This is a genomic window from Saccharothrix xinjiangensis (genome assembly GCF_039527585.1).
Lineage (GTDB): Bacteria > Actinomycetota > Actinomycetes > Mycobacteriales > Pseudonocardiaceae > Actinosynnema > Actinosynnema xinjiangensis.
In genome coordinates, this window is record NZ_BAAAKE010000008.1 from 230,687 (window position 1) to 326,967 (window position 96,281).

Sequence of the window (96,281 nt, forward strand, 5' to 3'; positions counted from 1 at the left end):
GGTTCGCCGTGGCCGCGCCGTGGGAGCTGCGGGTGGGCAACCCGCTGGTCGACCTGCGCACCTCGGCCCGTCGCCCGGTGCTGCTGACCAACGTGGCGTCGCTGCTCGCGGGCTTCGCGATGTACGCCAACCTGCTGGTCAGCACTCAGGAGCTCCAGCTGCCCGAGGTGACCGGTGTCGGTTTCGGCCTGTCGCCGACCGCGGCCGGCCTCGCGATGCTCCCCGGCGGCCTGGTCATGGTCCTGCTGGCGCCGGTCTCGGCCGCGGTCACCCGCCGCTACGGCGCCCGGGTCACGCTGATGGCCGGTTCGCTGGTGATGGCGGTCGGCTACGGCATGCGCGCCCTGCTCACCGGGCAGCTGTGGCAGCTGGTCACCGGGACCACGGTCATCTCGGTCGGCACGGCCATCGCGTTCGCCGCCATGCCGATCCTGGTGATGCGCTTCGTGCCGATCACCGAGACCGCCGCCGCCAACGGCCTCAACACCCTGGTGCGCTCGATCGGCACGTCCTCCTCCAGCGCCGTGGTCGCCGCCGTCCTGACCGCGGGCGCGGTCACCACGGCCGGGGTGGTCGCGCCGACCGCCACCGCGTTCGCGCTGGTCTCCTGGATCGCGGCCGCGGCGGCGGTGCTGGCCGCCCTGCTGGCCACCGCCCTGCCCGGCCGCGAGGTGACCTCGGTCCCCTCCCCCGCCCGCGACGAGACCGAGGAGGTCGTGGCGCGCGGCGAGGTCGTCACGCCCGACGGCCACCCGGTGCGGTTGGCCGTGGTCACCGTGCTGACCGTGCGCGGCCGGCGGGTCGACTGGGCCCGCACCGACCACACCGGCACGTGGTCGGCGGCCCTGCCGGGTCCGGACCGCTACCTGGTGGTGTGCTCGGCGGACGGCTGGTCGCCCCGGTCCGAGGTGCTCGACCTGGGCGCGGGCCGGCCGCGGCGGATCGTGCTGTGCGACCGGCGGGAACTGGTCGGCGTGGTGCGCCACGGCGGTGCGGCGGTGGCCGACGCCCTGGTCACCCTCACCAGCCCGGCCGGCGAGACCGCCGAGCACGCGCGCACCGACCGGCAGGGCCGCTACGCGCTGCCGCTGCCGCCGCTGGGCGGCTACATCCTGACCGTGCTGCCGCCGGGTTCCGAGGTCGCCCACGCCACCGACGTCGTGGTCACCCCGCAGCGCCGCACCGTGGACCTCGACCTGCCCGTGGCCTGAGCCCGCCCCGGACGTCCGTCCACCTATGATCAACCGGGTGGTCACCATCGCCGATGTCGCGCGCGCGGCGGGCGTCTCGCCCAGCACCGTGTCCTACGTGCTGTCCGGCAAGCGCACGATCTCGGAGACGACGCGGCGCAAGGTGCACCGCAGCATCCGCAAGCTGGGCTACCGCCCCAACGCGGGCGCGCGGGCGCTGGCGAGCAGCCGCACCAACGTGATCGCGCTCGTCGCGCCCCTGCGCACGGACCTGAACGTGCCCGTGGTCATGCAGTTCGTCGGCGCCACCGCCGCCGCGGCCCGCGCCCACGACCACGACGTGCTGCTGCTGACCGCGGACGAGGGCGCGGAGGGGCTGGACCGCGTCGCGGCCTCGGCCCTGGCCGACGCGATCCTGGTGATGGACGTGGAGGCGACCGAGCCGCGGGTGCCGGTGCTGCGGTCGCTGGAGCGGCCCGCGGTGCTCATCGGGGTTCCCGACGACTGCGCGGGGCTGACCTGCGTGGACCTGGACTTCACCGCGGCCGGCGCGGCGTGCGTGACCCACCTGGCCGACCTCGGCCACCGGCACGTCGCCCTGATCGGCCCGTCCCCGGCCGTCTACCGGCGCGGTACGAGCTACGCGGGCCGGTTCCTGCGCGGTTTCGAGCGGGAGGCGGCGGACCGCGGCGTGCGGGCCGCCGCGCTGGCGTGCGTGCCCACCTACGACGGGCTGCGCGACTGCCTGGACGACCTGTTCGCCCGCCGGCCGGCGGTGACCGGGCTGGTGGTGCACAACGAGGCCGTGCTCGGGCCGCTGCTGTCGGAGCTGGCCCGGCACGACCGGCGGGTGCCGCTGGACGTCTCGGTGCTCGCCGTGTGCCCGCCGGACCTGGCCCGCTCCCACGAGGTGCCGCTGACCTCGGTGGACATCCCGGCGGCCGAGCTGGGCGAGTTGGCCGTCGAGCTGGCGATGCGCCAGCTCGACGGCCACGCCGAGCCCGAGGTGCGGTTGCTGCCGCCGCGGTTGGAGGTCCGGGGCAGCACCGGCCCGCCGGCGGCGACCCGGTAGGCCTGCCGGCGCGCCGTCACCAGGACGAACACCGCCAGAACCGCAGCCGAGAACGCCACGACCGGGGCGAGACGAAGCCACGGGGTCAGCAACCACACTCTGATCCGCTTGACTTTCGATAGGTTCCTAGCGATATTCGATAGGTGAACGCGAATCGTCCCCAGTGGGGCCTGCCGCTGGGCGGAGACCCCGTGAAGTACCTGCTCGCCTTCCTCGCCCTCGCGGTCGGAGTCGCCGCCGTGGTGCTCGGAGGGGCCGACGACTCGCCCGGCCTCCAGTTCATCGGGCTCGTGATCGTCCTGTGCGTGGTCGGGCACGGCGTGCGGACCGCGCGGCGCGGCGGGTAGCGCGCCTCAGCGGTCCGCACCGGTCCGGTGGTTGCCCAGGGTCACCAGGCGCACCGGTCCGGGACCGCCCCTCAGCTGTTCGGTGGCGATCACGGCGAAGGTGAGCGTGTTGTGCTCGGCCAGCACCCCCTCGGGGAGCACGAAATCGCGCTGGGGGCTCAGCCCGCCCAGGTACTGGCCCATGTTCCAGCCGTTGACGAAGATCAGCACCCGGTGGTCGCGCGGGGGCTCGCCCTCGAACCGCAGGCCCACCGACACGTCGTGCCCGCGCGGCAGGTCCAGCCGGAACTCGGTGCGGTACCAGGACACCCCGGGTTCCGCCACGGCCGGCGGCGCGGACCAGCCCCGGCCGCCACCGGGCAGGTGCCAGCCCTCGCGCTCGCCGAGCAGGCCGCCGGTGTTCATCGGGCCGCGTTCGCCGTCGTTCGGGCGCGAGCCGCGGACCTCCCACGAGATCGGCGCGCCCGAGCCCTGCACCACCACGCCGAACAGGCCGCGGGGCTGCTTGTGGCGGACGTCGTCGGCGGTCCAGTCGTCGTTGTGGCCCATGTTGCCCACCAGGACCGTCAGCGTCGCCTGCCGCCCGGCGGTGAGCAGCCCCTCCGGCACCGCGAAGTCGCCGCGCCCGGGATCGGGGTTCACCGGTTCCGCGTCGGACTCCGTGCCGCCGGCGGCGGAGCCGAGGTACCGGCCGTTGAGCCACACCAGGTACTGGCCGCGCCTGCCGGTGATCGCGTTGACCGAGACCACCCGCTCGGTCCCGGTGGCGGTGAACCGGCCCCGGTACCAGGTGTTGCCCTGGTGGAAGCCGTAGTCGTCGGAGTAGAGCACGGGCAGGGTCTTGGGCTTGATCGGGCTCGCGGTGGTCGTCCGGTCGGCCGTGACCCAGCCGGACCCGCCCGCGCCCGGCGGCTCGGCGCGGTGCCGCCAGTCGGTCAGCTCGGGCAGGCGCACGGGCTCGGGTCCGGGCAGCGAGCCCAGCAGCGACCCGCTGGCCGTGCGGCGCACGTGCACGGTCCGCCCGCCGACGCTGAGCCGGCCGACCGGGGCGAACACCTCCACCTCGTCCGCCCGGTCGGTGTCGGCGCGCAGCACCAGTCGGTCGCCGACCACCGCCGCGGACCGGGCCAGGGAGGTGCCGCGGACCAGCACCGGTCCCCGCCCGGTGTCCAGCCGCCAGAACCGCGCGGCGGTCTCGTCGGTGCCCAGCAGGAGCAGCAGCGGCGGCCGGCCGGCGCCGGAGACCAGCACGCGGGCCAGGCCGGAGTGGGTGTAGTCCAGCCTCAGGTCGCCGCCCGAGTAGGAGGCGCGCACCGCGCCGTCGAGCACCCGCACGGTCGGCTCCGAGGCGTAGCGCAGCACCGTGGAGCCCTGCTCGCCGTCCCGGCCGTAGAGCACGGCCACGTCGCGACCGGACACCTCGACGTGGGTGAGGATCTCGGAGTTCGACCACACCAGGCGCTGGCCGCCCAGGTCGTAGCCCGCCACCAGCACCTTGGCGTCCCGCCCGTTCACCCGCACGGGCACCCGGTAGCGGCCGTCCGGCGTCGACCAGTCCAGTTCGGTGGCCACGTCGGCGGTCGTGCGCCGGTCGGGGTGGCGGACCAGGACGAACTGCGTGCCGGTGTCCGGGTTGGACCGGGCCCGCGTGAACACCGCCGGGTCGGCGGGCACGGGCGCGGGCGCCGGGTCGGTCTTCGCCAGCGGCGCGACCGTGGTCGTGAAGTAGCCCTGGCGCTTGAACTCGTCGTACTTCGGCGTGAGCTGCCGGGACTCGGTGATCGCCGCGCCGTAGTCGTACGAGGTGTAGACGTCGTTGGGCTGCGGCAGCCAGCCCCAGGACGTGCCGCCGTAGGCCATGTAGTAGCCGAACATGGTCGCGCCGCTCTCGATCACGTTCGACTTGTAGAACACCTTCATGAAGTCCGGCCCGGTCAGGTCGCGGCACGCGTCGTACCCGGCGTCGTGCAGGTCGATCGCGCCGGCCTGGTACTCCGCGGCGTAGACCGGCCCGTCGTCGCGCAGCCTGCGGGTCACGCCCGCGCCCTGCCCCCACGCGTCGGGCGCGCGGCAGTCGAAGCCGACCGGGTAGTCGTCCACGCCCGGGATCTGCACCGCGCCCGGTCCGGAGGACCAGTTGGCCAGGTCGCCGTCGCAGCAGTTGTTGTGCACGATCGGCACGTCGATGCCGGCCGCCCTGGCCTGGTCCTGGAGGTCCTGCATGTAGGCGGTGTCGACGTTGACCGCGTACTCGTTCTCCACGTTGTAGGCGATCACCGGGCCGCCGCGGGTGACCTGGTGGCGGGCGATGATCGGGTTGAGGCGCCCCAGCCAGTCCCGGTAGGCGGCGGTGTAGTCGGGATCGCTGGAACGCGCCCGGCCGTCCAGGTCCTTCAGCCACGCCGGGAACCCGCCGCCGCTGGTCTCGGCGTTGATGTACGGCCCCGGCCGGGCCACCACGTACAGGCCCAGTTCGTCGGCGATCCTCAGCAGCCGGTCCACGTCCCGCACGCCGGTGAAGTCGTAGGAGCCCGGCGCGGGCGAGTGGTAGCCCCAGTGGAAGTACAGGGACACGCCGTTGAAGCCGGCGGCGCGGATCTTCTCCAGCACGTCCCGCCACAGCCGAGGGCTGGGCAGCCGGAAGTAGTGGAACTCCCCCGACCACAGCACGACCCGCTCGCCGTCCACGGACAGCGAGTGCCGGTCGTAGGTCACCTCGTGGCCGCCCGAGGCGGTCGCCGGCGAGGCAGCGGGCGAGAGCAGCGAGGCCAGCAGCACGACCACGACCCCCAGCGCCCTCATCGGATCCCCTCCACGGTCACCGCGCTGCCCCCGGCGTCGACCAGCACCCCGTCCGGGTGCGGGTGCGCCGTCCCGCCGCCGACGAGGTCCACCGACCGCGCGCCGACCAGCAGCAGCCGCCACCGCGCCGGCGCGCCCTCCACCTCGACCCACATCCGGTCGCCGCGCTTGACCACCCGGAAGGTCGCGCCGCCGACCACCGTCGTGTGCCTGCCGTCGGCCAGCCCGTAGGCCCGCAGCGTGACGCCCTCGGCGTAGTCGTAGTCGGGCCGGTCCTCGACGGCGCCCACCGGCAGCACGGTGTCCGGGCGCACCAGCAGCGGCACGGTCAGGAAGTCGCAGCGCTCCCGCACCCAGCGCGGACCCTCCACGACCTGCCCGGTGAGCAGGTGCGTCCACGTGCCCCCGGGCACGTAGTAGGACACGTCGCCGTCGTCGGAGAACACCGGCGCGACCAGCAGCGCGTCACCGAGCATGTACTGCCGCTCCAGGTGGGCGCAGCCGGGGTCGTCGGGGAACTCCAGGGCCATCGCCCGCATCACCGGCACGCCCTCGTTCGCGGCCTGCCGGGCGGCCCGGTCCAGGTACGGCATCAGGCTCAGCTTCAGCCTGGTGAACCGGCGCAGCACCTCGACGGCCTCCTCGTCGAACAGCCACGGCACCCGGTAGGAGCCGCTGCCGTGCAACCTGCTGTGCGAGGACAGCAGGCCGAACGCGGTCCACCGCTTGAACAGCGGCGCCGACGGGGTGCCCTCGAAGCCCCCGATGTCGTGGCTCCAGAACCCGAACCCGGACAGGCCGAGCGACAGGCCGCCGCGCAGGCTCTCCGCCATCGACTCGTAGGTCGCCTCGCAATCGCCGCCCCAGTGCACCGGGAACTGCTGCGAGCCGACCGTGGCCGAGCGGGCGAACACCACGGCCTCGTCGTCACCGCGCCGCTTGCGCAGCACCTCGAACACGGTCCGGTTGTAGAGGTAGGTGTAGTAGTTGTGCATCCGCTCCGGGTCGGAGCCGTCGTGGTAGACCACGTCGGTGGGGACGCGCTCGCCGAAGTCGGTCTTGAAGCAGTCCACCCCCTGGGCGAGCAGGGCGTCCAGCTTGGCCGCGTACCAGGCGCGGGCGGCGGGGTTGGTGAAGTCCACCAGCGCCATGCCGGGCTGCCACAGGTCCCACTGCCACACCCCGCCGTCGGGCCTGCGCAGCAGGTAGCCGCCCGCGACGCCCTCGGCGAACAGCGGCGAGCGCTGCGCGATGTAGGGGTTGATCCACAGCGAGACCTTCAGGCCCTTGTCGTGCAGCCGCTCCAGCATGCCGACCGGGTCGGGGAACGTGCGCGGGTCCCACTCGAAGTCGCACCAGTGGTACTCGCGCATCCAGAAGCAGTCGAAGTGGAACACGCTCAGCGGCAGGTCGCGCTCCGCCATGCCGTCGATGAACCCCGACACCGTCTCCTCGTCGTAGGAGGTGGTGAACGAGGTGGACAGCCACAGGCCGTAGGACCACGCGGGCGGCAGCGCGGGCCGGCCGGTGAGCGCCGTGTACTTGCGCAGGACGTCCTTCGGCGTGGGGCCGTAGATCAGGAAGTACTCCAGCGACTGCCCCTCGACGCTGAACTGGACCCGGGACACCGCCTCCGAGCCGACCTCGAACGACACCCGGCCCGGGTGGTTGACGAACACCCCGTACCCGGCGTTGGTGAGGAAGAACGGCACGTTCTTGTAGGCCTGCTCGCTGCTGGTGCCGCCGTCGGCGTTCCAGACGTCCACCGCCTGCCCGTTGCGCACCAGCGGCCCGAACCGCTCGCCGAGCCCGTAGACCACGTCGCCGACGCCCAGGACCAGCTGCTCGCGCACGTGGTGGCGGCCCTCGGCGGTCATGAGGCCGATGCCCTTGGCACGGCTGCTGGTCAGGGTGCGCCCGGCGGCGGTGAAGTCCACCCGCCACTCCTCGCCGCGCAGCACCCGCACCGACAGCGCGCCGGAGGTCAGCTCCACGCCGGCGTCGTCGTCGACGACCTTGGCCTCGTGCGCGGGGTCGGTCGCCACCTCGAACGCCGGTCCCCCGTCCGCGCCGCCCGCGAAGTGCGTGATGGACACGCCGACCACGTCCGGCGCGGGCGCGGTCAGGCCCACGGTGACCAGCGGTCCCTTGAGCGTGTCGCCGCGGTGCCGGACGGGCTGGGTGGGCGCGTGCACGACCACCTCGCCGTCGCCCGCGGTGACGTCGTGCACCTGGACCGGGTAGGCGCCCTCGACGCCCGGACGCAGCAGCCAGTACCCGTCGGTGAACTTCAATTGACCGCTCCTGCCGTGATGCCGCGGGTCAACGCGCGTTGGAAGAGGAGGAAGAACGCGATGGCCGGCACGACGCCCAGCAGCGCGGAGGCGCTGGTCGTGGTGGCGTCCATCATCCGCTGGCCCTGGAGCACGCCCAGCGCCACCGGCACGGTCTGGTTCTCGTTGGAGATCAGCAGCACCAGCGGCAGGAAGAACTCGTTCCAGGTCCAGATGAAGAAGAACACGAACAGCACCCCCAGCGTCGGCCTGCTGACCGGCACCACGACCCGCAGCAGGACCTGCCACTTGTTCGCGCCGTCGAGGCGCGCCGCCTCCAGCAGCTCGCGGGGGAACCCGCCCAGCGTCGAGGTGAGCAGGTAGGTGCCGAAGGACGCCTGGATCACGGTGAACACGACGACCACGGCCGTCTTGGTGTCGTAGAGCCCGATCTCGTTGGTCAGGAAGTACAGCGGGTAGACCAGGGCTTCCTGCGGCAGCGTGTTGGCGATCAGGAACACCACCAGGATCCACAGCCTGCCGCGCACCCGGCCGATGCCCAGCGCGTAGGCGTTGCACACCGACACGACGACCGCGAGCACCGCCACCGACCCGCTGATCACCACGCTGTTGAGCAGCTTCTCGCCGAAGTCGACGCGCTCCCAGAAGGCGATGACGCCGTCCAGGGAGACCTCGCCGGGCAGGCCGAGCGGACCGCCGGCGGCGTAGTCCTCGGGCGTCTTGACCGCGTTGAGCGCCACGAGCGCGAACGGCACGAGCATCACCGCGGCCAGCAGGACCACCGACCACAGCACCGCGTGCCGCCTCACCGGTCCTCGCCCCGCTGCTGCACGCGCAGGAACACCGCCGTGAGGACCAGCACGAGCACCGTCAGCACGGTGGCGATCGCCGCGCCGTAGCCGACCCTGGTCTTCTCGAAGAAGTTCTGGAACGAGTAGTACGACGGGACGTTGGTCGCGCCGCCGGGCCCTCCCCTGGTCAGCACGTAGATCGGGGCGAACACCTTGAGCGCGGCGATGGTGCAGGTCAGCAGCACGACGAAGATCTCGGGGCGCAGCTGCGGCACGGTGACGTGCCGGAACCGGCGCCACCAGGAGGCGCCGTCCAGCTCGGCCGCCTCGTGCAGCGACGGGTCGATCCGCCGCATCCCGGCCATGAACACCACCACGGGGTAGCCGACCTGGATCCACAGCAGCACGCCCATGACCGTCCACAGCGCCAGGTCCGGGTCGCCCAACCAGTTGCGCGCCAACGACTCCAGGCCGACCGCGCGCAGCACCTCGTTGAGCGCGCCGTCGCGCGGCGCCAGCACCCAGCTCCACACGATCCCGGCGACCGCGATGGGCAGCACCTGCGGCAGGTAGACGCACGCCCGCAGCACGCTCGCCGCACGCGGGCCGAAGTGCCTGGCGACGTGATCGAACAGGACCGCGGCGATGAGCAGCCCGGCCAGGGTCGGCAGGATCGCCATGGCCACGACCAGGCCGACGTTGTGCCGGAACGACGCCCAGAACACCCCGTCGGACAGCAGCCGCCGGTAGTTCTCGGCGCCGACCCACACCGGGTCGCCCGCGCCGGACCACTCGGTGAGGCTGATGCCGACGTTCATGCCGAACGGCACGAGGACCACCGCGAGCAGCAGCAGGGCCCCGGGCAGCAGGAACAGCAGGTAGGACCCGCGGTCGCGGACCGCGGCGGCAACCGGGCTCATCCGCCGACGCCCGCCAGGTTCTCCTCGTAGTAGTCGGCCAGCTCGGTGAGCACGTCGTGCGGCTGGACCTCGCCGGTGATGAGCTTCTGCACCGCGGTGACCTGCGCGTCGTAGAAGCCGGGCACCGGCCAGTCCGGGTAGAACGCCAACCGGTCGTCGGCGCTGAGCGCGCGGAAGCCCTCGTTGAGGGCGGCCACCCCGGGGTCGGCCGCCGGCGCGTCGCCGGGGGCGAGCGCGACGCCGCCGGAGTCGCGCAGCAGGTCCTGGACGGGCTGCGACAGGGTGATCTCGATGAAGTCGTAGGCCAGTTCCTTGTTCTTCGCGCCCGCCGGCACGACCCACAGGTTGCCGCCGGACCCGGCGGTCATGCCGGGCCACGGCGCGGTGGCCCACTCGAAGTCCTTGATCTGGGAGCGCAGCCGGCCGTACCACCAGCTTCCGCTGATCATGATCGGGTGCCTGCCCTGCGTGAACGACAGGCCCATGTCCTCGGCCTTGAGGCCCGCGGACTCCTCGTCGAGGTAGCCCTCGCGCAGCCACGCGGCGAAGGTCTCCACGGCGTGCGACCAGGTGCGGTCGTGGAAGTCCACCTTCCCGGTGTAGCGCTGGAACCGGTCGACCCAGTCGCGGTCGGCCCTGGTCAGCGCGAGCTGGTAGAGCAGCTGGGCGGCGGGGTACTCGGCGCCGCCGACGGCCAGCGGCGTGACCCCCTCGGCGGCGAACCGCGCCATCGCGGCGGTCAGCTCCTCCAGCGTGGTGGGCGCGGCCAGCCCACGCTGGTCGAACATGGTCTTGTTGTAGTAGACCACCACGTACTCGGCGTAGTTGGGGACGCCGTACCACTTGCCCGAGCCCATGACGCCGCGCTCGTCGTAGCGGGAGGTGACGTCGGCGCCGGTTCCCACCGCGCGGTCCCAGCCGCGTTCGGCGACCTCGTCGCTCAGGTCGGTCAGCAGGCCCTGCTTGGACAGCAGGCCGGTGGTGGCGTTGCCCTTGTTGTACTCCATGAGGTCGGGGGCGTCGGAGGAGTTGAGGACCATCGGCGCGGTCTTCTGGACCTGCTCGAAGCCCTTCTCCTCGAACTCGACCGTCACGCCGGGGTGGGACGCCTCGAACCGCTTGATCGCCTCGGCCCAGGCGATGCCCATCGCGCTGTCGGGCCCCTCGTAGTGCCACAGCGTCAGCGTGTCGGGGTCGCCGGCGTCGTCGGAGCCACCGCACCCCGCCGCCACCGTCAGGGCCGCCACCAGGACGACCAGGAGTTTTGCGCGCATGAGGTCCCCTCCGCCGCGGGGACGCCGCCGAGCCCCCTCGTCATCGAAGCGCTTCGACTTCGCACGGTAGGGGTCGCACGAGGGGAAAACAACAGGCCAGCCGGGTGAAAGCTTCGGCGGACGATGCTTCCCGGCTGCCGCACCGGTTCATGACCGGGTGCGGGATGATGGGGCGGTGGCAGGGATCGAGGTGACCGTCGGCCGCGCTGTCGCCCAGGCCGGCGAGAAGCTGTTCGGCATGGCCAGGACGCGCCGGCTGCACCAGGCGCTGCGCCGGGACGCGCGCACGCTGGCGCCGGTCGCGGTCGCGGACGACCTGGTGGCCGAGCTCAGCGGCGAGGAGGTCGCCGGGCTCGACGGCTACCTGCGGTCACCGGCGTTCGAGCAGACCGTGCTCCGCTACGTCGTCGGCTGCACGACGAAGCAGCCGGCCGACGAGCTGCCCGCGTCGATCCGCGAGGAACTCCGCCGGGGGCTGCGCCGGTGGGCCGGGTTGCGCCCGGACCTCCTGCTCACGGCCACCGACGTGGTGTTCGACGCCGTTGTCGTCGGCGCCGACTGGTGCGCGGAGCACCACGGCCGCACCGGGCTCGACGCCGCCTCGGCGGCCGCGACCGCGCACCGGACCGCCGCCGCGGCCGCCGACTCGCGCCTGTTGCACCTCGTGGGCGGGTTGACGAGGATCCACGAGTTCGCGGATCGGCTGCGGGCGCAGGTCGTGTCCGGGCACCGCCACATGCGCCTGCCGCACCTGGGGCAGAACCGCTCGGTCCCCTACGACCAGCTGTACGTGGCCCCGGTGCTCCGCCCGGAGCAGGAGAGCTCGAAAGCCCCGCTGCTCGACGAACTCGTGTTACCGGGGCGGCGGTCGGTGGTGCTGGGCGACCCCGGCGCGGGCAAGTCCACCCTGGTCGCCAAGCTGGCTCACGACATCGCCTCCGACCGGGTGCCCGGCGCCGAGGGGCGGGTGCCGTTCCTCGTGGTCCTGCGCAACTTCACCACCGCCTTCCGCCGGGGCGGCCGCGGCCTGGCGCACCACCTGGAGCAGGTCTGCGCCGATCCCTACAACCTGCCCGCACCACCCCACGCCGTCGAGTACCTGCTGCACGCCGGGCGGGCGGTGGTCCTGCTCGACGGCCTCGACGAACTGGTCAGCCCGGAGCTGCGGCGCAACGTCGTCCAGCTCGTGGACGGCTTCGCGAGCCGGTACCCGGAGGTGCCGGTCATCGTCACCGCGCGGCGGATCGGCTACACCGACGCGCCGCTGGACCGGCACATGTTCACCGTCGGCGTGGTGTCCCCCATGTCGGTCCACCAGGTCCAGGAGTACGCCCACCGGTGGTTCGCGCTGGACACGGCCACCGCGGCGGGCGAGCGCACTTCCACGGCGGCGTCGTTCCTCCGGGAGAGCGGGCAGGTCGCCGAGCTGCGGGCCAACCCGCTGCTGCTGACCCTGCTGTGCGCGATGTACTCCAGCGAGCACTACATCCCGAGCAACCTCGCCCAGGTCTACGAGCGCTGCGCGGTGATGCTGTTCGACCGGTGGGACTCGATGCGCGGCATCGCGGTGCCCATGCAGTTCCAGGGCAGGCTGCGCGGCGCCGTGCAGTACCTGGCCTGGAAGCTGTTCAGCGAGGAGTCGGGCAAGGCCCTGCCCCGGCACCGGATGGTCCGGCTGCTGGTCGAACGCCTGGTGGCGATGAAGTTCGACGAGGACGAGGCGGTCGACACCGCCGAGCGGTTCCTGGAGTTCTGCACCGGCAGGGCCTGGATCCTCACCGACGTCGGCGCCACGAGGACCGAGCCGCGCTACGGCTTCACGCACCGGACGTTCCTGGAGTACTTCGCCGCGGAGCACCTGGTGCGCAACAACCCGGGCGCGGAGCGCCTGTGGTCGGCGCTGCGGCCGCGCGTGCTGGCCGGCGAGTGGGACGTCGTGGCCCAGGTCGTGCTCCAGCTGTTCGACCGGAACGTCGACGGCGGCGTGGAGGAGGTGCTGCGGCTGGTGCTCGCCTCGGGCACGGCGAAGGAGGAGGAAGCCGCGTGGTTGCGCGGGTTCGCCTCCCGGGCCCTCGGCTACACCCAGCCGGCGTACGACGTGATCCACGACATCGCCGCGGTGGCCGTGCGCTCGGCCGTGGCCGGCAGCGTGGAGGACCGGTTCCACTGCTGGGTCGGTGACCGCACGTTCGAGGACATGCGCGCCCGCGACGACGCGCTGCACACCCTCATGCACCAGAGCGCCCCCGGCAACCTGGAGGCGTTGCGCCAGGGCGTCGCCGCGGCGCTGGACTCGGAGCTGCGCGACGGCAACGAATCGGCGTGGCTGCTGCTGTCCTGCCTCGAACGGCACCTCGTCGGCGCGGACCCGCGCCGCGTGCGCGCGTGGGCCGAGGTCCAGGCGCAGCTGTGCGACCGGCACCGGTCGGCGCTGGTCAGGTGGCGCAAGCGCAAGCCCTGGTGGGGCATCGCGGGCAACGCCGACCCGGCGTGGCTGGTGAGGAAGTTCGGTCCGCACGTCCTCTACCTCGCCGACGCCGTGCTCACCGGGTCGCTGCGCGCGTTCGCCGTCCGCCTGGGCGACCTGCACGCGGCGGGGAAGCCGATGGACCTCCCGGACCTGTGCGAGGCGCTGGTGGACGCGCCCCGGCCGTGGGTCGACCCGGCGCGCTGGCACGCGTCCCGCGAACGCGATTTCGCCACGGCCGCGTACCGGCACGGCCACGGCATCGCCGGCTCGTCGTACGGCACGCTGCCCGCCGACGTGCCGGCGCTGGTGTTCCTGCCGTACGCGGAGATGCGCGCCTCCGGCGTGCCGGACCTGCGCCTGCCCGCCCTGCCGGTGGTCGAGCGCCTGGCCGTGGCGCGGGCCGCCGGTGCGCCCCACTCCAAGCTCATGCACTTCATGGACGTCGGCGAGGTCCCGTGGCGGACCCGGGACTTCCTGATCTCCTGGACGCAGGGGAAGGTCAGCGTCCTGCCCGACCGCGCCCGGTGACGCGACCGTCGGGGCGGCGGGTCCGCCACCGGCTCCGGTGACGGACCCACCGCGCCGGGATCAGGCCGTGAGCAGGCTCAACCCGTAGGTGGACAGGATCTCGTTGATCGGCTGGAACCAGGTCCGGCCGCCCGACGAGCAGTTGCCGTAGCCGCCGGACGTGACGCCCTGCGCCTGGTCGCCGGTGATGAACGAGCCGCCCGAGTCGCCGCCCTCCGCGCACACGCTCGTGCCGGTCATCTGGTGCACGGCGCCCTGCGCGTAGTTGATCGTCTCGTTGCGGGACTGGACGACGCCGCAGTGCCAGCGCGTCGTGGAGCCCGAGCGGCACACCGACGTCCCCACCGGGGCCTCCCACGAGCCGCGCACCAGGGCGTCGCTGACCGTGCCCCAGCCGAGCACGACCGGCGCGTTCCACCAGCCGCCGCCCGTGCGCACCCAGGCGTAGTCGTTGCCGGGGAACGAGGAGCCCGCGAACTGGCCCTGCCACGACCGGTCCCAGCCGTAGACCTGGGCGCCCGTGCCGCCGCAGTGCCCGGCCGTGACGTACCCGCCGTGCACCGAGAACCCGATGGAGCACCGCACGTTGCCCGTGTAGTACGGGTCGCCGCCGACCGTGCCCGCCGCGAACGGCACCGGCCGCGTGACGCCCTCGGTGTTGACCCGGATCGGGCCCAGCGCGGCGGCCTCGGCCAGGAACCGGGCCACCTCGCGCGTCTGCGTCCCGGCCTCGACGTTGACCACCACCGCGCCGCTGCGCGGGTCCGGGTGCCAACTGGCCACCGCGGCCGGGGCCTTCCCGGCCTTCGACAGCGCGTCCACCCGGTCCTTCACCCGGTCCAGCTCGGCGGCCGTGCGCTCGACGACCTCGGCCTCGGCCCCGGTGGCGCGCACGCGCCGCGCGGCGGCCTCGTCCGTGACGCCGACGACCAGCACGCCCGCGTCCGCGTCGAACCAGCTGCCGCCGAACGCGTTCCCGGCGGCCCGCCGCGCGTCCGGGACCAGCCGGGTCGCGGTCGCCTCCCGGGCGATCCTGGCGCGGGCCTGCTGCTCGGTCAGGCCGAACGCCTCCCGCATCGAGGTCACCAGGCCCGGGGACAGCGGCTCGGCCTGCGCGGGCGTCGCGACCGCCAGGCCGCTCACCAGCAGGGCGGCCACCGCGCCCACCCTCGTCAACGTTGTCATGAGCACGCCATTCCTCCTCGTCCACAGGGGAGGGCGCGCGGCGAACAGGGATGAGCCACGCGCCCCGAACAGCTTTGAGAGCGCTCTCACCAAACTGGTTCAGACCATGCCAACCCGACGGCCCCCAGTCAATCCCCGCGGCGCGACCGGGCCGATACCGGGCACCGGGCCGGGCCGCGCGCTCCCGCCCGGACCACCGGGCGGGGACCGCGCACTCCCCCGTGGACGACCGGGCGGCTACGACACCCGGACCTCGGGCACGTCGGTGCCGCGCGCCTTCGCGAGGTGCCCGGCCTCCGCCCGCAACGCGCTCATCGAGGGCTTCCGGGCGCCCGGGAACATCGACACGACCACCGCGTCGTCGACCTGCTCCCACACGCCCGTGACCCGGCCGCCGACCACCACGACCGGCGCGATCCAGCCCGCCGCCCGGCTCACCCTCGCGCGGTGCTCGGGCGCGAGGACCCGCGGGTCGTTCGTGCCCGGCCCCAGCACGTACTGGTCGAAGGCGCCGAGCAGCCGCACCGACCTGCTCGGCTCCGCGGTGGCCAGCTCGTCGACGTGCTCGGACAGGGCGAAGGCCTCCTCCCCCTCGACGTCGACCTTGGTCAACCGGTCACCCATGTCGGCGAACCACCGGCGCAGCGGCGTCTTCCGGAGCGCGCCCCGCATCAGCCAGGCGTTGAACGCGTCCGGGGTCGCCGGGCCGTGGGCGCCGAGGTACGCCGCGATCGCGCGGGGCGCGGCCTCGTCCGGGTCGGGGACGCCCCGCCAGCCGGGCGCCAGGTCGCCCGGCCGGGCGAAGGTGACCTTGGCGCCCCGGCTCGGGCCGTGGCAGAGCGCGCCCTGCCACGCGAGGGGCTTGAGCAGCGCGCCCCAGCCGGACCGCAGCCGCGCCTCCAGCTTGGCCAGGCCCGCGTCCGCCGCGACGGCGGCGACCAGCTCGTCACGGGTGAGCACCCGGCCGTCGAGCGCCGACGACACCGCGTCCACGAGCGCCTCGACCTCGGCCGGGGTCGCGCCGAACTCGCGCTGCCAGGGCGGCGAGTGCCACGTGCGGGCGGACGCGGCGAGCGACAGGAAGTCGCCGGCCTCGTCGCCCTTGAGCAGGTGCAGGGTGCCGCGCATCGCCCAGGTCTTGAGCAGCACCCCGTCGGCGAGGCCGCCCTCGACGTCCTCGGGCCTCGGCTCCGCCTGGCGCAGCAGCGCGGTCAGCGCCGCCGACGACTTCACCTGGGCCTGCGCGCCGCACAGCCGGCTGACGACCTCCGCGCCGGGCGCGTCGGTCCGCGGTTCCAGGAACTGACGCCGCAGCCGCCAGGCACGGACCTGGTCCCAGGTGATCGTCACACGCCCTCCCCCTTCGTGCCGGCGGCCGTCAGCAGTCGCGCAGGAACCGGTCCAGCACGCGCACGCCGAACCGCAGCGCGTCCACCGGCACCCGCTCGTCCACCCCGTGGAACAGGGCGGAGAAGTCCAGGTCGGCGGGCAGCTTCAACGGCGCGAACCCGAAGTTGCGGATCCCCAGCTGCTGGAACGACTTGGCGTCCGTGCCGCCGGAGAGCATGTAGGGCAGCACCTTCGCGCCCGGGTCCTCGGCCGAGATCGACGCCACCATCGCGTCCACCAACGCCCCGTCGAACGTCGTCTCCACGGGCGGCAGCCCCAGCCACTCGCGCTCCACCTCGGGCCCGAGCAGCTCGGCCAGCTCCCGGTCGAACGCCTCCTCGCGGCCGGGCAGGATGCGGCAGTCCACCGTGGCCTCGGCCACCGACGGGATCACGTTCGCCTTGTACCCGGCGGACAGCATCGTCGGGTTGGCGGTGTCGCGCAGCGTGGCCCCGATCATCCGCGACAGGCCGCCCAGCTTGCCGATGGCGCCCTCGACGTCGTCCTCGGGGAACTCCAACCCGGTGATCTCCGACACGCCGGCCAGGAACTCCCGCACCGAGGGCGTGAGCACGACCGGGAACCGGTGCTGCCCGAGCTTGGTGACGGCGGCGGCCAGCTTCGCCACGGCGTTGTCGTGGTGGATCATCGACCCGTGGCCCGCGGTGCCCCGGACCCGCAGCTTGAGCCAGCGGATGCCCTTCTCCGCGGTCTCCACCAGGTAGGCCCGCACGTCGTCCTTCAACGTGATCGAGAACCCGCCGACCTCGCTGATGGCCTCCGTGACGCCCTCGAACAGCTCGGGCCGGTTGTCCACGAGCCACTTGGCGCCCCAGATACCGCCCGCCTCCTCGTCGGCGAGGAACGCGAACACGATGTCCCGGGGCGGCACGACGCCGTCGCGCTTGAACCGCCGCGCCACGGCCAGCGCCATCGCGCACATGTCCTTCATGTCGACCGCGCCGCGCCCCCACACGTACCCGTCCTCGACCGCGCCGGAGAACGGGTGCACGGACCACTCGGAGGCGTCCGCGGGCACCACGTCGAGGTGACCGTGCACCAGCAACGCCCCCCGACTCGGATCGGCGCCCTGGAGCCGCGCGATGACGTTGCCGCGCCCCTTGGCCCCCGACTCGACGTAGGTCGTCTCGTACCCGACCTCGGAGAGCTTCTCCGCCACCCACTCGGCGGCGGCCCGTTCACCCACCAGGGTGGCGGCGTCCCCGGTGTTGGTGGTGTCGATCCTGATCAGCTCGCTGGCCAGCGACACGACCTCGTCCTGCGCGAGCCGCAGCCCGTCTGCCTCGTTACTCACCAGGTCTTCCTACCACCACCAGCGGACCCATCCCGGCAACACCTCCACCCCACCGGAGTGACCCCGATTGAGGGATCCCAGCCCTCAACCCCCCAATCCCCTAACTCAGAGCAATCGAAACCCCCCAATGAGTAACATCAACAACGGGGTTAGCACCCGATGTGGTGAGGCAGCCCCCGAACCTAACGTTGGCCGAGCCAGCCGAAACCAACGCTCGGGAGCACACAGATGTACCCCGCCCACACCCTTCAGGACTTCGCCCTCGACCTGCTGAACAACGAGGCGAGCCGGACCGCTTTCCAGAGCGACCCCCAGGGCGTCCTCAACGCCGCCGGCCTGGGCGACCTGAGCCCCGTCGACGTCGAAGAGGTCCTGCCGCTGGTGCTGGACCAGGTCGCGTCCCCCGACCTCGGCCTCGGCGCCGACGCGATCGACGACCTGGGCCTGGGCGCCGACCTGGCGGACGGCCTCGACGCCGACGTGCTCACCACCGTGCAGGAGCTCGCCACCCAGGCCAACGTCACCGACCTGGTCAACGACAACATCAACGTCACCGACATCCTGACCGACGACCTCACCACCACCGTCGCCAACGTCGGCCACAACGCGGTCGACCTGCACGACATCGCCCAGACCGGCGACATCGGCAACATCACCTCGGGCATCGGCGAGGTGGGCGACATCACCACCGGCATCGGCGACCTGACCGGCGTCGAGGACGTGGCCAACATCGGCAAGGTCACCGACATCGCCAACGACCTGGGCGACGTCGACCTGGGCAACGTCCTCAGCGACAACGTCATCGACTTCTGACGCGGAACACCCTCCCGCGGACACCCTCCCGCGGACCTCGGCCCGGTCGACGCCCTCGTCGACCGGGCCGACTTCGTGGTGCGGTGCGGGTGGACGCGCGACGCGAGCACGTCCGAAGAAGGTGGCGTGCGCCGGCCGTGGCAAGGTGCCTTGAGGACTCGCGGAAACAGCCGGTGGGTTCCGGAGGGAGAGCCATGCGCCATGGTGCCGAACGCGTGCGAACGCGACCGCGGCGCCTGACGCGGATCCCGGATCCCCCGGAATTCCGGTCGACGGGGAAATGCCCGCACCGAACGCGCACCGCGCTTCCTCCGCCACCCGGTCGCCCACTTCCACCACTCCTCCGGACCACCGTGGGCGCACGTCGCTGTCGATCCCGCACAGGAGGGTCAAGCCCGTGGAACACCACGAGATCGTCGACATGGTCAACACCGATCCGGTGATACGAGCGCTCATGGCGGGACCGAACCCGATGCGGCTCGCCTATTTGGGGCTGGACGGTTTTCCCCGTTCGGTGCCGGTCAACCACGTCTGGAACGGGGAGGCGTTCGTCTTCGCCACCCCGAACCTGGCCTACAAGGTCAAGGCGATCGGCGCGAACCCGCGGGTGGCTTTCACCCTCGACGTCGGCGCCGGGCGCCCGGGGCGCGAGACGCGCGCCGAGGTGACGGAGCTGATCGGTCCGCCGCCGGAGGCCTTCGACTTCGCGCCGATCGCCGTGCACGGGCGCGGGGTCGCCACGGTCGAGATGACGCCGGGGGTGCCCCAGGAGCACCTCGACGCCTCCCGGCGCATGATCGGCGACGACGCGAAGTGGGAGGAGTGGGCGCGCGTCCGGCGCGCGGAGACCAGCGGCATGGCACTGGTCACGATCGTGCCGACCCACCTCGTGGTGGTCGACTTCGTCACGCGATTCCCACCGCCGTCCGAGGTCAACGTCGCCGCTTTCGGAGCCGACCGGATCGACGCGTCGACGGGACGGGTCGACTCCGCCTGAAGCGCGGTGGCCGGTCGAGCCGACCGCGACCACCCGCGTCGTCACCGGTCCGGGGTTCGAGCACCGGGCCGGTGACGACGCCGACCGACGTCCCCGGCCTCATCGGAGCCGGCCATCCCGACGACCTCACCGCCGGCGCGTGGGGGACGGCCAGGTGAGGGACAGCGGAGCAGGAGGCAGCGTGAGCACCACGGGCAAGGCGGTCCTGGTCACCGGGGCCAACCGCGGCATCGGCAAGGCGCTGGTCGAGGAGGCCCTGAAGCGGGGTGCGAAGCGGGTTTACGCGGGCACGCGCACACCTCTGGTCCACCCCGACGAGCGGGTCACGCCGGTGACCCTGGACGTGACCGACGCCCGGCACGTCCGGGCGGCCGTCGACCAGGTCGACTCCCTCGACGTGCTGATCAACAACGCCGGCGTCTTCGCGGTCGACGACCTGGGCGACCCGGTCCTGCTCGACCGGGTGCTCGCCGTCAACTTCCACGGCGTGCACAACGTGACCCGGGCGTTCCTCCCGAAGTTGATCGCGTCCGGGGGCGCCGTCGCCACGAACACGTCGGTGAACGCCATCGCCCCGTTCCCGCTCCTCGCGTCGTACGCGATCTCCAAGGCCGCCGCGCTGGCGCTGACCCAGTCCCTGCGGTCGATCCTGGCGTCCCGCGGGGTGAGCGTCCACGCGATCTTCTCCGGACCCGTGGACACGGACATGGGCGCGGAGTTCGACGCCGTGTTCACCCGTCGCGGGGGTGCGGGAACAGGCGCGGGTGTGAAATTCGACGTCGCCGAGAAAGCCTCTCCCGAATCGGTGGCGCACCACATCTTCGAGGGAATCGAGAAGGGCGTCGAGGACATCTTCCCGGACCCCGCCTCGCAGAACCTCGCGAACGACTGGCACAACGGTTCGACCAAGGCGCTCGAACGCCACCTCGCGGCGATGTACGCGGACTTCACCCGGTAACCACCGGTCTAACGGCGCATTGGCGCTTCGACACGGGGCAATTTCGGAGATCTGCGCTCTGCACGCTCCCGCTAACGTACCGGGAAAGTCTTCTTCTGCATCCGCCATCGCATCGAGGAGCAGTGCGGAATGACCTTGATCAAGTCCCAACCGAGGCCTGACCTCGTTCGCCGGGCGACGGAACTGGTGGAACCGATCCGGAAGCACGTCGCGTGGCACGAGGAACACCGGGAACTGCACCCCGAGGTCCTGGACGCGTTGACCGGGTCGGGTCTGCTGAAGATGCGGATCCCGGCGCGCTACGGCGGCAGCGTGCCGGACATGCGCACCGTGGTCGACGTGGTCGCCGAACTGGCCCGCGCCGACGGCTCCGTCGGGTGGTCCTGCGTCTCGTTCACGATGGCCTCGTGGTTGTCCTCGCTGGTGCCGGACGAGGCGCAGGACGCGATCTGGGCCGATCCGGACGTCCGGTTCTGCGGGTCCGTCGAGCTGAACGGGATCGCCGAGCCGACCGACGGCGGCTACGTCCTGAACGGCAGGTGGCACTTCAACACCGGTTCCCCGCACGCCACGTGGGACGCCCACTTCGCGATGTTGCGGCACCCGGACGGCACGGCCGAGCCGGCACTCGCCGTCGTCCCGGTGTCGAAGCTGACGTTCATCGACGACTGGCACACCTCGGGCCTCCGGGGCACGGGCAGCCAGACCTCCGTCGCGAAGGACCTCTTCGTCCCCGAGGGCTGGCTGGTGCGGATGCTCCCGATGGCGGTCGAGGGCAAGCTGGAGACGAAGCTCAACGCCGAGTACCAGGCGTGGCACGTCCCGTTCATGCAGATGGCGATCACGGTGGCCGCCGCGCCGGCGCTGGGCATGGCCCGCGCCGCGTTGGAGAACTACCTGGAGCTGGTGCCGAACCGGGGCATCACCTACACCCACTACGAGCGCCAGAGCGAGGCGCCGGTCACGCACCTCCAGCTGGGTGAAGCCGTCCAGCTGATCCACGAGGCCGAGTTCCACGTGTACCGCATGGTCGAGCGCCTCGACGCCAAGTCCGCTTCCGGCGAGCCGTGGACCAACGAGGAGAAGGCCGTCGCGCGCATGGACGCGGGTGCGGCCGTCGGGCGGGCCAAGCAGGCGGTGGACATCCTCGCCAACGCCGCCGGCGCCTCGTCGATCTATTCCCACGTGCCGTTGCAGCGGATCCAGCGGGACATCGGCGCCCTCCACCACCACGCGATCATGTACCCCCACACCAACCTGGAGACCCTGGGGCGGGTCCTGCTCGGCTTGGCGCCCAACACGGATTTCCTGTAGCGCCCGCCCTGCTCCGCGGCACACATCCGTGGTGTTCCGAGAACGGTGAAATCGGCGCCTCGGGCAACTCGCGAGAAGCACCGTCCGATTTCCCCGGAAATCCTGGTAGTGAATTGCGGCCAAGCCGAATGAGGAGATGGCATGTCAACTGCGGTCGTCCCGTCCCGGGAAGAGCTGGTCGAGCGGGTGTCCGGCATCGTGCCCGTGCTCCGGGCCAACGCCGAGTGGGCCCACGAGCACCGCCGGCTGCACGAGGGGTCGGTCAAGGCCCTGACCGACGCGGGCGTCTTCCGGATGAGGGCTCCACGGCGTTACGGCGGCTACGAGAGCGACGCCCGGACCATGGTCGAGGTCGCCGACCTGATCGCCCAGGTCGACGGCTCCGCGGCGTGGGTGGTGTCCTGCTCCTGGATAGCCGGCTGGGGCATCGGCCTGTTCCCGGACGAGGTCCAGGACGACGTGTTCGCGGACCCCGACGTCCAGGTCTGCACCACGATCGGGCCGGGGAGCGCGACGGCGGTCCCGGTCGACGGCGGCATCCTGGTGAACGGGTCCTGGCCGTGCATCAGCGGCGCCCTGAGCAGCCGGTACCAGCAGATCGGCGCGATCTTCCTCGACCCGGACGGCGAACCGTACCCCGTGATGAGCCCGGTCCCGATGTCCGACCTGGAGATCACCGACGACTGGCACACCAGCGGCTTCCGCGGCACCGGCAGCGTCGCCACGACCGCGAAGGACCTGTTCATCCCGCGGGAGCGCGTCCTCCCGGCGCCGGCGGTGGTCGACAGCCGGTCGTCGTCGGACCTGAACGCCGACTCGCCGATGTACCGGGCCCCGTTCATCTCCGTGGGCGCGGCGTCCACCGTCGGCGTCGCCACCGGCATGGCCAAGGCGATCCGGGACCTCTTCTTCGAGCGGCTGCCCGGCCGTGCGCTCACCTACACCAACTACCCGAGCCAGGCCGAGGCGCCGGTGACCCACCTGCGGATCGCCGACGCGGCGATGAAGATCGACGAGGCCGAGTTCCACGCGCGGCGGCTGGCCGACACGGTGGACGCCAAGTGCGCTTCCGGTGAGGCCTGGAGCCTGGTGGAGCGCGGTCGCAGCCGCGCGGACGAGGGTGCGACCGTGCGGCTGGCCGGAGAGGCCGCGGGCATCTTCGCCCAGGCCGGCGGCGGTTCCTCGGCCTACACCAAGGTGCCGATCCAGCGGTTCGTCAACGACCTGCACACCCTGAGCCTGCACGCGATGATGAACCCCGACGTCAACGCCGAGACCTACGGCCGGATCCTGTGCGGCGTGGACCCGAACACCTATTACCTGTGACCTGCCGCGAAGTCCGCGGAGGAACCAGTCGGGTGTTCCCCGACCGGTTTCCCCGCACCGGCGGAGGGCGTCAGGCGACCAGGCCCACGGCGCCGTAACCGAGGTGGTGGGCCAGGCTGCCCGTGGGGATGTCGGCGTCCGGGCGGGCGCGCCACTCGGGCATCAGGACCACGCCGGGCTCGACCAGCGCCATGCCCTCGAACAGCGCCTCGACCTCCGCCCGGTCGCGGACGTAGAGCTGGTCGACGACGCCCTTGTACGCCTGGATCATGGCGTGGATCTGGGTCTTCGCCTCGCCCTCCGCCCGCTCGTCGGTGAGGTGGGACAGGGCGACGACGCTGCCCGGCGCGACGCGGTCGCGGTAGCCCTTCATCATGCCCAGCGGGTCCTCGTGGGGGCCCACGAAGACCATGACGCCGGTCATCACCAGGCCCAGCGGCTGGTCGAGGTCGATCAGGTCGAGCACGCGCGGGTCGGCGAGCAGCTCCTCGGGCCGGCGGGCGTCGGCGCCCACCACGGCCGCGCGCGGGTTGTCCCGGAGGATCAGCTCCCCGTGGTGGACCGCGACCGGGTCGTGGTCGACGTAGACGACCCTGGCCTCCGGCGAGCGCGCCTGGGCGACCTCGTGGGTGTTGCCCGCCGTGGGCAGGCCGGAGCCGAGGTCGAGGAACTGCGTGATCCCCCGGTCCAGCATGAACGCCACGGACCGGCGCAGGAAGCCGCGGTTGAACCGGGCGAGCATCTCCATGCTGGGCAGGGTGGACTGGATGCGCTTCGCGCGGTCGCGGTCGGCGGGCAGGTTGAACGCCCCGCCCAGGTAGTAGTCGTAGATGCGGGCGATGTTGGCGGTGTCGGGGTCGTACACCTCGGTCCTCCTCGGGGGTGGTCGCTTCCCGCGCCGATCGGCGGCGACCCGCGCGGCTTGCCGGTCGTGCTGCCGCGTCGGCGCGGGCCGGCGGGCACCACCGCGCGGGCACCACCGCGTCGGCGCGGGACCGGCAGGCACCACCGTGCCGGCCGGCCCGCCTCGCGGTCACGCGGACGGGGTCAACCCTTCGGGGAGCCGGTCCCGACGGCGCAGGGCCGCCGCGAGCACGCCGAGGAAGACCAGGCCGCCCAGCACCTGGAGGCTGCCGAGGAACACGATCCCCGCCACCGGCGGCTCCACGACGCCCATGCCGATCGGCGTGGGGAACATCAGGGCGGCGGTGGCGACCAGGACCAGCCACGAGGCGAGCACGCCCGCCGAGTGCGCCGCGCGGCCCCGCTCCCGCGCCCACCACAGCCACAGGGCCAGGCCCGGCACGACCCACACCCAGTGCTGCGGCCACGAGATCGGCGAGACCAGCAGCCCGGTCACGGCGCAGGCCAGCACGCCGGCCGCCTCCAGGCCCCGGCGGCTCGCCCACGCCGAGACCAGCAGGCCGAACACGCCGACGACCAGCGCCAGCAGCAGCCACACCCACTGCGCGCCGAGGAAACCGGGCAGCTGGGCGAGGATGCCGCGCATCGACTGCATGAACGGCGACGCGCCCGCCGGCACCATGCGGTCGGTGCTCATGAAGTGCTCGGACCAGAAGCTCGCCGACACGCCGGGCAGCGCCAGGAACCCCAGGGCCACCGTGCCCGCGAACGTCGCGGCGGACACGACGGCCGCCCTGGTGCGGCGGGTGAGCAGGAAGTAGGCGATGAAGATCAGCGGCGTCAGCTTGATGCCCGCCGCGACGCCGATGGCGACGCCCTGGAAGCGGCCGGGCCGCCGGGCCAGGTCGAGGACGCACAGGAGCATGAGGAGGGCGTTGACCTGGCCGAAGCCCAGCAGGTAGAGCACCGGCGTGGTGGGGATCGCGGCGACGACGGCCAGCACGGTGTAGCGGGCCCGCCGCAGCCGGGACCCTGGCGCGAGCAGCCCGAGCGCGAGCCACACCGACACCTCCAGCGCGATCACCGTGGCGAACGTCCACAGCGCGAACCCGGCCTCGAAGCCCAGCAGCCCCAGCGGGGCCAGCACCAACGCGGCGAACGGCGGGTAGAGGAACAGGTAGCCGTCGCCCGTCGCCACCTCGAACGGCGAGAGCCCCAGCAGCACGGCCTCGCCGCCCGCCCGGAACGCGGCGAAGTCGTTGGCCATGATCGGGAGCGGGATGGTGTCCTCGAAGGCCAGGGCGACCATCACGACCGCGGTCACGGCGGCGGCCACCGCGAGCGCGACGACGACGGCCGCCCCGGTGGGGAACCGCGCGCGGGTCTGCTGGACGGGCGCCGGTGCCGCTGTCGTGGTCATGCCGGGACCTCCTCGGTCGGCTGGGCGACGGGCGCGGGTTCCGGGAGCGACCGGAAGACCCACGAGCTGAGCAGGGCGAAGCGCCCGAGGGTGCCGACGGCGGACGAGCCGACGAGCACGGCCAGCTCGACCCAGCGGGACGGCGCGACCACCGCCGAGTGCAGGGCGAGCAGCGCCCCGCAGGTGAACCCGCAGTACAGGCCGAACACCAGCACCACCTGGACGTGGACCCGCGGCAGCCGGCTCGACCACCCGTCGAAGGTGAACCGGCGGTTCGCCTCGGTGTTGAACAGCGCGCTCAGCGTGACCGCGACGAGGTTGGCGACCAGGGGCGGCCACCACGTCCGGAACGCGGTGAACAGGCCCAGGGTCATCAGCGTGGCCACCGAACCGACCAGGCAGAACGGCAGCAGGTTGCGCAGGTGGGGCATCCCCGGCACGGACAGCACCGCGTCGGGGTGGGTCGGCCGGGGCGCGGGGCGGAACGGCAGCTCGGCGATGCGCGCGGCGCCGGAGGCCTTGGCGCGGGCGAGCCGGACGAGGCCGCGCAGGTTGGTCGCGACGGTGCCGGTGACGTCGACCCGGCTGTCCACGTCCTCGACCCAGTCCACCGGCACCTCCAGCACGCGCAGGCCGTTGTGCTCGGCCAGCAGCAGCAGTTCGGTGTCGAAGAACCAGGTGTCGTCCTGCACCCGGGCCAGCAGCGGCCGGATCACGTCGGTGCGGGCGGCTTTGAAGCCGCACTGCGCGTCGCGGAACCGGGTGCGGTGGGTCAGCCGCAGCAGCGCGTTGTAGACGCGGGACATCAGCTCGCGCTTGGGACCGCGGACCGTGCGCGCGCCCGGCGCGAGCCGGGAGCCGATGGCGACGTCCGAGTGGCCGACGACCAGCGACGCCACCATCGGCAGCAGCGCCTCCAGGCCGGTGGACAGGTCGACGTCCATGTAGACGACCACGTCGGCCCGGCTGCGCGCCCACGCCGTGCGCACCGCGCGGCCCTTGCCCCTGGCGTCGAGGGCCAGCACGCGCACGCCGCGCCACTGCCGCGCGAGTCCTCTCGCGACGGTCTTGGTGCGGTCGGTGCTGGCGTTGTCCACGATGGTGATCAGCCAGTCGAACGGCAGCCGCGCGGCCAGGTACTCGTGCAGCACCGCCACGCAGCCGGGGAGGGCCCGTTCCTCGTTGTGGACCGGGATGACGACCTCGACGGTCGCCGTGGCGCGGGCCGCCTGGACGCGCGCCGGGCGGGCGCGCTTGGGGTGGGCCGCCCGTCTCGCCCGCTGTCGCGGCAGGATCCCGGACGCGGTGGTCCCGTCATCGGGTCGAGGCTGCCCGGCGAGCACCTGGCCACTCATGCGCGCCCCCTTGCCGCATCAGGATGACCAGGAGGCTACGACCGCGACCGTGCGGCCACTTCTCCAAACGTGCGCTTGACAAGTCACGTGGAATGAGGTAGTGCCACGGTGTGCCGCACTGCGGGGCCCCGCAGTCGGCGGGCCGCGCCGATCGGCGTGGCGGTCACCGGGCCGGGGAGTTCAGCCGGTCGCCGCCGCGAGGGCTTCGAGGCGGGCCGCCTCCATCCGGGACCGGACGGGCGGGTCGCCCGCGGACGGCCGGAGCCGCGCCCGCGGTCCGATGTGCTCCTCGCGCAGCTCGTCCATGAACTCGTCCCACAACGCCGGGCCGCCGCTTTCGAGCACGCGCATCCGGGCCGCGTACTCGTCGGTCACCGGCAGGTGGCGCAGGCCCCAGGACCCCAGCTGCACGATCAGCGGCACCAGCTGGATCGCCGCCTCGGTCAACGAGTAGGTGATCTTCTGCCGGTGCTCGGGGTTGCCGGACCGGACGAGCAGGCCGTGCTCGACGAGCGAGGCGAGCCGGTCGGCCAGGATGTTCGAGGAGATCCGCTCCGGACCCGCCAGCAGCTCGCGGAAGTGCCGCGCGCCGACGAACACGACGTCGCGCAGGACGAGGAGCGTCCAGCGGTCGCCCAGGACCTCCAGCGACAGGTTGACCGGGCACCCCGATCGCACGTCCTTGCGCACTGTGCACTCCAACACCGTTGACCGAACAGGTTACTCAAGTTGCATTTCCGAACCAGTCTCTCCTACGGTAAGACCGATTGCAAGATGAGAGCAGTTGGGAGACTCGGATGGCGCCGAAGGCGAACCTTCCCGAAGTGGTGTCGCGCGGGGAGTGGCTCGCGGCCCGCAAGGAGCTGCTGGCCAGGGAGAAGGAGCTGACCCTGGCGCAAGACCGGGTCAACGAGGACCGGCGGCGGCTGCCGATGGTGCGCGTTGACAAGGACTACACGTTCGTCGGCCCGGAGGGGAAGGCCGGCCTCGCCGACCTGTTCGAGGGCCGCCCCCAGCTCGTCATGCACCACCTCATGTGGACCTACCGGGTCGGCGAGGACGGCGTCGAGCGCCCCGGCGACATCGCCTGCTCCAGCTGCTCCACCATCGCCGACGGCATTCCGAGGCTCACCCAGCTGCACGTCCGCAACACCACTCTGGTGGGCGTGTCGCGCGCGCCCTACGAGAAGATCGAGCCGTTCCGGGAGCGCATGGGCTGGACGTTCCCGTGGTACTCCAGCTGGGACAGCGACTTCAACTACGACTTCCACGCGACCGTCGACGACCGGGTCGCGCCCGTGCTGTTCAACCACCGCACCGAGGAGGAGCTGGCCGCGGCCGGCAAGCCGTGGGACGAGAGCATGCGCGGTGAGTGGCCCGGTGTCAGCACGTTCCTGAAGGTGGACGACGAGGTGTTCCACACGTACTCGACGTTCGGCCGCGGCATCGAGCGGTTCCTCGGCGGCAACCAGTACCTGGACCTGACCGCGCTCGGCAGGCAGGAGGCGTGGGAGACCCCGAAGGGCCGCGCGCGGCCGCTGGGCCTCCAGGCGGGCGGCCCCGGGATGCGCCTGCCCGACGAGTACGACCTGTCCCGACCGCGCCCGATGTGACCGGCGCCTGGTGTGACCGACGCCTGATGTGGTCGCGGCCGAAGCGACCGCGCCGAGGTGACCGCGGCCGAGGTGACCGCGGTCGACCTGCCCGGCCGCTGAGCACGCGGGGAGAAGCAGTGCGCCGCCGGGGCGCGCACGCTGGCGTGGTGCGCATCGCGGAGCTGAGCCGCCGGTCGGGCGTGAGCGTGCCGACGATCAAGTTCTACCTGCGCGAAGGACTGCTGGCCCCGGGCGAGGGCACCGCCCGCAACCAGGCGAGCTACGGCGAGGCGCACGAGCGCCGGTTGCGCCTGGTGCGCGCCCTGGTCGAGGTGGGCGGGCTGTCGCTCGCCGCGGTCCGCGAGGTGCTGGCCGCCTCGGACGGCGACGCGGTGCCCGACGTGCTGGGCCGGGTGCGGCGGCAGGCGGTGGCGGCGGACCGGGGTGGCGCCGACCGCGGGTGCGCGGACGACGCGGTGGCCCGGCTGATCACCCGGCGCGGGTGGGTGGTGGACGCCGCCCACCCCGCCGCGCAGGCCCTGGCCCACGTGCTGGCGACGGCCGCGCTGCTGGGGCGGGACGACTTCCCGGCGCTGGTGGACCGGTGCGCGGCCGCGTGCGAGGAGCTGGCCGCCGCCGAGGCCGAGTCGCTGGCCGGGCGGTGGACCGGCGCCGGCGCCGCCGAGGACGTGGTGGTCGGTGCGGTGCTCGGCGACGCGGCGCTCACCGCCCTGCGCAGGCTGGCCCAGGCCGACGCCACCCGGCGCGCCTTCGGCGGTGCGGGCTGACCGCGCCGCGCGAACCCGGCACGAGCCCGCCCGACCTCACCCGCCCGACCAGTCGCCCCATCGCGCCCGGCCGCACCTACCCGGCCTCACCCGCCTGACCAGTCGCCCCCCCCACCAACCTCATCCCGTTGACCACCCCGCCCCGGTCGAGCGACCCCGACCGGGGCGGGTCCGGCCACTCAGAGGAACTGCGTGTTCGGCTCCAACCCGCAGGCCACCCGTCCGAACAGCTCGAAGTTCGTGTTCGGCTGCATGATCGAGTGCAGGCTGGAGGTCTGGATGTCCCGGGCGATGCGCTGGATCGGCACCGTCTGGTACACCGACGAACCGCCGCTGGCGTTGTTGAGGATGTCCACGGCCTCCTTGGCCCGCAGGCACGTGGCGCCCATGTCCAGCCGGACGCCGACCCGCTCCCTCACCGACCACGGCGCGCCCGGCGCCTTGCCGTCCACCAGGGCCGCCGCCCGGTGCAGGTGGAAACCCGCCTCGTCGACGCGCAGCGCGGCCTCGGCAACCTGGAGGTGCGTCAGCGGCGCGTCGGCCTGGTGCTCGTAGTCCGTGTAGGTGATCTTGCGCGTGGGCAGCCGCTCCATGAAGGCCTCGTCGGCGGCGCGGGCCAGGCCGTACGGCGTCGCGGCGACCACCGCGCACGCCCACGGCATGAACGGCACCTGCCACCGGGGCGACGCGGCGTTCAGCACCGACCGGTGCCTGCCCTCGGTGAACAGCGGGACCATCGGGAGGATGCGCGCCTCCGGCACGAACACGTCCTTCGCCACCGTCGACACGCTGCCCGTGCCGCGCATGCCGGAGGAGTACCAGTCGTCGACGACCTCCAGGTCCCCCATCGGCACCAGCACCAGGATCGGCTGCGGCTCCTCGCCCTCGGGGGCGAGGACGGCGGCGTGGGCGTTCCAGGTCGCCTGCCGGGCGCCGGTGTTGAACACCCACCTGCCGTTGAGGACGATGCCGCCGTCCACGGGCACGCCGACCGCGGTGGGGCCGAAGGTGCCGCTGATCCGGACGTCGCCGGTCCCGAACACCTCGTCCTGCACCTCGTCCGGGAAGAGCGAGGTCAGCCAGGTGCTGATGTTCCACACCGTGCTCACCCAGCCGGCCGCGCCGTCGCCCTTGGCGATCTCCGAGAGCACGTCCACCAGGGTGGTCGTGTCGACCTCGTAGCCGCCGTACCGGGCCGGGAGGGTCAGCCGCAGCAGGCCGGCCTCGGTGAGGGTGGCGATGGTGTCGTCGTGCAGGACGCGGTTCTCCTCCTGCCAGATCGCGTTCTTGGCCAACACGGGCGCCAGGTCCGCCGCCCGGCCGATCAGTTCCTCCCGCGAAGGTGCGGCACTGGTGTTCATGAGCGCTCCGTAAGGTGTCCGCCCGGCCTTGGCCGGGGCACGGGGTGTGGCGGTCGACCGGGGTGGTCGCGAACGGGGCCGTCCGGCTGCGCGGTGGCCCGCGGATCGATCGTGGCACCGACGGGTCGCGCGGCGCTTGTCCCAGAGTGCCCTGTGCCCCGCACCGTCCACAGTGGTCTTCACGGGCACGCCGAAGTCCCGGCGCGGCGGGGAGCGCCGCGCCGGGACCAGCGGTGGGTCAGGACTCGACCTTGGTCCAGGTGGAGTCCTGGGCGGCCGACCGCTCAACGGCGTCGAGCACCAGCTGGACCTGGAGCGCGTCGGCGAAGGACGGGGTCGGGTCCTCCTCCGCGGCCACGGCGGCGATGAAGTCGCGCAGCTCGTGGGTGAAGCTGTGCTCGTAACCCAGGGCGCAGCCCGACGGCCACCACGCGGACATGTACGCGTGGTCAGGCTCGGTGGCGAGGATCCGGCGGAAGCCGCCCTCCGCCCGGGGCGCGGTGGCGTCGTGGAACTCCAGCTCGTTCAGGCGCTCCAGGTCGAACGCGACCGAACCGAGCGAGCCGTTGACCTCCACCCGCAGGGCGTTCTTGCGGCCGGTGGCGAACCGGGTCGCCTCGTAGGTGGCGACCGCGCCGCCGTCCAGCCGGGCCGTGAACAGGGCCGCGTCGTCCACGGTGACCGGCCCGAACTCCGGCTTGTCCGGTGTGCTGGTCAGCAGCGGGCGCTCCTTGACGAACGTCTCCGTCAACGCGCTCACGCCGGTGATCCGCTGCCCGGTCACGTGCTGGGTCAGGTCGATGATGTGCGCGCCGATGTCGCCGAGCGCGCCGGAGCCGGCCCGGTCCTTCTCCAGGCGCCACAGCAGCGGGACCCCGGGGTCGGCGACCCAGTCCTGGAGGTAGACCGCGCGCACGTGCCGGATCGCGCCCAGCCGGCCGTCGGCGACGAGCTGCCGCATCAGCGCGACGGCCGGGAACCTGCGGTAGTTGTAGCCGCAGGCCGAGCGGACCCCCGACGCGGCGGCCCGCGCCGCCGCGTCGGTCATGGCGCGGGCCTCGTCAACGGTGTTGGCGAGCGGTTTCTCGCACAGGACGTGCTTGCCCGCGGCGAGCGCGGCGGTGGAGATCTCGGCGTGCAGGTCGCCGGGCGTGCACACGTCGATCACGTCGATGTCGTCGCGCGCCACCAGCTCGCGCCAGTCGGTCAGGTGCTCCTCCCAACCCAGCCGGTCCGCGGCCGCGGCGACGTTGCCCTCGTCACGGCCGCAGATCGCGACGGTGCGGGCGCGCAGCGGGAGGTCGAACACCTTGTTGACCGTCCGCCACGCCAGCGAGTGCGCGGTGCCCATGAACGCGTAGCCGACGAGGCCGACACGCAGCTCTCCTCTGTCCACAGCAGACCCTTTCCCGTTGGGGCCCGGGCGGCGACCCGCCCGGGCCCTCGTTGGTGGTGGAATCGGGGCTTCGGTGGACGACCTCGGCGCCGCGCGACCCGTGGGGTCGGCTACGCGGCCGGTGCCGGTTCCGCCGCCCCGTCGGCCACCGGTCGCTTGAGGAAGCCGGTGGCCCAGGCGATCGGGATGGTGATGACGCCGAGGACGATGCCGGCGACCACCGCGTTGGAGACGGCGGAGCCGCCGGAGCCGCCGATGACCACGCCGCCGACGACCGAGCCCAGCGCGATGCCCGCGTTGGCGGCCGAGGCGGGCAGCGACGACGCCAGCTGGCTGCCCGGACCGGCCAGCTCCAGCACGCGGTACTGGAAGGCCGGCACCGCGCCGAGCGCGAACATGCCCCACGTCAGCAGCGCGAGGATCACCACGAAGGCGATCGAGCCGCCGATCAGCAGCACCACCATCGCGGCGGTCGCGCCGACGCACCCGACCAGCATGGCGCGTGGCGCGCCGCTGTCGGCGAACCGCCCGCCGCCGAACGAGCCCACCGCCGTGGACACGCCGTAGGCCAGCAGGAACACGCTGAGCATCGCCCCGGTGATGCCGGTGACGTTCTCCAGGAACGGCACGATGTAGGTCAGCGCCGAGTAGAGCGAGGCGAACATCAGCAGGCCGAGGCCCAGCACGGCCAGCACGCGCGGCGCGAAGGCGTGCCTGGCCTGGTCGCCCGCGCCGGCGCCGCCGGTGGCGGGCAGCGAGGGCACCACCGCCGCGGTCACCGCGCACACGAGCGCGCTGAGCACGACGATCGCGATGAACGAGTCGCGCCAGCTCAGCGCCTGGCCGACCAGGGTGCCCAGCGGCACGCCCGCCGCCGCGGACACGGCGAACCCGGAGAACACCACCGAGATCGCCCGGCCCGCGCGCTCGGGCGGCACGACCGCCATGGCCACCAGGAAGGCGACCGCGACGAACAGGCCGTGCAGCGAGCCGGTGATCGCGCGCGCCACGGCGAACGGGACGAAGCTCTCGGTCAGCACCGGGACCAGGTTGCCCGCGGCGAACAGCAGGGCCGAGCCCAGGAGGATGAGCCGCTTGTCGAACCTGATGGTGAGCGCGGTCAGCAGCGGGCCGCCGATGGCCACGCCCAGCGCGTAGGCGGTGACCAGCGTGCCGGCCGTGGGGACGGAGACGCGCAGGTCGTCGGCGATGAGGTTGAGCACGCCGACCATGAGCAGCTCGGCCGTTCCCAGCACGAACGAGCCCACGAACAGCGTCGCCAGGACGACGTTCGCCCTGCGTTGGCCCAACACCGTCTGCCGGTTACTCATGTGCACCTTCCTTGACTGCCGTCGAGTCTGGGAGGAACCCGCAGCGGGAGCATCTTCCAAAGTGCTCAGCGGAGCTCCGGACAACCGCTTGCATTTAGCAACCGCTTGTACGGTAGCAGGGTGGTGGTAAACTGCAACCAGGTGGAGGTGGTCATGATCGACGAACCGCGATCGGGCTGCCCCGTCAACGCCGCGGTCGAGGTCCTGGGCGACAGGTGGACCCTCATCGTCCTGCGCGACATCATGTTCGCGGACCGCCGCCACTTCCGGGCGCTCCAGCGGGAGTCCGAAGAGGGCATCGCGTCCAACATCCTCGCCGGCCGCCTGCGCGACCTGGTGGCGGCGGGCCTGCTCACCCACGACGACCCCGGCGCGGGGAAGCGCGCGACCTACAGCCTCACCGAGGCGTCCATCGAACTGGTGCCCGTGCTGGCCCACCTGGGCTGGTGGGGGCTGCGGCACCGCCCCACGACACCGGAGCTGCGGGTGCGGGCCGAGCGGCTGCACGAGGGCGGACCGGAGATGTGGCAGGCCGTGATGGCCGACCTGCGGGAGCGCCACCTCGGAGTGTCGGCCGGGACCGCCGGCGAGTCCTGAAGCGCGGCGGGTTCACGATCAGCCGTCCCACCAATGGGCGTGCCCGCGGGCTTCCCGGTCTGCTAGTACTTGGTGGATGACCGCACGAAGACTCGCGGCGACCGCCTTTGCGGTGCTCGCGACCGCCGGAACCGTCGTCCTCCCCGCTCTGCCCGCCTCGGCGTCGATTTCGGCGTCGGCCATCAACACGTTCATCAACCGCATGACCAACCTGTGCCTCGAAGTCCCGGACTCCAGCACGGAGAGCAACAAGCCCGTTCGGCAGGCCCTCTGCTCCGGGGGGACGAACCAGTGGTGGGAGTTCGTCCCGAGCACCTCCATCGGCTACGGCCAGTACCGGAACGTCAGCAGCCGGATGTGCCTCGAGGTCCGTGACGGGAGCGACTCCCCCGGGGCGACGATCCAGCAGAACCACTGCGCCGACGTGCCGAACCAGAAGTGGTATTACGACTCGTCCACCGGCTACCTGAGGCCCCTGCACAGCAGCGGCAACTGCGCCGCGGCGGTCTCGTCGCAGAACCTGGCCGCCGTCCGGCAGTACCCGTGCAGCCCGGCGGGTACGGTGTTCCCCTTCTGGCAGACGGGTTTCTGACGGGAGCCGCGGCGAACGCCACGCCCGAGCCGACAGCGCGCACCGTGGACCAGGTCGACGGCGCGCCGCGCGGGCGACGCGCCGTCGGTGCGGCGACCCCCTCAGGCCAGGTGCCGGTAGGACCCGCGCACGACGTCCTCCAGCAGCCCCACCTCCCGGGTCCGCCAGCCGAACGCCCGCTCGGCGCGGGTCGGGTCGAGCGTGATGTTGCGCTCCAGCACCCCCGCCAGCGGCCCGAAGGCCCGCGCCGCCGCCTCCGGGTCCAGCGGCGCCCGGTCGGCGCCCGTCAGCTCGGCGACCGCCTCGGCCAGGTCCCGCATCCGCAGCAACGTCCGCGAGGCCGCGTTGAACACCCCGCCGACCGGCCGCTCCAGCGCCGCCACGTACAGCCGGGCCAGGTCGTCGACGTGCACCGGGGACCACAGGTTCTCCCCCAGCCCCACGTAGGGCGCCGCGCCGAGCTGCTTCGACACGCCGATCATCGCGAGCACCAGCGCCGAACCGCCCCGGCCGTGCACGAGCCCGCCGCGCAGCACCGTCGCGGTCACGTCCCCGGCGGCGAGCACCTGGCGCTCACCGAGCAGCTTGAACACCTGGGGCGAGCCCTCGTCGAGGGCGCCGTCCTCCTCAGGCGGGCCGGCCACCGCGTCCGGGTAGACCAGCGCGGTGCCGGCGTAGACGAACCCGCGCCCGCCGTCCAGCGCGCCGAGCAGGGCGTCGAGCGCGGGCTCCTCGACCGCGCGCATCGCCGGTTCGGCGTAGTCGACCGCCGCGTGCACCACGGCGTCGGCGCCGGCCGCCGCGTCGCGCAGCACGTCGAGGTCGGCCAGCCCGCCGCGCACGACCTCCGCGCCCAGCGCGCCCACCCGCTCCGCCGCCCGCTCCGACCGGGCGAGCGCGGCGACGTGGTGACCGGCCGCGAGCAGGTGCTCGGCGACCACGCCGCCGACGTAGCCGCTCGCGCCGGTGATGAAGACCTTCATGCCGTACTCCCCTTCATCCTGCCGCGCCCGCCTCGCGGACGCGCGCGGGAGAGGTGCCCGGGTCGGAACCCGGGCGCCTCTCCCGCGGTCGGCTAGATGTAGACCGTGTTGGGCTCCAGGCCGCACAGGACGCGGCCGTAGGTCTCGGTGTTGGTGTCCGGGTTGATCAGGGCGTGCAGGTTCACCGCGTTCATGTCGTTGACGATCCGGGGCAGCGGGTTCTTCCGGTCGAAGATGGCGGTGCCGCCGCTGGCCGAGAACAGGACGTCCACGGCCTCCTTGGCGAGCTTGGCCGCCTGACCCCAGTCGACGCGGACCTGGCTCCGCTCTTCCAGCTTCCACGGCTCGCCGTTGCGGCACTTCTCGTCCACCAGCGCGGCGCACCGCTCGGCGTGGAACCGGGCCGCGTCGATCTTCAGCTTCGCGGTGCCGACCTGCACGTGGGTGATCGGCGCCTCGCCCTGCTTCTCGTAGAAGGTGTAGGTGATCTTGCGGTCGGGCAGGCGCTCCAGGAAGACCTCCAGCGCCGCCTCGGCCAGGCCGATCGGGGTGCCCGCGCCGGACGCCGCGGCCACCAGGGAGGTGGGCGTGCGGTACATGGGCGAGTCCGCGTTCGCCTGGGACAGCGACTGCGGGATCATCGCCGCCGCCATCGGGATGACCCGGTGCTGCGGCACGAACACGTCCTTGGCCAGCGTGGTGATGCTGCCGGTGGCCTTGAGGCCGGAGGTGTGCCAGTCGTCGACCAGCTCCAGGTCCGACATCGGCACCAGGGCCATGATCGGCTCGGGCTCGGCGTCCGGGCGGATCAGGATCGCCGCCACCTCCTGCCAGTGCGCGTGCAGCGCGCCGCTGGCGAACTTCGACGGGCCGTTGAGGACGATGCCGCCGTCCACCGGTGCGGCCATGACGCTCGGCGTGCTGGACCCGCACACCCGGACGTCCTCGGTGGCGAACACCTCGTCCTGGGCCTCGTCGGGGAACATGCCGGTGATGTAGGTCGGGGTCCAGTACACGCCGATCGTCCAGGACAGCGACCCGTCGGCGCGGGCGAGGTGCGCGCCGATGTCCACCAGGGTGCTCGTGTCGACCTCGTAGCCGCCGTACCGCTTGGGGCGGCGCAGCTTGAACAGGCCGGCCTCGGCGAGCAGGTCGATCGCCTCGGGGTGCAGGCGCCGGTTCTCCTCCATCCAGGCCGCCTTCTCGCGGAGGACCGGCACGAGCTCGGCCACGCGGTTCACCAGTTGCTCTCGCGTAGGACTTTCCACGGTCGGCACCATCGCTTTCTTCACTCCTTGAGGGCCTAGATGAGGTCGGTGTTGGGCTCCAGGCCGCAGCGGACGCGGCCGTAGAGCTCCAGGTTCGTGTTGGGGTGCAGGACACCGTGCAGGTTGATGGCGAGGACGTCCCGCTCGATCCGCTGGATCGGCACGTGCGAGTAGATCGAGGAACCGCCGCTGGCGGTCTTGAGCACGTCCACGGCCTCCTTGGCGAGCTGCGTGGCGGCGCCCATGTCCATCCGCGACACGGCACGTTCCTCCGTGCTCCACGCCTCGCCGGCCAACGTCTTGGCGTCGACGCGCGCGGCCACGCGGTGCACGTGGAACGCGGCCTCGTCGATCTTCATCGCCGCTTCCGCCACCTGGAGGTGGGTCAGCGGCGCCTCCTCCTGGCGCTCGTAGCGCGTGAAGGCGACCTTGCGACCGGGCAGGCGCTCGAAGAACAGGTCCCACGCCGCCCGCGCCACGCCCAGCGCCGGCGCGCTGCCCACGGCGGAGGCGGACGGCGAGAACGGCGCCTGCCAGACCAGCGAGCCCGCGTTGAGCCGCGACCGGTGCTCGCCCGCGGTCAGCAGCGGGACCATCCGGATCACCCGCTCGTCGGGGACGAACAGGTCCTCGGCGAGGGTGGTGACGCTGCCCGTGGCCCGCAGGCCGGCGGTGTGCCAGTCGTCGACCACGGCCAGCTCCGAGGCGCGGACCAGGACCGTGATCGGCTCCTGCGCGCCGTCCTCGTGCGCCAGCACGGCCGAGTGGGCGAACCAGCCGCCGTGCAGGATGCCCGAGCAGAACGCCCACTTGCCGTTGAGCACCACGCCGCCCGCGGCCGGCACGGCGACACCGGTGGGGCTGACGCTCAGGCCGATCCCCACGCCGCCCATGTCGCCGTAGACCTCGTCCTGGGCCTCGTCCGGGAGCAGGCCGGCCAGCCAGCAGCCGTTCATCCAGGCGTTGAACACCCAGCCGAGCGAGCCGTCACCGCGGGACAGCTCGGCGATGACGTCGACCACGGTGGCCATGTCCGACTCGTAGCCCCCGTAGCGCACCGGGACCCGCAGCCTCAGCAGGCCGGCGCCGTCAACCGCCTCCAGCACCTCCGGGTGCAGGGCGCGGTTCTCCTCCATCCACGCGGCATGCCCGCGGACCAGGTCCACGAGGTCCGTCGCCCGGCGGACGATGTCCTGCCGCGCCGGCGACCCGGTGATCGTCATCTGCGCTCCTCGGTACGGTGAACTGCACACGTCTCCCGCTCGTCCCGGCGGTCCGCGCCGGTTGACCACCGGCCGCACCGACAACCCTGTCGCGAGCCGGCGTCGGGCACATCTCCCAGGTTGCCCACACCCCTCCCGGGCAAGAGGAAACCCACCGTCCCAAGAGGACGGTGGGTTTCGGGGAGGGCGGTGCTCTAGGACCAGATGTAGCCGTTGGCGACGACGTTGCGCGCGACGTCCTCGTAGGCGGAGGGGTCGTCCGGCCGGGCCGTGCCGAGGCCGTCGACGTACCGGTTGAACATGCAGAACGCCGCCGCGATGAGCACGGTGTCGTGGACCTCCACGTCGGTCGCGCCCGCCGCCCTCGCGGCGCCGACCAGCTCGGCGGTCACCTCGCGGCCGGACCGCCGCACCGCATCCGCGATGGCCAGCAGCGCCCGCAGCTTGCCGGCGATCGGGGCCGTGCCGGGATCCGCGCGCACGAGGCGGACCAGCTCGGCTCCCCCGTCCAGCTGCGCGGCGGCGAACGCCGAGTGCGAGTCCCGGCAGAACGAGCACTCGTTGAGGCCGGACACGCGCGCGGCTATCAGCTCGCGCTCACCCCGCGACAGCGAACTCGGCCCGCGCAGCAGGACCTCGGCCAGCTCGTTGAGCGGTTTGGCGGTCTCGGGCCGGTAGTGCAGCAGGCCCGCGATGCCCGGGTACTCCTCTTCGTCCACGCCCAGGTCGATGTGCGCCACGCCGGTCACACCTCCCCCGGCGGGGAGCCGCCGCTACCCGGCATGGCCGCGCAGCGCGAGCAGCGTCCCGCCCGTCGTCAGGCCGAAGAACACGTGGCCGAACAGGCTGACCCACTGGGCGTCGCCGACCACGAGCACCATCCCGCTCATCGCGGGATCGGCCGTGACGCTCAACCACAGCGGCATGAGCACCAACGCGCCGACGACCCACCACGCGGCCCCGTAGAGCAGGCTCAGGCCGTAGACGGGCACGACGGCGTCGGGCAGCCGACCGCTCAGCGCGCCGAACAGCGCGCCGGCGAGGGCCGAGATCACCAGGTGCACGACGAAGCCGACGAGGGCGTCGTCGACCCCGATCAGCAGGCCGACCAGGGGCAACGTGCCCATCCCGGCCATCAGCAGCCCGAACACGACACCGCCGGCAAGCCCGGCGAGGGCGCCCTGGCGGACGCGCGAGCCGGGTGTGGCGACCGGTGGCGCCGCGGTGGTCGTGGGTGCGGCGGTTGTCGCGGACACGATCAACTCCTCCGTCAGTTGTAGGGCATGGTGGGGAACCAGCCGAACCCGAACATGGACGGCACGCGCAGGTCCCAGTACACGAGCAGGAAGACGCCGAGGGCGATGAGCAGCGCGGCGCTGACCGCGGTCGTGCGGGGCGAGCCGCCCGCGAACCAGCGCAGGAAGCGCCCCCCGGTCACCAGGGCCAGGACGACGAACACGACGACGGCCAGCAGGACGTTGCCGAGCGACTGGAGCACGAACGCGCCCGCGCCGTACAGCGGGTTCCCGGACTCGACCGCCGAGCGGAACAGCTTGATGAACAGCGGGTAGGGCCGGCCGATGAGGAAGGCGCCGACCAGCACGCCGAGCACCACCACGCGGGCCGCGGGCCGGCCGCGGAACGGGTCGCGGACCACGCCGAGGGAGGCCAGGCCCAGGAACGCGAAGGCCAGGCCGACGACGCCGAACACGACGGAGGACTGGAGCAGGCGCACCGGCACCCCGCCGGCGGTACCGGTCGACAGCTGCGGCAGGTCGGGTCCGATCAGCACGCCGACCGCGCCGTAGAGCGCCGACACGCCGACCACGCCCGCGGTGAACAGGCCCAGCGGGCGCAGCAGCGGCCGCACCGACCCGGGAGCCGCGCCGGAGGCCTGGCCCATCGGCCCGACGGACGCGGCCATCGCGATGTTGCACGCGGTGAACGTGCCCGCCAGCCCGGAGACGAACGCGAAGACCAGGCCCGAGGCGACGCCCGCGATCGACATCGTGGCGGCGTCCTCGCCGAGCAGCGCACCCGCCACGTTCGCGCCGATCACGTGGTCGACGAACTCGTAGGACCACAGGACGGCGAGCAGCACCCCGGCGGCGGCGCTGCCCGCGATCAGCCTGCCCCGTCCGGCGTGCCCGTCCCGTCGGGTCGGTGGTTCGACCCCTGTCGCGCCCCGGGCGTGAGCCATGGTGTTCACCTCGCTGCGTCGGTCCGGCGGTTCCGGCGGTCCCACTGTCCGCCGGGCCGCGCCCGCGCGGCTACTCCCGCTGTGCTGTCCTGCGGTCGCGGCCCGGCGGTGGGGATCTCCGGTCGGGGTCTCCGGTCAGCGCCCGCCGGCCCGCCGCGGCGACACGGCCCCGGTGTCGACGAGCCACCGCACGGTGTCGGCGACCGTGTCGGCGAACGGCCGCGGCTTGAGGTCGAGCGTGCTCGCCGCCGGGTCCACCCGGACCGCCGCGCCGACCGTGGCGATCGCCTCGTGCTCGGCCGGGATGTGCCACGGCCAGGCGGGCTGGACCAGGTCGGTGAACCTGCCCACGGGCCCCATGAGCCGCGCGGGCAGGAAGACGGCGGGCAACGCCCGCCCCGAGGCCCGCCGAACCGCGTCCACGTACTCCCGGGTGGTCAGGTGGTGGCCGGGCCCGAAGTGCGCCCCGGTGACGTCCGGGTCGAGCAGCGCGGCGTGCAGCACCGCGGTGTCCCGCACGTCGCCGACCTGGAGGCCGCCCGCCGGCCACACCGGCATGATGCCGCGCAGCGTGTCCCGCAGCCGCCGCACCTGGTCGCCGAGCTTGGGGTCGTGCGGGCCGAGGAGCGCGGGCGGCCGGCTGATCACCACCGGCGCGCCCTCCCGCTGGTGCCGCCGCGCGACCTGCTCCGACTCGGCCTTGGTGGCCGCGTACGGCTCGCGCGAAGCGCCGACGGGCGAGCGGTCGCCGACCACCCGCACGCCGGGGCCGAACAGGGCGGCCGTGCTCGACACGTGCACGACCTTCCCCACCCCGGCACGGCGGGCGGCGTCGAGCACGACCTCCGTGCCGCGGGCGTTGGTGCGCCGCATCTCGGCGCGGCGGCGCCGGTCGAACGAGTACACCGACGCCGCGTGCACCACGGCGTCCGCACCGCGCACGGCCGCGGCGACCGACCGCTCGTCGGTCACGTCGCCGAGCGCCGCGTCCACCGCGCCGGGCGGCACCTCCAGCGGCCGCAGGGCCGCGTCCACCGCGCTGCCCCCGCGGACCAGCAGGCGGACCCGGTGGCCGGCGCGCACCAGCTCGGCCACCGTGTGCGCCCCGACGAACCCCGTACCCCCGGTCACGGTCACCAGCACGTCCCCGCTCCTCTCCGCTCGACGTCAGACCTGGTGGAACGCGCTGCCGTAGAACAGCAGCGCCCCGTCGCCCGCGCCGCGGCGGCAGTCGACCACCTCACCGACGAAGATGGTGTGGTCGCCGCCCTCGTAGCGGTGCACGAGCCGGCACTCCAGCCAGGCCAGGGCGCCGCAGAGCAGGGGCGCGCCGCTGTGCGGCCCCTCCAGCCACTCCACCGCGTCGAACTGCTCGGCGCCGAGCGGCCTGCGCTTGTCCGCGAAGTACTTCGCGGTGTCGCGCTGGTCGGCTCCCATGATGGACACCGCGAACCGCTCCGCGCCGTCGATGGCCCCGTGCATCACCGCCGACCGGGCCACGCAGCACAGCACCAGCGGCGGGTCCAGCGACACCGACGTGAAGGCGTTGGCCGTCATGCCGTGCACGCGCTCGCCACCGACCGTCAGCACCGTGACCCCGGTCGCGAACAGGGACATGGCCTCCCGCAGCGAGGTCTGCTCCATGGTGGACGTCGACTGCCTCACGGTCATCCCCCCAGCCCGGCGCGCGCGAGCACCGGGGCCTCGGCGTAGGGCGCGAGCGCCCGGCGCAGGTCCTCCGGCACCCGGGCGGGCACGGTGTCGGTGTTCGGGCCGCGCATGCACGCGATCCGCTGGCGGCCCTTGGCGACCAGCACCTCCTGGCCGTCGGTGACCTTGACGTAGTCGAAGCTGAACTGGACCTGGGTCTGGGTCAGCTCCTCCAGCCGCATCCGCACCGACAGCTCGTCGAACGCGGTGATCTCGGCGACGAACTCGCACTCCACCTTGAGGGTGAACAGCTTGAGGTCGTCGCGGACCTCGTCCAGCACGGACGGGGCCTTCTCCTTGAGGAACATCTCGCGGCACCGGCCCTGCCAACGCAGGTAGTTCACGTAGTACACGTTGCCGACGAGGTTGGTCTCCTCGAAACCGACCGTGTGGCGGATCTCGTAGTAGCCCGGCACGTCAGTCCTCCTTCCCCACGAGCACCGCGAACACCACGGGCTCGGTCCGACCGTCCACGGTGGTCACCCAGGTGGCGACCCGCGCGTCGCCGGTCGACAGCACCGCCCAGCCGTCCGGGTGGACCCGGTCGACGGTCAGCGCCTGCGTGGTGGACCCGGTCTTGCGCAGGCACTCCAGCGCGCCCCACACGCGGGTCCCGGCCACGTCCGCGGACTCGCCCGCCTCGCCGGCGAGCAGGTCCCGCACGGCGAGCGGGTCCCGGCCCAGCAGCCCGGCCCAGTCGTCCGAGCCGCGCGGCGCGGCGGTCTCCACGTCGACGGCGAGCGCGCCGCCGTCGGCCACCGCGGCGAGCGTCAGGCCCGCGCCGTGCGAGGCGGACACCGAGACCCCGTCGACCTCCGGCCGGCCGTCGGGCCGGTAGCGGACCTCGACCGGCCGGTCCAGCGCCCGGCTGACGGCCAGCGCCGTCTGCGCGCGCCGCTCGGGCGCGGCGCCGGTCGGGTCGGGTTCGACGACGACCGCGCGGCTGCCGCCCAGGACCCGCTCCAGGGAGCGCTCCAGGTAGGGGCCGAGCATGGTCGGCGTCCACGGTCCCGCGCCGTCGCGCTTGCGCACGGCCCGCAGCACCAGGCCCTCCCAGCGCTCGACGAGCCGGCCCTCCGGGTCGCGCACGTCGAGGTCGTAGGTGTAGCTGTCACCGTCCTGCGAGCGCTCGCGGGCGTCCAGGACCACGTACTCGGCGAGCTGGTCGACGGGCGCGGCCAGGTGCAGCCGCTCCACGCTCTCGGGCAGCAGCGTGGCGTCGGGGACGCAGCACTGGATGGCGTGCATCATCACGTCCCGCGTGCCGGGGTCGGCCAGCAGCCGCTCCTGCGGCAGGAACGGGGCGAACCAGGACGCGGTCGGTGCGGTGGCGACCTCGGCCACCGCGTGCCGGGCCGCGGCCCGCCGGTAGCCCTGGAGGCGCTGGAACCGCTTGCCCTGGAACAGCACCGAGCCGTACAGCTCGGTGACCGGGTCGACCGGCACCGGCGGCAGCGCGGCGGCGCCGTCGACGCGGTCGCCGGGGATCGCCGGCCGCGGGAACCGCAGGCGGGCCCGGAAGTGGTCGGCGGAGAAGCCGGTGTCCTCGGCGCGGATGACCACGTCCACGGTCTCCGCGTCGCGGGCCAGCGCCGCGAGCCGCACGGTCAGCGAGCCGCCGGGGCGCACCACCACCGGCCGCAGGAACTTCACGTCCTCCAGCAGCGGCGGCGCGTCGTGCCCGGTGAGGGCGGTGGCGACCTGGGTCATGGCCTCCATGCCGAGGACGGCCGGGAACAGCAGGTCGCCCTCCAGCAGGTGGTCACCCAGGTACGGGTCGCTGCCATCGGACAACTCGGCTTCGGTGACCAGCTCCACGCCCGGGTAGTGCACCACCACGCGGTCCACGAACCGGGCCAGCGGCAGCTCGGCGCGCTCCTGCTCCAGCGTCGGCAGGCCGGCGGCCCGGCCGGACACCACGAGCACCGGGCCCGCGTCCGGGTCGGCCAGCACCTCGCGCAGCACGGCGATGCCCGCGTCGGTGGAGATCGGCGTGATGCCGTCGCGCATCAGCGCCTCCACCACGCCCAGCCGCTCGCCCATGCCCGCGCCGGACCAGACCGACCACTCCAGCGCCAGCACGCGCGTCCCGGGGTGCTCGCGCCCGAACCGGACGGTCAGCTCGGTCATCCAGTCGTTGGCCGTGGAGTAGTGCGCCTCGCCGCGCAGCCCGGCGCGGCCGATGATGCTGCCGAAGGTGATCAGCAGCTTCACCCGGTCGGCGTCCACCGCGGACAGCACGGCCTCCAGTCCCGCGACCTTCGGGGCGAGGGTGGCGTGGAAGTCCTCCTCGGTCAGGCCGGTCAGGGAGCGGGGCTCGTTGCGGCCCGCGCCGTGCAGCACGGCGGTGACCTCGCCCAGCTCGGCGCGGAACCGCTCGACGGCGGCGGCGACCTGCTCGGCGGAGGTCACGTCGGCGCGCTCGTAGCGGTGGGTGACGCCCGCGGCGGTCATCCGGGCCAGGTTGGCGGCCAGCTCGGCGTCCCGCTCCGGGTCGGCCCGGCCGATCAGGGCCAGGGACGCGCCCGAGTCGCCGGCGATGGCCAGGGCGCACTCGGCCGTGATGCCCTTGCCGCCGCCGGTGACCAGGAGCACGTCACCGGGCTCCAGCGGCGTGCCCGCCGCTCCCCGGGCCGGCACGGCGGTGAGCACCGGCACGGACCGCGTGCCGTCTCGGTCGTAGCGGACCTGGGAGAAACCGGTGGTCGCGGCCACCTCGGCGACGACCCGGGCCACGGCGTCGGTGTCCGGGCCGATCAGCTCCGGGGCGAGGTCGACCACGGTCACCGGGAGGTGCGGCGCCTCCAGGTGCAGCGTGCGGGCGAGGCCGGACGCGCCCAGCTCGTGCTGCACGACGGCGACCCGCCGCCCGGAGGCCAGCGCGTCGCGCGCCGCCGCCAGGAACAGGCCGACGTGCGCGTCACCGCCCTCGGGCGGCAGGAGCAGCAGCACGCCGTCACCGGGCAGCGCGGCCCGCAGCGGCTCGGCGAGCGGGTGCCCCTCGGGCGCGTGCACCGACCAGTCGCCGGGCGCGCCGGGCGCGACGGGCGCGAGCGGGCGCTCGACGTGCCGGACCAGGAACGGCCGCACCCACGGCGCCACGCCGGGCACCTCGCCGTTGTCGCGCTCCCCCTCGTGGGCGGTGGCGGCCAGCTCGTCGATCAGGTCGGCGAGCTCACCCAGCCGCACGGTGGCGAAGTTCGGCGCGGCCTCCAGCGCCGGGCGGCCCATGCTGCGGGTGACCTCGTTGACGAGTTGGCCGACCGTGATGGAGCTCAGGTGCAGGTCGTCCAGCGGGTGCGTGGCCGCGGTGACCGCGTCCAGCGGCAGCTCGACGCGCTGCGCGGCCAGCCGTCGCAGCAGGTCCAGGGTGGACTCGTCGGTGGCCGCGCCCGCCGAGGGTCGGGGCTCCTCGGCGGGCGCGGCAGGACCCCCCGGCGCGGTCTGCCCGGTCGGGAGCAGCGCGGCGTCGAGGGCGGGCGCGGCCTCGCAGGGGCTGGCCAGGAACGTCATGGCGCCGTCGAGCGGCAGGTCGCGGACGACCCGGTCGCCGAACAGGGCGTCGGTGCGGATCGGCGCGCCCAGCACGTGGGCGCCGGCGACGACGGTCAGCAGGGAGCTCAGGGAGGCGCTGTCGGTGTCCACGGCCAGCACGGGCTTGCCGGGCGCGATGTCGGCCATCAGGCCGGTCAGCACTCGGCCGGGCCCGACCTCGACCACCAGGTCGACGCCCACGACGGCCTTGGCGGCGGCCTCGTGGAACCGGACCGGCAGGGTGATCTGGTCGCGCAGCAGCTCGCGCAGGTCGGTGTCGGCGGCCAGCGCGTCGCCGGTGACCGACGAGTGCACGGGGCGGATCAGCCTGCCGAAGTCGAAGTCGACGAGCCGTTCGGCCATCGCCTCGGCGGCCGGGGCCACCAGCGGCGAGTGGAAGGCGTGGGAGACGGCCACGCGGGTGGCGTGCACGCCCGCGGCGCGCGCCACCGCGCAGACCCGGTCCACGGCCTCGGCCGGTCCGGACAGCACGGTCTGCGCGGGGCCGTTGTAGCCCGCGACCACGACGTCCTCGCCGGCGGCCAGCTCCAGGGCGCGCTCCGGGTCGGCGGCCAGGCCGGCCATCGCGCCGCCGCCCCGGCTCGCGTGCGCCATGACGTGCCCGCGCTCGACGGCCAGCAGGAGCACGCGGCCGGCGTCGAGCGCGCCGCCCCAGTGCACGGCGGTCAGCTCGCCGAGGCTGTGGCCCGCGGCCGTGTCGGCCTCCACGCCCAGGTCGCGCAGCACCCGCAGCGCGGCCAGCGAGCCCGCGACGATGCGCGGCTGCGCCACCTCGGTGGCGACCTGGTCGCCGCCGGTGGGCAGGTTGGCGTCGCGGAAGACCTCCTCGGCGGCGGGGAAGCGGCGGCGGATCGCGCCGACCGCGCCGCGCCCGGAGCCCTGGCCGGGGAACAGGAACGCCACGCGGGGCGCGTCCTGCCGGTCGTCCAGGAACACGCCGTCGGCGACGTCGAACGCGCTCGCGCCCTCGTCCGCGGCGGCGATCAGGCGGGCCACCTTGCGCTCGGCCTCCTCGGGCGTGCGAGCCACCACGGCGGCGCGCAGCGACGCTCCGGTGAGCCGGGCGGCCAGCGCGCCCGCCAGGTCGCCCAGCTCCGCGAAGGCCAGCTTGGGCAGCAGCGCGGCGACCTCGGCCAGCCGCGCCTTGAGCGAGGCGCGGTCGACGGCGTCGAACAGCAGCACCTCGACGTCCTGGCGGCTCGTGACCAGGGCGGTGGTGCGCGCGTCGAGCCGGTCGCGCCGGGACGCGTCCGGGGCGACCTCCAGCGTGATGTGGGTGTTGATGCCCCCGAAGCCCATCGCGGACACGCCGGCGCGGACCGGGCGGTCCTCCGGCCACAGCTCGGCCTCGCGCGGCACGTACATCACGGCGTCGTCGGCGGTCAGCTTCGGGTGGGGGTCGTGCTGGCCGGTGCCGGGCGGGATGACCTGGTGGTGCACCGCCAGCGCGGCCTTGATCAGCCCGGCGACGCCGGCCGCCGCCTTGGTGTGCCCGAAGTTGCCCTTGACGCTGCTCAGCGCGGCCGGGCGGGCCTCCGGGTCGGCGGCGCGGCGGGCGGAGGACAGCGCCTCGATCTCGGTCTCGTCGCCCAGCGCGGTGCCGGTGCCGTGGCCCTCGAAGTAGGAGACGGTCTCCACGCCGTACCCGGCGCGGCTGTAGGCGCGGTGCAGCGCCAGGCGGTGGCCTTCGGCCTCGGGGCGGGTGATGCCGCCCTTGCCGTCCGAGGACACGCCCCACCCGGCGATGGTCGCGTAGACGCGCAGCCCCCTGGCCAGCGCGTCCTCCTCGCGCAGCAGCACCAGCGCCCCGGCGCCCTCGCCGGGCCAGAAGCCGTTGGAGTCCTTGTCGTAGACCTTCATCTCGCGCTGGGCCAGCGCGCCGGTCTTGGCGAAGCCGATGACCTCGAACGGGTCGATCGACAGGTCGACGCCGCCCGCGACGGCCACGTCCAGGTCACCCTCGACGAGGGACTTCGCGGCGGTGGCGACCGACAGCAGCGACGAGGAGCAGGCGCCGTCCACCGTGTAGCCGCCGCCGCGCAGGTCGAAGTGGTTGCAGATGCGGCCGGCGATGGTGTTGGCCAGGCCGCCGGCCAGCGAGTCCTCGTCGATCGGCGGGAACGGCGCCTTGTACTGCGCCTCCAGGTCGCGCAGGAAGCCCGCGGTCTCGTCCTCGGGCCAGCCCTTCGCGGTCAGCGCCGCGGCGACCGTGCGCCGCACGTACGGCCAGCGCAGCCGCATGATGTTGGCGCGGGAGAACTCGCCGGTCAGGCTGTTGCCGAACAGCACTCCGGTGGTCCGCTTCGGCAGGCCCTCGCCGTCGGGGAAGCCCGCGTCGGCCAACGCCCGCGCGGCGACGTCCAGGGCCAACCAGTGCGTCATGTCCGTCGAGCGGAACGTGCTGCCCGCAACGCGGTAGCGCACCCGGTCGAACTCGAAATCCCGCAGCACCGCCGCTTTCGCGGAGTAGAAGCGGTCCGGCGCGGCAGGGTCCGGCGAGTAGTAGTCGTCGTGGTTCATCCGTTCGTCGGGCAACCTGCGGAAGGCCCGCCGACCGGCCAGGACGTTCTCCCAGAGCTCTCCGGTAGAACCGGCATCGGGGTAGCGCAGTCCGATGCCGACGATTGCGATCCGCTCACTGCTCATACTTTCACCGTCTCTGTGGCCATCTGCGATCCAACCCGGACGAGGCCGTTGTGCGAAAACGGGTCCAACGCACCAACGGCGCTTCCAAGAATGCGCGCCAGGTAATCGTGCCGGACGTCCGGACGGCTTTGCTTCTCCAGTTGTGCCCTACCTACCTGCGCTTTTTGAATAACAGCGTGATTTATATTTGCGGTTCGACGGGCGAACGATTGGGGGGCGACCTGCGGCACTCCGAAGCCAGGACGGGCTGCGCAAGCGGGGAGAAGCGCGACGGCCGCCGCGCGGGGATGCTGCACGAGCGTCCACTCGGGACTGGTGGCGCCGGGCTACGCGCGCGAACCCTTCCGGCGCCGATTCCCCAACGCGCCCGTGGTGTTCACGGGCGTGCCCATCGGGGGCTTCCTCACCGGTCGCTCGTTCGGCTCATCCCGGCGGGTGTTCCGTGACGCGGCGGAAAGCCGGAACCCCTGTACGGAGCAACGGCGTTCACCCTTCGGTCGGTCGGCAACGTCGTGATCATGGCGCTACTGTTCCTCGCACCGGCGCACCTCACCGGCGGCCATTCGCAGCGGTGGCCCTTCCGGCACCCGACGGCGCCCCGGCCCTTCCCGGCGCCCGACGGCGCCCCGGCCCCGACCCCCGTCGAGAGGACACCCATGCCCATCCCCACCGAGCCGATCGGCAGCGTGCCGCGCCCCCTGGAGCTGATCACGGGCTTCCAGGACCACGCGGAGGGCCGCATCGACAGCACCGCGCTCAGGGAACTGACCGACGCGGCCTTGGCCGACACGGTGAGCCGCATGGCGGCCACCGGGTCGCCGGTCGTCACCGACGGCGAGCAGGACAAGCCGAGCTTCCTCACCTACCCGGTGGCGGGCATCCCGGACCTGTCACCCGACGGCGCGGTGGTCCCGTTCGCCGACGGCCACACCCGGCAGCTCCCGGTGCTCACCAGCGGCCCGTTCCGCTACGCCGCGCGCGCGGTGGACCAGCTGCGCGCCACGCGGCGGCTCACCGACCTGCCGGTCAAGCAGGCCGTCATCGCACCCTCGGCGCTGAGCCTGCTCTACCCGGCCGACGGCATCGAGGGCTACCCGCGCGAGCGGTTCCTGGCCGACCTGGCGGACGAGGCCGAGGCCGACATCCGGACGTGCCTGGAGGCGGGCGCCGACTCGGTGCAGCTGGACTTCACCGAAGGCAGGCTGTCGCTCAAGCTCGACCCGTCCGGCGGGTTGCTGCGGGACTTCACCGCGCTGATCACCACCGTCCTGGCGCGGTTCTCCGCGGAGGAGCGCGCCCGGATCGGCGTGCACACCTGCCCCGGCGGCGACCAGGACTCCACGCACAGCGCGGACGTCGACTACGCCGAACTGCTGCCGACGCTGTTCGCGGTGCCCGCGGGCCGGTTCTACGTGCAGCTGGCGAGCGAGCCCGACCGCAAGCGGACGCTCGCCGTGATCCGGGACCACCTGCCCGCCGGCGCGCGGGTGTTCGTCGGCGTCGTCGACCCGATCGACCCCCGGGTGGAGACGGCCGAGGAGGTGCGTGACCGCGTGCTGGAGGCGGCGGAGTTCATCCCGCTGGAGCAGCTGGGCACCTGCGACGACTGCGGGTTCGCGCCGTTCGCCGACGACACGTCCACCTCGCGCGACACCGCGTTCGCCAAGATCGCCGCCCGCGTCGAGGGCACGCGGCTGGCCGCCGAGGCGCTGGGCGCCTGACCGCTCCCGTCGGCGCCGCGCGGGCGGCGCCGGCGGGGACCGGGGCGCAGCCGCGCCCGGGACGGGGCGTCAGGGCAGACGGGGCTCGCGCCTCAGGACACGCGGAGCTCGCGCTTCAGGGCAGACAGGGCTCGCGCTTCAGGGCATGCGGAGCTTGCGCAGGAAGGCGGGCAGCAGCCAGGGGCGCCGCCCCCACACCACCAGCGACCCGCTCAACGCCGCCCGCGCGCGGCCGAGCCGCCGGAACAGCACCAGGTTCAGCGCCGAGGGCCGGAACCAGAGGTGCACGTCGACGTCCGCGCCCGGCTCCTCCACCCTGGCCACGCCGTCCTCCAGGACCATCACCAGCGGGGCGGTGTGCCGGGAGTGGAACCGCACCGCGATCCGGTCCGGCCGCACGGGCCGGCCGTCCAGCAGCCGGCCGTAGCCGTGCCGGGTCAGGTCGACCAGGAACAGGTCGACGAACAGCGCGACCTGCTCGTCCGGGATGCGCCAGGGCCGCCGGGACGCGCGGGCGATGTCGTGGCCGTGCACCAGCAGCTCGTTCGCCATGTGCGCGAACAGGCCCGCCAGCGAGAGCCGGGAACCGCCGAGCCAGCCGTGGACGCGCTCGGGGTCGGCGTCGGCGGTGGTGTCGAGCATCTCCGCGACCGAGGCGCGCAGCAGTGCCGCCAGCCGCACCGGGTCCCGCTCGGTGAAGCTCGCGAGCTGCACGGGGTTGATCTCGGTGGCGAGCGTGTCGAGGGTCGCGCCCATCATGCGCGGGCGCACCTCGGGGATGGGGAAGTTCTTCGCGCCGTCGGCGAAGACGGCGGTGTTGTTCCACGCGATGCCGGTCACGTGCGCCGCGGTCTCGGCCACCGTCCAGTCCGCCGTGGCCATGGCCGCGGGGTCCGGCGCGGACTCGACCAGCTCGGCGAACCGCTCGCCCGCCTCGCGGACGGCGGCGCGGGCGGCCGACCACCGCTCGGGGGTGACGCGGCTCGCGGCCGGCGTGCCGGCTCCGGGTGAGTGCCCCATCGCTCCGCCTTCCCGCCCGGGGTGCCGGGCTGCTCGGATCGCCGACGTCGGCCAGCGTCCCCGCTCCCGGCCCGGGACCGCATCTCCGGCATTGCCCACCGCACGCCGTGCCCGCTCCCCGATCCCCGCAATCCGCGAGAAGTGCGACCCGAGGCGTAACGGTGTAATGCTTTATGCGAAGTCCCGCGGAGCACGCGATTCCCGCGCCGGCGCTCGATTCCCGCGACCGATCGGTCCCGCACCTCCCCGCACCGCCCGCCGCGGGCACGGGAGGAGTAGTGGGCCCGCCGTCCGGATCAGGACGATCGAACCGGTGGCGCTCCGCCGTCCCGGCCACCTCGACGACAAGGGGGCGATCTTGACCACGATCACCGGTCGCCTGCTCCGGCTGCCCGGCCTCGTGCTGCGCGGGACGTGGGTGGGCGCGGTCGTGCTGGGCCACGTCCTGGCCCTCGGCGCCTCGACCGCCGTCGCCCGCCTGCGCGGGGACGCCGCGGGGCGGGGCCTGCGCGACGGCGAGCGGTGGGTGCGCGTGCTGACCCGCCTCGGCCCTTCCTACATCAAGATCGGTCAGCTGCTGAGCACGCGGCGCGACCTGCTGCCCGACGCGGTGACCACGCCGCTGGCCCGGCTCACCGACTCGGCCCGCCCACCGGGCCGCCGCCGCGTCGAGCGGGCCGTGCGGCGCGCCTACCGGGACCGGCCGTGGCCGTTCCGGGAGTTCCGGTGGGAGCCGGTGGCCTGCGGCAGCATCGCCACGGTCCACGAGGCGGTCACCCAGGACGGCAGGCACGTCGCGGTCAAGGTGCGCCGCCCCGGCGTCGCGGGCGTCATGTGGCGCGACTTCACGCTGACCGCCGCCGCGATGACCGCGCTGGGCCTGCTGCCCCGGCTGCGCCGGATGCCGTTCAAGCTCATGCACGCCCAGGTCGGCGGCGCGATGCTGCGGCAGCTCGACTTCCGGGCCGAGGCCGAGGCGCTGGCCTCGCTGCGCGCCAACCTGTCGGGGTTCGGCAACGTCCGCGTCCCGGCGCCGCTGCCGGAGCTGTGCACCGACGAGACCGTGGTCATGGAGTTCGTCCCGGACCTGACCCGCTTCACGCCCGGCGACCTCGACGCCGACACCCGCCGCGCGGTCGTGCGGGCGGTGCTGGCCGCCATCTACGAGATGCTGTTCGTCGACGGCGTGGTCCACTGCGACCTGCACCCCGGCAACCTGTACTTCGACCGCCGCGCGCACCTGGTCGTGCTGGACGCGGGCTTCGTCATCCGCCTGCCCGACGCGGTGCGCCGGTCGTTCGCGGACTTCTTCATCAACATGGCGCTCGGCGACGGCTGGATGTGCGGGCAGATCGTCATCGACAGCGCCGCGCAGGTCGCCGAGGACAGCGACCTGGAGGGCTTCCGCGTCGGGCTGCGCGAACTGGTCGCCGAGACCTCCGGCGCGAGGTCCGGCGAGTTCGACCTGGCGCGCTTCGCGGGGCGGCTGTTCGACCTCCAGCGCCGGTTCGGCCTGTTCCCCGCGCCCGAGTTCGCCTTCCCCCTGCTGTCACTGCTGGTCATCGAGGGGATGATCAAGGGTTTCGACTCCGACGTCGACTTCCAGGCGGAGGCGATGCCCGTCCTGCGCCGCCGCAACACCCCCCGTGCCGCCGAATCCACTGCTGAAAGGTGAGTCGACCATGGACGCAACCACCCACGTCCGAGTGCCGCTGATCGCCGAGGACCAGGCCGAGGGCCGCCTCGCCGAGCTGTACGAGGAGGTCAAGAAGGCCACGAACCTGCCGTTCGTGCCGGACATGTTCCGCCTCACGTCCACCCGGCCGGACCTGCTCGAAGCCGTCGTGGCCGGCTACAAGGGCATGTACCTGGGCGGCGTGCTGCCGCGGCAGACGCGCGAGCTGATCTCCGCCTGGACGTCGAAGGTGAACGAGTGCCCGTACTGCGTCGGCACCCACAACTTCTTCTACCGCGCGTTCGGCGGCCCCGAGGAGATCGCCACGGCGGTCGAGTCCGCGAAGTCCGCCGACGACCTGCCGGTGGACGAGCGCACCAAGGTGCTGCTGCGCCTGCTGACCAAGCTCACCCGCGAGGCGTACAAGGTCACGGACGAGGACTGGCGGCACGCCCTGGAGTCGGGCTGGACGGCGGAGGAGCTGCTGGAGGCGTTCTTCACCTCCTCGATGTTCAACTTCATCACCCGCATGGTCGATGGCCTGGGCCTCGGCCTGTCGGTGGCGGCGAGCCGGGTCTCCCAGCAGGAGGTGCCCCGACCGGAGGTGTCCCCGCAGGCGATCCCGCAGCAGGGGGTTCAGGCGGGAGGCGACCGGTGAGCCCGTCGCGCGCGGTCCTGATCACCGGGGTCAACTCCTCCGGTGGGCTGTCCTCGGGCACGGGCCGCGCCACGGCGCTGCGCCTGCACCGCGCCGGCCGGCCGGTGTACGCCACCGGCCGCGACCTCGACGGGTTGAAGGACCTCGCCGAGGAGGGCATCACCACGCTGCGGGTGGACGTCACCGACGAGGAGTCGATGGTCGCCGCGGTGGAGCGGGTCACCGAGGACCACGGCTCGGTCGGCGTGCTGGTCAACAACGCTGCCTACAGCCTCAACGGCACCATCGGCGAGACGCCGCTGGAGCAGGTGCGGCGGCAGTTCGAGACGAACTTCTTCGGCCTGTCCCGGATGACGCAGCTCGTGCTGCCCGGCATGCGCGAGCACCGGTCGGGCCGGGTCGTCATGATGTCGTCGATCTTCGGCCTGTTCGCCACGCCCGGCCGCGGCTACTACCAGGCCACCAAGCACGCCCTGGAGGCCATCAGCGACTCGCTGCGGCTGGAGGTGGCGCCGTGGGGCATCAAGGTGGTCGTCATCGAGCCGTCGCCGATCCTGGGCTCGTTCGTGCCCACCACCGTCGGCGACCTCGGCCTGACCACCGACAGCGACCTGTACGCCGACTTCTGGGAGCGCTTCGTGGAGTGGCACGGCGCCTACCGCGAGGTCGACAACCCCAAGGGCCGCGGGCGCACGTCGGTGCGCTCGGGCAAGGTCGCCGAGGTGATCGAGAAGGCCATCACGGCGCCCAACCCGCGCATCCGCTACCGGATCGGCATCCCGGTGCGGCTGCTGGGCCCGCAGCGGGCGATCTTCGGCGACCGGGCCTGGGAGGCGTTCGTCACCAGGTTCTTCCCGCAGCCTTGAGCCCTTCCGCGCGAGAGCGGCTCCGGACCACGTGGTCCGGAGCCGCTCTCGCGCGGAAGGGGTTCACCCCTCGCGCAGCCAGTCCGACATCCGCTCGCCGATCATGATGGAGGTCAGGTTGGTGTTGGCGCGCACCGTGCTCGGCATGACGGACGCGTCGCAGACGTGCAGGGCCTCCAGGCCGTGCACCGCGCCGCGCGGGTCGACGACCGACTCGGGGTCCGACACCGGGCCCATGCGGACCGTGCCGGTCGGGTGGTAGGCGCTCTCCAGGCTCGTCTTGACGTACTGGCGGACCATGTCGTCCTTGTCGATCATGGCGTCGCGCAGCACCACGAAACCCTGCCCCAGCTCCAGGATGTCCGGGTGGTGCGCCAGCTGCCACGCGGTGCGCACGCCGTCGACCAGGACGTCCACCTCGCGCTCGTCGTCGAGGAAGTTGAGCGCGATGACGGGCTGGGCGGCCGGGTCGGTCGACGGCAGCGTGATCCGCCCGCGCGAGCCGGGCCGCTGCGACACCACCATCACGCCGAGGATCTCGTCGGTGCCCGAGAGCATCTGGAGTTCCGGGAACGGCCCCAGGTCGAAGTGGTTGACCATGTAGTACTGGAGGTCGTTGAACTCCCCGGTGAGCGGTGAGGTGGTCCGCAGGATCTCCTGGAGGAACGCCCGGGTGCGGTCCACCGCGCCGGCCCGCGGCACCAGGAACGCGCCGGTGCGCTGGTGGTCGACGAGGTTCGCGCCGACGCCGGGCAGGTCGGCTCGGACGTCGACGCCGAGCCGGCGCAGGTCCTCGGCCGGGCCGACGCCCGAGCGCAGCAGGATCGCGGGCGAGGCGACCGCGCCCGCGGCCAGCACGACCCGGCGGCCCTCCACCAGCTCGTAGGAGCCGCCGTCGGTGGCGGCCAGCACGCCGATCGCCCGGGAACCCCCGAACACCACGCGGTCGACCAGCGTGCCGGACCGGATCTCCAGGTTCTCCCGGTCGCGGACCAGGCTCAGGTAGGTCGTCGCGGTCGTGGCGCGGTGCACGGCGTCGTGGCGGGTCGAGGGGATCGACCCGACGCCGGTGGCCTCGGGGTGGTTGTGGTCCTTGACCTCCGGGAAGCCGGCGTCCAGGCACGACTCCACGAACGCCGTCTGCCCCGGCGCCAGCTCCTCGGGCCGCCAGCGCCGGATCGGCATGGGTCCGCCGCCGCCGTGGAACTCGCCCTCGCCGAAGTCCAGGTCGCGCTCCAGCCGGCGGAAGCGGGGCAGCACGTCGGCGTAGGACCAGCCCGGGTTCCCGGCGGCGGCCCAGTCGTCGTAGTCGGCGGGCACGCCGCGCAGCCCGACCGTCGCGCCAACCGCGGACGACCCGCCCGTGGCCCGGCCGCGCGGGTAGCGGATGCGCCGGCCGTCGTGCACCTCCGCGCGGAAGGCCCAGTCCTGACCGGTGAACGACATGGTCCGGCCGTAGCGGATCTCCTCCGGGATCTCCTCCGGCGTGAGGTGGTCCGGACCGCCCTCCAGCAGCAGCACGCGTCGCGCCGGGTCCTCGCTCAGCCGGACCGCGAGCGCCGCGCCGGCCGATCCGGCACCGACGATGATGTCGTCAAAGTGAGCCGTCATGAGTGTCCTCGGGGTTTGTCGGCACTTCGGGCGCAGGGTCTGCGGCCCCTCCGGCCCGAGCGTCGCACCCGTGCCCGGGTCCGGCTACTCGCCACTTGCCCGCCGTGATCACCGGTGCCGGAAAGGCGCGCGACCGGGTGTTCCCGGCCCCGGTTCGAGCGGTTCGCACGCTCGAAGTAGGCATCGGGCACGGGCCCGCTCGACGATTTCCAGTAGTCCCGATCGCCGCGCTCACCCGCGGCAGGGCGAAGGGAGCGAAAATGGCCGGCCCGTGGCGGGCTCTCAGGCGACGCGTGCTGACTCCCGGCGTGTCGAACACGAAACTCGAAGTACGCGGTTTCCACGAGAAGGACGCGGCTGCGCGCGACCTCCTGGAAACCGTCGGCCGCTCTTTCCTGGAGGGTTACGCGTACGCCGCCGAGGCCCGGACCCCGGAGGAACCCGAGGAGCGGCTGGAGCAGGTGCCGCGCAGGTTCCGCGGTTTCGCCTACGAGGGCGCGGCGATGGGCTTCGCGGTGCGCGACGGGCTCCCCTTCGGCCGGGGCGGCCGGACCACGCGGTTCCTGGCCGGGCGCGCCGCCCGGCACTCCTACATGGCCTACGTCGGCATCGGCTGGGCGATGGCCCGCGTGCCCCGGTTCCGCTGGTCGCGGCTGGAGCTGGGCGACCCGCTGCTGCGGTGGCTCGCGCTGGACGGCTACGGCTTCCACCAGGCCTACTTCCGCACCGAGAAGTACGTCCGGGGCCAGTACCGCGAGCCGGGCTTCCCCTGGCCCGGCGGCGACCACGCCTGGTACGCCGACCACGCGATCGACCAGGGCATCGGCCGGGCGATGTGGTTCGTGGGCGGCGCGGACCACCGCGTCGTGGCGGACCTCCTCGGCTCCTTCGCCGCGGAGCGCCGACCCGACCTCTACAGCGGCGCGGGCCTGGCCGCGACCTACGCGGGGGCCGCGGACGAGGGCGAGCTGCGGGCGTTCCGCGACCGCGCGGGCGAGCACCTGCCGCACGTCGCGCAGGGCAGCGCGTTCGCCGCCACCGCGCGGCTGGAGGCCGGTCTCGGCGACGAGCACACCTCCCTGGCCACCCGGGTGTTCTGCGGCATGTCGCCGGAGGAGGCGCGACAGCTGTGCGACCGCACGCGGCCCGCGACCGCCGCCGAGGTGCCCGGCGAACCCGGCGTGCCCTCCTACGAGGTGTGGCGCAGGCGCATCACCGCGGCTTTCGTCACCGGCGCCGAGGTGTCGTCGTGACGACCACCGAGCCGTCGGAGCTGCCCGGACCGCCACGCGGCGCGACACCGGGCCTGCTGGTGCGCATGGCCCGCGACCGCCTGTCGGTGATGACCTCGGTGTCGCGCCGGTACGGCGACGCGGTGCGGCTGCGGCTGGGCCCCAAGTCGCTGCACTTCTTCAACCACCCCGACCACGCCAGGCACGTGCTGACCGACAACGCCGCCAACTACACCAAGGGAATCGGCCTGGTGCACGCCCGCCGCGCCCTCGGCGACGGCCTGCTCACCAGCGAGGGCGAGGTGTGGAAGGCGCAGCGCAAGACCATCCAGCCGGTGTTCCAGGCCAAGCGCGTCAACGGCAAGGCCGAGGTGATCGCGCAGGAGGCGGCTGGGCTGGTGGAGCGGCTGCGGCGGCGGGGCGACGGGCCGGTCGACATCAGCGACGAGATGACCGGGCTGACCCTGGGCGTCCTCGGGCGCACCCTGCTCGACGCGGACCTCGGCGCGTTCGAGTCGATCGGCGAGTCGTTCGAGGCGGTCCAGGACCAGGCGATGTTCGAGATGATGTCGCTGGGCGCGGTGCCGACGTGGCTGCCGCTGCCCCGGCAGCGCCGGTTCCGCCGGGCCCGCGCCGACCTGGACCGCATCGTCGCCCGGCTGGCCGCCGAGCGCGCCGCGAACCCGGTCCCCGAGGGCGACGACGTGCTGTCCCGGCTCGTCGAGGCCCTCCGCCGGGAGCCCGACGCGCGGGCGGGCCGGCTGCGGATGCGCGACGAGATGGTGACCCTGCTGCTGGCCGGGCACGAGACCACGGCCAGCACCCTGAGCTGGACCTTCCACCTGCTCGACCGGCACCCCGAGGTGTGGGAGCGGGTGCACGCCGAGGTGGTGGAGGTGCTCGGCGACCGGTTGCCGACGCTCGCGGACGTGCGCCGGCTGCGGTACACCACGATGGTGATCCAGGAGGTCATGCGGCTCTACCCGCCGGTGTGGCTGCTGCCGCGGCTGTCGCGCGGCCCCGACCAGATCGGCGGCTACCGCGTGCCCGCGGGCGCCGACGTGCTGATCTGCCCGTACACCCTGCACCGCCACCCCGGGTTCTGGGAGGAGCCGGACCGGTTCGACCCGGACCGGTTCGAGTCGGGCCGGGCCGACGGCAGGCCGCGCTACGCCTACATCCCGTTCGGCGCGGGACCGCGCGTGTGCATCGGCAGCGGGCTCGGCATGCTGGAGGCCACCATCGTCACCGCCGCGGTGGTGCGCGAGCTGCGGTTGACCACCGTGCCGGGCTACCAGGTGCGGGCCGAGCCGATGTTGACGCTGCGCGTGCGCGGCGGGCTGCCCATGACCGTGCGGCCGGCCGCGTGAGGCGCCGGCCGACTGGAAGGCGTTGGGGAGGGATCGGTTCCGATGCGAGCAACCCTGGTCCAGGTCGGTCTGCGCGGTCTCTCGACCGCCCAGGTCCGGCAGGTCCGGCCGGTGCGGTTCGGCAGGGCGGGTGGTGACGTGGCCCGGGTCTACCGGGAGCTGGAGCGCGACTTCGGCGTGCTCGCGCCGCCCGTCGCGCTGCACGCGCCGGCGCCCGACGTGCTGGCCGCGGCCTGGATGACGTTGCGGGAGACGCTGCTGGTGCCCGGGAGGGCGCCGCGCGCGGTGAAGGAGGCCGTGTCCACGGCGGTCTCCGAGGGCAACGCCTGCCCGTTCTGCGTCACCATGCACTCCTCGGTGCTCAACGACCTGGTGGGCGGGCGGGGCGGGGCCGAACGGGACCCGCCGGCCCGCGCGGCGGCGGACTGGGCCAGGGCCAACGCGAGCCCCGACACGGCCGCCGCCCACCCCGTGCCGTTCCCGGCGGACCAGGCCGCGGAGGTCGTCGGCACGGCGGTCGTCCTGCACTACCTCAACCGGATGGTGAACCTGTTCCTGGGCGAGCTGCCGCTGCCGCCGGGTGCGCCCGCGGCGTCGATGGTGGTCGTGCGCCGGGTGCTGGTCCACCTGATCAAGTCGGCCGAGCGGCGCGGACCGCGGCCGGGCGCGTCGCTGGACCTGCTGCCCGACGCGCCGCTGCCCGACGACCTGCGCTGGGCGGAGGGCAGCCCCTCGGTCGCCGGCGCGTTCGCCCGGGGCGCGGCCGCGGTGGAGCGCGCGGGCCGCCGCTCGGTGCCCGACGAGGTGCGCGAGCTGGTGTCGGCGCACCTGGCGCGGTGGGACGGGCGGCCCTTGGGCGTGAGCCGGGCGTGGGTGGAGGAGGCGGTCGGCGAGCTGCCCTCCCGGCACCGCGCGACCGCCCGGCTGGCCCTGCTCACGGCGCTGGCGTCGTACCAGGTCGACCAGGGCGTGGTCGACGGCTTCCGCGCGGTCTCGCCGGCCGACCGGGCGCTGATCGACGTGACGTCGTGGGCGAGCATGGCGGCGGCGCGGCGGATCGGCGGCTGGGTGCGGACGGGCTGAGGACACCGGCCGCGCGATCGGAAGGGTCCGCTCCTCTTGCGAGGAGCGGACCCTTCCGTCCACATCGGACCTCTTCGCGCCGGTCACCCGACCCGGTCGGTCACCGGCGCGGTGCGACTGTCCAGTTCGGGCAGCGCCAGCAGGATCGGCAGGTCCAGCAGGCGCAGCAGCCTGGTCTCGACGTCGACCTCGACCGACTGCCCGGCCCGCGCGAAGACCGGTTCGGCGTCCCCGACGAACAGCGGCCGCCGCTTCCACGGGCGCGGGTCGAGGGCGTTGACCGCCACCACGGCGACCCGGATGAACCACTCGCCCTCGGGCACGCCGTTGAGCTGGTACGGGCCCGAGCCGTCGCGGATGTCGCACGCGCTCGGCACGCCCTGGGCGATCGGGTCCCGGAACGCGCCCACGTACACGCGCACCGGCGTGCCCGCGTCCGGCACGCCGACCCAGCCGCACACCGCACCGCCCTGCGGCCCGCGCGCGGGCCCGGGGAACGACGACAGCGACAGGACCCCCGCGCCGGACAGGGCGCGGTAGCGGGCCGGTGAGACGCCGACGCTGCGGGTGAACCGGCTGGTGAAGGTCCCCAGGCTGTTGTACCCCACCATGTAGGAGATCTCGGTGACGCTCGCCGTCGTCTCCAGCAGCAGCTCCTTGGCCTTGCTGAGCCGGATCGCGGTGAGGAAGCGACCCGGCGAGGTCCCGGTCATGGCCCGGAAGACCCGGGAGAAGTAGAACTTGCTGAGTATCGCGGTGTCCGCCAGGTCCGCCAGGGACAGCGGCTCGTGGTAGCGGTCCCACATCGTGTCGATCGCGCGCTCTACCGCGTCCTGCACAGCAGTCCTCCCATTGCGCTGTTCGAGTGACCACCGACGGACGAACTCCGGAACATCCCCCACCCGCGCGGCGTCCGCATTCCGCTCGCCGCGCCCACGATTCGTCGACCGTCGCCATCCGCGCCCAGTGCGCGGATTTCATGAATTCCCGTCGACGACGTTAGCAGGACGGCGGTCCGATGTGGCCGTGCGCGGGCCGGCACCGCACGATGCAAGACGGTGGTACGGCTTTGCGTGGAACCGCTGCGACCGAACGGTGTGCGAACCGCGCGCACCGGCTTCGCAATGGGCCCCAGGATCCCCGTGGAGCCACTTTTCCCGCAACGCGCCACCGGGACACGCCCGTAACGCGCACAGCGGTTCTCAGGGCCGGCACAACGGAACGGTCACCCGATCGACGCATCCACCGGGGAATGCCCTCGCGATTCGACATTTGTAGCATAACATCGTTAGGTAAACGATAACGGCGTTGTGCAACACTGTCAAGGTGAGCCCGCGCAAGCTGGATCCCGAGATCCGCACCGCCTTGGTCGACATCGCGGCGCGGTTGCTGGCCGAGCACGGCGCCGAGGCGCTCTCCACTCGCAAGATCGCCGCCGAGGCCGGCACCTCGACCATGGCCGTCTACACCTACTTCGGCGGCATGAGCGGCCTGGTCCGGGAAATGGTCCACGAGGGGTTCGCGCGTCTGGAGCGCCAGTTCGCGCGCGTGCGCCAGACCGACGACCCGGTCGCGGACGTGCTCGTGCTCGGCCACGCCTACCGGCACAACGCGAAGGCGAACTCCCACCTGTACGCGGTGATGTTCGGCGGCCAGTCGCTGGCCGGTTTCTCGCTCACCGAGGAGGACCGCCAGTACGGCAGGTACACCCTCGTGGACGTCGTCGGGTGCGTCAGCCGCTGCGTGGAGGCCGGCCGGTTCCGGCAGGCGGACCCGCTGCTCGTCGCCCACCAGCTGTGGATCGCCACGCACGGCCTGGTGAACCTGGAGCTGGGCGGCTACCTGGTCGACCCGGTGGACGCCGACCGCTGCCACGAGAACCTGCTCCGCGGCCTCATCGTCGGTGTCGGCGACACCACGGAGGCGGCGGCGAAGTCGATGGCCGCGGCGAACCGGCGCGTGCGCCGCGAGGTCGCGGGCGCGCCGCACGCGGTCGAGCCCCGGCGCTGACCGCGCGCCGGGGCCCTTCCCGCGTCCCGCCTCAGAGCGGGATGTTGCCGTGCTTGCGCCGGGGCGGCTCGCCGCGCTTGTCGCGCAGCACCGCCAGTCCCCGGGCGACGGCGGCCCGCGTCTCCGCGGGGTCGATCACGTCGTCCACCAGGCCGCGCTCGGCGGCGTACTGCGGGTGCATCAGGGCCTCGGCGTACTCCGCGACCAGCTCGGCCCGCAGCGCGGCCGGGTCGGCCGCGGCGGCCAGCTCGCGGCGGTACAGCACGTTCACCGCCCCGTCCGCGCCCATCACGGCCACCTCGTTGGTGGGCCAGGCGAACGACAGGTCGGTGCCGATGGACCGGGAGTCCATCACGATGTACGCGCCGCCGTAGGCCTTGCGCACGATCACCTGGACGCGCGGCACCGTGGCCTCGCAGTAGGCGTAGAGCAGCTTCGCGCCGTGCCGGATGATGCCGCCGTACTCCTGCTCGGTGCCGGGCAGGAACCCCGGCACGTCCACCAGGGTCACCAGGGGGATGTTGAAGGCGTCGCAGAAGCGCACGAACCGCGCCGCCTTCTCCGCCGCCGGGATGTCCAGCACGCCGGCCAGCACGCTCGGCTGGTTGCCGACCACGCCGACCGTCTCACCGTCGACCCTCCCGAACGCGCAGACGACGTTGCGCGCCCAGTCCCGGTGCACCTCCAGGAACTCGCCGTCGTCGAGCAGCTCCTCGACCAGCAGCCGCACGTCGTAGGGCCGGTTGGGCTCCACCGGGACGATGCGGGCCAGCTCCGGGCGCAGGTCCTCGGTCGCGCCGCACGGCCCGGCGGACGGCGCGCGGTCGAGGTTGTTGGAGGGCAGCAGCGACAGCAGGTACCGGACCTCCTCCAGGCAGCTCTCCTCGTCGTCGCAGACGAACGCGGCCACGCCGGACCGCTCGCCGTGGACGGCGGCGCCACCCAGCTCGTCGTGGGTCACCCGCTCGCCGTTGACCGCCTGCACCACGTCCGGCCCGGTCAGGTACATCTGCGCGGTGCCCCGGACCATGAACGTGAAGTCCGCCAGCGCGGGCGAGTAGGCCGCGCCGCCCGCGCAGGGGCCGAGCACGACGCTGATCTGCGGCACGACGCCCGAGGCGGCGACCACGCGGCGGAAGATGCCCCCGTAGCCGTGCAGGGACATCACGCCCTCCTGGATGCGGGCGCCGCCGCTGTCGTTGAGCGCGATGATCGGCGACCCGGTGGCGATCGCCAGGTCCAGCACCTTGTGGATCTTGGCCGCGTGCGCCTCGCCGAGCGAGCCGCCGAAGACGGTGAAGTCCTGGGCGTAGACGAACACCCGGCGGCCGTCGACCGTGCCGCTGCCCGCGACCACGCCGTCGGTGTGCGGCCGGCTCGACAGCCGCATACCGGTGCCGAGGTGCCGCCGGTAGAGGTCGACCTCCACGAACGAGCCCTCGTCGAGCAGGAGGGCCAGGCGCTCGCGGGCGGTGCGCTTGCCCAGGGCGTGCTGGCGGCGCACCCCCTCCGGCCGGCCCGCCACGATCTCCTCGCGCAGCCTGCCGTGCGCCTCGCGCACCGCGTCCATGGTGCGCGGCGGCGCGGCGCCCGCGGGGGCGGCCCCGCCGTTCCCCCTGGTCTGGCCGGTCGCCTTGGCCCCGCCGTTCCCCTTGGCCTGGCCGTTCCCGCCGGCATGACCGTTCCCCCTGGCCGGGCGCGGCACCTCCACCGGCACGAAGTCCACCTCGACGTCGCCCCGCCCGTTGCCGGCGGGCCGCGCCACCACGTCGTCGGCCGAACCGGTCGTCACGGGCGCGCACCCCCCGGTGCGGGCGCCACCCGGCGGTAGCCCCCGCCGAAGAACAGCAGCGGCCCCTCGCCGGGCGAGGCGCCCGCGGCCAGCACCTCGCCGACGAAGATGGTGTGGTCGCCGCCCTCGTGGGCGTCGGCGAGCCGGCACTCCAGCCACGCCGACGCGCCGTCCAGCAGGGGCGCGCCGGTGTGCGGGCCCGGCCGCCAGTCGACGCCGTTGAACTGCGCGGGACCGCGCGGGCGTCGCCGGTCGGCGAAGTACCGGGCCGTCGACTCCTGGTCGGCGCCGAGGACGGACACCGCGAAGTGCCGGGCCGCGGTGATCGCCGAGTGCATCACGGCGGTGCGCGACACGCAGCACATCACCAGCGGCGGGTCCAGCGACACCGAGGTGAAGGCGTTGGCCGTCATGCCGTGGGCGGCGTCGCCGCCGGTGGTCAGCACGGTGATCCCGGTGGCGAACTCGCGCATCACCTCCCGCAGGCCCGGCGCGGGCTTGGTCGCCACGGGTGTCTCGCCGCGCGGCGCGGAACCGTTCTCGGTCACGATGCCTCCTCGGGTCACCCGGTGGCGCTCGGGCGCGCCGCCGGTCGGCAGCAGCTCTCGACCACCCGTTCCAGCCCGTCGTCACCCCGCGGCAGCCGGGTCCGCACGGGGCTCCAGGTCCGGCCGGCGAACAGCGCCGCGCCGTCGACCGGCGCGCCGAGCGCGAACGCCGCGGCCACCGCGGTGAGCAGCGGGACCGACGACGGGCTGTCGGTGTCGGTGGCCAGCGCCCTGGCGGCCGGGTCGATCTCGGCGACCAGGTCGGTGAGCGCGCGTCCCGGGCCCACTTCGAGCACCAGGTCCGCGCCGGCGATCGCGCGGGCGGCGGCCTGGTGGAACCGGACCGGCGCGAGGACCTGGTCCCGCAGCAGGCCGCGCACGTCGGCGTCGGCCCCGACCGGGCGGGCGGTCACGGTGGAGACGACCTCCCTGGTCACCGGCCCGAAACCGACGCCGGCCAGCACCTCGGCCATGGCGTCGGCGGCGGCCCGGACGCGCGGCGTGTGGAAGGCGTGCGGCGCCTTGAGCCGGAACGCGGGCACGCCGTCGTCCTCGGCGGCGGCGCACACCCGGTCGAGGGCGTCGGCCGCGCCGGACAGCACGACCTGGTGCGGGCTGTGGAAGCCCGCGACCACCACGTCCCGCCCCCGGGCCAGGTCGATCGCCCGCTCGGCCCCGGTGAGCAGGACGGCCATGCCGCCCGTGCCGTCGCCCGCGTCGGCCATCACCCGGCCGCGGTGGGCCGCGAGCGCGAGAGCCTGCCCGTCGTCCATCGCGCCGGCCCACGCGAACGCGGCGAACTCGCCCAGGCTGTGGCCGACCGCCACCGCCGCCCGCACGCCGACGGACTCCACCGCCCGCGCGGCGGCCAGCGAGCCGGCCACCACGCGGACCTGGCCGTCGCCCTGGTCGGCGGCGCGCAGCACGTCGGCCGCCGCGGGGAAGCGGCCGACCGCGCCGGCGACGCCGCCGCGCGGGCCCTGCGCCGGGAACAGCAGGGCGATCCTGGGCGGCGCGTCCCGCCGGTCGAGGAACAGCCCCTCCCCCGGCGAGAACGCGCTCGTCTCCCCCGCCTCGACCAGCTCGGCGAGCCGGGTGAACCGGGCGCGGGCCTCCTGCGCCGTCGCGGCGACGACGGCGGCGCGAACCGGGCGGCCGGACAGCTCGGCGGCGAGGGAGCCGGCCAGGTCGGCCAGGCGGGCGCGGTCGGCGCCCGCGACGAGCTCGGCCGGCCCCGCCAGCGCCGGGCGGAGCGACCCGTGGTCGGGCGCGTCGACCAGCAACACCTCCGCGTCGGGCAGGTCGCCCGGCCCGGTCGCGCCGGTTCGCGCGCTCATACCCGGACCACCTCGCTGCCGCTGTGCCCGTGGCCGGTGGGCCGGGTGGGCGCGGGGTCCGACGGCGCGCCGGCAGCCGCCTTCGCCTGCCGGGACTTGTCGCGCAGGTGCGCCGCCCACCAGCCCAGGCCGCGGATGAGGCACACGATCGCGGTGGCGAAGAACAGAGTGTAGACGATGTTGAAGACCATGAGGATGCCGTAGACGAACGCCACCCCGCTGCCGAACATGAACTGGTTGAGCGGTTTGGTCGGCGTCGTGCCCGGGTCGGTGATCATGTAGTTGGTGAACAGGACGAACGCGACGCCGGTCATCACGCCGAGCGCGTTGTAGAGCGACACGTCCCAGATCCAGTGCCGGACGAACGCCTGGATGGCGAAGCCGCCCATCCAGCCCACGATCAGCGGCACGCGCTTGGTGAGCATGCCGTTGATCACGGTGCCCGCGGTCGCGATGATGATCGGGATCATCACGCGCCAGAAGTAGTTGGCCTCCTCCGTGAACTCGTACGGCGGCGCGATGCTGATCCACGAGCCGAAGAACAGCAGCGCCATGGTGATGCCGAAGTTCGACGGGTTCATGTAGTGCCGCATCCGACCCGCGATCGGGGCCTGGAGGACGTGCTTGGCCGCCACGCCGCAGAACACGCCGAACAGCACCGGCCACAGCTGGTTGTTCGCGTAGAGCAGCATGTTCACCGCGAGCGCGGTGATGTGCGCGGGCAGCAGGAACTCGTAGACCCCGCGCGGGCCGTTGCCGAGGAAGCGGGGCGCGCGCCCGTTGGACCAGGCGCTGATCACCTCCAGCGCGATCTCGGTGAGGTAGCCGGTGAGCACGGCGATGATCGGCCACAGCCACGGCTGCTCGAACCCGAGCAGGGTGTAGCCGAAGGTGTTGAACACGCTGATGGAGAGGGCGAAGTTGCGCAGCGCGACGTAGCGGGGGTCCAGCTTGGGCTTCTTCGGCGCGGGGATGGTCGGCGACGCGGGAGGCGGTGAGCCCGCCCCCGCCCGGTCGGTGTCGGCGGTGGCGCTCATCGGCCCGGAACCTCCTGTGCGGTGTCGGTCAGGACGAGGGTGCGGTCACCCTGGTCGAGCTGCGTCGTCTGCTCGTGCAGGCGGCCGTCGAGGTCGCGCCAGCAGAGCTTCACGGTCACCGGCCCGGTGTGGTCGCCGAAGCCGAAGTGGACGTCGAAGCTGCGCTTGCCGCCGTGGCCGCTGCCGCCGTCGAGCTGCGAGACCTGCTTGCGGCCGTCGGGCGTGGTGGCCTCGACGGTGGCGCCGTACACCGGCGTCCCCGGTCCGGACAGGCCCGTCCTCGGGCCCTCCACCGGCCGGTACAGGTGCAGCGTCAGGTAGCCGCCGCGGTCGGGCGCCTCGTTGGCGTAGAACGAGGGCGGGCCCCACTGCCGGGCGATGGCGAGGTCGAGCGCGCCGGTGCGGTTGGTGTCGCCGGTGGCGATGCCGCGGCTGGGGTGGTGCACGCCCAGGCCCAGCTCGCCGGTGATGTTGACGAACGTGTCGTGGTGGCGGCCGCGGGCGAAGAACGCGGGCGCCTCGTGGCCGGAGATGTCGTCGCCGGGCTGCATGTTCGGCCACATCGCCGGGTTGGAGACCAGCATGTCGTTGGACATGGCCAGCTCCTGGAGCCAGGGCCAGCGGTCGATGTCGCCCTTGACGAAGCCGGTGGTCTGGACGACGTCGAGGTTGCCGGTGTTGGCGAAGTCGCCCATCTTGATGTCCCAGCCCCAGCCGGACCACGCGGTGTTGAACTCCTGGGCGCGCTGGGTGAAGTCGGCGACGCCGCGGCCCATCGCCTCGGCCATGTCCCCGGGGCTCGGGGCGTCGTTGACCCACAGGAAGTGGCTCTCCTCCAGGCCCCAGGCGGTGGTGATGTTGCTGACGGCCATGTCGAAGCTGCCGTTGCGGTCGACGTCGCCGAAGTCGACGCCCATGCCCTTGAAGGAGTCGTTGCCGACGATGAAGGACTTGGGCGTGGTCGGGGTGCGCTCGCCCTCGACGACGGAGAACTTGATGGCGTCCTCGGACGAGGTGTTGTGCAGCATGAAGTCGTGGCCGAAGTCGTTGGCGATGTAGACCTCGGGGCGCCCGTCGCCGGTCATGTCGGCGTTGCTCAGGCCCAGGGTCCAGCCGTTCGCGGCCAGGTAGGGGATGGCGTCGGTCTCCTGGGAGTAGGCGGCCGCGGGCTCCTCGCCCGCGGTGCCCGACTCCCAGCGCAGCACGTGGCTGCCGCCGCCGTTGAGGGCGCGTGAGAGGGAGTCGTTCATCGTCACGTTGTTCTGGCCCTGCGGGTCCAGGACGTCGGAGTCGGGGAAGTAGTTGCCGATGATGATGTCCGGTCGCCCGTTGCCGGCGAGGTCGCCGACGGTGACGGCGTTGGTGTGCCACTTCGGGCCGTGGTAGTCGCCGTCCACGGTGACCTGCGGGACGAGTTCCTGCGGCCGGTAGGAGTCGAGGGCGACCTCCTCGGCGCCGGCCTTGGCCAGGAACAGGACGGGCGTGCGGCCCCAGTAGGTGACCAGCAGGTCGGTGCGGCCGTCCACGTTGTAGTCGCCGGGCGTGCAGCCGGTGGGCGCCATCGCGCGCCCCATCGGCAGCGGCGCGGGGTCGAGCAGGAACGGGTCGAACCGGTCCTCCTCCGGCGCGTTGGGCGCGTAGGTCACGACGACCTCGTCGGTGCGCGGGTCGACGATGCACAGCGAGCTGGGGCGCCCGCTGCCGGTGAGGTCGTTGAGCGCGACGCCCGCGCCGACCGAGGACACCCAGCTGCGGATGCGGAAGTAGGCCGGGTTGACCTCCCGGATGTCCTTCATCTCCCGGTCCTGGTAGCCCGGGGGCAGCGCTATGGGCAGCTCCCGGAACTTGTACTGCGCGGCGATCTCGTCACCCCCGGACACCGCGACCGCGTTCTGCGACACCGAGAACAACAGGGCGGCGACGAGGATCGTCACCACCCCCGGCACAAGCCTGCGCGTTCGTCCTGCGAATTCAGCCATGATCTCCCCGCCGACCGCCGTCGGGATTTTCTCCCGCGAGGCTCACTGGATTGGTAGCGACAAACGGCGTGCCGCGGCCACCGGGCCCGGGGTGTTCCCGTTCGGGCGTCGACCCGGGTCGACGGCGTGCACAGCCGGCCAACTCGGGAACCAGTATGGGAGCGGCCGTCTCGGCGCCACTTCTCCCGACTTGCCGAGGGGGCGGTCGTTCAGGTGGGAATTCGTCCGCGGTGTGGAACGGAAAGTCACCGGCGTTCACGTGCATTTCGGTGGTTCCGGGGAAATCGGCGCCACGAACAAGGGGCGGGACCCCCGAGGAGGTCCCGCCCCTTGTTCGCGCCCGGATCAGGACAGGGCGTGCAGGCCGTTGCCGTTGAGCACGTAGGCGGGCACGACACCGCCCGCGTCCGCCCGCACCAGGTCGACCACGGCCTTGCCCGCGATCTCCGGGGTGAGCAGCGGCATGTGGTGGCGCAGGAAGTCCTCCACCTCCAGGCCCGCGCGGGCGGCGTAGGCCTCGACGCCCGCCCGGCCGACGCCGGTCGACGGCGCGAACCGGGGCAGCACGGCGGTGAAGGTGATGCCCAGGCCCGCGCCGCGCGCCTCGCCCTGCGCGTAGGCGGCGATGTAGCGCTGGGTGGCCTTGGCTCCGGCGTAGCCGCCGCTCAGCGGCGACCCGTCGGCGTTGAGGGCGGCGCCGCTGCTGAACACGACCACCCGGCTGCCCTGCGGCAGCGGCGTGAGCAGCGCCTCGCGCAGCCAGTGGAACGCGATCCGCACGTCGGTTTCCCAGTTGGCGGAGAACGTCTCCCACGTCTGCTGCTGGAGCGGGCGCATGTGCGGGACGGCGCCCGCGACCAGGACGACCACCTCCGGGTGGTGGCGGTCGATGAGGTCGGCGGCGACCCTGGGGTCGCCCGCGTCGGCGATCTCGTGGCGGATCGGGCTCGCGCCGGTGTCCGGGAACTCCGCCGGTGTCCGGGACACCGCGACCACCGGCGCCCCCGCCTGGGCCAGCGCGGTGGCGATTCCGTGGCCCAGGCCCCGGCTCGCGCCGACGACGATCGCGGTCCTGCCGGACAAGTCGCCCATGATGGGTCCTCCCGCTCGTGGTGTTGGTCGTTCTCCGTGCCTGTCCGTTCGGTGGCGCACCCCGGCGCGGGGGCGGGCGCCGGGGTGCGCGGGCAGCCCTCGGGGCCGCCGACCCGGGGTGGTTACGACTGGTACCTCGTGCCGTTCCACCAGTTGTCGCCGGGACCGGTCGCGCCCTCGACGTCGTAGCGGTCCTTGAAGCGCCACCAGTCCCAGGGGTGCTCCAGCTGGTCCTCCTGGCGCCCGAGGTGCGTGATGTCCAGGTAGTTGTAGAAGTTCTTGAAGATGTCGCCGCCCCGGTCGAAGATCGAGTAGGTGAAGTACGCGTCGTCGCCCTCGCGGTAGAACGCGCTGACGCCGGGCGACTCGCCCTGCTCGGTCGAGACCTCGTAGTCGTAGTTGAAGTCGCTGCCGTACGACGAGTACCACGGCATGGTCCAGCCCATCCTGGCCTTGAAGGCCTGGAAGTCGGCCAGCGGCGCGCGGGAGACCATGGCGAACGTGGTGTCCCTGGCCCGCATGTGCGCCAGCTCCCCCACGCTGTCGGCCTGCATCGAGCACCCGATGCAGCCCTCCTCGGCCCCCGGGCTGTACATGTAGTGCCGGACGACGAGCTGGCGGCGGCCCTCGAACATGTCGAGCAGCGTGAGGGTGCCCTGCGGCCCTTCGAAGAGGTATTCCTTCTCGACCTTCACCATCGGCAGCGCGCGCCGCTCCGCCGCGATCCTGTCGCGCGCCTTGGTGACTTCCTTCTCCTTCTCCAACAGGGCCTTGCGGGCTTCCAGCCACTCCGCCCTGGAAACGACTCGGTTCATCAGTTCTCCTCCTGGGTGCCGACGCGGTCGGCTCCGCCGATACCCGGGACATCGCCCGAGGGTCGATCTGCCGCGGTCCTGGATCCCCGACTTCCAGATTCCCCGCGTGCCGGGGTCCCCGCTTCTCCGAGGTTGGCCTCTCGCCGGAAAAGGGCTCAGGCCGCGTTGTCGCGTTCTTTGAGGGTGCGGCGCTCCACCTTGCCGACCGGTGTGCGCGGGATGCGGTCGACGAACCCGATCCGCCGGATCTTCTTGTAGGGCGCGACGCGTTCGGCGACGAACGCCATCAGCTCCTCGGGCGTGGCCGGTTCGCGGGTCACGACGAAGCCCTTGGGCACCTCGCCGGCCTGCTCGTCGGGCACGCCGACGACGGCGGCGTCGGCGACCTTGGGGTGGGTCAGCAGGACGGCTTCCAGCTCGACCGGCGACACCTGCTGACCGTTGTACTTGATCAGCTCCTTGATGCGGTCGACGAGGAACAGCTCGCCGTCGGCGTCCACGTGGCCGAGGTCGCCGGTGCGCAGGAACCCGTCGGGCTCCAGCACCCGCCGGGTGGCCTCCTCGGCGTCGAGGTAGCCCTTCATCACCTGGGGGCCCCGGATCAGCACCTCGCCGTCCCGGTCCGGCCCCAGCACCTCGCCGGTGTCGACGTCGACGACCTTGCACTCGACGCCGGGCGCGGGCCGGCCGACCGACGCGGGCGCCGCGGGCACGCGGTCCTGCATGAACGACACCATGGACTCGGTGAGGCCGTAGCCCTGGGCGATGTCGCAGCCGACGCGCCGCCGGACCAGGTCGGCGACGGCCGGGTCGAGCGCGGCGCCGCCGGAGACGATCGAGCGCAGCGAGGACAGGTCGTAGCGGTCGACCAGCGGGCTGCGGGCCAGCAGGACCGCCATCGTGGGCACGATGTAGAGGTGGGTGACCCGGTGGTCCTGGATCGCCTTGAGGAACGCCTCGGGGTCGAAGCGCCGCATGGTGACCATGGTCGAGCCCTGGACGAGGCTGGCGTTCATCATCATGGTCAGCCCGAAGGCGTGGTGGAATGGCGGCACGGCGAGCACCCGGGCGCCTTCGCCGCTGGGGGCGACGAGGCTGGTCAGGAGCGCCTTGGCGATCATGTTGCGGTGGGTCAGCACGACGCCCTTGGGGTGACCGGTGCTGCCGCTGGAGTGCAGCAGGGCGGCCATGTCCTCCGCCGGGTCCACGTCCGGTTCGGGCGGCGGGCCGTCGACCGGCAGCGCGGAGAACGGCGTCGTGCCGGCGGCCTCGCCGAGCACGACGACCTCGTCGACCGGTGTGCGGCGGGTCAGCTCCAGCGCCTTGTCCGCCTCGGCCGGCACGGTCACCAGCAGCCGCGCGCCGGCCTCGGTCAGGCGGGCGGCGAGGTCGTCGGCGGTGTCCAGGGGGTTGAGCACGACCACCGCGCCGCCCGCCGCGACGGCCGCGTGCACCACGATCGGGTACTCGGGCACGTTCGGCGCGAGCACGGCCAGCACGTCGCCCCTGCCGAAGCCCCGGGCGCGCAGCCCGGCGGCGGCGCGGCGCACGGCCGTCACCAGTTCGGCGTAGGTGTACCGGGTGGCGCCGTCGACGTCGACGATGGCGACCGCGTCGCCGTGCCGCGCCGCCCGCTCCAGCACGAACGAGGTCAGCGACGTGTCGGGGATCTCGACGGGCGGGCCGGTGACGATCACGGCTTCACGTCCGCTTCGGCGCGCTTGTAGGTGCTCAGGCCGGGCTGGTAGCTGCGCTTCTCGAACTGCCGGAGCGCGACGTTGATCCACTCGTTGCCGCTGAGCCGGGACAGCTCCCACAGCTTGGCCTGGTCGTAGTCGATGGCGGCGGGCAGGTCCAGCTCGGTGGTGCGCTCGTAGACCTGCTTGGCCAGGTGCAGCGTGACCGGGTTCTTGTTGACGATCTTGGCGACGAGCCGGTCGGTCTCGGCGTCCAGCTCGGCGGCGGGCACCGCCTTGTTGACCAGGCCGTGCTTCTCGGCCTCGCGGCCGGTCATGGTGTCGCCGGTGAGGATGTGGTACAGCGCCTGCTTGCGGGCCAGGTTGTGGGTGGCCGCCCAGGTGGCGCCGCCCGCCGGGAAGATGCCGAAGTTGATCTCGGACAGGCCGAACAGCGCCGCCTCGTCCGCGACGGCCAGGTCGCACAGCCCGGTGACCAGGAACCCGCCGCCGAACGCGAACCCGTTGACCTTGGCGATGGTCACGGCCGGGAACGCCTTGAGGCGCTGGAACCACTTCAGGGCCACCAGGTTGGTGCGGTAGAACAGCTGCGGGTCGTCGAAGGGCCGCAGGAAGCACTCCTCCAGGTCCATCCCGGAGCTGAAGCTGTTGCCGACGCCGGTGACGACGACCGCCTTGACGCCGCCGTCCTCCTCGATGCGGTCCAGGGCGGTGTTCATGTCCCGGTGCATCTGGGGGTTCATCGCGTTCTTCTTGTCCGGGCGATTCAGGTGAACGGTGGCTTTCGGGCCTTCGATCTCCAGGTTGACGGTTTCGAGCGTGATCATCCGTGCCCCACTTCCGGTCGGACTGCGTACACGAGCGGCGGCACGAGGATCACATGATCGACAATGGTATGGCTTCTCACGGCTTGCCTTGACCGGACAATGCCCGCCCCAGCACCTTTTGCAAAGGTAACTGGTGCTACTTTGAAACCACCCGGGCAGCGCAGGGGTAATACGCCCGTACGTCGGCAGCCGGACCACTGCCGGCAAGCTGCGCACCGCCGCCGTGCCGGCTTCTGTACCGATGCCGAGCAGCGTTGATGTCGTTCCGAAATACCCGATCGGAGCACCGGCACGAGCTCGCCTATTAGGGCGACGAGCGTGAGCAAGTTTGGAGTAGCAGCACCGAGGAGCGCTCTGCAAAAATTTTGTCGTTCGCTTGTCGGAGACGACCGACCGAATCGGGGACGAGCTTGACTGCCCTGCGCGTGCCGCACAGCGGGATCCCGACGACCACCCGGTCGCCGGCGCAGTTGACCAGACCCCCGCGGTCGAGACGCGGGTCGACGCCGAACGGGTGAGTTCCCCGGTGGCGCGGCCCGCGTCATTCGGGTCCGCGCCCGGCGCGCCTTTCCGCTTTCCCTTCATCCGGTTATCCCGGGCGCGGCCGGGACCGCGCTCGGGAAGGCGTGCGCGCACACCCGGCCGCGGCGTCGCGCCGCGGGAACCCCGCCCGCCAGGAAGGAGTCAGCTCGTGACCTCCACAGCCAGATGGCTGCGCAGGCAACTGCCCGGTGTCATGGCGCTCGTGCTCGTCGCGGCCACGTTCTTGGTGGCCCGACTGCCCGAGGTGTCGGCGCAGGAGAAGCAGGACCTCGCGTCGCGCTTCGGCTTCGCACCGGAAACCGTCGCCCTCCCGGGCGGCCACACCCAGCGGTCCATCCGCGCGGTGAACCAGCGCTACCGGCACATCGACGCCTGGATCTCCTCGGTCGGCTCGGCCGTCGCGCTCAACGACCTCGACGGCGACGGCCTGGCCAACGACCTGTGCTACGTGGACGTGCGCGTCGACCAGGTGATCGTCACCCCGGCGCCGGAGCCGGGGAAGGAGCGGCGCTACGAGCCGTTCGCGCTCGGTCCCGGGTCGCTGCCGGTCAACGACGTGATGGCGCCCATGGGCTGCGTGCCCGGCGACTTCAACGAGGACGGCCGGGTCGACCTGCTGGTCTACCTGTGGGGCCGCACCCCGATCCTGCACCTGGCCAGGGCGGACGCCGCCGGCCTCGGCCCGGGCTCCTACCGGGCGACCGAGCTGGTCCCGGGCGCCTCGTCGGGCCGCTACGACGGTCCGGAGTGGAACTCGAACTCCGCGACCGTGGCCGACTTCGACGGCGACGGCCACGACGACGTCTACATCGGCAACTACTTCCCCGACGGCCCGGTGCTGGACCCGTCGCAGGGCACCGGCGTGGAGATGAACGCCTCCATGTCCTCCGCCCTCAACGGCGGCCCGGACCACCTGCTGCTCTGGGCCGGCGGTTCGGCGGGCGACGAGCCCTCGGCGCTGTTCCGGGAGGCGCCCGGCGCGATCCCGTCGGACGCCTCGCGCGGCTGGACCCTCGCGTCCGGCTCCAACGACGTCGACGGCGACCTGCTGCCGGAGCTGTACGTGGCGAACGACTTCGGCCCCGACCGGCTGCTCCACAACGAGTCCACGCCGGGGAAGCCGGCGTTCCGGGTGGTGGAGGGCTCGCGCGGCCCGCTGGAGCCGCGGTCGAAGAACGTCGGCATCGACTCGTTCAAGGGCATGGGCGTCGACTTCGGCGACCTCAACGGCGACGGCGTGTACGACATGTACGTCAGCAACATCACCACGTCGTTCGGCATCGAGGAGTCGCACTTCGCGTTCCTCAGCACGGAGGACGACCCCGCCGCGGTCTCCTCCGCGCTGGCCGCCGGCGAGGCGGTCTGGGAGGACGAGAGCGGCCCGCTGCAACTGGCCTGGTCGGGGTGGGGCTGGGACGTCAAGCTCGTCGACTTCGACAACAACGGCGAGCTGGAGGTCGCGCAGGCGACCGGTTTCGTCAAGGGCGACGTCAACCGCTGGCCGCAGCTCCAGGAGCTGGCGACCGCGAACGACGCGCTGCTGGCCAACCCGATGTGGTGGCCGGTGGTCGGGCCCGGCGACGACGTGGCGGGCCACCAGCGGTTCCACCTGTTCGCCAGGAACGGCCGCGGTTTCTACACCGACGTGTCGCCGTCGCTGGACCTGGACGTGCCGGTGCCCACCCGCGGCATCGCGACGGGTGACGTGGACGGCGACGGCAGGCTGGACATGGCGGTCTCCCGGCAGTGGGAGGACCCGGTCTTCTACCGCAACACCGCCGACTCCCCCGGCGGGTTCCTGGGCCTGCGCCTGACGCACGGGGCCGGGGTGAGTTCCGGGTCGTTCCCCGGCGCGGGTTCACCCGTGATCGGCGCGCAGGTCGAGGTCACCACGGCGTCGGGCCGCACGCTGGTCAACCGCGTCGACGGCGGCAGCGGGCACTCCGGCAAGCGCAGCCACGAGGTGCACTTCGGGCTCGGGTCCGAGGACGGGCCGGTGCGGGCGCGCATCACGTGGCGCGACCGCGGCGGCGAGGTGCGCCGGCAGGAGATGACACTGAGGCCGGGTTGGCACGACGTGCTGCTCGGCGAACGGGCCGAGGAGAAGTGACCGACATGGCCGACACGACGACCCCGACCGCGCCGCCGCGGCACGACGCCAAGATCATCACGGCGCTGCGGCGGTTCGCGATCTCCATCAGCGTGTTCAACGTCCTGGGCTACACCGTGCTCGGCTTCGAGCAGCCGTGGCTGTGGCCGTTCCTCGCCCTGGCCACCGCCTACGCCGTGGAGATGGGGCTGGAGCTGGTCTCGGCCCGGCAGGAGGGCCGGGCGCCGCGGTTCGCCGGCGGCGGCGTCCGGGGCGTGGTCGAGTTCCTGTACCCGGCGCACATCACCGCGCTGGCGGTGAACATGCTGACCTACGTCAACGACCAGGTCTGGGTGATGATCTTCGGCGTCACCGTGGCGGTCGGGGCGAAGTGGGTGCTGCGGGCGCCGGTGCGCGGCCGGCTGCGCCACTACATGAACCCGTCGAACTTCGGCATCGCGGTGATCCTGCTGGTGTTCCCGTGGGCGTCGATCGCGCCGCCGTACCACTTCACCGAGCACGTGGGCACGTTCTGGGACTGGGTGATCCCGCTGGTCATCCTGGTCGCGGGCTCGATGCTGAACGGGATGCTGACCAACCGGCTCTGGCTGATCATGGCGTGGCTGGTGGGGTTCGCGTTGCAGGCGGTGGTGCGCGGCGTGCTGCTGGACGTGTCGATCCCGTCGGGGCTGGGCATGATGACCGGCGTCGCGTTCATCCTGTTCACCAACTACATGGTGACCGACCCGGGCACGTCGCCCTCGCGGCCCGCCTCCCAGGTGGCGTTCGGCGCGGGCGTGGCGGCCGTGTACGGGCTGCTGATGGGCATGAGCATCCCCTACGGCATCTTCTTCGCCACGGCGATCGTGTGCCTGATCCGCGGCGGCTTCCTGTGGGCGCTGCACTTCGTGGACCGGAGCCGGGAGTGGCGCCCGGCGGAGCAGGTCGGGACGGGGCAGGTCGCGGCCGGCGAGGTCGCGGAGGGGCAGGTCGCGGAGCGGTCCTCGGCGGACCCGGCGCGCAACGGCGCGCTGACGGGGGGCGGGGTCGTGCGGACCTGAGCCCCGGGAGCGCGGAGGGCGGCGAGCCGGTCACCCGGGACCGGCTCGCCGCCCTTCCGCGCGTTCCGCGGCGGGGTCGCGGAGCGAAAACCCCGGGGCCCGCCCTGCGGCGCGGTCCCCGGGGTCCGATCGCGTTCGGGTCAGCTCGCCGCTCCGGCGGCGAGGGAGGCGGAGCGGAGGTCGAGCAGCGCCATGAGGATCGGCGGGTCGAACGCCCCGAGCGGGCGCAGGCGCAGGTCCACCTGGTCGACCGGGGTTCCCGCCTGGACCGTGATCGGGTCGGAACAGGCGACGTTCGGTGCTTCGCCGCGGGGGTGGGAGCAGTCGATCGCGGGTTCCCGGTCCGGTGGCACGGAGCTGGCCATCAGGTACCAGGTGCCGGGTGGCACGTCGGTGAGCAGGTACGGGCCGGGCCGGTGCAGCACCGAGCAGCGGATCGGCGCGCCCTGCGGGAGGGGATCGGGGAACAGCCCGAGGAAGGTCAGCCCCGACGAGGCCTCCCGGGGCGGGACGATCCGGCCGTGCAGCGTCGAGGTGTGCGTCCCCTGGCCGCGCCAGGCCGTGGGCACCGCGGAGGCGAACCCGCCGAGCTGGCGGTACACCGTGGGCGAGACGCCGACGCTGCTGCGGAACCGGGAGCTGAACGTGCCGACGCTGGTGTAGCCGACCCGGTGGCTGATGTCGGTGACCGTCAGCGAGGTGCACACCAGCAGCCTCTTGGCCTCCTGCAACCGGATCGCCGACAGGAAGCGCCCCGGCGAGATGCCGGTGATCCGCTGGAACACGCGGGAGAAGTGGAACTTGCTGTACATGGCGGTCCTGGCCATGTCGTCGATGGTGAACTGTTCGCTCAGGTTTTCGTACATAAATTCGACAACTCGCCCTACCGCCCGTTCTACCGTGTCCTCCACTACGACCCCACATCGCAGATCCGACAAGAGCTGAAAAGAACGACAAGCGCCGGGGCACTGCTTCCGAACTTGTCCCCAGAACCGACCGGACCGACCGGGACACTGCCGAGCGACTCTCGCCACTTCACGCTCAAAAGCTCACCCGACAGCTTCCCGGCGAACCATCGGCTTCCGATTTTTCGGAAGTTACCAGGCCATAGACAGCCTTTGCAAGCAGCGCGGACGGACCGTGACGAGGGCCTTCCATGATCATTTCGTCAACCTGACCGTAACCTTTGCATTCGTTCATACCTGCTTTTTTCGGAGGGTGACAGTGCAAACATTTAATCCTCCTGCATGCGATGCAAAATAGGCCTTCCGGGTGAACACGCACTAACACCCTGTCGCCATCACCTCCGAGGCCTCCGAGAACGCGCTGGATCGCCCATCCCGGGCATCCTGCGAGCGCCGGATCGGGCAAACGGACCCCTGCGCGTGGTCCGATCGACCACTTGGGGGCACCGTTTTCTCCACGAACCGCCCCCGAACACCGCACGCACGAAGAAGGACGGGCGGGCGGGCGCCCATACAGTCGTGCGTGCGGGTGCGGGGGCGGTCGCCGCACCGATGCGCGGACCGGGCGACCGGTTCCGGTCGCGACGCCCGCGCCCGGAGACGTTCGGAGCATCGGGAAACCGAAAACCAGCCCGGACCGGGGAGGCCCCCGGGCCGAGCGCAGCAGGAGGTACCGTGGCCCAGAAGCAGATCCACACCCATGCCCCCGTCGCCGCCGGATCGCTGACCGCGTCGCTGAACACGCGGTGGCACCGGCCGGCGCTGTACGCCTTCCTCTTCGTCGTCGTCGCGCACTGGGCGGAGCACATCGCCCAGGCGGTGCAGATCTACGGCCTGGGCTGGCCGACGCCGCAGGCCCGGGGCGTGCTCGGCATGTGGGCGCCGTGGCTGGTCACCTCGGAGGTCATGCACTACGGCTACGCGCTGGTCATGCTGATCGGCCTGTTCGCGCTCCGCAAGGGGTTCGTCGGCCGGTCGAAGAAGTGGTGGACCATCGCGCTCGGCCTCCAGTTCTGGCACCACATCGAGCACCTCCTGTTGATCATCCAGGCGTCCGCGGGCGCCAACCTGCTCGGCCGGCCCGTGCCGACGAGCGTGATCCAGCTGGTCGTGCCGCGGGTCGAGCTGCACCTGTTCTACAACTTCGTCGTGTTCGTGCCGATGGTGGTGGCCATGGTGCTGCACATGCGGCCCACGCGCGAGGAGCGCGCCGGGATGCGGTGCTCCTGCGCGCTGCCGGTCGGCGCCACCGCCTGAGCCGGTGCACGACCACGCCCCCGTCGGCCTGCCGCTCGGCTTCACCCTGCTGAGGCTGCTCCTGCTCGGTTCCGCGACCGCGGTGGCGGCCTGGGCGCTGGTGCGCCCGTTCGCGCCCGCCGCGGCGGGGCTGCCGGTCCGGCGCGCGGTCACCGGCGCCGCGGCGTTCGGCGGGATCGCGGTGCTGCTCGCGGCGCGGGCGTCGTGGATGCCGGGGCCCGCCGCGGTGGCCCTGATCGCGCTCCTGGTGCTGCCGCCGGTGCTGCGGGGCGAGCACCCGGTGCTGGGCCGGTGCGTCGCGGCGGCCGCCGTGCTCGCGACCGCCGCGGCCGGCGCGTGGTTCTCCGGACCGCCCTCGTCGTTCGCCTACGTCGCGCTGATGGCGGCGTTCACGGGCGTGGCGTGGCTCGCGCTGTGCCCGCCGGCGGCGGACGTGCGGCTGGTCGGGGCCGCGCTGGGCCTGGCGCTGCTGACCGGCCTGGGTTCCGTCACGATCGCCGGCCGGCTCGACGCGCCGGCCGCCGGCGACCCGCTGCTGACCCGCGTGGCCCTGCGGGGCGGGCCGGTGGACGTCCTGGTGGTGCCGCACATGCCGGGCTGGAACCTCGTCCACACCGGCGACGCCGACCTGCTGGTCGGCAACGCGCCCACCGCCATGGCGCCTGCCCGCCCGCGCCCCGCGGCGAGCGGCCGGTGGGCGCTGGTGTGGCTACCGCGGGGTCGCGGCGACCTGTGGCTGGAACGGGCGGGTGAGCGGACCACCGTGGTGGTCGACACCGGCGCGGGCACGTGGACCGGCCCGGACGTGCGGGGTCCCGAAGGACCCGACTACGCCTCGGCGGTGCTGGCGGCCAAGCTCGCCGGCGCCCGCGGCGACCTGCCGTGGCCGGAGCTGACCGACGCGGACGCGGCGGCGCTGCGGGCCGAGGTCGCCGCCATCGGCGGCCCGTTCGCGATCGCGTCCGACTCCTCCCGGCGCGCGGCGGCGGCGGAGCGGGTCGTGCGGGAGGAGGCGGCCCGCCTGGTCGTCGAAGTCCTGCCCACCGCCCGGGACGTGCTGGTGCTCGGGGGCGAGCCGCGGGGCGACCACCTGGCGCCGTGGCTGCACCCGCCCGATCTGTCCACACCGGACGGTCAGCGGTACGCGCGGGCACTGGCGGACGCCTTCCCCGGCGAGCGGCCGACCGGTGCCGGCCTGGCCGCGTGGACCGGGACGTCCGCGGACCCGAGGGCGGGAGGAGGCTCCCCGGCGCGGCGTGTTGTTGGATAACGTCGTTGGGCTACCATCGACGTGAATCTTCTTCGCCTGCGTCGACCGGTCCCCACCTCGCCCGCGGACAGGAGCACCATGGCGCGTTTCCCCGAAGCCCGGCGGCGCGTGGTCGTCGTCGGCGCCGGCCTGGGCGGCACCGCCACCGCCGTCCGCCTCCTGCGGTTCGCCCGGGAACCGCTGGAGGTCGTGCTCGTGGAACGGCGACCGGAGCACCGCAGCGCCGGCGTCGCCTACCACCGCGAGGGCAACCCCTGGCACCACGTCTTCAACATCCAGGCCGGCCGCATGGCCCTGTTCCGCGAGGACGTCGACGACTTCGTCACCTGGGCCAACACCGAGGCCGACCGCGCCGACTGGCCGCCGGAGTGGTCCGACGCGGTGTTCACCGAGTCCGGGCCGGCGCCCCGCCGCATCTACGCCGACTACCTGGCCGAACGCCTCGCCGGAGCCGCCCGCGAGGCGTCGCCGGGCGTCACCCTGGGCGAGGTCGACGGCGAGGTGGTCGACCTCGACGTCGAGGCCGGCGGCGCCCGCGCGACCATCGAGGGCGCAGCCGGGCGGACCACCGTCCGCGCCGACCACGTCGTCATCGCCACCGGCCTGGAGGAACGCGAACTCCCCTTCGCCACCGAGGTCGCCGACCACCCGGCCTTCCTCCGCCACCCCTACTCCGGCCGGGCCGTCGAACGCATCCTCGCCCAGCCGCCCGACTCCACCGTCGTCGTCATCGGCACCCTGCTCAGCGCCTACGACGTCGCCGCCCTCCTGCTGCGACGCGGCCACACCGGCAGGATCCGCATGATCTCCCGCTCCGGCCTGACCCTGCGCACCTACCCCGAGGACCACCGGCACCGCGTCCTGCCCCTGTCCGCGCCCCGGCTGGGCGGCAAGACCTACGAGGGCCGCGACAACCTGGTCAGGCTGATCCGGGAGGAGTGGGAACGGGCCGGCGCCGCCCTCGCCCGCCGGCACCCCGACGTGCCGGCGGCCGTGGTCTCCGAACGGATCGCCAAGGCCTGGGAACCGCACCTCCCGCCCGTCCTGGCCCGCGTGCCGACCGACGACCTGCGCGCCCTCCTCGACCGCTACAGCAGCCTGCTGGCGACGCTCCGCGTGAGCGCCGTCGCCTACACGACCGAGGTCGTCCACGCCGCGATGACGCCGGGCGGCCAGGTCGACCTGATCACCGGCCGGGTGGACCGGATCACCCCCACCGGCTCGGGGACCCTGGCGCTGGCCGTCGACCCGGTCGGCGTCGTCGAGGCCGACCTGGTGATCGCCAACTTCGGCCGCGAACCCGACTACGCCCGCGTCAGCTCGCCCCTGTGGCGCAACCTCCTGCGCAAGGGCATCGCCACGCCCCACGCGCGCACCGGCCGCGGCATCGAGGTCGACGCCTCCGGCGCCCTCCTCGGGCCCGACGGCGCACCGTCCGGCCCGATCTCCGCCGTGGGAGGCCCGCGCGAGGGCGACGAGATCATCCGCCACGGCCGGCTCGGCGCGTTCGCCTTCAACCTCGCCGCGATCAAGAACCACTCGGTGGGCGTGGCGGCGGCGGTCCTGCGCCGCATCGAGTTCTGCTACGACGAGCACGACGGCACCACGACCCCGGCCGACTCGCCCGACCCCGACGTGCGCGCCGCGTTCACCCGCGCGGTCGCGCTGGAGGTGCGCCGCATGGCCGCCCGCACCCGCCGGGACCACGAGACCTGGGCGTCCCGATCGGACACCGGCATCACCGCCCTGCGCCGGCACGTCCCCCTGCCCGACCAGGTCTTGCGCCACGCCGTCAACGTCGCCGCCACCACCAGGCTCAACGACCTCTCCGTGACACCGCGCGACCTGCGCGCCCGGCTCGGCCTCGACGAACCGGCCGGCTCCGCTCCGTGACGGCCGATCACCAACAGCACTGGAGAAGATGCGGTCACCGCCACGCGATTGCCACTCTCTACTCACGAGCCGACCGTGATCAGGTGAGAGGACTCCCGTGGACCTTCGCGAGATACCAGGGGTTTTGCTCGTCAATCCGAACAAGACGAGCGTGCACGGCACGTGCAACCGCACCAGGCGACCGACCCCCGGCTCCATCCTCGTGGTCGACACCCTGAGCCCCGACCTCTACGACGCGATAGTCAGCTCGACCGCGGTCGTCTGCACCCGCGGCGGCCGAACCGGCCACATGCAGTCCCTGTGCCGGTCCAGGGGCATCCCGGTGCTCTGCGTAGCCCCCGAAGCGCTGCCCCTGCTGACCGGCGAGGTCACCATCAGCCTCGACCGGGCGTCGGTGCTCCTCTCCGGCGCCATCCCCGCGCCCCGCGCACCCGACGCGGGCTTCGACGCCCTGGAGGACGTCGACTCCGTCTGCGTGGTCATCGCCGACTCCACCGACATCCGGTCCACCAACACCGTCACCCAGCTCGAACGGGTGAACCGCTTCTTCATCCGCGAGGAGTTCGCCTGCCTCGCCGCGGACCTCAGCCCCATCGACGCCCTGCGCGCGGGCGTCACGGAGGCCGAGCGCTACGGGACGCGGATAGCCGCCGGGCTGTGCGCGATGGTCGAGGAACTGCTCCCCCACCAAACCCTGGTGATGCGCCTGCTCGACCTCCGCTCGGACGACGCGGCCCAGATCACCACCGACGTCAGGGTGGACGACGAACCCAACCCCGAACTGGGCCTCCACGGCGCCCGCTGGCTGCTGGAAGAGCGCCTCTACCCCCACGCCTTCCGCGCCCTGAGGGCCCACCTGCGCCACCACCTGGGCCCGGAGTCCAACCGGGTGACCTTCGCGGTCCCCTTCATCAACGACCTGACCGAGTTCCTGCGCCTGCGCCGCCACCTGGGCCTGACCGACGACACCCGACTGGGGGTCTTCGTGGAAACCCCCGCGGCCGTGCACGCGGCCACCGACTTCTGCCAAGCGGGCGCCAGCGAACTGTTCATAGGAACCAAAGACCTGATCCAGTTCTACCTGGCCGCCGACCGGGGCAACCACCTGGTGGCCTCGATCTACCAAACCCGCCACCCCGCCGTCCTGGCCGCCCTGGCCCAGGCCGTAGAGGCAGGCCGCCGGACCAACGTCCCGGTCCACGTCTTCGCCCTGGGCGCCGACGCCGACCACTACGTCCGCCACCTGCCCACCCGCAGGCTCATGATGTGCACCGCCGAACTCCACCAGGCGGCCCGCCACCTGGCCACCCCGGTCCCGGCGCGCTGAGCACCACGGCATGAACGTCCCGTTCCGGCCCATGACGCGACCGCGACCCATACCCACTGCATCGTCGACACCACAGTCCAGGCGAACATCCGTGCCGGGCGGATGAGACCTACCGAGGCGCCGGCGGCACGATCCCCGTCCGTGCCCACACCAGCGTCGGAACTTCGCTGAAGCCGAGCACCACACGCATCTGGCGCACACCAAGTACCGCTTCGGAGAAGACTGAGTCGGCATCGCCGCGTGCCTACACACCAGTGCTCGCATCATGGTGGAGACGGGCAACACGCTGATGGGGGTCGACTCGCACGAGCGCGCGCTGCGGGTCGTCCCCCCGCACCGGGGAGACGGGCTTCGAAGTCACCTTCCTGTTCCGGGCGGGCGAGGCGTACCAACAGGCTGCCGAGCACGAGAAGGCCGCCGCCTACCACCGGGAAGCGCTCCAACTGGCCCGCGACCTTGGGGATACCACGACGGAAGAGCATGTCCTGGTGCTGCTCGGTTCCCCGAGCTCCACCAGGGAGCAGGCCGCCGAGGCGCGCGACTTCCTGCACGAGGCCCCACAGCCGAGCAGTCGTTACACAGAGACAACTTTTAATCGCCCACAGTGACAAGTGAGCCCGATTCACAAGGATCACAGCAGCCACACCGTCGCCCACACTCCCGCAGATCGACAGCGACGAGGAACCTGCACATGCCACCACCCGCAGCCGGCGCACTTGATCACCGCGCTCGCCATCACCGAACCACCGACGGCGGCCATCTACCGGACATCGCTTCCAACCTCCGCCGGACACTTCACCCGGAGCGATGCAGCTCACAACAGCACACCCCCCGCAGCGAGCGAGCCCCGACGCCGACCGCCCTTGGGAACACACCTCTTGACCTGGCCAAACACAGAACAACAACCCCGATTTTGGCAACAGGGAACGATCATGTAATCTATGCTCACACCACGGCGAGAGCCGAGGGGTCCGGGTGGCGGAATGGCAGACGCGCTAGCTTGAGGTGCTAGTCCCCGAAAGGGGGTGGGGGTTCAAGTCCCCCCTCGGACACATAATTTGCCCCGCGAGATATTTCCAGGTCACCTGGGAGTCTCGTGGGGCTTTATGTTTCCCGACGCTGCTTCGACCCTACCTGATGGTCGTTGCTCGTAGGATGTCTGACGGTGCGAGGGCCTGAGCAGTGGGCGGCGGCTGGCTCGTCCCACGACCTGTCGACCGCGGTTACGGCCGTGCTGGCCCGGCGGCGGATACCCAGCTTCGCCGGCCGGGGAGGCGTCCCGCGAACCGGTGGCGCCGAGGGCGACCTGGAACCCGGCCTGCCGGTGCCGACGCCGGGGCACTGCGGGGTGGATCGGTCGCCGGAGAGGCTGGCGCGTGGGACGAGTTCTGCCAGCCGGTGCATCGCCCCGGCCTGCGGGCGCGTCGGGCTGATCCGCCGCCGAAGCCGTCGCACAACTCAAGGCCAGCAGGAGTTGTTCACCTGCCTCTCCACGATCTCCGGTCGCGGACCTGCCATGGACGGGCTGCGGTGCCAGACGCCTGCGTGGTGTGCGTGCTCGCCCGGTGGTACCGCGGTCGAGCAGAGCGACCCCGGCGGTGTCGCAGCGGAAGACGAGATCGAGCTCGTCGACCAGCCGTGCGGTCTGCTCCGGGCCGGGGTCCTCGGCGACGCCCACGGCGGTGAGGTGTGCGGCGATGCGGCCGAGCAGGTGGTCCTCGCGCAGATAGAGGTTGCCCGGCGCGCCTTCCGGTCGGGTACGGGCGGTGTTGTGGCCGTGACGGCAACGGTAGGCGGCACGGCCGTGGGAACGGTGCGAGTCCATCTTCCGCCCGCACAACCCGCACTGGAGTCGGCCCGCCAACAGGTAGACGTGCTCACCGCCATCGGTATCGGCCTGCTGGGTGCTGTTCCTGGTGGCCTGGACGGTCTGGGCGGTGACGAAGTCCTGCTCGGACACCAGTGGCGTGTGGGCGATGCGGGTCGAGATCGCCCAGGCGTACTGCTCGTTGCGCACGCTGGTCCGGCGCCCGCTCGGCGAGCGGGTGGCGCGGTCGGCGCTCGTGCGGTTCCACACCTGACGACCGGTGTAGCGCGGATTGCCCAGCATCTCCACCACCGTACGCAGCGACCAACCTCGATCGACCCGACCCCGGTCGCGTTCCGCGTCCGCCCTCGACGGACTGGGCACGGCCTGCTCATTGAGGTGACGGGCGATGCCCGCAGCACTGAGCCCGGCCAGACGTAAGGAGAAGATCAGCTTCACAATAGGGGCGGTGAACGGGTTCGGCACGAGCCGCTGCTGCCGCACCCCGCGACGCGCCAGTGCCCGGTTCGGATGCGGCCCGGCGTCGACGAACCGGTAGCCGTAAGGCGGCCTGCCGCCCAGGTAGCGCCCCTGCTCGACGGTCTGCATCCGCATCGCGGTGACGACCCTGTGCCGGGAACGCAGCACCTCCGTGAGCGAACGCTTCGCCAGCAACGACAGCAACGCTTCATGGGCAGGATTGTCGAAGTCCACCGGCCCTTCAGCTTCCGGTAGCCATAGCTGCACCCCGTACCGCTCCAACACCGCACGCAGCTCGCGCACCTGAGCGCCGTCGAGGAACGCACGCTCGTACTCTCCGACCACCACCGCGTCGACCTGGTCGGCGTTGGCCGCGATGTAGCGCAGCATCGCCGCCGCCCGAGGCCGCAGATGCCACGGCACCTGACGAGAACACCCGACCTCGAAGTACTCCCCCACAAACCTGCCGTGCCCGCCGGTCAACCTACGGGACACATCCAGCTGCCACGCCCGCGACGTGCGCGGGTCCTGGTGCTCACGAGTGGAAGCCCGACCGTAGAACAGAAACCGCAGACTGCCGACAGGAGTCGCATCCATGGCCGGGATGCCCGGCGGGACCATGGCTGCGATCCACTCGGCAAGCGTGGTCGGACGGGACAGAGCGGACACCGACATGGCGCGGTCCTCGACATCGGAACGGGAGTTGGACGCCGAGGTGACGAGGCACCTTCGCCACGATGACAAAGAAACCCAGATATACGCCCAATCGGAGCAGCCCGACCCGCCTGTGCTTGCCTGAACAGCTGCGGCATACGCGTATCTGACCTTGCCTGGTGGCGTCGATACCCACGGCAAGTCGCTGCTCGATAGCGCGGAACCGCGCTGCCGCCAGCTTGACGTCGGCTTCAGTCTCTCGCGCACCGACGCCGACCTACCCCAGGTCGACCGCTCAACCGCTGTCCGGGTTGGCGCTGGTGAAGTGGTCGAGCTCGTCGAGCTGCCGTTGGACGCGCTCGGCGTCGGCGTCGCGGCCTTGGTCCCGGTACAGCTCCAGTGCTTCCCGCCACACCGTGCGGGCCTGCTCGTGCCGGCCGAGGGCGGCGTGAGGATGGCCCACGCGGTCGAGGGTGCCCGCGACCAGGTAGGCGTGGCCGAGGACGCGGCGCAGGGTGAGGGCGTGGTGGTAGCGGTCGATGGCCTGGTGGTGGTCGCCGGTGTGGTGGGCGATGTAGCCCAGGCTGTCCAGGGTTTCCCCCTCGCCTTTGGGGTTGTGGTGGTGTCGGTGCAGGGTGAGGGCGGCCTGGCAGTGCTCTTGGGCGGTATCGAACCGGCCCAGCCGCGCGGCGTACCAGCCCGCCGCGTTGAGCGCGTCGGCTTCCCACACCGGCTGGTCGAGGGCGCGGAAGAGGTCGAGGGCGCGGTGGGCGTGCTCCAGAGCCTGCCGGTCATCTCCCCGCTGTTCCCAGGCGATCGCGAGCACATGGTGGGTGTGGGCCTGTTCGGCGGGGTCGTGGTGGCGCATGGCCAGGTCGAGGGCCTGCTTCAGGTGGGTGGTGGCCTGTTCGTGCAGGCCCAGCCAGGAGCAGGCACGGCCGAGCAACCGGTGGGCGCGGCTGCGGGTGGTGGGGTCGGGCAGGTGGTCGGCGGCCTCCAGTGCGGCCTGCCACGTGGTGATCGCGTCGTGCCGGTGTCCTCGCCGGTGGTGGAAGGTGGTCAGGTTCCAGGCGAGGTGCCAGACGGTGTGGTGGTGGCCGAGGGTGGCGGCGGTGCGTTGGGTGGCCAGCAGGGTGGCGTGCTCGGCGTCCATCCAGGCCAGTGCCGTGGCGGTGTCGGGCAGCGGGTGCGGGTGCACGCCGGGCGCGGGCGGCGCGGGCGGCTCGGGCGGCTCGGGCGGCTCGGGCGGCTCGGGCGGCTCGGGCGGCAGGAGCGTGTGGTGGGGGTTGAGGAGGCGGGCGGCGGTGTGGGCGGTGTGCAGGTGGAAGTCCCCCACCCGGGTCAGGGCTGCTTCCCGCACGTGTTCGGGCAGGGTGGTGTGGGCGGTGGTGGTGGCGTAGCGGCGGACCAGGTCGTGCATGGCGTACCGGCCGCCCGGTCGCCGTTCCAGCAGTGAGGCGTTCTCCAGTCCGTTCAGCGTCCTGCGGGCGGTGCTGTCGGGGGTGCCGGTGAGGGCGGCGGTGGCGGGCGGGGTGGTGTCGGGGCCGGGGGCGATGCCCAGCAGCGCGAACACGGTGCGTTGGGTGTCGGTGAGGTGGCGCAGGGACCAGGACAGCACGGTGGGCAGGCTGGCGGCGGGGTCGGTGTCGTGGTCGAGTGCCTCCAGGCCGAGGTCGCGTAGTTCGGCGGCGGTCTCGGCCAGCGGAACGTCGGGGTGGGGTTCGGCGGTGCGGGCGGTGATCGACAACGCCAGCGGGTGACCTCCGCACAGCCCGATCAGCTCGTCCACCGCCTCGGGTTCGGCGGCGACGCGGTCGGCGCCCAGGCGGGCGGCCAGCAGGCCGCGGGCCTCCTCGTAGGTGAGGGCGCCGAGGGGCAGGTGTCGGGCGCCGTGCCGGTCGATCAGCGAGTCCAGCCGGTGACGGCCGGTGACCAGCACCGTGCAGGACGGCGAGCCGGGCAGCAGCGGCACGACCTGGTCGGCGGTGGCGGCGTTGCCCAGCACGATGAGCATTCGCCGCCCGGCCACCAGGCTGCGGTACAGCGCGGCCTGGGTGTCGAGGTCGGTGGGGATGCGGTTGGGGTCGACTTCCAGGGCGTCGAGGAAGCCGCGCACCGCCACCGCCGGCTGCGCAGGGTTGTCGGTGGGGCTGAAGCCGTGCAGGTCGACGAACAGCTGTCCGTCGGGAAACCGGTCCAGGTGCCGGTGTGCCCACGCCAGGGCGAGCCAGGTCTTGCCGATGCCCCCGGCACCACCGATCGCCGACACCAGCACCGTCGCGCCCTGCCCCGCCCCTGCCGGGTCGGTGGTGAGGGCTGCGGTGGTCGGTTCCTGCGCGTCGGTGCCTGGTTCCTGCGGTGTGGCGGCGTGGGTCAGGGCGCGGTCCAGACGGGCCAGTTCCGCCCTCCGGCCGGTGAACAGTCCCGGTGCGGCGGGCAGCTGCCGCGGGATGACCGGCGCGGGCCGCGGCGGTGGCGGGTGCAGATTCAGGTTGCCGTGCACCACACCGACGGCGGCACCGTGATCGGTGGCGACGAGGTCACCGTGGATGCTCGTCGTCACCGCGGTGCCAGCGGCCGGGGTGGTGTCGGGGCGGGGCGGGTCGGCCGCCGACGCGGTGTGCCCGTGGTCCGCGTCGGCTAGCGAGGGTTGTCCGGTTCTCCCGTCTGGGGTGGTGCGCTGATGGTGAGGTGGTCGCCGGTAGCGGCACCGATGGTGATGCCCCATGCCGCGCCGTTGACGCCACCGTGAATAGTCGTACTACGACCACCGGCCCCGCTGACACCCTCGTGGTGGCTGGAGACCATGTCCCCGGTGCCGAGGTCGCTGGATTCGCGGTTGGTGCCTGTGGGTGTGCTGTTGTGCGGGGTTGGTGTGGTGGGGCCTGGCGGGTGGGTGACGAGGTGGTGCAGGCGGGTCTGGGTGGGAGTCGAGAGGCCGGTGCCGCCGCTGAGGTCGCGCATGCGGGTGGCGATGTGGTCGGCCCAGGCGGTGATGTCGACGTGTCGGCCGCTGTGAGCCAGTGCCTCGGCACCCAGGAGCAGGAGTCGTTCGTCGTGGACGATGTCGGCTTCCAGCGGGCCGAGCTGGGCTTGACCCGTTCTGACGGACATCCGAGATCAGGGGACGCGTGTCCCCGGAGGGATGTCCCATCATGGAGCCCATGGGCAGGAAGAAGCGGCGGCCTCGGCGGTCGTTCACCCCGGAGTTCAAGGCCGAGATCGTGGAGCTGTGCTCGCGGGGTGACCGTTCGGTGGGTCAGGTCGCGAAGGACTTCGACCTGACCGAGACCGCGGTGCGGCAGTGGGTCGTGCAGGCCGAACGTGACGCCGGCACCCGCGCCGACGGGTTGACCACCGACGAACGCGAGGAACTCACGAGGCTGCGGCGGGAGAATCGCCGGTTGTCGGAGGACGTGGAGATCCTCAAGCGCGCCACGGTTTTCTTCGCCAAGGAGATCCGGTGAACGTGTACCCGTTCATCGAGGCGGAGCGAGCGGGCGGCGGCAACGTCCATCGGGCGTGCACGCTGCTGAAGGTCTCCCGGTCCGCCTACTACGCCCGCCGCACCGCCACGCCCACCGACCACGCACGACAGGACGCCGACCTGGCCGCGCGGGTCGTCGCGATCCACGACGAATCCAAGGGCACCTACGGCGCACCCAGGGTGCACGCCGAGCTGCAAGCCCAGGGCCATCGGCATTCCCGCAAACGCGTCGCCCGGCTCCTACGACAGGGAGGACGTGCGGGACGCGCACCGAAGCGGTGGCGCACCACCACCGTCCCCGACCCCGCCGCGACCATTCCAGTGGACCTGATCCGACGCGACTTCTCCTGTGTCGCAACGGATATCGACACACGATGGTGCGGGGACATCACCTACATCCACACCTGGGAGGGGTGGCTCTACCTGGCCACCGTCATCGACATCCCTCACGACGCGTGGTCGGCTGGGCCACCGCCGACCACCTGCGCACCGACCTCGTCGCCCAAGCCCTCGACAACGCCGTGCGCCAACGACGCCCCGAGCCCGGCGTGATCTTCCACGCCGACAGGGGCTGCCAGTACACATCCGCCCAGCTCGCCACCCTCGCCGACAACCTGGGCGTCCGATTGTCGGTCGGCCGCAAAGGCCAATGCTGGGACAACGCCGTCGCCGAGTCGTTCTTCGCCACCATCAAAGCCGAACTGCTCGACCGACAGCCCTGGCCCACCAGGACCAGGGCGCACAAAGCGATCTTCGAATACATCGAGGGCTGGTTCAACACCCGCCGCCTACACTCCAGCCTCGGCTACCTCAGCCCTGCCACCTACGAAGCCACCCGACACCATCCGGTGGACCGGGTAGCCTGACCACACTCATCGACCCTGTCCGTCAGAACGGGTCAACCCCAAAGTCATCGTTGCTGGTCAAGCGACGTATCTGTACTCGTTGATGAGTCCGCCCAGGATGCGGGTGCGGTGCAGTCTGTGGGTGTCGAGGTCGTGTACCGCGGTGGGGTGCTGCTGGGCTTCGGGTAGTAGTTGGTCACGGGCCTGGTGGGGCCGGTGTCGGTTGTAGTGGTCCTCGTAGGTCTTGAGGACATGCCGTGCGTGGCTCTCACCGGTGATCAGGATGTGGTCGAGTGCCTCGCGTCGGATGGTGCCGATGACCCGTTCGCAGTGGGCGTTCATCCGAGGTACCTACGGCGCGCTTCGGAGCACGTGTAGATCGTCGGCTTGGAAGACGGTGTCGAACGCTTCGCCGTACTTGCCGTCGCGGTCGCGGATCAGGAAGCGCAGGGACGGCGTCCGGTGTCCGAGATCGGCGGCGAGGTTCCTGGCCTGCTGCGTTGTCCATGCCTGGGTCGGGTGGGCGGTGACCCCGGTGATGTGCAGGCGCCGGGTGGCGTGTTCGAGGAACGCCAGTGCGTACAGACGTTTGCCGAGCACGGTGTCGAGGTGGAGGAAGTCCGCCGCGATGATGCCCTGGGCCTGGGCGGTGAGGAACTCGCGCCAGCTCGGGCCGCAGCGGCGTGGCACCGGGTCGATGCCCGCGTCGTGCAGGATCTGCCAGACCGTCGAGTGGGCGATCCGGTGGCCGAGCCGGGCCAGTTCGCCTTGAATCCGCCGGTGACCCCACCGCGGGTTCTCTCTGGCGAGCCGCACCACGAGCGACTTGATCGCCGCTCGAGTTGGTGGACGTCCGGTGCGTCGCCGCGCGGTGTGGTCCCACTTGCGGGCCACGACCTGCGGTGCCAGGCGAGCAGGGTGCCCGGCGTAACGGGAAAGACCTCTGGCCAACGGCGACGGTCCACCAGTCCGGACAGGGCGGCGAACCAGAATCGATCCGCAGGCTTGTAACGGACCGGACCCGCCAGTTGCCGACGAAGGACCGCATTCTCGTGCCGCAGCACAAGCAGCTCGGCGTCCTTCGCGGCATCGCTGCGCAGCAGCGCCGACGGGACGGACAGCAGCTTCCGGGTCGTCTGGTACAGCAGGGACACGATCACCCGAACATGCTCTCAACACGCTGATACCCCTGCTCTACCAGCGACGATGACTTCTCGAGCGGCACACGATGGCCGGGGTGCTGTGTTTCAAGCCCGGCGAGCGGCCGCGTCTGCTCTACCGGCTGCGTCTGTGGCATGGCCGCAAGGGCGAGCGGCGCGGCTTCCCCTGGGCCGACTACCGTGATCTGACCGTGGCCACCCACAAACAACTCCACGCTCCGACGGTGTGGATCTGGGACAACCTCAATGTCCACAAGACACACGAGCTGACCGACTTCATCACCGCCAACCGGGGTTGGTTGCACGTGGTGCATCTGCCGTCCTACGCACCGGACCTGAACCCGACCGAAGGAGTGTGGTCGCTGCTCAAACGGTCGCTGACCGACTTTGCCGCAGCCGACCTCGACCACCTGGTACGGGTGGTGAAACGCAAACTTAAGAAAATCCAGTACCGGCCCGACGTGCTCGATGGCTGCCTCACCCAGACCGAACTGACCCTCACGACGACACCATGACCATGCCAACCGCCGTCGCTCTTTTAACCTCTGTAGCCATCAGAGGGCAACGGCGGTACGCGCAACTGCTCCTTCATTAGATCGACTAATCATGCGCAACTCGCACGTCGCGGCCGGACGAGCCATCGGGGGCAGTTCCTGCCACCGTCGGGCTCGGACTGACCACGGCACGCAACTCCTGCGCCTGGTCGGGATAATCGAACTTGACAAGGACATCAGCCAGGAGTTGCACCACAGCAACCTTCTCCGGTGGCTTCAACTCGCGCACGAAGTCCTCGAGAATTTTGGCGGCGCGGAACCAGCCCGATGACCGGTCGTGCCGGGCGATGGTGTGGTGGAGCTGCTCGATCTTGTGGTAGGTGCCGGGGTCCACATCTTCGGGGTGCATCATGAACCAGTAAGTCATAGCCGAGGCCGGATCAGCCAGGACTGCGGAGCGGAACTGGTCAATGCGCGCCAGGGTGAGTCGTTGCAGGTGGTCCGCCAGCTCTTCCCGACGGCGCTGCTCATTATAGGCGTAGAGCTGGTGCTGCTGGTCCTCCGGTATCTCGAGGGTGACGGTTGCGTTCAGAATCTGTACGTCATGCTGAGCGAGGTGGGTCAGCCTCCCCAGAGCTGCCAGAATGGCGTCCTGCGCGGCGTCAAGCCTGCCCGCCGGTATGTCGGAGACGCTCTTGGCGGCCATGGTCGTGACCAGTTCGTGCAGAGCGTTCTCCGGATGCCGTTGCCGTCGACGTCCCACCCTTGGTTTCCAGTGCACATCGAAGTGCGCCTGTAGGGTGAACCCTGCAGTGGCGCTGGGCAGCGCTCTAATGAAGCTGGAGTGGCGAACCTGACGGAGATTAAACATGCGGTGATGTGCCGACTGATTCTACAGGAACGACGGGTTGGCGGAGTACGTCGAACTGCGGATGACGTGCGAAAATATACTCCGCTATCTTGTCACGCACTTCCCTGAACTCCGGGGAAATGTGATCCACTCGTGTGCGATCCCCGATCATGAACACGTTGTTAAAGTAGATCATCGCACGTAGATCGACTTGCCGTCCCTCGCGCCCACTCACGGCTGCGTGCAGGATCTTCTGCAGTGGCTCCAAGATCTCCGGAACGACACAAGCGGATCTCACCCACAGGTACAGCACTGCGCCGACACGGTCTTCGCTCTCGGGCTGAAGATTAAAGACCGCTCGCCAGCCTTGACCACATTCGTCGAACAACGACTTCGACGTTTCCAAATCACCGGAGAGAAGCTCAGGGATCTGCAGGTCGCCAGCCTGCAAGGAAGCCAGGGAAAGGAAGGCGTACACACCTGCCTGCCGTTGGCCTGGATGTTCGGAGCTACACCATACGGCCACCGTCTTCGTCAAACGCCTTCTCAAGGAAGGGATATTCCAGAGCCGCTCTACTGACCTGGTAACCGCAGCGGTGACCTGCTCGTCAGAAAACTGTGCGAGTTCGGCGAGGCGATACAAGGCGGCCGTAGGATGCAGTTCTGCCATGTCCCCGCCACATACATCGGCGATGAGCGCTTTCACTTCCGGCGTCTCACTGCTTGAACGTGCCTTAGTGAGCATCTCTTCGCGAACCTTGCTCCCGAATGATTCTTCCAACGCGGCCACGGTGAGCAGTAATGGAAGCACCTCCCGCAGAATCGAGCGCTGACTCCACGTGCGAATCACCTGCCACAGCAAGGAAGTGTTTTTGTGTTCGACCGTCCAGCGCAGTGCATAGTCGGCTATACGCTGGACGACATGACGAGTGTGGCCCGAGAGGTGCTTGTCATCCGCGAGTTCGATCGGTAGTCGACACAGCCATTCGGCGAATTCCGTTCGCAGGTGTTGCCTGTCGAGCCAGAAGTAGTCCAAAACGGCGTTGGCGTAGTCGGGTCGCACGAAAGATACAGTGTCATCACTCTCGAGTCGAGCACCGATGACATCGACAAGTTCCAGGATTCCCGGCCCTGCGAGACCTCGAGCTTCCGGCTCGTCCTCACCGAGCACATGGGGTGTTTTCATTGACGTCGTGAAGACAAGCCCGGCGGACAATCTCTCAAGGACCGCCGCAGCCAGCAGAAAATGCCTTTCCCGACTGCCGGTATTTTCTTGATGCCATTTCAGCAGCTCGCTACGCCATCTGCCATGCAGTTGCAGCACGAGCTCGACGCGATGCCGCTGAGCATCTTCTGGACCATCGTTCTGCTGCGCCCCGGGAAGTTGACGCGCCTCCAGCGACTCCGCTGACCGGATGTTTTCCACCCAGCGCACGGCCTCCGAGGGCCCGGCGTGAGCGAGGTAGGTCTTGATCTGCTCGTCCCCTACGTAAGGTCCAGGCTCGATGTGACTGTACCTAAGGTGGGCTGTGACAATATCCGCGGCAGACACTGACTCCAGAAAAACAGCGATGTCGCCCGCCCCCTCGCTGGCGCGACGCCACAGTGCGGAAGGTACGACGACCACGAGATAAGAGTTGCGGCTCTTCAATTGCGTCCTGAAGGCGAACAGGTGGCGCCCGAACGCATCATCGAGGGTTAACTCACCTCGTAGGTCCAGAAGCCATCCTTTATTACTTTCAATTTCTAGCGCACCCAAGTCGAGATTGTCGCTGATTTCACGACGCACCTCACGCGGTTCAACGCCGTCCAACTGCGCCAGCAACGCGACTGCGGTATGGTGCCGACCGCAGTCGGCATCGGCGACCAACACAACAATGTTGTTTTCGAAAAGCTTTTTTCTCGATTCAGCAAAACGTAGCGGTTCGGCTAGAGTAAGCGCAAGCTCATTCACATATTCAGGTCTGAGTTGGTGATGAGCCAGGATCCGCTGGACGTTCTGGTAGATCGCAGCGACGATACCTTCGTTACGCTCGACGTTCTGTTCGATCGTGGTGCGGCGTTCGACAATCTCATCTAGTACTTCTTCAGGCGCATGCGAGGGCTCCCCGTGAACCGCCGCCGGGTAGGCTCCCTCCGTCGCGGTCTCGGTCATCACACCTCATCAGCCCGGATACCGATGACTTTGCCGCCAGCCGGGATGTGCTGGGAACGCTGGGTCACGTGCGCACCTCGGACGCTCTTCCCATCGATACCGGTCATGTCGCCTTCGACGACGTCGACAGACTGGTCGACACGGCTTCCCGAGATTGGCCGTCGTTCACCGACGAAGGTGATGCGTTGTCCGTAGATACATTCTAGGTGATTTCGGAGGCGTCCCATGTTCTCGAGCAGCTTGTCGTCCTCGCTCTGAATACGGTCAGGATTGCGGTCATACACCCCCAGGCGCCCGGCCAGCTCTTCGAGTTCGTCAAGACGCCGTTCCAGCTGATCCTCGTCGACCCGCAAGGGCTGCAGCACCCCCTGCACAACCTCGGGTGTCTCGATCTCTTCTGCTTCCAGCTCGAGAGCGTTCGCGTCGGCCTTGGAGACGCGATTGTCGAGCAGACGTGTCAACCGCCCAAACAGGAAAGCGAACGCCGGCCCTGCAATCGCACCGGCTAATGTGATGCTGATCGGTTCCATGATCTCCCCTGCATCCGCTATCAACCCTGGGTCGTTCTACAACTACCAGAAGGACGTTACCACTCGCACCCTTTACACACTCATTCCATCAAATGGCGCAGCCACTCGTCGCCGAGACGATCTCATCGACGGCGTCGCGGGCGTTGAAGGGCGATGCGGTTCAGAGGAACCCTCGGCTGCTCCCGCGACTGGCTACACAGCCTAGTAGGACTTTGTTAGGTCGAGTGATGGGATGTGTGGGCGGTGTGATCTTCTTGTCGGGTGAGGCCGGAGGAGATGGATCGGGTTCGCCCGGTGATCGAGGGGTTCGCCGCTGGGATGTTCGGCGGGTTCGCCCGGCGTGACCAGCGGGCGAAGGGCGAGCTGTATCTGCGTGGCCTGTTGTCGGACGGCAAGCGCAAGTCGATGCAGCCGATGGCCGAACGCCTCGGCGTGGACCACCAGCAGTTGCAGCAGTTCGTCACCACGTCGACCTGGGATCACGTCGAGGTGCGGCGCCGGTTGGCGGTGTGGGCCGGCGGGTTCGTGGACCCGGACGCGTGGGTGGTGGACGACACCTCCTTCCCCAAGGACGGCAACGCCTCGCCGGGTGTGGCGCGGATATACTGCGGTGCGTTGGGCAAGACGGCGAACTGCCAGGTCGGGGTCAGCGTGCACGCGGTGACGGACTGGGCGTCGGCGGCGGTGGACTGGCGGCTGTTCCTTCCCGAGTCCTGGGACGACCGGCTGGCCGACGACCCCGCCGAGGCTGCGGAAGTCCGGGTCCGCCGCAAGCGGTGCGCGATCCCGGACGCGGTGCGGCATCGGGAGAAGTGGCGTCTGGCGCTGGACATGCTCGACGAACTCGCCGGCTGGGGCCTGCCCGCGCGGCCGGTGGTCGCGGACGCCGGCTACGGCGACACCACCGCTTTCCGGCTCGGCCTGACCGAACGCGGCCTGACCTACGTGCTGGCCGTGCACTCCAACACCAGCGCCCACCCGGCCTCGGCGATGCCCGTGACGGCCGACTACGGCGGCATCGGCCGCCGGCCGGTACCGCGCTATCCCGAACCCGCGGCGGATCTGAAGACTCTGGCCATGAGCGCGGGCCGGGCGGCGGGCCGGTTCGTGGTCTGGCGCCACGGCTCCCACAAGACGGCCGCCAACCCCACCGGACGGATGCGATCCCGCTTCCT

At 72.2% G+C, this 96,281-nt stretch carries 77 protein-coding genes, 1 tRNA gene and 1 pseudogene (1 of these 79 cut by a window edge); 33 read left to right on the top strand and 46 right to left on the bottom strand.

Features of this window, described 5'->3' with window-relative positions; genetic code table 11:
* From ABD223_RS19550 to ABD223_RS19560, 3 genes are all read left to right on the top strand, one after another.
* Positions 1–1,211, top strand: partial view of an MFS transporter gene (locus ABD223_RS19550; RefSeq protein WP_344037735.1) — the 3' portion only. Its footprint begins 700 nt before the window's first position; 1,211 of the gene's 1,911 nt are visible here — the last part of the coding sequence; its start codon lies off the left edge, out of view; its stop codon occupies positions 1,209–1,211.
* 37 nt (positions 1,212–1,248) lie between these two features.
* Positions 1,249–2,262 carry a LacI family DNA-binding transcriptional regulator gene (locus tag ABD223_RS19555; protein ID WP_344037736.1) on the top strand — a complete coding sequence of 338 codons (1,014 nt, stop codon included), beginning with the start codon at positions 1,249–1,251 and terminating at the stop codon, positions 2,260–2,262.
* 143 nt (positions 2,263–2,405) lie between these two features.
* A complete protein-coding gene (locus ABD223_RS19560) occupies positions 2,406–2,609 on the top strand; it encodes a hypothetical protein (protein WP_344037737.1) in 204 nt (67 codons plus the stop codon).
* A gap of 6 nt (positions 2,610–2,615) precedes the next feature.
* Here the strand turns inward: ABD223_RS19560 and ABD223_RS19565 are convergent, their stop codons facing one another.
* Genes ABD223_RS19565 through ABD223_RS19585 form a run of 5 tightly spaced genes read right to left on the bottom strand, consistent with a single transcriptional unit; the run spans position 2,616 to position 10,690 of the window.
* Entirely contained in the window at positions 2,616–5,411 is a 2,796-nt protein-coding gene (locus ABD223_RS19565; RefSeq protein WP_344037738.1) for a beta-galactosidase, read from the bottom strand.
* Positions 5,408–7,705, bottom strand: a complete 2,298-nt coding sequence (gene yicI, locus ABD223_RS19570) for an alpha-xylosidase (RefSeq protein ID WP_344037739.1) — start codon at positions 7,703–7,705, stop codon at positions 5,408–5,410. Before yicI ends, ABD223_RS19565 begins: the two co-directional genes overlap by 4 nt.
* Positions 7,702–8,514: a carbohydrate ABC transporter permease gene (locus tag ABD223_RS19575; RefSeq protein WP_344037740.1), complete on the bottom strand. Its 813-nt coding sequence runs from the start codon at positions 8,512–8,514 to the stop codon at positions 7,702–7,704. Before ABD223_RS19575 ends, yicI begins: the two co-directional genes overlap by 4 nt.
* Positions 8,511–9,416, bottom strand: coding sequence for a carbohydrate ABC transporter permease (locus ABD223_RS19580; protein ID WP_344037741.1), 906 nt, complete (start codon positions 9,414–9,416; stop codon positions 8,511–8,513). Before ABD223_RS19580 ends, ABD223_RS19575 begins: the two co-directional genes overlap by 4 nt.
* Positions 9,413–10,690, bottom strand: coding sequence for an ABC transporter substrate-binding protein (locus tag ABD223_RS19585; protein ID WP_344037742.1), 1,278 nt, complete (start codon positions 10,688–10,690; stop codon positions 9,413–9,415). The genes ABD223_RS19580 and ABD223_RS19585 overlap by 4 nt, the downstream gene beginning before the upstream one ends.
* Before the next feature lie 175 nt (positions 10,691–10,865).
* Here ABD223_RS19585 and ABD223_RS19590 point away from each other — a divergent pair, with 175 nt between their 5' ends.
* On the top strand, positions 10,866–13,688 hold the full coding sequence (locus tag ABD223_RS19590; protein ID WP_344037743.1) for an NACHT domain-containing protein: 2,823 nt from the start codon (positions 10,866–10,868) through the stop codon (positions 13,686–13,688).
* Positions 13,689–13,748: 60 nt separating this feature from the next.
* Here ABD223_RS19590 and ABD223_RS19595 read toward each other — a convergent pair whose 3' ends face one another.
* The 3 genes from ABD223_RS19595 to ABD223_RS19605 form a co-directional block, all read right to left on the bottom strand.
* Entirely contained in the window at positions 13,749–14,873 is a 1,125-nt protein-coding gene (locus ABD223_RS19595) for a S1 family peptidase (protein WP_344037744.1), read from the bottom strand.
* Between the two features lie 237 nt (positions 14,874–15,110).
* On the bottom strand, positions 15,111–16,223 hold the full coding sequence (locus ABD223_RS19600; protein ID WP_344037745.1) for a DNA glycosylase AlkZ-like family protein: 1,113 nt from the start codon (positions 16,221–16,223) through the stop codon (positions 15,111–15,113).
* Positions 16,224–16,251: 28 nt separating this feature from the next.
* Positions 16,252–17,577, bottom strand: a complete 1,326-nt coding sequence (locus ABD223_RS19605; protein ID WP_344037746.1) for a M20/M25/M40 family metallo-hydrolase — start codon at positions 17,575–17,577, stop codon at positions 16,252–16,254.
* A 228-nt stretch (positions 17,578–17,805) separates the two neighbouring features.
* Here ABD223_RS19605 and ABD223_RS19610 point away from each other — a divergent pair, with 228 nt between their 5' ends.
* From ABD223_RS19610 to ABD223_RS19630, 5 genes are all read left to right on the top strand, one after another.
* A complete protein-coding gene (locus tag ABD223_RS19610; protein ID WP_344037747.1) occupies positions 17,806–18,390 on the top strand; it encodes an IniB N-terminal domain-containing protein in 585 nt (194 codons plus the stop codon).
* A 397-nt stretch (positions 18,391–18,787) separates the two neighbouring features.
* Positions 18,788–19,387: a pyridoxamine 5'-phosphate oxidase family protein gene (locus ABD223_RS19615; protein WP_344037748.1), complete on the top strand. Its 600-nt coding sequence runs from the start codon at positions 18,788–18,790 to the stop codon at positions 19,385–19,387.
* 181 nt (positions 19,388–19,568) lie between these two features.
* Entirely contained in the window at positions 19,569–20,345 is a 777-nt protein-coding gene (locus ABD223_RS19620; protein WP_344037749.1) for an SDR family NAD(P)-dependent oxidoreductase, read from the top strand.
* Between the two features lie 186 nt (positions 20,346–20,531).
* Complete coding sequence (locus tag ABD223_RS19625) at positions 20,532–21,659, top strand: acyl-CoA dehydrogenase family protein (RefSeq protein ID WP_344037750.1); 1,128 nt, start codon at positions 20,532–20,534, stop codon at positions 21,657–21,659.
* Positions 21,660–21,800: 141 nt separating this feature from the next.
* On the top strand, positions 21,801–22,985 hold the full coding sequence (locus ABD223_RS19630; protein WP_344037751.1) for an acyl-CoA dehydrogenase family protein: 1,185 nt from the start codon (positions 21,801–21,803) through the stop codon (positions 22,983–22,985).
* A 70-nt stretch (positions 22,986–23,055) separates the two neighbouring features.
* Here the strand turns inward: ABD223_RS19630 and ABD223_RS19635 are convergent, their stop codons facing one another.
* The 4 genes from ABD223_RS19635 to ABD223_RS19650 all read right to left on the bottom strand — a co-directional run bounded on the left by ABD223_RS19635 (position 23,056) and on the right by ABD223_RS19650 (position 27,314).
* The gene (locus ABD223_RS19635; RefSeq protein ID WP_344037752.1) at positions 23,056–23,850 is read right to left on the bottom strand and encodes an SAM-dependent methyltransferase; all 795 of its coding nucleotides are present in this window, start codon (positions 23,848–23,850) and stop codon (positions 23,056–23,058) included.
* Positions 23,851–24,018: 168 nt separating this feature from the next.
* Complete coding sequence (locus tag ABD223_RS19640; protein WP_344037753.1) at positions 24,019–25,269, bottom strand: glycosyltransferase 87 family protein; 1,251 nt, start codon at positions 25,267–25,269, stop codon at positions 24,019–24,021.
* Positions 25,266–26,624 carry a bifunctional glycosyltransferase family 2/GtrA family protein gene (locus ABD223_RS19645; protein ID WP_344037754.1) on the bottom strand — a complete coding sequence of 453 codons (1,359 nt, stop codon included), beginning with the start codon at positions 26,622–26,624 and terminating at the stop codon, positions 25,266–25,268. The genes ABD223_RS19640 and ABD223_RS19645 overlap by 4 nt, the downstream gene beginning before the upstream one ends.
* Positions 26,625–26,804: 180 nt before the next feature.
* Complete coding sequence (locus tag ABD223_RS19650) at positions 26,805–27,314, bottom strand: winged helix-turn-helix transcriptional regulator (RefSeq protein ID WP_344037755.1); 510 nt, start codon at positions 27,312–27,314, stop codon at positions 26,805–26,807.
* A gap of 107 nt (positions 27,315–27,421) precedes the next feature.
* On the opposite strand from ABD223_RS19650, the gene ABD223_RS19655 reads away from it, so the two are divergent.
* Both ABD223_RS19655 and ABD223_RS19660 read left to right on the top strand, forming a co-directional pair.
* Positions 27,422–28,237, top strand: a complete 816-nt coding sequence (locus ABD223_RS19655) for a DUF899 domain-containing protein (protein WP_344037756.1) — start codon at positions 27,422–27,424, stop codon at positions 28,235–28,237.
* A gap of 149 nt (positions 28,238–28,386) precedes the next feature.
* Complete coding sequence (locus tag ABD223_RS19660) at positions 28,387–29,007, top strand: MerR family transcriptional regulator (protein ID WP_344037757.1); 621 nt, start codon at positions 28,387–28,389, stop codon at positions 29,005–29,007.
* Positions 29,008–29,186: 179 nt separating this feature from the next.
* On the opposite strand, the gene ABD223_RS19665 is transcribed toward ABD223_RS19660, so the two are convergent.
* The 3 genes from ABD223_RS19665 to ABD223_RS19675 all read right to left on the bottom strand — a co-directional run bounded on the left by ABD223_RS19665 (position 29,187) and on the right by ABD223_RS19675 (position 33,095).
* A complete protein-coding gene (locus ABD223_RS19665) occupies positions 29,187–30,368 on the bottom strand; it encodes an acyl-CoA dehydrogenase family protein (RefSeq protein ID WP_344037758.1) in 1,182 nt (393 codons plus the stop codon).
* Positions 30,369–30,606: 238 nt separating this feature from the next.
* Positions 30,607–31,719 carry a Gfo/Idh/MocA family protein gene (locus tag ABD223_RS19670; protein WP_380648089.1) on the bottom strand — a complete coding sequence of 371 codons (1,113 nt, stop codon included), beginning with the start codon at positions 31,717–31,719 and terminating at the stop codon, positions 30,607–30,609.
* Between the two features lie 155 nt (positions 31,720–31,874).
* Positions 31,875–33,095 carry an MFS transporter gene (locus ABD223_RS19675; protein WP_344037760.1) on the bottom strand — a complete coding sequence of 407 codons (1,221 nt, stop codon included), beginning with the start codon at positions 33,093–33,095 and terminating at the stop codon, positions 31,875–31,877.
* Between the two features lie 153 nt (positions 33,096–33,248).
* On the opposite strand from ABD223_RS19675, the gene ABD223_RS19680 reads away from it, so the two are divergent.
* Complete coding sequence (locus tag ABD223_RS19680) at positions 33,249–33,692, top strand: winged helix-turn-helix transcriptional regulator (RefSeq protein ID WP_344037761.1); 444 nt, start codon at positions 33,249–33,251, stop codon at positions 33,690–33,692.
* A 76-nt stretch (positions 33,693–33,768) separates the two neighbouring features.
* On the top strand, positions 33,769–34,284 hold the full coding sequence (locus ABD223_RS19685; protein ID WP_344037762.1) for an RICIN domain-containing protein: 516 nt from the start codon (positions 33,769–33,771) through the stop codon (positions 34,282–34,284).
* A gap of 101 nt (positions 34,285–34,385) precedes the next feature.
* Here the strand turns inward: ABD223_RS19685 and ABD223_RS19690 are convergent, their stop codons facing one another.
* The 10 genes from ABD223_RS19690 to ABD223_RS19735 all read right to left on the bottom strand — a co-directional run bounded on the left by ABD223_RS19690 (position 34,386) and on the right by ABD223_RS19735 (position 47,869).
* Positions 34,386–35,267, bottom strand: a complete 882-nt coding sequence (locus ABD223_RS19690) for an NAD-dependent epimerase/dehydratase family protein (RefSeq protein ID WP_344037763.1) — start codon at positions 35,265–35,267, stop codon at positions 34,386–34,388.
* A 92-nt stretch (positions 35,268–35,359) separates the two neighbouring features.
* The gene (locus ABD223_RS19695) at positions 35,360–36,499 is read right to left on the bottom strand and encodes an acyl-CoA dehydrogenase family protein (RefSeq protein WP_344037764.1); all 1,140 of its coding nucleotides are present in this window, start codon (positions 36,497–36,499) and stop codon (positions 35,360–35,362) included.
* A 71-nt stretch (positions 36,500–36,570) separates the two neighbouring features.
* Positions 36,571–37,758, bottom strand: coding sequence for an acyl-CoA dehydrogenase family protein (locus ABD223_RS19700; protein ID WP_344037765.1), 1,188 nt, complete (start codon positions 37,756–37,758; stop codon positions 36,571–36,573).
* Between the two features lie 194 nt (positions 37,759–37,952).
* Positions 37,953–38,498: a carboxymuconolactone decarboxylase family protein gene (locus ABD223_RS19705; protein WP_344037766.1), complete on the bottom strand. Its 546-nt coding sequence runs from the start codon at positions 38,496–38,498 to the stop codon at positions 37,953–37,955.
* A 33-nt stretch (positions 38,499–38,531) separates the two neighbouring features.
* Positions 38,532–39,014, bottom strand: coding sequence for a hypothetical protein (locus tag ABD223_RS19710; protein WP_344037767.1), 483 nt, complete (start codon positions 39,012–39,014; stop codon positions 38,532–38,534).
* A gap of 14 nt (positions 39,015–39,028) precedes the next feature.
* Complete coding sequence (locus ABD223_RS19715; protein WP_344037768.1) at positions 39,029–39,958, bottom strand: hypothetical protein; 930 nt, start codon at positions 39,956–39,958, stop codon at positions 39,029–39,031.
* A 135-nt stretch (positions 39,959–40,093) separates the two neighbouring features.
* Positions 40,094–41,101 (bottom strand): SDR family NAD(P)-dependent oxidoreductase, encoded by a 1,008-nt coding sequence (locus tag ABD223_RS19720; RefSeq protein WP_344037769.1) that lies wholly within the window; start codon positions 41,099–41,101, stop codon positions 40,094–40,096.
* Positions 41,102–41,125: 24 nt separating this feature from the next.
* Positions 41,126–41,629, bottom strand: a complete 504-nt coding sequence (locus ABD223_RS19725; protein ID WP_344037770.1) for a flavin reductase family protein — start codon at positions 41,627–41,629, stop codon at positions 41,126–41,128.
* Positions 41,626–42,084 carry an acyl-CoA thioesterase gene (locus tag ABD223_RS19730; protein ID WP_344037771.1) on the bottom strand — a complete coding sequence of 153 codons (459 nt, stop codon included), beginning with the start codon at positions 42,082–42,084 and terminating at the stop codon, positions 41,626–41,628. Before ABD223_RS19730 ends, ABD223_RS19725 begins: the two co-directional genes overlap by 4 nt.
* A 1-nt stretch (position 42,085) precedes the next feature.
* A complete protein-coding gene (locus tag ABD223_RS19735; RefSeq protein WP_344037772.1) occupies positions 42,086–47,869 on the bottom strand; it encodes a type I polyketide synthase in 5,784 nt (1,927 codons plus the stop codon).
* Between the two features lie 656 nt (positions 47,870–48,525).
* Here ABD223_RS19735 and ABD223_RS19740 point away from each other — a divergent pair.
* Positions 48,526–49,590, top strand: a complete 1,065-nt coding sequence (locus ABD223_RS19740; RefSeq protein WP_344037773.1) for a cobalamin-independent methionine synthase II family protein — start codon at positions 48,526–48,528, stop codon at positions 49,588–49,590.
* Positions 49,591–49,728: 138 nt separating this feature from the next.
* Here the strand turns inward: ABD223_RS19740 and ABD223_RS19745 are convergent, their stop codons facing one another.
* A complete protein-coding gene (locus ABD223_RS19745) occupies positions 49,729–50,610 on the bottom strand; it encodes a maleylpyruvate isomerase family mycothiol-dependent enzyme (protein ID WP_344037774.1) in 882 nt (293 codons plus the stop codon).
* Between the two features lie 313 nt (positions 50,611–50,923).
* On the opposite strand from ABD223_RS19745, the gene ABD223_RS19750 reads away from it, so the two are divergent.
* From ABD223_RS19750 to ABD223_RS19760, 3 genes are read left to right on the top strand one after another with little or no spacing between them, the layout of a single operon-like run.
* Positions 50,924–52,285 (top strand): ABC1 kinase family protein, encoded by a 1,362-nt coding sequence (locus ABD223_RS19750; protein WP_344037775.1) that lies wholly within the window; start codon positions 50,924–50,926, stop codon positions 52,283–52,285.
* Between the two features lie 7 nt (positions 52,286–52,292).
* Complete coding sequence (locus ABD223_RS19755; protein WP_344037776.1) at positions 52,293–52,943, top strand: carboxymuconolactone decarboxylase family protein; 651 nt, start codon at positions 52,293–52,295, stop codon at positions 52,941–52,943.
* A complete protein-coding gene (locus tag ABD223_RS19760; RefSeq protein ID WP_344037777.1) occupies positions 52,940–53,809 on the top strand; it encodes an SDR family NAD(P)-dependent oxidoreductase in 870 nt (289 codons plus the stop codon). The genes ABD223_RS19755 and ABD223_RS19760 overlap by 4 nt, the downstream gene beginning before the upstream one ends.
* A 63-nt stretch (positions 53,810–53,872) precedes the next feature.
* Here ABD223_RS19760 and ABD223_RS19765 read toward each other — a convergent pair whose 3' ends face one another.
* On the bottom strand, positions 53,873–55,420 hold the full coding sequence (locus ABD223_RS19765; RefSeq protein ID WP_344037778.1) for a GMC family oxidoreductase: 1,548 nt from the start codon (positions 55,418–55,420) through the stop codon (positions 53,873–53,875).
* Between the two features lie 260 nt (positions 55,421–55,680).
* Here ABD223_RS19765 and ABD223_RS19770 point away from each other — a divergent pair, with 260 nt between their 5' ends.
* From ABD223_RS19770 to ABD223_RS19780, 3 genes are read left to right on the top strand one after another with little or no spacing between them, the layout of a single operon-like run.
* The gene (locus tag ABD223_RS19770; RefSeq protein WP_344037779.1) at positions 55,681–56,673 is read left to right on the top strand and encodes a DUF1702 family protein; all 993 of its coding nucleotides are present in this window, start codon (positions 55,681–55,683) and stop codon (positions 56,671–56,673) included.
* On the top strand, positions 56,670–58,022 hold the full coding sequence (locus ABD223_RS19775) for a cytochrome P450 (protein WP_344037780.1): 1,353 nt from the start codon (positions 56,670–56,672) through the stop codon (positions 58,020–58,022). The genes ABD223_RS19770 and ABD223_RS19775 overlap by 4 nt, the downstream gene beginning before the upstream one ends.
* 42 nt (positions 58,023–58,064) lie before the next feature.
* A complete protein-coding gene (locus ABD223_RS19780) occupies positions 58,065–59,105 on the top strand; it encodes a carboxymuconolactone decarboxylase family protein (protein WP_344037781.1) in 1,041 nt (346 codons plus the stop codon).
* Positions 59,106–59,188: 83 nt separating this feature from the next.
* Here the strand turns inward: ABD223_RS19780 and ABD223_RS19785 are convergent, their stop codons facing one another.
* The gene (locus ABD223_RS19785; RefSeq protein ID WP_344037782.1) at positions 59,189–59,944 is read right to left on the bottom strand and encodes a helix-turn-helix transcriptional regulator; all 756 of its coding nucleotides are present in this window, start codon (positions 59,942–59,944) and stop codon (positions 59,189–59,191) included.
* Between the two features lie 487 nt (positions 59,945–60,431).
* Here ABD223_RS19785 and ABD223_RS19790 point away from each other — a divergent pair, with 487 nt between their 5' ends.
* The gene (locus tag ABD223_RS19790; protein WP_344037783.1) at positions 60,432–61,115 is read left to right on the top strand and encodes a TetR/AcrR family transcriptional regulator; all 684 of its coding nucleotides are present in this window, start codon (positions 60,432–60,434) and stop codon (positions 61,113–61,115) included.
* Between the two features lie 31 nt (positions 61,116–61,146).
* On the opposite strand, the gene ABD223_RS19795 is transcribed toward ABD223_RS19790, so the two are convergent.
* The 9 genes from ABD223_RS19795 to ABD223_RS19835 form a co-directional block, all read right to left on the bottom strand.
* Entirely contained in the window at positions 61,147–62,685 is a 1,539-nt protein-coding gene (locus tag ABD223_RS19795; RefSeq protein ID WP_344037812.1) for an acyl-CoA carboxylase subunit beta, read from the bottom strand.
* A gap of 218 nt (positions 62,686–62,903) precedes the next feature.
* On the bottom strand, positions 62,904–63,380 hold the full coding sequence (locus tag ABD223_RS19800) for a flavin reductase family protein (protein ID WP_344037813.1): 477 nt from the start codon (positions 63,378–63,380) through the stop codon (positions 62,904–62,906).
* Positions 63,381–63,469: 89 nt separating this feature from the next.
* On the bottom strand, positions 63,470–64,792 hold the full coding sequence (locus ABD223_RS19805; RefSeq protein WP_344037784.1) for an ACP S-malonyltransferase: 1,323 nt from the start codon (positions 64,790–64,792) through the stop codon (positions 63,470–63,472).
* Complete coding sequence (locus ABD223_RS19810) at positions 64,789–65,829, bottom strand: enediyne biosynthesis protein (RefSeq protein WP_344037785.1); 1,041 nt, start codon at positions 65,827–65,829, stop codon at positions 64,789–64,791. Before ABD223_RS19810 ends, ABD223_RS19805 begins: the two co-directional genes overlap by 4 nt.
* Complete coding sequence (locus ABD223_RS19815) at positions 65,826–67,763, bottom strand: ASPIC/UnbV domain-containing protein (RefSeq protein WP_344037786.1); 1,938 nt, start codon at positions 67,761–67,763, stop codon at positions 65,826–65,828. The genes ABD223_RS19810 and ABD223_RS19815 overlap by 4 nt, the downstream gene beginning before the upstream one ends.
* A gap of 390 nt (positions 67,764–68,153) precedes the next feature.
* A complete protein-coding gene (locus tag ABD223_RS19820) occupies positions 68,154–68,900 on the bottom strand; it encodes an SDR family NAD(P)-dependent oxidoreductase (RefSeq protein ID WP_344037787.1) in 747 nt (248 codons plus the stop codon).
* 122 nt (positions 68,901–69,022) lie between these two features.
* Positions 69,023–69,715 carry a DUF899 domain-containing protein gene (locus ABD223_RS19825; RefSeq protein WP_344037788.1) on the bottom strand — a complete coding sequence of 231 codons (693 nt, stop codon included), beginning with the start codon at positions 69,713–69,715 and terminating at the stop codon, positions 69,023–69,025.
* A 155-nt stretch (positions 69,716–69,870) separates the two neighbouring features.
* Complete coding sequence (locus tag ABD223_RS19830) at positions 69,871–71,412, bottom strand: AMP-binding protein (RefSeq protein ID WP_344037789.1); 1,542 nt, start codon at positions 71,410–71,412, stop codon at positions 69,871–69,873.
* Positions 71,409–72,239 carry a p-hydroxycinnamoyl CoA hydratase/lyase gene (locus ABD223_RS19835; RefSeq protein ID WP_344037790.1) on the bottom strand — a complete coding sequence of 277 codons (831 nt, stop codon included), beginning with the start codon at positions 72,237–72,239 and terminating at the stop codon, positions 71,409–71,411. Before ABD223_RS19835 ends, ABD223_RS19830 begins: the two co-directional genes overlap by 4 nt.
* Positions 72,240–72,930: 691 nt before the next feature.
* On the opposite strand from ABD223_RS19835, the gene ABD223_RS19840 reads away from it, so the two are divergent.
* Both ABD223_RS19840 and ABD223_RS19845 read left to right on the top strand, forming a co-directional pair.
* On the top strand, positions 72,931–74,892 hold the full coding sequence (locus ABD223_RS19840; protein WP_344037791.1) for a CRTAC1 family protein: 1,962 nt from the start codon (positions 72,931–72,933) through the stop codon (positions 74,890–74,892).
* A gap of 5 nt (positions 74,893–74,897) precedes the next feature.
* Entirely contained in the window at positions 74,898–75,932 is a 1,035-nt protein-coding gene (locus ABD223_RS19845; RefSeq protein WP_344037792.1) for an enediyne biosynthesis protein, read from the top strand.
* Between the two features lie 140 nt (positions 75,933–76,072).
* Here ABD223_RS19845 and ABD223_RS19850 read toward each other — a convergent pair whose 3' ends face one another.
* Positions 76,073–76,798 (bottom strand): helix-turn-helix transcriptional regulator, encoded by a 726-nt coding sequence (locus ABD223_RS19850; RefSeq protein ID WP_344037793.1) that lies wholly within the window; start codon positions 76,796–76,798, stop codon positions 76,073–76,075.
* Between the two features lie 774 nt (positions 76,799–77,572).
* On the opposite strand from ABD223_RS19850, the gene ABD223_RS19855 reads away from it, so the two are divergent.
* The 5 genes from ABD223_RS19855 (at position 77,573) to ABD223_RS19875 (ending at position 83,696) form a co-directional block, all read left to right on the top strand.
* A complete protein-coding gene (locus ABD223_RS19855) occupies positions 77,573–78,154 on the top strand; it encodes a hypothetical protein (protein ID WP_344037794.1) in 582 nt (193 codons plus the stop codon).
* Between the two features lie 4 nt (positions 78,155–78,158).
* On the top strand, positions 78,159–79,424 hold the full coding sequence (locus ABD223_RS19860; RefSeq protein WP_344037795.1) for a DUF6239 family natural product biosynthesis protein: 1,266 nt from the start codon (positions 78,159–78,161) through the stop codon (positions 79,422–79,424).
* 78 nt (positions 79,425–79,502) lie between these two features.
* Positions 79,503–81,317 (top strand): FAD/NAD(P)-binding protein, encoded by a 1,815-nt coding sequence (locus tag ABD223_RS19865; RefSeq protein WP_344037796.1) that lies wholly within the window; start codon positions 79,503–79,505, stop codon positions 81,315–81,317.
* Between the two features lie 124 nt (positions 81,318–81,441).
* Positions 81,442–82,644 carry a putative PEP-binding protein gene (locus tag ABD223_RS19870; protein ID WP_344037797.1) on the top strand — a complete coding sequence of 401 codons (1,203 nt, stop codon included), beginning with the start codon at positions 81,442–81,444 and terminating at the stop codon, positions 82,642–82,644.
* Between the two features lie 969 nt (positions 82,645–83,613).
* Positions 83,614–83,696: transfer RNA gene (locus ABD223_RS19875), tRNA-Leu, on the top strand.
* A 29-nt stretch (positions 83,697–83,725) separates the two neighbouring features.
* Here the strand turns inward: ABD223_RS19875 and ABD223_RS19880 are convergent.
* The 3 genes from ABD223_RS19880 to ABD223_RS19890 form a co-directional block, all read right to left on the bottom strand.
* Positions 83,726–85,606: a recombinase family protein gene (locus tag ABD223_RS19880; RefSeq protein WP_344037798.1), complete on the bottom strand. Its 1,881-nt coding sequence runs from the start codon at positions 85,604–85,606 to the stop codon at positions 83,726–83,728.
* A gap of 274 nt (positions 85,607–85,880) precedes the next feature.
* A complete protein-coding gene (locus tag ABD223_RS19885) occupies positions 85,881–88,088 on the bottom strand; it encodes an ATP-binding protein (protein WP_344037799.1) in 2,208 nt (735 codons plus the stop codon).
* A 137-nt stretch (positions 88,089–88,225) separates the two neighbouring features.
* Complete coding sequence (locus ABD223_RS19890) at positions 88,226–88,699, bottom strand: hypothetical protein (RefSeq protein WP_344037800.1); 474 nt, start codon at positions 88,697–88,699, stop codon at positions 88,226–88,228.
* Positions 88,700–88,749: 50 nt separating this feature from the next.
* Here ABD223_RS19890 and ABD223_RS43580 point away from each other — a divergent pair, with 50 nt between their 5' ends.
* The 3 genes from ABD223_RS43580 to ABD223_RS43590 are packed head-to-tail and all read left to right on the top strand — an operon-like array spanning position 88,750 to position 89,938.
* On the top strand, positions 88,750–89,052 hold the full coding sequence (locus ABD223_RS43580; protein ID WP_380648060.1) for a transposase: 303 nt from the start codon (positions 88,750–88,752) through the stop codon (positions 89,050–89,052).
* A complete protein-coding gene (locus ABD223_RS43585; RefSeq protein WP_380648063.1) occupies positions 89,049–89,624 on the top strand; it encodes an IS3 family transposase in 576 nt (191 codons plus the stop codon). Before ABD223_RS43580 ends, ABD223_RS43585 begins: the two co-directional genes overlap by 4 nt.
* Entirely contained in the window at positions 89,528–89,938 is a 411-nt protein-coding gene (locus ABD223_RS43590; protein WP_380648065.1) for an IS3 family transposase, read from the top strand. The genes ABD223_RS43585 and ABD223_RS43590 overlap by 97 nt, the downstream gene beginning before the upstream one ends.
* A 57-nt stretch (positions 89,939–89,995) precedes the next feature.
* Here the strand turns inward: ABD223_RS43590 and ABD223_RS19900 are convergent, their stop codons facing one another.
* Both ABD223_RS19900 and ABD223_RS19905 read right to left on the bottom strand, forming a co-directional pair.
* Positions 89,996–90,259: an integrase core domain-containing protein gene (locus tag ABD223_RS19900; RefSeq protein ID WP_344037801.1), complete on the bottom strand. Its 264-nt coding sequence runs from the start codon at positions 90,257–90,259 to the stop codon at positions 89,996–89,998.
* Positions 90,260–90,268: 9 nt separating this feature from the next.
* Positions 90,269–90,811, bottom strand: coding sequence for a helix-turn-helix domain-containing protein (locus ABD223_RS19905; RefSeq protein WP_344037802.1), 543 nt, complete (start codon positions 90,809–90,811; stop codon positions 90,269–90,271).
* A 331-nt stretch (positions 90,812–91,142) separates the two neighbouring features.
* On the opposite strand from ABD223_RS19905, the pseudogene ABD223_RS19910 reads away from it, so the two are divergent.
* Positions 91,143–91,592: pseudogene (locus tag ABD223_RS19910) on the top strand (transposase); the annotation flags it as partial.
* Between the two features lie 85 nt (positions 91,593–91,677).
* On the opposite strand, the gene ABD223_RS19915 reads toward ABD223_RS19910, so the two are convergent.
* From ABD223_RS19915 to ABD223_RS19925, 3 genes are all read right to left on the bottom strand, one after another.
* Positions 91,678–92,277: a hypothetical protein gene (locus ABD223_RS19915; protein ID WP_344037804.1), complete on the bottom strand. Its 600-nt coding sequence runs from the start codon at positions 92,275–92,277 to the stop codon at positions 91,678–91,680.
* A gap of 157 nt (positions 92,278–92,434) precedes the next feature.
* A complete protein-coding gene (locus ABD223_RS19920) occupies positions 92,435–94,576 on the bottom strand; it encodes a hypothetical protein (RefSeq protein WP_344037805.1) in 2,142 nt (713 codons plus the stop codon).
* Positions 94,576–95,106, bottom strand: a complete 531-nt coding sequence (locus ABD223_RS19925; protein ID WP_344037806.1) for a hypothetical protein — start codon at positions 95,104–95,106, stop codon at positions 94,576–94,578. Before ABD223_RS19925 ends, ABD223_RS19920 begins: the two co-directional genes overlap by 1 nt.
* Before the next feature lie 276 nt (positions 95,107–95,382).
* Between ABD223_RS19925 and ABD223_RS19930 the strand changes: the two genes are divergently transcribed.
* A partial coding sequence (locus tag ABD223_RS19930) for an IS701 family transposase (RefSeq protein WP_425563981.1) occupies positions 95,383–96,281 on the top strand: 899 nt, incomplete at its 3' end.

Coding starts and splice junctions, on each gene's coding strand:
- ABD223_RS19565 (WP_344037738.1), bottom strand. CDS start 5,411: ATGAGGGCGCTGGGGGTCGTGGTCGTGCTGCTGGCCTCGCTGCTCTCG.
- ABD223_RS19580 (WP_344037741.1), bottom strand. CDS start 9,416: ATGAGCCCGGTTGCCGCCGCGGTCCGCGACCGCGGGTCCTACCTGCTG.
- ABD223_RS19585 (WP_344037742.1), bottom strand. CDS start 10,690: ATGCGCGCAAAACTCCTGGTCGTCCTGGTGGCGGCCCTGACGGTGGCG.
- ABD223_RS19595 (WP_344037744.1), bottom strand. CDS start 14,873: ATGACAACGTTGACGAGGGTGGGCGCGGTGGCCGCCCTGCTGGTGAGC.
- ABD223_RS19610 (WP_344037747.1), top strand. CDS start 17,806: ATGTACCCCGCCCACACCCTTCAGGACTTCGCCCTCGACCTGCTGAAC.
- ABD223_RS19630 (WP_344037751.1), top strand. CDS start 21,801: ATGTCAACTGCGGTCGTCCCGTCCCGGGAAGAGCTGGTCGAGCGGGTG.
- ABD223_RS19640 (WP_344037753.1), bottom strand. CDS start 25,269: ATGACCACGACAGCGGCACCGGCGCCCGTCCAGCAGACCCGCGCGCGG.
- ABD223_RS19645 (WP_344037754.1), bottom strand. CDS start 26,624: ATGAGTGGCCAGGTGCTCGCCGGGCAGCCTCGACCCGATGACGGGACC.
- ABD223_RS19655 (WP_344037756.1), top strand. CDS start 27,422: ATGGCGCCGAAGGCGAACCTTCCCGAAGTGGTGTCGCGCGGGGAGTGG.
- ABD223_RS19665 (WP_344037758.1), bottom strand. CDS start 30,368: ATGAACACCAGTGCCGCACCTTCGCGGGAGGAACTGATCGGCCGGGCG.
- ABD223_RS19670 (WP_380648089.1), bottom strand. CDS start 31,719: ATGGGCACCGCGCACTCGCTGGCGTGGCGGACGGTCAACAAGGTGTTC.
- ABD223_RS19675 (WP_344037760.1), bottom strand. CDS start 33,095: ATGAGTAACCGGCAGACGGTGTTGGGCCAACGCAGGGCGAACGTCGTC.
- ABD223_RS19680 (WP_344037761.1), top strand. CDS start 33,249: ATGATCGACGAACCGCGATCGGGCTGCCCCGTCAACGCCGCGGTCGAG.
- ABD223_RS19685 (WP_344037762.1), top strand. CDS start 33,769: ATGACCGCACGAAGACTCGCGGCGACCGCCTTTGCGGTGCTCGCGACC.
- ABD223_RS19690 (WP_344037763.1), bottom strand. CDS start 35,267: ATGAAGGTCTTCATCACCGGCGCGAGCGGCTACGTCGGCGGCGTGGTC.
- ABD223_RS19700 (WP_344037765.1), bottom strand. CDS start 37,758: ATGACGATCACCGGGTCGCCGGCGCGGCAGGACATCGTCCGCCGGGCG.
- ABD223_RS19715 (WP_344037768.1), bottom strand. CDS start 39,958: ATGGCTCACGCCCGGGGCGCGACAGGGGTCGAACCACCGACCCGACGG.
- ABD223_RS19725 (WP_344037770.1), bottom strand. CDS start 41,629: ATGACCGTGAGGCAGTCGACGTCCACCATGGAGCAGACCTCGCTGCGG.
- ABD223_RS19735 (WP_344037772.1), bottom strand. CDS start 47,869: ATGAGCAGTGAGCGGATCGCAATCGTCGGCATCGGACTGCGCTACCCC.
- ABD223_RS19740 (WP_344037773.1), top strand. CDS start 48,526: ATGCCCATCCCCACCGAGCCGATCGGCAGCGTGCCGCGCCCCCTGGAG.
- ABD223_RS19745 (WP_344037774.1), bottom strand. CDS start 50,610: ATGGGGCACTCACCCGGAGCCGGCACGCCGGCCGCGAGCCGCGTCACC.
- ABD223_RS19755 (WP_344037776.1), top strand. CDS start 52,293: ATGGACGCAACCACCCACGTCCGAGTGCCGCTGATCGCCGAGGACCAG.
- ABD223_RS19765 (WP_344037778.1), bottom strand. CDS start 55,420: ATGACGGCTCACTTTGACGACATCATCGTCGGTGCCGGATCGGCCGGC.
- ABD223_RS19770 (WP_344037779.1), top strand. CDS start 55,681: ATGGCCGGCCCGTGGCGGGCTCTCAGGCGACGCGTGCTGACTCCCGGC.
- ABD223_RS19780 (WP_344037781.1), top strand. CDS start 58,065: ATGCGAGCAACCCTGGTCCAGGTCGGTCTGCGCGGTCTCTCGACCGCC.
- ABD223_RS19795 (WP_344037812.1), bottom strand. CDS start 62,685: ATGGACGCGGTGCGCGAGGCGCACGGCAGGCTGCGCGAGGAGATCGTG.
- ABD223_RS19800 (WP_344037813.1), bottom strand. CDS start 63,380: ATGCGCGAGTTCGCCACCGGGATCACCGTGCTGACCACCGGCGGCGAC.
- ABD223_RS19805 (WP_344037784.1), bottom strand. CDS start 64,792: ATGAGCGCGCGAACCGGCGCGACCGGGCCGGGCGACCTGCCCGACGCG.
- ABD223_RS19810 (WP_344037785.1), bottom strand. CDS start 65,829: ATGAGCGCCACCGCCGACACCGACCGGGCGGGGGCGGGCTCACCGCCT.
- ABD223_RS19820 (WP_344037787.1), bottom strand. CDS start 68,900: ATGGGCGACTTGTCCGGCAGGACCGCGATCGTCGTCGGCGCGAGCCGG.
- ABD223_RS19825 (WP_344037788.1), bottom strand. CDS start 69,715: ATGAACCGAGTCGTTTCCAGGGCGGAGTGGCTGGAAGCCCGCAAGGCC.
- ABD223_RS19835 (WP_344037790.1), bottom strand. CDS start 72,239: ATGATCACGCTCGAAACCGTCAACCTGGAGATCGAAGGCCCGAAAGCC.
- ABD223_RS19845 (WP_344037792.1), top strand. CDS start 74,898: ATGGCCGACACGACGACCCCGACCGCGCCGCCGCGGCACGACGCCAAG.
- ABD223_RS19850 (WP_344037793.1), bottom strand. CDS start 76,798: ATGTACGAAAACCTGAGCGAACAGTTCACCATCGACGACATGGCCAGG.
- ABD223_RS19865 (WP_344037796.1), top strand. CDS start 79,503: ATGGCGCGTTTCCCCGAAGCCCGGCGGCGCGTGGTCGTCGTCGGCGCC.
- ABD223_RS19880 (WP_344037798.1), bottom strand. CDS start 85,606: ATGTCGGTGTCCGCTCTGTCCCGTCCGACCACGCTTGCCGAGTGGATC.
- ABD223_RS19890 (WP_344037800.1), bottom strand. CDS start 88,699: ATGTCCGTCAGAACGGGTCAAGCCCAGCTCGGCCCGCTGGAAGCCGAC.
- ABD223_RS43580 (WP_380648060.1), top strand. CDS start 88,750: ATGGGCAGGAAGAAGCGGCGGCCTCGGCGGTCGTTCACCCCGGAGTTC.
- ABD223_RS19900 (WP_344037801.1), bottom strand. CDS start 90,259: ATGAACGCCCACTGCGAACGGGTCATCGGCACCATCCGACGCGAGGCA.
- ABD223_RS19915 (WP_344037804.1), bottom strand. CDS start 92,277: ATGGCCGCCAAGAGCGTCTCCGACATACCGGCGGGCAGGCTTGACGCC.
- ABD223_RS19920 (WP_344037805.1), bottom strand. CDS start 94,576: ATGACCGAGACCGCGACGGAGGGAGCCTACCCGGCGGCGGTTCACGGG.
- ABD223_RS19925 (WP_344037806.1), bottom strand. CDS start 95,106: ATGGAACCGATCAGCATCACATTAGCCGGTGCGATTGCAGGGCCGGCG.